97 protein-coding genes and 1 riboswitch are annotated in these 115,343 nt (G+C 70.6%); of the genes, 58 read left to right on the top strand and 39 right to left on the bottom strand.

Features of this window, described 5'->3' with window-relative positions:
* Positions 1–91: 91 nt before the first annotated feature.
* From ABN273_RS41725 to ABN273_RS41715, 3 genes are all read right to left on the bottom strand, one after another.
* Positions 92–835 (bottom strand): amidase family protein, encoded by a 744-nt coding sequence (locus ABN273_RS41725; protein WP_349454953.1) that lies wholly within the window; start codon positions 833–835, stop codon positions 92–94.
* Positions 836–963: 128 nt separating this feature from the next.
* Positions 964–1,617: a fasciclin domain-containing protein gene (locus tag ABN273_RS41720; RefSeq protein WP_349454951.1), complete on the bottom strand. Its 654-nt coding sequence runs from the start codon at positions 1,615–1,617 to the stop codon at positions 964–966.
* 494 nt (positions 1,618–2,111) lie between these two features.
* Complete coding sequence (locus tag ABN273_RS41715) at positions 2,112–2,489, bottom strand: peptidase inhibitor family I36 protein (RefSeq protein WP_349454949.1); 378 nt, start codon at positions 2,487–2,489, stop codon at positions 2,112–2,114.
* Positions 2,490–2,927: 438 nt separating this feature from the next.
* Between ABN273_RS41715 and ABN273_RS41710 the strand changes: the two genes are divergently transcribed.
* From ABN273_RS41710 to ABN273_RS41665, 10 genes are all read left to right on the top strand, one after another.
* Entirely contained in the window at positions 2,928–3,905 is a 978-nt protein-coding gene (locus ABN273_RS41710; RefSeq protein ID WP_349454948.1) for a UDP-glucuronic acid decarboxylase family protein, read from the top strand.
* 10 nt (positions 3,906–3,915) lie between these two features.
* Positions 3,916–4,371, top strand: a complete 456-nt coding sequence (locus ABN273_RS41705; RefSeq protein ID WP_349454947.1) for a YybH family protein — start codon at positions 3,916–3,918, stop codon at positions 4,369–4,371.
* 48 nt (positions 4,372–4,419) lie between these two features.
* Positions 4,420–5,712 (top strand): phenylacetate--CoA ligase family protein, encoded by a 1,293-nt coding sequence (locus tag ABN273_RS41700; protein WP_349454946.1) that lies wholly within the window; start codon positions 4,420–4,422, stop codon positions 5,710–5,712.
* Positions 5,713–5,800: 88 nt separating this feature from the next.
* Complete coding sequence (locus tag ABN273_RS41695; RefSeq protein ID WP_349454945.1) at positions 5,801–6,796, top strand: glycosyltransferase family 2 protein; 996 nt, start codon at positions 5,801–5,803, stop codon at positions 6,794–6,796.
* Positions 6,793–8,001: an ATP-grasp domain-containing protein gene (locus ABN273_RS41690; protein WP_349454943.1), complete on the top strand. Its 1,209-nt coding sequence runs from the start codon at positions 6,793–6,795 to the stop codon at positions 7,999–8,001. The genes ABN273_RS41695 and ABN273_RS41690 overlap by 4 nt, the downstream gene beginning before the upstream one ends.
* The gene (locus tag ABN273_RS41685) at positions 7,998–8,672 is read left to right on the top strand and encodes a hypothetical protein (RefSeq protein ID WP_349454942.1); all 675 of its coding nucleotides are present in this window, start codon (positions 7,998–8,000) and stop codon (positions 8,670–8,672) included. The genes ABN273_RS41690 and ABN273_RS41685 overlap by 4 nt, the downstream gene beginning before the upstream one ends.
* 10 nt (positions 8,673–8,682) lie before the next feature.
* Positions 8,683–9,948: a phenylacetate--CoA ligase family protein gene (locus ABN273_RS41680; protein ID WP_349454941.1), complete on the top strand. Its 1,266-nt coding sequence runs from the start codon at positions 8,683–8,685 to the stop codon at positions 9,946–9,948.
* Entirely contained in the window at positions 9,945–11,168 is a 1,224-nt protein-coding gene (locus tag ABN273_RS41675) for a hypothetical protein (protein ID WP_349454940.1), read from the top strand. The genes ABN273_RS41680 and ABN273_RS41675 overlap by 4 nt, the downstream gene beginning before the upstream one ends.
* A gap of 34 nt (positions 11,169–11,202) precedes the next feature.
* Entirely contained in the window at positions 11,203–12,213 is a 1,011-nt protein-coding gene (locus ABN273_RS41670) for an NAD-dependent epimerase/dehydratase family protein (RefSeq protein WP_349454939.1), read from the top strand.
* Positions 12,214–12,351: 138 nt separating this feature from the next.
* Positions 12,352–13,551, top strand: coding sequence for a cytochrome P450 family protein (locus ABN273_RS41665; protein ID WP_349454938.1), 1,200 nt, complete (start codon positions 12,352–12,354; stop codon positions 13,549–13,551).
* A gap of 45 nt (positions 13,552–13,596) precedes the next feature.
* Here ABN273_RS41665 and ABN273_RS41660 read toward each other — a convergent pair whose 3' ends face one another.
* From ABN273_RS41660 to ABN273_RS41635, 6 genes are all read right to left on the bottom strand, one after another.
* The gene (locus ABN273_RS41660; protein WP_349454937.1) at positions 13,597–14,226 is read right to left on the bottom strand and encodes a class I SAM-dependent methyltransferase; all 630 of its coding nucleotides are present in this window, start codon (positions 14,224–14,226) and stop codon (positions 13,597–13,599) included.
* A gap of 56 nt (positions 14,227–14,282) precedes the next feature.
* Positions 14,283–15,257: a C40 family peptidase gene (locus ABN273_RS41655; RefSeq protein ID WP_349454936.1), complete on the bottom strand. Its 975-nt coding sequence runs from the start codon at positions 15,255–15,257 to the stop codon at positions 14,283–14,285.
* Positions 15,258–15,342: 85 nt separating this feature from the next.
* Positions 15,343–15,945 (bottom strand): C39 family peptidase, encoded by a 603-nt coding sequence (locus ABN273_RS41650; RefSeq protein ID WP_349454935.1) that lies wholly within the window; start codon positions 15,943–15,945, stop codon positions 15,343–15,345.
* A 207-nt stretch (positions 15,946–16,152) separates the two neighbouring features.
* On the bottom strand, positions 16,153–16,824 hold the full coding sequence (locus tag ABN273_RS41645) for a C39 family peptidase (RefSeq protein ID WP_349454934.1): 672 nt from the start codon (positions 16,822–16,824) through the stop codon (positions 16,153–16,155).
* Positions 16,825–16,958: 134 nt separating this feature from the next.
* Entirely contained in the window at positions 16,959–18,341 is a 1,383-nt protein-coding gene (locus ABN273_RS41640) for an amino acid permease (protein ID WP_349454932.1), read from the bottom strand.
* Between the two features lie 13 nt (positions 18,342–18,354).
* A complete protein-coding gene (locus ABN273_RS41635) occupies positions 18,355–18,732 on the bottom strand; it encodes a squalene/phytoene synthase family protein (protein ID WP_349454931.1) in 378 nt (125 codons plus the stop codon).
* A gap of 579 nt (positions 18,733–19,311) precedes the next feature.
* Here ABN273_RS41635 and ABN273_RS41630 point away from each other — a divergent pair.
* The 5 genes from ABN273_RS41630 (at position 19,312) to ABN273_RS41610 (ending at position 26,065) form a co-directional block, all read left to right on the top strand.
* On the top strand, positions 19,312–19,548 hold the full coding sequence (locus ABN273_RS41630; protein ID WP_349454930.1) for a hypothetical protein: 237 nt from the start codon (positions 19,312–19,314) through the stop codon (positions 19,546–19,548).
* A 216-nt stretch (positions 19,549–19,764) separates the two neighbouring features.
* Positions 19,765–20,247, top strand: a complete 483-nt coding sequence (locus tag ABN273_RS41625; RefSeq protein WP_349454929.1) for a hypothetical protein — start codon at positions 19,765–19,767, stop codon at positions 20,245–20,247.
* 5 nt (positions 20,248–20,252) lie between these two features.
* On the top strand, positions 20,253–21,620 hold the full coding sequence (locus ABN273_RS41620) for an SRPBCC family protein (protein ID WP_349454928.1): 1,368 nt from the start codon (positions 20,253–20,255) through the stop codon (positions 21,618–21,620).
* Between the two features lie 61 nt (positions 21,621–21,681).
* The gene (locus tag ABN273_RS41615) at positions 21,682–25,203 is read left to right on the top strand and encodes a protein kinase domain-containing protein (RefSeq protein WP_349454927.1); all 3,522 of its coding nucleotides are present in this window, start codon (positions 21,682–21,684) and stop codon (positions 25,201–25,203) included.
* 112 nt (positions 25,204–25,315) lie between these two features.
* A complete protein-coding gene (locus ABN273_RS41610; RefSeq protein WP_349454926.1) occupies positions 25,316–26,065 on the top strand; it encodes an SAM-dependent methyltransferase in 750 nt (249 codons plus the stop codon).
* A gap of 57 nt (positions 26,066–26,122) precedes the next feature.
* On the opposite strand, the gene ABN273_RS41605 is transcribed toward ABN273_RS41610, so the two are convergent.
* From ABN273_RS41605 to ABN273_RS41595, 3 genes are read right to left on the bottom strand one after another with little or no spacing between them, the layout of a single operon-like run.
* Entirely contained in the window at positions 26,123–27,484 is a 1,362-nt protein-coding gene (locus ABN273_RS41605) for an ABC transporter substrate-binding protein (protein WP_349454925.1), read from the bottom strand.
* Between the two features lie 22 nt (positions 27,485–27,506).
* On the bottom strand, positions 27,507–28,421 hold the full coding sequence (locus ABN273_RS41600; RefSeq protein WP_349454923.1) for a carbohydrate ABC transporter permease: 915 nt from the start codon (positions 28,419–28,421) through the stop codon (positions 27,507–27,509).
* Positions 28,418–29,338, bottom strand: a complete 921-nt coding sequence (locus ABN273_RS41595) for a carbohydrate ABC transporter permease (RefSeq protein WP_349454922.1) — start codon at positions 29,336–29,338, stop codon at positions 28,418–28,420. The genes ABN273_RS41600 and ABN273_RS41595 overlap by 4 nt, the downstream gene beginning before the upstream one ends.
* A 364-nt stretch (positions 29,339–29,702) precedes the next feature.
* Here ABN273_RS41595 and ABN273_RS41590 point away from each other — a divergent pair, with 364 nt between their 5' ends.
* From ABN273_RS41590 to ABN273_RS41560, 7 genes are all read left to right on the top strand, one after another.
* On the top strand, positions 29,703–30,692 hold the full coding sequence (locus ABN273_RS41590; RefSeq protein WP_349454921.1) for a LacI family DNA-binding transcriptional regulator: 990 nt from the start codon (positions 29,703–29,705) through the stop codon (positions 30,690–30,692).
* Between the two features lie 95 nt (positions 30,693–30,787).
* Positions 30,788–32,821: a beta-galactosidase gene (locus ABN273_RS41585; protein ID WP_349454919.1), complete on the top strand. Its 2,034-nt coding sequence runs from the start codon at positions 30,788–30,790 to the stop codon at positions 32,819–32,821.
* A 209-nt stretch (positions 32,822–33,030) separates the two neighbouring features.
* Positions 33,031–34,263, top strand: coding sequence for an ABC transporter substrate-binding protein (locus ABN273_RS41580; protein WP_349454917.1), 1,233 nt, complete (start codon positions 33,031–33,033; stop codon positions 34,261–34,263).
* Position 34,264: 1 nt separating this feature from the next.
* Positions 34,265–35,206, top strand: a complete 942-nt coding sequence (locus tag ABN273_RS41575) for a carbohydrate ABC transporter permease (protein ID WP_349454916.1) — start codon at positions 34,265–34,267, stop codon at positions 35,204–35,206.
* Positions 35,203–36,012, top strand: coding sequence for a carbohydrate ABC transporter permease (locus ABN273_RS41570; RefSeq protein WP_349454915.1), 810 nt, complete (start codon positions 35,203–35,205; stop codon positions 36,010–36,012). The genes ABN273_RS41575 and ABN273_RS41570 overlap by 4 nt, the downstream gene beginning before the upstream one ends.
* Before the next feature lie 23 nt (positions 36,013–36,035).
* Positions 36,036–37,049 (top strand): LacI family DNA-binding transcriptional regulator, encoded by a 1,014-nt coding sequence (locus tag ABN273_RS41565; protein ID WP_349454914.1) that lies wholly within the window; start codon positions 36,036–36,038, stop codon positions 37,047–37,049.
* Positions 37,050–37,203: 154 nt separating this feature from the next.
* Positions 37,204–38,517 (top strand): acyltransferase family protein, encoded by a 1,314-nt coding sequence (locus ABN273_RS41560; protein WP_349454913.1) that lies wholly within the window; start codon positions 37,204–37,206, stop codon positions 38,515–38,517.
* 12 nt (positions 38,518–38,529) lie between these two features.
* Here the strand turns inward: ABN273_RS41560 and ABN273_RS41555 are convergent, their stop codons facing one another.
* The gene (locus ABN273_RS41555; protein ID WP_349454912.1) at positions 38,530–38,799 is read right to left on the bottom strand and encodes a hypothetical protein; all 270 of its coding nucleotides are present in this window, start codon (positions 38,797–38,799) and stop codon (positions 38,530–38,532) included.
* Between the two features lie 124 nt (positions 38,800–38,923).
* Between ABN273_RS41555 and ABN273_RS41550 the strand changes: the two genes are divergently transcribed.
* Positions 38,924–39,283, top strand: a complete 360-nt coding sequence (locus ABN273_RS41550) for a hypothetical protein (protein WP_349454910.1) — start codon at positions 38,924–38,926, stop codon at positions 39,281–39,283.
* Positions 39,284–39,337: 54 nt separating this feature from the next.
* Here ABN273_RS41550 and ABN273_RS41545 read toward each other — a convergent pair whose 3' ends face one another.
* Entirely contained in the window at positions 39,338–40,741 is a 1,404-nt protein-coding gene (locus tag ABN273_RS41545) for an alkaline phosphatase PhoX (protein WP_349454909.1), read from the bottom strand.
* Between the two features lie 201 nt (positions 40,742–40,942).
* On the opposite strand from ABN273_RS41545, the gene ABN273_RS41540 reads away from it, so the two are divergent.
* A complete protein-coding gene (locus ABN273_RS41540; protein WP_349454908.1) occupies positions 40,943–41,722 on the top strand; it encodes an enoyl-CoA hydratase-related protein in 780 nt (259 codons plus the stop codon).
* A 107-nt stretch (positions 41,723–41,829) separates the two neighbouring features.
* The gene (locus ABN273_RS41535) at positions 41,830–42,270 is read left to right on the top strand and encodes a hypothetical protein (RefSeq protein WP_349454907.1); all 441 of its coding nucleotides are present in this window, start codon (positions 41,830–41,832) and stop codon (positions 42,268–42,270) included.
* Here the strand turns inward: ABN273_RS41535 and ABN273_RS41530 are convergent.
* Positions 42,267–42,590, bottom strand: coding sequence for a transposase (locus tag ABN273_RS41530; protein WP_349454906.1), 324 nt, complete (start codon positions 42,588–42,590; stop codon positions 42,267–42,269). The two genes, ABN273_RS41535 and ABN273_RS41530, sit on opposite strands and share 4 nt — an antisense overlap.
* Before the next feature lie 24 nt (positions 42,591–42,614).
* Here ABN273_RS41530 and ABN273_RS41525 point away from each other — a divergent pair, with 24 nt between their 5' ends.
* Positions 42,615–43,931, top strand: a complete 1,317-nt coding sequence (locus ABN273_RS41525) for an RNA-guided endonuclease InsQ/TnpB family protein (protein ID WP_349454905.1) — start codon at positions 42,615–42,617, stop codon at positions 43,929–43,931.
* Positions 43,932–44,200: 269 nt separating this feature from the next.
* Here the strand turns inward: ABN273_RS41525 and ABN273_RS41520 are convergent, their stop codons facing one another.
* Complete coding sequence (locus tag ABN273_RS41520; protein WP_349454904.1) at positions 44,201–44,914, bottom strand: alpha/beta fold hydrolase; 714 nt, start codon at positions 44,912–44,914, stop codon at positions 44,201–44,203.
* Between the two features lie 307 nt (positions 44,915–45,221).
* On the opposite strand from ABN273_RS41520, the gene ABN273_RS41515 reads away from it, so the two are divergent.
* The gene (locus ABN273_RS41515) at positions 45,222–47,135 is read left to right on the top strand and encodes an APC family permease (protein WP_349454902.1); all 1,914 of its coding nucleotides are present in this window, start codon (positions 45,222–45,224) and stop codon (positions 47,133–47,135) included.
* Between the two features lie 12 nt (positions 47,136–47,147).
* Here the strand turns inward: ABN273_RS41515 and ABN273_RS41510 are convergent, their stop codons facing one another.
* The gene (locus tag ABN273_RS41510) at positions 47,148–47,915 is read right to left on the bottom strand and encodes an alpha/beta hydrolase (protein WP_349454900.1); all 768 of its coding nucleotides are present in this window, start codon (positions 47,913–47,915) and stop codon (positions 47,148–47,150) included.
* Between the two features lie 105 nt (positions 47,916–48,020).
* On the opposite strand from ABN273_RS41510, the gene ABN273_RS41505 reads away from it, so the two are divergent.
* From ABN273_RS41505 to ABN273_RS41495, 3 genes are all read left to right on the top strand, one after another.
* Positions 48,021–49,808 (top strand): ABC transporter transmembrane domain-containing protein, encoded by a 1,788-nt coding sequence (locus ABN273_RS41505; protein WP_349454898.1) that lies wholly within the window; start codon positions 48,021–48,023, stop codon positions 49,806–49,808.
* Entirely contained in the window at positions 49,805–51,562 is a 1,758-nt protein-coding gene (locus ABN273_RS41500) for an ABC transporter ATP-binding protein (protein WP_349454896.1), read from the top strand. Before ABN273_RS41505 ends, ABN273_RS41500 begins: the two co-directional genes overlap by 4 nt.
* Positions 51,563–51,749: 187 nt before the next feature.
* Entirely contained in the window at positions 51,750–51,875 is a 126-nt protein-coding gene (locus ABN273_RS41495; RefSeq protein ID WP_349454894.1) for a hypothetical protein, read from the top strand.
* Here the strand turns inward: ABN273_RS41495 and ABN273_RS41490 are convergent.
* Positions 51,872–52,630 carry an SDR family NAD(P)-dependent oxidoreductase gene (locus ABN273_RS41490; protein WP_349454893.1) on the bottom strand — a complete coding sequence of 253 codons (759 nt, stop codon included), beginning with the start codon at positions 52,628–52,630 and terminating at the stop codon, positions 51,872–51,874. The two genes, ABN273_RS41495 and ABN273_RS41490, sit on opposite strands and share 4 nt — an antisense overlap.
* Positions 52,631–52,695: 65 nt before the next feature.
* Here ABN273_RS41490 and ABN273_RS41485 point away from each other — a divergent pair, with 65 nt between their 5' ends.
* Positions 52,696–53,157: a MarR family winged helix-turn-helix transcriptional regulator gene (locus ABN273_RS41485; RefSeq protein WP_349454892.1), complete on the top strand. Its 462-nt coding sequence runs from the start codon at positions 52,696–52,698 to the stop codon at positions 53,155–53,157.
* A gap of 115 nt (positions 53,158–53,272) precedes the next feature.
* Here the strand turns inward: ABN273_RS41485 and ABN273_RS41480 are convergent, their stop codons facing one another.
* Entirely contained in the window at positions 53,273–54,619 is a 1,347-nt protein-coding gene (locus tag ABN273_RS41480) for a cytochrome P450 family protein (protein WP_349454891.1), read from the bottom strand.
* 414 nt (positions 54,620–55,033) lie between these two features.
* Between ABN273_RS41480 and ABN273_RS41475 the strand changes: the two genes are divergently transcribed.
* Both ABN273_RS41475 and ABN273_RS41470 read left to right on the top strand, forming a co-directional pair.
* Positions 55,034–55,387: a hypothetical protein gene (locus ABN273_RS41475; RefSeq protein WP_349454890.1), complete on the top strand. Its 354-nt coding sequence runs from the start codon at positions 55,034–55,036 to the stop codon at positions 55,385–55,387.
* Between the two features lie 83 nt (positions 55,388–55,470).
* Positions 55,471–55,561, top strand: a riboswitch (SAM riboswitch).
* A gap of 284 nt (positions 55,562–55,845) precedes the next feature.
* Complete coding sequence (locus ABN273_RS41470) at positions 55,846–56,886, top strand: TerC/Alx family metal homeostasis membrane protein (protein WP_349454889.1); 1,041 nt, start codon at positions 55,846–55,848, stop codon at positions 56,884–56,886.
* A 179-nt stretch (positions 56,887–57,065) separates the two neighbouring features.
* Here ABN273_RS41470 and ABN273_RS41465 read toward each other — a convergent pair whose 3' ends face one another.
* Complete coding sequence (locus tag ABN273_RS41465) at positions 57,066–57,686, bottom strand: TetR/AcrR family transcriptional regulator (RefSeq protein WP_349454887.1); 621 nt, start codon at positions 57,684–57,686, stop codon at positions 57,066–57,068.
* A gap of 77 nt (positions 57,687–57,763) precedes the next feature.
* Between ABN273_RS41465 and ABN273_RS41460 the strand changes: the two genes are divergently transcribed.
* The 3 genes from ABN273_RS41460 (at position 57,764) to ABN273_RS41450 (ending at position 60,082) form a co-directional block, all read left to right on the top strand.
* The gene (locus ABN273_RS41460; protein WP_349454886.1) at positions 57,764–58,657 is read left to right on the top strand and encodes an NmrA family NAD(P)-binding protein; all 894 of its coding nucleotides are present in this window, start codon (positions 57,764–57,766) and stop codon (positions 58,655–58,657) included.
* A gap of 106 nt (positions 58,658–58,763) precedes the next feature.
* Positions 58,764–59,357: an O-methyltransferase gene (locus tag ABN273_RS41455; RefSeq protein ID WP_349454885.1), complete on the top strand. Its 594-nt coding sequence runs from the start codon at positions 58,764–58,766 to the stop codon at positions 59,355–59,357.
* Positions 59,358–59,554: 197 nt separating this feature from the next.
* Complete coding sequence (locus tag ABN273_RS41450; protein ID WP_349454883.1) at positions 59,555–60,082, top strand: hypothetical protein; 528 nt, start codon at positions 59,555–59,557, stop codon at positions 60,080–60,082.
* Between the two features lie 29 nt (positions 60,083–60,111).
* Here ABN273_RS41450 and ABN273_RS41445 read toward each other — a convergent pair whose 3' ends face one another.
* Entirely contained in the window at positions 60,112–60,753 is a 642-nt protein-coding gene (locus ABN273_RS41445; RefSeq protein WP_349454882.1) for a histidine phosphatase family protein, read from the bottom strand.
* A 318-nt stretch (positions 60,754–61,071) separates the two neighbouring features.
* On the opposite strand from ABN273_RS41445, the gene ABN273_RS41440 reads away from it, so the two are divergent.
* Both ABN273_RS41440 and ABN273_RS41435 read left to right on the top strand, forming a co-directional pair.
* Entirely contained in the window at positions 61,072–62,763 is a 1,692-nt protein-coding gene (locus ABN273_RS41440; RefSeq protein WP_349454880.1) for an RNA polymerase sigma factor, read from the top strand.
* A 184-nt stretch (positions 62,764–62,947) separates the two neighbouring features.
* Entirely contained in the window at positions 62,948–63,358 is a 411-nt protein-coding gene (locus ABN273_RS41435; RefSeq protein WP_349454879.1) for a hypothetical protein, read from the top strand.
* 80 nt (positions 63,359–63,438) lie between these two features.
* Here the strand turns inward: ABN273_RS41435 and ABN273_RS41430 are convergent, their stop codons facing one another.
* Positions 63,439–63,852: a VOC family protein gene (locus ABN273_RS41430; protein ID WP_349454878.1), complete on the bottom strand. Its 414-nt coding sequence runs from the start codon at positions 63,850–63,852 to the stop codon at positions 63,439–63,441.
* Positions 63,853–63,931: 79 nt separating this feature from the next.
* Between ABN273_RS41430 and ABN273_RS41425 the strand changes: the two genes are divergently transcribed.
* On the top strand, positions 63,932–64,735 hold the full coding sequence (locus ABN273_RS41425) for a helix-turn-helix domain-containing protein (protein WP_349454877.1): 804 nt from the start codon (positions 63,932–63,934) through the stop codon (positions 64,733–64,735).
* Between the two features lie 20 nt (positions 64,736–64,755).
* Here the strand turns inward: ABN273_RS41425 and ABN273_RS41420 are convergent, their stop codons facing one another.
* Both ABN273_RS41420 and ABN273_RS41415 read right to left on the bottom strand, forming a co-directional pair.
* Complete coding sequence (locus ABN273_RS41420; RefSeq protein WP_349454876.1) at positions 64,756–64,890, bottom strand: hypothetical protein; 135 nt, start codon at positions 64,888–64,890, stop codon at positions 64,756–64,758.
* Between the two features lie 23 nt (positions 64,891–64,913).
* On the bottom strand, positions 64,914–67,892 hold the full coding sequence (locus tag ABN273_RS41415; RefSeq protein ID WP_349454875.1) for an AfsR/SARP family transcriptional regulator: 2,979 nt from the start codon (positions 67,890–67,892) through the stop codon (positions 64,914–64,916).
* 138 nt (positions 67,893–68,030) lie between these two features.
* Here ABN273_RS41415 and ABN273_RS41410 point away from each other — a divergent pair, with 138 nt between their 5' ends.
* The gene (locus ABN273_RS41410; RefSeq protein WP_349454873.1) at positions 68,031–69,023 is read left to right on the top strand and encodes an ArsR/SmtB family transcription factor; all 993 of its coding nucleotides are present in this window, start codon (positions 68,031–68,033) and stop codon (positions 69,021–69,023) included.
* Positions 69,024–69,041: 18 nt separating this feature from the next.
* Here the strand turns inward: ABN273_RS41410 and ABN273_RS41405 are convergent, their stop codons facing one another.
* Together ABN273_RS41405 and ABN273_RS41400 are read right to left on the bottom strand one after the other, a co-directional pair.
* Complete coding sequence (locus ABN273_RS41405) at positions 69,042–71,147, bottom strand: SpoIIE family protein phosphatase (protein WP_349454872.1); 2,106 nt, start codon at positions 71,145–71,147, stop codon at positions 69,042–69,044.
* Positions 71,148–71,327: 180 nt separating this feature from the next.
* Positions 71,328–71,942, bottom strand: coding sequence for a hypothetical protein (locus tag ABN273_RS41400; RefSeq protein ID WP_349454870.1), 615 nt, complete (start codon positions 71,940–71,942; stop codon positions 71,328–71,330).
* 476 nt (positions 71,943–72,418) lie between these two features.
* Between ABN273_RS41400 and ABN273_RS41395 the strand changes: the two genes are divergently transcribed.
* On the top strand, positions 72,419–74,434 hold the full coding sequence (locus tag ABN273_RS41395) for a zinc ribbon domain-containing protein (RefSeq protein WP_349454869.1): 2,016 nt from the start codon (positions 72,419–72,421) through the stop codon (positions 74,432–74,434).
* Here ABN273_RS41395 and ABN273_RS41390 read toward each other — a convergent pair.
* Positions 74,393–74,770: a hypothetical protein gene (locus ABN273_RS41390; RefSeq protein WP_502911205.1), complete on the bottom strand. Its 378-nt coding sequence runs from the start codon at positions 74,768–74,770 to the stop codon at positions 74,393–74,395. The two genes, ABN273_RS41395 and ABN273_RS41390, sit on opposite strands and share 42 nt — an antisense overlap.
* A gap of 134 nt (positions 74,771–74,904) precedes the next feature.
* On the opposite strand from ABN273_RS41390, the gene ABN273_RS41385 reads away from it, so the two are divergent.
* A complete protein-coding gene (locus ABN273_RS41385; RefSeq protein WP_349454868.1) occupies positions 74,905–75,519 on the top strand; it encodes a TetR/AcrR family transcriptional regulator in 615 nt (204 codons plus the stop codon).
* On the opposite strand, the gene ABN273_RS41380 is transcribed toward ABN273_RS41385, so the two are convergent.
* On the bottom strand, positions 75,500–76,867 hold the full coding sequence (locus tag ABN273_RS41380) for a glycoside hydrolase family protein (protein ID WP_349454867.1): 1,368 nt from the start codon (positions 76,865–76,867) through the stop codon (positions 75,500–75,502). The two genes, ABN273_RS41385 and ABN273_RS41380, sit on opposite strands and share 20 nt — an antisense overlap.
* A gap of 270 nt (positions 76,868–77,137) precedes the next feature.
* Between ABN273_RS41380 and ABN273_RS41375 the strand changes: the two genes are divergently transcribed.
* Entirely contained in the window at positions 77,138–78,091 is a 954-nt protein-coding gene (locus tag ABN273_RS41375; RefSeq protein ID WP_349454866.1) for a sporulation protein, read from the top strand.
* 515 nt (positions 78,092–78,606) lie between these two features.
* Positions 78,607–78,768, top strand: a complete 162-nt coding sequence (locus ABN273_RS41370) for a hypothetical protein (RefSeq protein ID WP_349454865.1) — start codon at positions 78,607–78,609, stop codon at positions 78,766–78,768.
* A gap of 125 nt (positions 78,769–78,893) precedes the next feature.
* Here ABN273_RS41370 and ABN273_RS41365 read toward each other — a convergent pair whose 3' ends face one another.
* Complete coding sequence (locus tag ABN273_RS41365) at positions 78,894–79,148, bottom strand: nuclear transport factor 2 family protein (RefSeq protein WP_349454863.1); 255 nt, start codon at positions 79,146–79,148, stop codon at positions 78,894–78,896.
* 44 nt (positions 79,149–79,192) lie between these two features.
* Complete coding sequence (locus tag ABN273_RS41360; RefSeq protein ID WP_349454862.1) at positions 79,193–79,462, bottom strand: hypothetical protein; 270 nt, start codon at positions 79,460–79,462, stop codon at positions 79,193–79,195.
* A 143-nt stretch (positions 79,463–79,605) separates the two neighbouring features.
* Here ABN273_RS41360 and ABN273_RS41355 point away from each other — a divergent pair, with 143 nt between their 5' ends.
* The 4 genes from ABN273_RS41355 (at position 79,606) to ABN273_RS41340 (ending at position 89,554) form a co-directional block, all read left to right on the top strand.
* Positions 79,606–80,202, top strand: coding sequence for a hypothetical protein (locus ABN273_RS41355; RefSeq protein ID WP_349454861.1), 597 nt, complete (start codon positions 79,606–79,608; stop codon positions 80,200–80,202).
* Positions 80,156–85,822 (top strand): DNRLRE domain-containing protein, encoded by a 5,667-nt coding sequence (locus tag ABN273_RS41350; RefSeq protein ID WP_349454859.1) that lies wholly within the window; start codon positions 80,156–80,158, stop codon positions 85,820–85,822. Before ABN273_RS41355 ends, ABN273_RS41350 begins: the two co-directional genes overlap by 47 nt.
* Positions 85,823–86,938: 1,116 nt before the next feature.
* Positions 86,939–89,104: a zinc ribbon domain-containing protein gene (locus ABN273_RS41345; RefSeq protein WP_349454858.1), complete on the top strand. Its 2,166-nt coding sequence runs from the start codon at positions 86,939–86,941 to the stop codon at positions 89,102–89,104.
* Positions 89,105–89,137: 33 nt separating this feature from the next.
* Positions 89,138–89,554, top strand: a complete 417-nt coding sequence (locus ABN273_RS41340; protein WP_349454856.1) for a hypothetical protein — start codon at positions 89,138–89,140, stop codon at positions 89,552–89,554.
* Between the two features lie 149 nt (positions 89,555–89,703).
* On the opposite strand, the gene glgC is transcribed toward ABN273_RS41340, so the two are convergent.
* The gene (gene glgC, locus ABN273_RS41335) at positions 89,704–90,939 is read right to left on the bottom strand and encodes a glucose-1-phosphate adenylyltransferase (protein WP_349454855.1); all 1,236 of its coding nucleotides are present in this window, start codon (positions 90,937–90,939) and stop codon (positions 89,704–89,706) included.
* A 158-nt stretch (positions 90,940–91,097) separates the two neighbouring features.
* Between glgC and glgA the strand changes: the two genes are divergently transcribed.
* A complete protein-coding gene (gene glgA / locus ABN273_RS41330) occupies positions 91,098–92,270 on the top strand; it encodes a glycogen synthase (protein ID WP_349454853.1) in 1,173 nt (390 codons plus the stop codon).
* Between the two features lie 58 nt (positions 92,271–92,328).
* Here glgA and ABN273_RS41325 read toward each other — a convergent pair whose 3' ends face one another.
* Complete coding sequence (locus ABN273_RS41325; protein ID WP_349454852.1) at positions 92,329–93,330, bottom strand: TrmB family transcriptional regulator; 1,002 nt, start codon at positions 93,328–93,330, stop codon at positions 92,329–92,331.
* 91 nt (positions 93,331–93,421) lie between these two features.
* On the opposite strand from ABN273_RS41325, the gene ABN273_RS41320 reads away from it, so the two are divergent.
* On the top strand, positions 93,422–96,757 hold the full coding sequence (locus ABN273_RS41320; protein WP_349454851.1) for a S8 family serine peptidase: 3,336 nt from the start codon (positions 93,422–93,424) through the stop codon (positions 96,755–96,757).
* 48 nt (positions 96,758–96,805) lie between these two features.
* On the opposite strand, the gene ABN273_RS41315 is transcribed toward ABN273_RS41320, so the two are convergent.
* Positions 96,806–97,210 carry a nitroreductase family deazaflavin-dependent oxidoreductase gene (locus tag ABN273_RS41315; protein ID WP_349454850.1) on the bottom strand — a complete coding sequence of 135 codons (405 nt, stop codon included), beginning with the start codon at positions 97,208–97,210 and terminating at the stop codon, positions 96,806–96,808.
* A 181-nt stretch (positions 97,211–97,391) separates the two neighbouring features.
* On the opposite strand from ABN273_RS41315, the gene ABN273_RS41310 reads away from it, so the two are divergent.
* A complete protein-coding gene (locus ABN273_RS41310; protein WP_349454849.1) occupies positions 97,392–103,454 on the top strand; it encodes a CHAT domain-containing protein in 6,063 nt (2,020 codons plus the stop codon).
* Between the two features lie 28 nt (positions 103,455–103,482).
* Here the strand turns inward: ABN273_RS41310 and ABN273_RS41305 are convergent, their stop codons facing one another.
* Positions 103,483–104,157, bottom strand: coding sequence for a GntR family transcriptional regulator (locus tag ABN273_RS41305; protein WP_349454848.1), 675 nt, complete (start codon positions 104,155–104,157; stop codon positions 103,483–103,485).
* Between the two features lie 95 nt (positions 104,158–104,252).
* Here ABN273_RS41305 and ABN273_RS41300 point away from each other — a divergent pair, with 95 nt between their 5' ends.
* Positions 104,253–105,587 carry an MFS transporter gene (locus ABN273_RS41300; protein ID WP_349454847.1) on the top strand — a complete coding sequence of 445 codons (1,335 nt, stop codon included), beginning with the start codon at positions 104,253–104,255 and terminating at the stop codon, positions 105,585–105,587.
* Between the two features lie 106 nt (positions 105,588–105,693).
* On the opposite strand, the gene ABN273_RS41295 is transcribed toward ABN273_RS41300, so the two are convergent.
* Positions 105,694–107,004: an MFS transporter gene (locus ABN273_RS41295; RefSeq protein WP_349454846.1), complete on the bottom strand. Its 1,311-nt coding sequence runs from the start codon at positions 107,002–107,004 to the stop codon at positions 105,694–105,696.
* A gap of 354 nt (positions 107,005–107,358) precedes the next feature.
* Between ABN273_RS41295 and ABN273_RS41290 the strand changes: the two genes are divergently transcribed.
* Positions 107,359–108,066, top strand: a complete 708-nt coding sequence (locus tag ABN273_RS41290; protein ID WP_349454844.1) for a sirohydrochlorin chelatase — start codon at positions 107,359–107,361, stop codon at positions 108,064–108,066.
* A gap of 43 nt (positions 108,067–108,109) precedes the next feature.
* Positions 108,110–108,658 carry a GNAT family N-acetyltransferase gene (locus ABN273_RS41285; protein ID WP_349454843.1) on the top strand — a complete coding sequence of 183 codons (549 nt, stop codon included), beginning with the start codon at positions 108,110–108,112 and terminating at the stop codon, positions 108,656–108,658.
* Here the strand turns inward: ABN273_RS41285 and ABN273_RS41280 are convergent.
* On the bottom strand, positions 108,655–109,167 hold the full coding sequence (locus ABN273_RS41280; RefSeq protein WP_349454842.1) for an adenylyl-sulfate kinase: 513 nt from the start codon (positions 109,165–109,167) through the stop codon (positions 108,655–108,657). The two genes, ABN273_RS41285 and ABN273_RS41280, sit on opposite strands and share 4 nt — an antisense overlap.
* A 128-nt stretch (positions 109,168–109,295) precedes the next feature.
* On the opposite strand from ABN273_RS41280, the gene ABN273_RS41275 reads away from it, so the two are divergent.
* Positions 109,296–109,751, top strand: a complete 456-nt coding sequence (locus ABN273_RS41275; protein ID WP_349454841.1) for a hypothetical protein — start codon at positions 109,296–109,298, stop codon at positions 109,749–109,751.
* Positions 109,752–109,768: 17 nt separating this feature from the next.
* Here the strand turns inward: ABN273_RS41275 and ABN273_RS41270 are convergent, their stop codons facing one another.
* Positions 109,769–109,918 (bottom strand): hypothetical protein, encoded by a 150-nt coding sequence (locus tag ABN273_RS41270; RefSeq protein ID WP_349454840.1) that lies wholly within the window; start codon positions 109,916–109,918, stop codon positions 109,769–109,771.
* Positions 109,919–110,183: 265 nt separating this feature from the next.
* Between ABN273_RS41270 and ABN273_RS41265 the strand changes: the two genes are divergently transcribed.
* The 3 genes from ABN273_RS41265 to ABN273_RS41255 all read left to right on the top strand — a co-directional run bounded on the left by ABN273_RS41265 (position 110,184) and on the right by ABN273_RS41255 (position 113,007).
* Positions 110,184–111,167, top strand: coding sequence for a WD40 repeat domain-containing protein (locus ABN273_RS41265; RefSeq protein ID WP_349454839.1), 984 nt, complete (start codon positions 110,184–110,186; stop codon positions 111,165–111,167).
* Positions 111,168–111,172: 5 nt separating this feature from the next.
* Positions 111,173–112,132 carry a hypothetical protein gene (locus ABN273_RS41260; protein WP_349454838.1) on the top strand — a complete coding sequence of 320 codons (960 nt, stop codon included), beginning with the start codon at positions 111,173–111,175 and terminating at the stop codon, positions 112,130–112,132.
* A 245-nt stretch (positions 112,133–112,377) separates the two neighbouring features.
* Positions 112,378–113,007 (top strand): alpha-ketoglutarate-dependent dioxygenase AlkB, encoded by a 630-nt coding sequence (locus tag ABN273_RS41255; protein ID WP_349454837.1) that lies wholly within the window; start codon positions 112,378–112,380, stop codon positions 113,005–113,007.
* 2 nt (positions 113,008–113,009) lie between these two features.
* Here ABN273_RS41255 and ABN273_RS41250 read toward each other — a convergent pair whose 3' ends face one another.
* Both ABN273_RS41250 and ABN273_RS41245 read right to left on the bottom strand, forming a co-directional pair.
* A complete protein-coding gene (locus tag ABN273_RS41250) occupies positions 113,010–114,068 on the bottom strand; it encodes a WD40/YVTN/BNR-like repeat-containing protein (RefSeq protein ID WP_349454835.1) in 1,059 nt (352 codons plus the stop codon).
* A 52-nt stretch (positions 114,069–114,120) separates the two neighbouring features.
* Complete coding sequence (locus ABN273_RS41245; RefSeq protein WP_349454833.1) at positions 114,121–114,999, bottom strand: D-alanyl-D-alanine carboxypeptidase family protein; 879 nt, start codon at positions 114,997–114,999, stop codon at positions 114,121–114,123.
* Positions 115,000–115,343 lie beyond the last annotated feature (344 nt).

The following is a 115,343-nucleotide window of genomic DNA, read 5'->3' as shown; positions in this document are numbered from 1 at the left end:
GGAGGCGTTCATGACCGGATGCACTTCCGCCGCGGCGAACCGGACGTCGTGGTGGCCGGGACCCCGTCGCGCACCCTGACGGTCCTGGCGTTCACCGGGTCGGCCGGCGCCGCGGCGCCGCCGACGTCCAGTCCGTGGCGCGCTCGTACGCGCGGGCCGCACGCAGCACGAGCGCGTCGGCGTGCCGGGGACCGACGATCTGCAGGCCGACGGGGAGGCCGGCGGAGGTGAAGCCGCAGGGCACGCTGGCGGCGGGCTGCTGGCTCATGTTGAAGGGGTAGGTGTACGGCGTCCAGCCGGTCCAGTCCGCCGAAGGCCGGTCCTCCGGCGTGTCCCGGCCCTTGGCGAACGCGGTGATCGGCAGGGTCGGTGTGAGCAGAAGGTCGTGGGTCCGGCCGGTGGCGCCGTGGCGAGGGGAGTCGGTGACACCCTTCCACCCCAACTCCGGCGTCGTGGTCTTGCCGAGCAGCACGGCCCCGGTCTCCCGGAGCCGGGCGACGGCGGGTGCGTCGTCGGGCCAGGGCCCGTTCCCGTCGATGAGGACGGTGCCACGCAGGGTCGGCCAGCCGCGGGTGTAGAGGATGTCCTTGACGGAAGCAGGCACGCCGTCGCCGGAACCGAGAGGGCGACCGGCCCGCCAGCGGGTCTCCGACTCCTTCGCCGCCGCCAGAGCGCCCTCGGGGTCGACCAGCACGAACGCGTTCACCCGGTGGTCGGCGGCCTCGATGGCCTCGATGGCGTCGAGGGCGGCGCGGGTGGCCTCCACCGGTGACACGCCGCCGTCGCGGTAGCCGGCGAGGAGTTCGGTGGCGGTCAGCCGGGCCAGATCGTTCATTCCCCTCTCTACCGCGGCCCGGACGGTACGAAACGGGCACTGCGGGGGAGCGGTCTTGGCGGGGGTCGGGAGGAGAGCACGGTCGCCTGGCGATCGTGCTCCCCGCCCGGGTCAGGACCCCGTGGCCCTCACTGGGGCATCAGGACCTTGTCGACGACGTAGACGACGGCGTTGCTCGTGTGCACGTCACCGCAGACGATCTTGGCGCCGTTGATCGTGAGGTCCTCACCGGAACCCTTCACGGTCAGCTCGGCGCCTTGCATGGTCTTGAGCGTGGCGCCCGCCAGGTCGGCCGGCGCCTTCTTGCCCTCGACCACGTGGTAGTTGATGGCCTTGGCCAGTTGGTCCTTGTCGGCCATGAGCTTGTCCCGGGTCTCCTTCGGGATCGCGTCGAACGCCTTGTTCTCCGGTGCGAAGATCGTGATGTCCTTGGCGGAGTTCAGCTTCTCCTCCAGCCCGGCCTTCTTCACCGCGTCCGACAGCGTGGAGAGCTCGGAGACCTCGGAGAGGGCGGTGCCGGCGGGCTTGTCCGCGATGCCGGCCAGGTTGCTCTCCATCGCGGCGCAGCCGGGTCCGAACGGGCTGGCGGTGGCGCCCGGCGTCGTCTCGTCCGGTGACGGTGAGACCTCGGGCGCGGTGTCCTCGGGTGCCGGCGAGGTTTCCGGCATGGTCGCCTCCGGTGACGGTGACGTCTCCGGCGTGGGCGTAAGGACGGAAGCATGGGCGGTGCCGGCGGTGCTGGCGGTCAGCGCCAGCGCCGCCGCGAGAAGCACTCGTTTCACTGTGATCCCCCCGATTTCGGTGAGCCGCGGCGGGCGAACCCGCTGCGGCGCGAATCGGCCCCGGGCTCGCGCCTGGGTCCTTCTCCAGTTTGGGCGGCCGTCGAGAACACAGGAGTTACATTTCGCCTAAGACGGCACAAAAGCCATATGTCACAACTTTGCGTGCCAAGTCGTGTCACAGGCGTCTAACGCGCCGCAGACCTGTACTCATGTACTCCTCGACATTCGTCTACCAAGTCCCACGACGCGGCGCCCCTTACTCTGCGCCAGGCGCGACGCCTGGCCACGGCGCTCAGAGGGCTCCTGGTCGGCCTCAGCCAGGGAGTCATTCTCGGCCTGACCGGCGCGTCCTGCGGCGATTACGCCGCCGCCCGCCCGCGCCGCGGCCTTGGCCGCGCACAGCCCGGCGAGCTCGCCCTCGACGAGGCGCCGGGAGGGGGGACGGGCTCTGTCCGCGCTGCGACCGCCCAGAGCCCGTCGGCTGACTCGACGTCCTAGCAGGTGGGCGCCACGGCGTCGATCTTGCCGCCGAAGTCGTTCTTGTACACCCTGCGGTAGTCGCCGTCACGGACCACGCGTGTCTCCTTGTTGTCGGGGACGTGGATCCAGTTGATGAAGCAGCCGTTGGCGTGGGCGATGAAGGACCCTACGTTGTCGTGCAGCGCCGGTGGCACGTCCACGTAGCCGTTCCCCGGGTTCCAGCACCACGACGCGCCGGTGTAGTCCCGCCCGCTCCACAGGCAGATGTCCCCGGCCGCCGCCCGGGCGGCGGGCTCGGGCGCGGCCGTGGCCGGGGCGGCGCAAGCCACGATGGTGAGCGCGATGGCGCCGGTGACGGTTGCGATCCGCATGCCGTGTGTCGTCGACCTCATTGCTGTTTTCTCCTCGTGTTCGTGCTGCTCGGAGAGCTGCCTGAGCAGCTCGCATCACACCATGTAACAGATCGAACACGCTGCGCTTCTGTTTCGCGGATACAAGATCCCGGCCCTGCGGCTGGAAAGAACTGGCGATCGCGTCACAGCGGTGAGTGGGCGGCGCATGCTCGCCGTTCCGCAAAGCGCCAGCTCATAATGCTTGTACCGATTGGTTCAATTTCTGGGGTGTGCTTGATGGCGGCGTGTCCGGAAATATTGTCCGAATATGGCTACACTCGGGATTGACGGTGGCGACGCGGCCGTCATAATCTTCCCGTGGATCGAAGCCGATCTTTCTGAGGGGCCTCACAAGGGCCGCTCAAAAAATGTGACGCGGGGGCGCAACATGCCTTTTTTGGCTGCCATAAAATGCGGGAAAGATAGTGAGAATCCCTTATGAGACGGCCGGTCGTGGCCATTACCGGCGGCGCCGGTTTTCTCGGTTCTCATCTTTGTGAGCGATTTCTGGCCGAGGGCTACCGCATTTTCTGCGTCGACAACTTCCTCACCGGAGCGGTCGCCAACGTCGAGCACCTCATGGCCGACGACCACTTCCGGCTGATCCGCGCCGACGTGTCCCAGCACCTGGTCCTCCCGGACGCCGTGGACGCCGTGCTGCACTTCGCCTCGCCCGCCTCGCCCACCGACTACCTCCGCCTGCCCATCGACACGCTCCGGGTCGGCTCCAGCGGCACCTTCAACGCCCTCGAGCTGGCCAAGGAGAAGGGCGCCCGGTTCGTCCTCGCCTCCACGTCTGAGACGTACGGCGACCCGCTGGTCCACCCGCAGCCGGAGACCTACTGGGGCAACGTGAACCCGGTGGGCCCGCGCGGCGTCTACGACGAGGCCAAGCGCTTCGCCGAGGCCATGACCATGGCCTTCCGGCGGGCCTGCGGCGTCGACACGGCGATCCTGCGGATCTTCAACACGTTCGGCCCCCGGATGCGGCCGTTCGACGGCCGCGCGATCCCGACGTTCATCAGGCAGGCGCTGCTCGGCGAGCCGATCACGGTGTCGGGCGACGGCAGCCAGACCCGGTCGATCTGCTACGTGGACGACCTGGTCGAGGGCGTCTTCCGGGTCTTCAACTCGGACCTGGACGGACCGGTCAACCTGGGCAACCCGCATGAGATCTCCATGCTCGCCCTGGCCGAGTGGATCAAGGAGCTCACCGGCTCGGCATCGGAGATCGCGTTCGTGCCGCGGCCGCAGGACGATCCGGAGATCCGCCGTCCTGACATCACGCTCGCGAAGGCCCGGCTGGGCTGGGCGCCCAAGACGCCCATCGAGGACGGGCTGCGGCACACCATCGCCTGGTTTCAGGAGCGTTCGCAGCTCTGGACCGCCGGCAATTTGATCCGGACGGCCTCCTAGGACGAAGCACATGAGCACGACCGCCGGGGGCGGCTGCACCGACCTGCCCAGACACGACCGCTCCCACGTGGCGACCGTCCGACATCTCGAGAGGCAAAGGACCGTGGAGTTCTCACAGGCGCTCGACGCGCATCTCACCGCAATCGAGGCACGCGACCTGGAGGGATACCTGGCCACCGTCCACCAGGACGCCTCGCTGATCCTGCCGAACGGGACGCTCCTGCGCGGCAGGGAGGCGATCGCCGAGTTCCACGCCGGTTGGTTCGCCGATCCCGACTGGTCGCTGCGGGCCGAGACCGTGCGGGTGGAGGCAGGGGGCGAGTCCGCCTTCGCCCTGCTGTCGGTCGTGTACGACGACCTGGACCCGGAGGGCAAGCCGTACCAGAAGCTCTACTACCTGACCCTGTACTTCACCCGGGCCGACGGGCGGTGGCTGCTCGTCCACGACCAGAACACCTTCTGCTGAGATGGCCGGATCGGACCGGCCGGCCGGCCGCGAGGAGGCGGTGGCCCCGTGAGGAAGTCCACGTTCAGCCTCGTGCCGGTCGCCTACCACCTGGCCGGCATCCGCCGCAGGGAACGCCTCGGCCACGAGCAGCAGCGGCGCCTGCAGGCCGAGCGCCTGCGCGCCCTCGTCCGGCACGCCTACGCCAACGTCCCCTACTACCGGCGCACGTTCGGCGAGGCCCAGGTCGAGGGACTGCGCAGCGCGTCGGACCTGGTCGGCTTCCCGGTGCTGGACCGTATGGACCTGCACCACAACGGGGCCGACCTGCTCGCCGACGGGTTCACCGAGGCCAACACCCGTGCCGCCACGACCAGCGGCTCCTCCGGCATCCCGATCACCATCCGCAACTCCGAACGCGACCTGGGCTACCTGCGCGCCACGTATCTGCAGGACATGCTCTCCAGCGGGCTGCGTCCCGCCGACCGGATCGCCTATTTCCGGGTCAGTCAATTCCTGCGCCACCCGCTCGAGCGCTTCGGCGTGCTGCGCAACTTCCACATCCCGACCGACCGGTCGCTGGATGAGCAGGTGGCCGCGTTCCTGGCGGCCAGGCCCACGTTCCTGGTCGGGTTCCCCAACGTCATCGCCAGCGTGGTGGACGAGCTGAAGCGGCGCGGCATCGCCCACGAGGGCGTCAGGACCGTGCTGTTCGGCGGCGAACGGCTCACCCCGGCCGCCCGCGCGCACATCCTGGACTACTTCGGCGCGGCCCACCAGGAGGTGTACGCCTGCGTCGAGACGTTCACCATCGCCCGGGCCTGCCCGCGGGGGAGCCTGCACCTGCGCACCTCCGACCTGGTCGTCGAGGTCGAGCACGAGGACGGCACCGTCTCGGTCGAGGACGGCCGGGGCGAGATCCTGCTCACCAGGCTGCGCGGCCAGGCCATGCCGCTGATCCGCTACCGGCTCGGCGACCGGGTGCACATCACGCCCAGCGACTGCCCCTGCGGAGTGGCCCGCACGCCCGTCGTGCGTGAGGTGCTGGGCCGCAGCGAGGACCGCATCGCCGCCGCCGACGGCCGGCGCTACTACGGCGACTTCCTCACCTACGCGGTCCAGTCCTTCCCCGAGGTGACCCGGATGCAGCTGATCCAGCACCGGCCAGGGGCGATCGAGGTGGTGATCGTGCCGACGGCGGACGCCCGCCACGACCTCACGGCCGACATCGCGCAGGCGCTCCGCCACAAGGCGCCCGGCCTGGACCCCACCGTACGGACGGCAACCCAGATAGCCCCAGAAGCGAACGGAAAAATCAAGATCGTAAAGGTGCACGAAGATCACGCGCTTTCCGGTGATTAATCCGCAACCCAGAAAAGGGCCCGTGTCGCATGTCGCTGAAGAAAACGGCCGACCAGCGCTTATCCATCAGACGGGGGCGCATGTGGGTATGAAGGACATCCGTATGCCGCCTCCCGGCATCACCGCGATCATCCCTTGCTACAACGAGATCGCCTGCGTCGAGCGCGCGTACCAGGAGATCCAGGCGGAGCTGAGCAAGTACGAGGACGTCGAGCTGCTGTTCATCGACGACGGCAGCACCGACGGCACGCTGGAGGCGATCAAGGGCTTCGCCGCCGCCGACCCCCGGGTGAAGTACATCTCCTTCGCCAGGAACTTCGGCCTGGAGGCGGCCTTCTCCGCCGGGTTCAAGTACGCCTCCAAGGCCTGGACGGTCCAGTTCGACGCGGACCTGCAGTCGCCCCCGCACGAGATGCACCGGCTCGTGGCCAAGGCGATGGAGGGCTACGACGTGGTCTTCGCCGTGCGCGAGAACCGCCAGGACGCCTGGTACCGCAGGCTCGGGACCTGGGCGCACCAGATGATCGCCCAGCGCTGGCTCGGCATCGAGCTGCCCCAGGGCGCGTCGGTGTTCCGGATCGTCCGGACCAGCGTGGCGCGCAAGGTGGTGGACAGCAAGCTGTCCACGCCGTACTTCATCGCCACCGCCCCGTTGCTCGGCGCCCGCTACACCACGCTGCCCACCACACACCAGCCGCGGGTGGACGGCACCGGCAAGTGGAACCTGCGCAAGCTGTTCACGCACGCCACCGAGCTGTTCGTCGGGTTCTCGTTCCGGCCGCTGACCTGGCTCATCGGCCTGGCCGCCGCGGCGGTGGCCGGGGGCATCGTGATCGCGGCGCTGGCGCTGGCCGGGCGCGTCGGCCCGATCGTGGTCGACCTGGCGGCCCTGGGCGCCGCGCTGGTCACGCTCGTGCTGCTGGCCGTGGTCGCCCGCTATCTCGTACGGGTGATGCGCGTGCAGGCGATCGGCGTGCCGCGCTACCAGATCCGCGAGGCCAACATCCCGATCCTGGCGGACGAGGCCCTGTACGGCCACGAGACCCCTTATGTCGTCGCCGAAGTGTGGGAGAACGTCAGTTGAGAAACCTCATCGTGCTCGGCGGAGGCGAGGACCAGATCCCCGCCTACCGGGAGGGGCGCAGGCTCGGCTACCGGGTGATCGGCGTGGACCAGCGCCCCGACGCGCTCGGCGCCGCGGAGGCCGACCAGTTCCTCTGCATGACCAGCAGGGACCCGGAGGGCATCGCCCGCGCCCTGGGCCCGATCGACGTCGCCGCCGTCATCTCCCCGGCCAGCGACGCGGCCCAGGAGTCGGTGGCCGAGCTGCGCCGGATCTACCGCACCCCGCACCAGACCGCCCCCGACGCCCTGCGGTGCACGGTGGATAAGGGCTTCTTCCGGCAGGTCATCGACCGGCTCGGGCTGCCCGCGTACCGCTACGTGCAGGACGACGACATCGAGCAGCTGATCGGCGCGGCGGCCGACCTCGGCTACCCGCTGATCGTCAAGCCGGCCGACTCGTCGGGCAGCAAGGGCATCACCGTGCTGGACGACCCAGTCGACCTGCCGGGCGCGATCGAGCACGCCCGCAAGCACTCCTTCTCCCGCCAGGTGATCCTGGAGGAGCTGATCGAGGGCAGCCACGGCGCGGTGGAGTCGTTCTTCGCCGACGGGCGGCTGGCGTTCATGGCCGTCACCGACCGCGTCATCACCGGGCCGCCGGCGATGATCAGCCTGGCCCACGTGGTGCCCGCCGACCTCGAACCGTCCGTGTACGCGCGGCTGAGCGAGGCGGTCAGCGCCATCTGCGCCGAGGTCGGGCACCGGCACGGCCCGGTCAACTTCGACTTCGTGCTGACGCCCGGCGGCGACCTGTGCTTCATCGAGATGGGCGCCAGGCTGGGCGGCAACGGCATGCCGCTGATGGTGCGGCACGCCTTCGGCCTGAACACGGTCGAGGCGGCCATCCGGCTGGCCCTGGGCGAGCCGCTGACCATCGACGTCACCCACCGGCGCATCGCCGCGCTGCGCATCCTGGCCGCCGAGGCCGACGGCGTGCTCACCGCCGTCGAAGGGCTCGCCGAGCTCAGGCGGATGCCCGAGGTGGTGGACGTGCAGGTGTTCAAGTCGCCCGGCGAGCACGTACGCGCCTACACGCAGGCCGGGCACAAGCTCGGCTACCTGGTCCTGGTCGCCGACACGCGGGAGTTGCTGGAAGACGCCCTGGACCGCGCCCTGCGCACTCTCCGATTCGAGATCGAGCCCGATGTGAAAGGTTCCCCATGATCCCCCGTAAGCCGCTCGGCTTCCTGATATTCGCGGCGCTGGCGGTCGCCTCCGCGGCGTTCGTCTGGTTCGGACTGCCCCACGACCGGGAGGTGAAGTCGCTGGGCATCTTCCTGGTGAAGCTGCTGCCGTTCGTCTTCGCCACCGAGGCCGTGGCCAGGATGGACGTGGAGTGGGCCAGGCGGATCAGGCTCGTGCTCTGGTCGGTGCCGGTCGCGTTCCTGGTGTACTTCCTCTACTTCGTGCCGAAGATCTTCTTCTACGGTGGGGTGGCGGCCGGCTCCCGCGAGGCGTTCTACGGGCTGTACTACCACGTGCTCACGGTGACGCCGTTCCTCATCATGGCCATGGTGCTGGCCTTCCGGCTGGGCGGCGGCTCGGCGGGGCCGGTGCGCAGGCTCTCGTACGGCATGCTGCTGCTGATGCTGTCGGGCCTGGAGGACCTCGCCTTCCTCACGGTCAACGACCACACCGACCCGGCCTGGGCCACGATCCCCGAGGTGTGGGACTGGGCCTCGCACATGACCGTGTTCCTCGGGCACCCGCCCACCAAGTACGAGGCGTACACGTTCATCGCGGTCCACGTGGTGCTGGCGCTGGCGGTGTTCTTCAGCCCGCAGCGCTGGTGGGACTCGCTCAAGCTGCGGTTCGTCCGGACCGAGAGCGCGTAGAGCGGTGCTCGTGCGCGAGGCGGCGTACGTGCCGCTCACCATCGCGCGGGAGTACGGGAGCGTGGCGGCCTTGCGCCGCCGCCAGCTCCGCGGGCTCAACCGGGTGCTGGAGCTGGCCCGCACCCGGGTGCCGTACTACCGCGGCGATCCGCGCTACGCACGGGGGCCGCTGCGCAGCCTGGCCGAGCTGGCCGAGCTGCCGGTGCTGGACAAGCAGGTGCTGCGCGAGCAGCCGCTGGAGCGCATGCTCGCCGACGGCGTGGACCCGGAGCGGTGCCTGTCGTTCCAGACCAGCGGCAGCACCGGCCGGCGGGTCAGGATCCTGCACGACCACGACAGCCACGACTACCACATGGCCGCGTGCGTGCGCAGGTTCCTGGCCACCGGCCGCTACCTGCCCACCGACCGGCTCAGCCACATCCGGCCGTTCGCGCCGCCGGCCCGCATGTTCGAGCGGTTCGGCCTGTTCAGGCGGCACGTGCTCCTCTCGCACCGGCCCATGGCGGAGATCAAGGCGGAGCTGCTGGCCAACCGCCCCAAGGTGCTGATCGGCTACCCCGTGCACCTGCGGGCCCTGCTGCGGGCGCTCACCCCGGACGAGCTGGCGCGGCTGCGGCGGACGCTGCGGATCGTGATGACCGAGTCGGAGCTGCTGCTGCCCGAGCACCGCGCCATGTTCGCCACGCAGTTCGCGGCGCCGGTCTTCGACGAGTACTCGGCCTTCGAGGTGCTCAACGTGGCCTACGACTGCGGTCACGGCCGCGCCCACCTGGGCGAGGACCGCGTCTACTGCGAGGTCGTGGACGAGCGCGGCAAGCCGGTGCCGGACGGCGAGCCCGGCCGGGTGGTGGTCACCGCGTTCCTGGAGCAGGCGATGCCGCTGCTGCGCTACAGCCTGGGCGACATCGGCCGCATCGAGCCGGGCCGCTGCCCCTGCGGCCGCCGCTTCCGCGTCCTGCGCCTGACCACGGGACGCAGCAACGACTACGTCACGCTGCCCTCGGGCGAGCGGCTCTACCCGGACGCGTTCCTGCACTTGGCGGCCACCCACCCCGGCATCAGCGAGTGCTTTGTCCACCAGGAGGCCGGCGGGCTGGTGCGCCTCCACATCGTGCCGAGCGGCGAGGAAGCGGCCGAGCGGGTGTTCGCGACAGTGCGCGAGAAGCTGTTCGGGCTGGCCGGAGGGGAGTTTCCGCTGGAGGTGGTGCAGGCGGAGTCCGTGCTCGTCACGCCGGGCGGTAAGGGCCGGTTCGTCACTTCCGACTACGTCGCATGAAACGCCCCGGGGCGGCCACCGTACGGCGGCTGGCGGCGCTGATGGGCGGGCGGGCGGTGTTCCGCGGGACGCTGCTGCTGGCCAACGTGGCGCTGCTGGCGGCCTGGGGCTCGCCGGCGTACGCGGGATACGCGCAGGCCATGGGCGGCGCCGCCGTCCTGGCCCTGATCGCCACGACCGGGATCGAGAAGTGCGCGCTCAAGCTGATCCCCAGGCTGCGGTACACCGTGCCCGCGCTGATCGGCGTGTTCGTGGCGCTCGCCGGAGTCCTGCTCGTGGTGGCGCTCGCCGTCCTGGGCGGCATGCTGGCGCTCGGGCGCAACGGGCCCTGGCCGCTGGCCGCGCTCGCCGGGCTGAGCCAGATCGGCGTCGGGCTCAACCAGGTGCTCGTCGGCCTGACCAGGGCCATCGGCAAACCCGCGCGCGACGTGGCCAACCACCTCGTGCTCTCGGCGGCACTGGCCGGCTACACGGGGGCGGCGCTGGCGCTGGGGATCACCCCGGCGACGTTCCTGACGCTGTACGCCGGCACGGTGGCCGTGTTCAACCTGGCGTTGCTGGCCGGGCTGCGGCCCGACTTCCGCGGGCTGCGCCGCGGCGCGCTCAAGAAGGCCGCCGTCGGGACGTCGCTGCGGATGGCCGTGCCCGACCTGGCCGGCGGGATGTCCATCAGCCTGATGTTCCTGGCCCTGTCCGTGGCCGGCGCGCAGGCCCAGAGCACCGGCCTCTACATGGCGTCCACCGCCTCCTCGACCCTGCTCAACGCCTTCTCCTACCTGCTGCGCATCCTGCAGCCCGACGTGTCCAGGGCGCTGCACCAGCGGGATCTGACCGCGGCCTACCAGCGGCTGTCGCGCTGGCTGGGCCTGCTGATGCTGATCGGCACGCCGTACGTGCTGGTCGTGCTGGTGCTGGCGCTGACCGTGCTGCAGCCGCACGGGGACGTGGGGGTCGTGATCCTCTACATCGCCTGTGTCCCGGTCATCTTCGCCGTCGGCAGCGCCAACTACGTGATGGAGAACGCCAGCCGCCAGGCGCTGCACGCGACCGCGGTCGGGGCGGCACTGTCGCTGGCCGTGATCGGGGCGCTGGCCTTCGTCGTCGTGCCGTGGGCGGGGGCGCTCGGCGCGGTCGTCCTGATCGCCTTCGGCGAGCTCGTCCACGCGGGGGCGATCCTCCACTGGCTGCGACCGCGGTCCCGTCAACTCATCGGCGTGTGAGCACGCGCGCCATCAGCGGAAAGGAACGACTGTCATGACCTCCACCTCACTCGTCACCGGGGGCGCCGGCTTCATCGGCTCCCACGTCGCGGCCGACCTGCTCCGCGCCGGCCACCGCGTCGTGGTGCTCGACGACCTGTCGGGCGGGTACGCGGCCAACGTGCCGGGCGGCGCCCATTTCCACGAGGGCAGCGTGTGCGATCCGGAGACCGTTGACGAGCTGTTCAGGACCTGGAAGTTCGACTACGTCTTCCACCTGGCCGCGTACGCCGCCGAAGGGCTCAGCCACTTCATCAAGCGCTACAACTACACCAACAACGTGATCGGCAGCGTGAACCTGATCAACGCCTCCGTCAACGCGGGCACCGTGCGCTGCTTCGTCTTCACCTCCTCCATCGCCGTCTACGGCCACGCCAGTCCCCCCATGACCGAGGACCTGACGCCCGCCCCGGTGGACCCGTACGGCATCGCCAAGTACGCGGTAGAGCAGGAGCTGAAGGTCAGCCACGAGATGTTCGGCCTGCCGTACATCATCTTCCGGCCGCACAACGTCTACGGCGAGCGGCAGAACATCGGCGACCGCTACCGCAACGTCATCGGGATCTTCATGAACCAGATCCTGCGCGGCGAGGAGTGCACCGTCTTCGGCGACGGCGAGCAGACCCGCGCCTTCAGCCACATCGACGACGTGGCGCTGCCGATCGCCCGCTCGATCGGCAACCCGCGCGCCTACGGCGAGGTCTTCAACATCGGCGGCGACACCCCCTACACCGTGAACGAGCTGGCCGGGGCGGTCGCGGAGGCGATGGACGCGCCGCTGCGGGTGCGGCACCTGGAGGCGCGGCACGAGGTGGTCCACGCCTTCTCCGCGCACGACAAGGCCAGGGAGATCCTGGGGGTGGGCGCGGACTCGGTGCCGCTGGCCGAAGGGCTGGCGCAGATGGCCGCCTGGGCGCGGAAACACGGGCCGCAGGAGCCGTCGGTGTTCTCGGGAATCGAGGTCAGCCGCAATATGCCGCCCTCCTGGCAGGCCCTGGTGAGGTGACCTCCGGCTCTTTTCGGGCCGCCGGAGAATACGCTGCCACAAGGCGAAATGGCAGGGCGCCGGTACGAACGTGTGTTTCCCTTTTCAGGGGCGGTCGATAAGGTGAAACCCTGCCATTCCGTATGCGAAAGGGCGACGATGGCCGAGACATTGTTCGATGAGGACTATTTGCGTGACCCGCATCCGGTCTATGCACGACTCCGCACAGAACAGCCCGTTTACCGCACCGCCACTCCGCAGGGCGTACGGGTCTGGGTGGTGAGCCGCTACGAGGACGTCAAGGCGGCCTGCACCGACCCGCGCCTCAGCAAGGACTTCGCGAACAACCCGCACATGATCAAGTCGAACGAGCTGGAGGGCGGCGACAGCAGCGGCTTCGAAGCCACCGTGCCGCACAACATGCTCTTCAACGACCCGCCCGACCACGCGCGGTTGCGTCGGCTGGTGGGCAAGGTGTTCACCGCCGGGCGCGTGCAGGCGCTGCGGCCGCGCATCGAGGAGATCAGCGCCGGGCTCCTCGACAAGGTGGGCGAGGAGTTCGACCTCCTCCACGACTACGCCGTGCCCCTGCCCGCCATGGTGATCGGAGAGCTGCTCGGCATCCCCGAGGAGGACTGGCCGCGGCTCATCAAGTGGTCCAACACCACCATCGAGGGCGCCGTGCTCGACCCCGAGGAGGTGGTGCGGGCCGCCACCGACTTCGTCACCTACCTCGCCGAGCTCTGCGAGGCCAGGCGGGCCGAGCCGGCCGGCGACCTGCTCAGCGCCATGGTGCAGGCGCAGGACGAGGAGGGCGCGCTGAGCCAGCGGGAGCTCGTCGACACCGCGTTCCTGCTCACGGTCGCCGGCCACGAGACGACCGTGCACCTGATCTGCAACGGCATGCTCGCCCTGCTGCGCCATCCGGAGCAGCTCGCCAAGCTCCGCGAGGACCCGGGGCTGCTGCCGGCCGCGGTCGAGGAGTTCCTCCGCTTCGACGGGCCGGTCAGCACGTCCACCCTCAGGTTCACCAAGGAGCCCGTCACGATCGGCGGCACGGAGATCCCGCAGGGCCAGCTCGTGCTCGTGTCCTTCCTGTCCGCCAACCGGGACGCGACGCAGTTCGCCGACCCCGACCGCTTCGACGTCACCCGCGCTCCCGGCCAGCACGTCGCGTTCGGCCACGGCATCCACTACTGCCTCGGCGCCCCGCTGGCCAGGACCGAGGGCGTGGTCGCCCTCCGCCACCTGCTCGAGCGCTTCCCCGGCCTGCGGCTCGCCGTCCCCGAGGACCGTCTCGCCTGGCGCCCCGGCCTGCTCATGCACGGCCTGACCAGCCTCCCGGTACGCAGCTCCTGAGCGCCTCGCCCCCGGAACGCGGTTCCGGGGGCGACCGGGGGCGCGCTATGCGGCGGGTTTGCGGGCGGCCAGGCGTTCGACGAGGCCGAGCTTGAAGCGGTCGTGGCGTTCGACGGTGAGGCCGTGCTCGGGGAGCTGGAGGATGGGGCGGCGCAGGAAGTGCTCGCCTCCCAGGGGCACGGTCACCAGTTCGACCAGCCGCTGCACCACGCGTACCGGCCAGGCCGAGGCGGCCACGTGGTCGGCGAGCAGGAGGATCCCGCCGGGCCGGAGCACGCGCGCCATCTCTGCGATCGCCCGCCCGTGATCGGGGATGGCGCAGAGGGAGAAGGTGCACACCACCGTGTCGAAGGCGGCGTCCGGGAAGGCGAGCGCCTGGGCGTCCCCTTCGTACAGGTCCGCCTGGACGCCGAGTTCGGACGCCCGGCGCCGGGCGATCGCCAGCATGGCCGGGCTCCACTCGACGCCGGTCAGGCGGACGCCTTCGGGATAGAGCGGCAGATTGAGGCCCGTGCCGACGGCGACCTCGAGGGTGTCTCCAGCGGCCTGGCCGCAGATCCACGAGCGGGTGTCGCCGAAGAGCCTCCGGTCGAAGTAGGCCATCTGCCGGTCATAGGAAACGGATTGCCTGTCCCAATAGCGGCGCAAACGCTCCTCGCGAGCCTTGGAGCCCATCGTCGCCTCCCTTGCCATGCGATCAATAGCAGGGTTTCACGAGTTGAGCCGGCATGTCAGGGGCGGATCGCGCCGGCGAGGCGGTTGCGCCAGTAGTCGTCGAGGTCGACGACCTTGATGACGTCTCCGGTCTGGGGCGCGTGGACCATCTTGCCGTTGCCGGCGTACATGCCCATGTGTCCCAGCCCCTTGCTGAAGAGCAGGTCGCCGGGCTGCAGAGCGTTCAGGGGGACGCGGCGGTCGGATCCCCAGCTCCATTGGGTCCAGGTTGTGCGGGGCAGTGCGACTCCTGCCTGGCGCCAGGCGGCCTGGGTGAGGCCGGAGCAGTCGTAGGAGCCGGGGCCGGTGCCGCCGTACCGGTAGGGCTTGCCCACCTGGGCGAAGGCGAACTGGAGCGCCGCGCGGGCGTTGCCGGAGGCCGAGCCGGTGTACGGGATGCCCCGGCTGTCGGTGTTCCCGGCCTTGTACGTGCCCAGCCCGCGCAGGAGCCTGGTCTGCTCGGCGATCAGGTTCTCGATCTTGGACTTCTCGTCGCCGACCTTGTCGCGCGCGGTCTCGGCCTCGGCCAGGACCGCTTCGGCCTCGTTGCGCCGATCGCGCAGCTCCTCGGTGGCCGCCAGGTAGGCGCGTACCTTCGCCGCCCTGGCCTCGGCCAGCTGCTGGAGCGAGGCCATGCCGCCCAGGATCGCCTCGGGGTCGCCCTGGCCGGTGAGCCGCTCCCACCCCCTGAAGGGGCCGTGCTGGTAGTCGCCGACCGCCGCCCCGACGAGGTCCTGGCGCAAGGTGTCCGCCTGGGCGTCCTTGCGGCCGAGCTCGGCGTTGAGGGCGTCGTACTTCTTCCTGGCCTTCTTGTACGCCTCGGTGGCCTGGTTGAAGCGCTCGACCACCTGGTCGGCCCGCTCGTTCAGCTTCACCAGCTTGGCCCTGGTCTGGGCGGGCGACGGATCGGCGACGGCGGCGCCGGGAACGGAGGCCAGCGCGATCGAGGTCAGAGCCACGGCCGCCGCCGTCCGCCCCAGCACGGTCACCACGGTGCCTCCTCATGAAGTCTCCACACCCATGGCCATGTGGAGATACGCGTGGCACGGCTCCGGTGTTCAGCGCGGGGCCGGTGTCCTACGGGAGCTTGGTGACGTAGTACATGTTGCCGGCCGGCTGGAGCACGCGGGCCAGGGCGGAGGCGCTGATGGTGTGGGTGCCGCCGGTGGGCTTCCACGGGTCGTAGACGGTGATGGTGCCGGCGACCTTGTCGTAGCCGTAGGCGAGGATGGCGTGGCCGATCTCGGTGCCCTTGATCTTGCCCTTGTTCCAGGGCAGCTGGTCCATCCACACCGTGAGCACCGGCGCCCGGTGCAGTTCGCCGATGTCCTTGGAGACCCGCTTCATGAGGACGGCCGGGTTGCCGTCCGCGTCGGTGGGCATCGTGAACTTGTAGCCGAGGGACTTGACGTACGCGTTGATCACCGGCACGGCGTCCACGCCCTCGGTGCCGTACGGCGGGTGGGTCTTCATCTTCTTGGCCAGGATCGACTGGCTGACCGTGATGCCGAAGCTCGACAGGCTCATCGCCGACGAGGCGGGTACGCAGAAGTAGTTGGTCTGCTGCCGCTGGGCATCCAGGCTGAGCTGGTACTTCAAGGGCCTGACGAACCCGTCGGGCGTCGCGGCGTAGGCCGGTGACAGGGGGGTGAAGCAGAGCGCCCCCACCGTCGCAGCCATGGTGAGGGCGATGCCGGCAGTCCTCGGTCTATGGTTCTTCACGCAATCACTCCACATAGGCACACAAATGGAGCAAAGATTAGTCAATGACCGTGTTGAATCGGTCAAGTGTGTGCAAAGAGTGATGTTTGTGACTTATGGGACAAAATGGGACGGCAAATTTTGCCGTCATGGCGGGCCGGCTGCCGGCGGCCCGCCGGACGCCGGCTAGAGCCTGGAGATGTAGTACATGCCGCCCGGCTGGAGGAGGCCGGCCAGCACGGAGGCCTTGATGGTGTGGGTGCCGCCGGTGGGCTTCCACGGGTCGTAGACGGTGATGGTGCCGGCCACCTTGTCGTAGCCGTAGGCGAGGATGGCGTGGCCGACCTTGCTGCCCTTGATCTTGCCCTTGTTCCAGGGCAGCTGCTCCATCCACACCCCGAGCACCGGCGCCCGGCGCAGCTGGCCGACGTTGTCCGCCACCCGGCTCATGAGGAGGACCGGGTTGCCGGCCGTGTCGGCGGGGACCGTGTACTTGTAGCCGCGGGACTTGACGTAGGCATTGACCACCGGCAGGGCGTTCACGCGCTTGGTGCCGCCGGACGGGGTGGTCTTCATCTTCTTGGCGAGGGTCGACTGGCTGACGTTGACGCCGAAGCTCGACAGGCTCATCGCCGACGAGGCGGGCACGCAGAAGTAGTTGGTCTCCTGCCGCTGGCCCTTGAGGCTGAGCTGGTACTTCAGCGGCGCGACAAGACTCTGGGATTTCGCGGTGGCGCTCGGGGACGGGGTGGGGGTGGGGGTGTCGGGGGAGGCGTAGGCCGGTGACAGAGCGGTGAGGCACAGGGCCGTCACGGTCACGGTGAGGGCGATGCCGGTACCCGATCTGCGGATATTCACTTGATCACTCCACGCATGCACACAAGAGGTAAAGAGCAGTCAAGGACCGTAGTTGATCGGTCACATGTGTGCAAACGAGAGCTCAATGGTGCTGAAGGGACAGAGGGGGCGGTGAACCGCGAAGCCGCGAGGTGCTACGCCAGCACCGAGTGCCGGCGGCTGTAGGCGAAGTAGATGATCAGCCCGAGCACGAACCAGACGGCGAAGCGCAGCCACGTCGCCGGATTCAGGAACGTGATCAACCAGATCGAGAAGAGCGCCCCGATGCCCGGCACCACCGGCATCCCCGGCATGCGGAACGTGCGAGGCAGGTCGGGCTGCCGGTAGCGGAGCACGATCACCGCCAGGCACACCACCACGAACGCCAGCAGGATCCCGATGTTGGTCAGCTCGGCCGCCTCGCGGATGGGCAGGAACCCGGCGATCGCCGCCGACGCGACGCCCACGATCCACGTCACCCGCGTGGGCACCCGCCGTACCGGGTGGAGCTTGGCGAACCACAGCGGCAGCAGCCCGTCCCGGCTCATCGAGAACCAGACGCGGGTGACGCCGAGCATGAACGTGAACATGACCGTGAGGATGCCGATCACGGCTCCGGCCGCGATGAGGGTCGCCAGCCCGGACAGCCCGACGGCGGCGAACGCCGAGGAGAAGCCGCTCTCCGGGTCGATCTGCCGGTAGTTCTGCATGCCGGTGAGCACGAGCGTGGCCAGCACGTACAGCACCATGGAGATGGCCAGCGAGTAGATGATCGCCTTCGGCATGTGCCGCTGCGCGTCCCGTGACTCCTCGGCCGCGGTGCTCATCGCGTCGTAGCCGAACACCGCGAAGAACACGGTGGCGGCCCCGGTGATCGCCCCGCTGACCCCGTACGGGAAGAACGGCGTGTAGTTGGCCGGGTTGACGTGGAAGAAGCCGACCACGATCACCAGCAGCACGACGGCGACCTTGAGGGCCACCACGAACGTCTCGAACCTGGCCGCGGCGCGGATCCCGAGGTTCAGCAGGAAGGCGATGAGCAGGCACAGCAGCACCGCGAACAGGTCCACCACGTGTCCCTCGCCGGTGCCGGGCGCGCCGAGCATCCACGGGGGCAGGGTGAAGCCGAGCTGTTGCACGAGGAAGCCGAAGTAGCCGGAGATGCCGATGGCCACGACCGCGACGATGGCGGTGTACTCCAGCAGCAGGTCCCAGCCGATGAACCAGCCGACGATCTCTCCCAGGACCGCGTACCCGTACGTGTAGGCGGACCCGGCCTTCGGGATCAGGCCGGCGAACTCGGCGTACGAGAACGCGGCGGCGGCGCTGGCGATCCCGGCGATGAGGAACGACACCAGCACGGCCGGCCCCGCGGTCTGGTTGGCGACCGCGCCGGCCAGGGCGAAGATGCCCGCGCCGATGATGCCGCCCACACCGATGGCGGTGAGCTGCCACAGCCCGAGCGACCTGGACAGCTCTCCTTCGTGCTCGGTGGCGATCTGCTCCACCGGCTTGCGCCTGAAGATGCTTCGCGACATGACCATGACGCCCTCACAGACTCTGCTGCTGCCGGGGATGGTTGCGGCGGGCAGGGGGCATATCGTGTTCGCCGTCTCCGTCGCCGGGGTGGTGGGACTGGGAGAGAGCGCGTGCCGCGACCACGGACTTCTCCCTCGCCGTCAGGGACAGCCGCCTGGCCAGCGCGTAGACGGCGCTCAGCGCGCGCCGCTTGGGGGCGGGCAGCAGCCGCAGACCGTACGAGAAGTTACGGGCCTGACCGCGCATGATCTGCGCGCAGTGCCGGTACGCCTCATCGACGTCCGCAACCCCGCGCCCTCCCAGTGCGGAGGCGCAACCATGCCGTCGCAAGAGACCTGCGGCGCGGGCGAACATCATGGCCGCGACGGCCGCTTGCGTGTTTTCCCCCATGGCATGAGTGATGGCTGTCCGTTATGTCGCGGCAATAAACTGGCCGACGAACGCTGCCAGGCGTGGCCGGGCGAATTGTTTACGTGCGGCTGAACGATTCGGCCGGTGGAAACAGAGCTCTTTGCTTATTCGCGGGCCGGCGGTCCGGCCGGTCGCCGGAATTGGCGGAGAATTTTGTGGCGCCCCGGTTTCAAGGTTCGTCGGACCGGGTGCGGGACAGCGGCGCCTGCGGCGGCGTCTGCCGCGGGAACGGGAGCGATGTGTCGGTGAGCGGTCCCACGCCGGCGAGCCGGAGAACCTGACCGATCCACGCCTCTATGACGGAAGAGGAAGGCGGTGGTTGCTCCATGTCTGTCATCTCGTCCCCCCTTGAGAGGTCCTCGGGGGGAGTCGTTGTGATCTGTCCGGGGTAATCACCCAGGCAACACGGATAGTAGCAATCGGTCACGATCGGGCGGCGCATCGCCCCACGAGTAGCGGCGGCGGTCGTGCGGCTCGCTGAAGCTTTGCCTCACCGAGAGTTACCGAACCGGCTGGAGGGCAGCCGGACGGCCAGTCGTCGATCGAAGGAGCGGCATCATGGTCGTCACGCGCACTACCGGCGAGCGCCGGCCGCAGGTGGAGCTGCCCGTACTCGGCACGGTCACCCTTCCGGAGCCCGAGCACCTCGCGTTCTACGCGGTACTCCTCGCGCTGGGAGTGCTGGAGATCGTGGAATGGCCGATCGTGGGCATCGTCGGAGTCGGCCACCTCCTGGCCGGCCAGCACCGCTTCCTCATCCTTCAGGAAGTCGGGGAGGCCGCGGAAGCAGTCTGAGCCGGGCAACGCCACGGCCCCCGTGCCCATGTGACGGGGGACCGCAAATCTCTGGTCTGGGCCGCTCAAAGTCTGCGCAACTTTCCCAAGTATCTGGTTCTTTGTCCTGTTTGAGGGCAGCCCACGGGCGAGTGTCTCGGCCGCGGCAACAGGCTCCTGCGCACCGAATTCTGTGCATCCCGAGACGAAGGAGCTTGAGGGAAAGGAGCGCTGATCATGTCGAACACGTCACGGATAGCCTTTGCCGTGCTCGCGGGTTACTACCTCGGACGGCGCCGCAAGTTGCGCATGGCCGCGGCATTGGCGCTGGCGGGCCTGGTCGGCCGCGCGCGCATGGGTGAGGGCGGCCTGCTGTCGCAGGGCGTCAAGGCCCTGCGCTCCTCCGCCGAGGTCGGGCAGATCACCGACCGCCTCCGGGGGGACCTGATGGAGGTCGGCAAGGCGGCGGCGGTGGCGGCGACCAGCAGGCAGATCGACGCTCTGAGCAACAGGCTGCACGAACGTGCCGAGGCTCTGCGTACGCAGGGGACGGCGCAGGAAACCCGCCGGCCCTCGAGGCAGGCAGAGGAGGAAGCAGACTACGAGGACCTGGATTACGCGGACGAGTCCGAGGACTACGAGGAAGAGCGGGAACTCCCGCCCCAGAGGGCGCAGCGGCGAACCCGTCCCGTTCGGCGGGCCGGACAGTCGCGGAGGTGAGTCGGGTGGCTGAGACGAGAGCCGGCCGGGCCGGGCAGGCGGTCCGGGGAACCGGCCGGGCAGTGACGGGAGCGGCCAGGGGTGTCGCGGGCACGGCCAGGAGCGCCGGTCAAGGAGCGGCCGGTACGGCCAGGAGAGCCGGTCAAGGAGCGGCCGGCGCAGCCAGGGATGTCGGTCAAGGAGCGGCCGGCACAGCCAGGGACGTCGGTCAAGGAGCGGCCGGCGCTGCGACGGAGACCGTCAAGAAGGCCGGTGGCGCGATCGTTGAAAGCCTGCCGACCGGCCGGCTCGTACAGGAGGCGCAGAACCTGCTGCAGGCAGCGAGCGAGCGACTGCTCTCGTCCGCGGAAGGGAAGATCGAGGACCTCACCGGGCGGCTGACCGACTACGCGGAGATCGGCGGCAAGAGCCTCATCAGCGCGGTCACCGGCTCGGAGAATCCGAGCGGGCTGCTGGGCGGCGCCCTCAGGGGCGGCCTCAAGGGCGGTCTCGCCGGTGGGCTGAAGGCAGGCGTGAAGGGGCTTTGGCAGAAGGTCACCGGCAAGGGCGGCGGCAAGGGCGGCAAGCTGAAGATCGTCAACATCGTCGAGTCGATCGACATCGGCGCCCCGCGCCGCCTGGTGTACGACCAGTGGACGCACTTCCAGGACTTCCCGACCTTCATGAAGAAGGTGGAGACGGTCAATCAGGAAAGCGACGAGGAGCTCTCCTGGAAGGCCCAGGTCTTCTGGTCCCACCGGATGTGGAAGTCCCACATCATCGAGCAGGTCCCGGACCAGCACATCATCTGGCGGTCCGAGGGCGCGAAGGGCTACGTGGACGGCGCCGTGACGTTCCACGCGCTCACCGACGACCTGACCCGTGTCCTGATGGTGCTGGAGTACCACCCGCAGGGGCTCTTCGAGCGCACCGGCAACCTGTGGCGCGCCCAGGGCCGGCGGGCGCGGCTGGAGCTCAAGCACTTCAGGCGGCACGTGATGTCGCACCTCCTGCTGCATCCCGACGAGGTCGGCGAGGGCTGGCGCGGCGAGATCCGCGACAGCCAGGTCGTCAGGGACCACGAGACGGCGATGGAGGAGGAGCGCGCCAAGCTGGCCGAGGAGGAAGAGAAGCCCGAAGAGGAGGAGTGGGAAGAGGAGGAGCCCGAACGGGCCGAGGAGGAAGAGCCCGAGGCTGAGGAGGAGGAAGAGCCCGAGGCTGAGGAGGAGGAAGAGGAGCCGGAAGCGGAAGAGTACGAGGAAGAGGAGCCCGAAGCGGAAGAGTACGAGGAGGAAGAGGAGCCCGAACCGGAGCCCGTTGTCGCACGCCGGTCCGCCGAAGGCCGCCCGCGCCCAGTCGGGCAGCGCCCCGTCCGGCACCGCGAGATGGAGTAGTCGCGCGCGCTCTGATCGTGGGAGCGGCAACTTTGGCGGAGGCGGGCGCATCTAATCCGCCGTGGAGGCGTTGGCCGCGGGAGATCCGCAGCGCATCGGGGACTACTGGCTGGCGGGGCGGCTGGGCTCGGGAGGGCAGGGCGTCGTGTACGACGCCTACGATCCCGAGGGCCGGCGGGTGGCGGTCAAGGTGCTGCACGCGCCGGGCGATCGCGGGCGCCTCGCCAAGGAGGCGGCCGCGGCGGGGCGGGTCGCCTCGTTCTGCACCGCTCGTTTGCTGGCGGCCGAGCTCGACGGCGGCAAGCCGTACCTGGTCTCGGAGTACGTGCCAGGCCCGAGCCTGCGCGAGGCCGTACGGGACGGCCGGCGCTTCACCGGCGACGACCTGCACCGGCTGGCGACGGCGGTGGCCACGGCGCTCACCGCGATCCACGAGGCGGGCGTGGTCCACCGTGACCTCAAGCCGGACAACGTGCTGCTCGGCCCGGACGGGCCGCGGGTGATCGACTTCGGCATCGCCAGGACGCTGGAGATGTCGCTGACCAGGACCGGCGAGCTGGCGGGCACCCCCAGCTACATGGCGCCCGAGGTGCTGACCGGGCAGCGGGCCGGGGCGGCGGCAGACGTGTTCGCATGGGGCGCGATCATGGTGTTCGCGGCCACCGGGCGCGACCCGTTCGGCGGTGAGAACCTGGGCGGCGTCATGCACCGCGTGCTGACCCACCATCCGGACCTGAGCGCTCTGCCGCCCCGGCTGGCCACGCTGGCCGACGCCGCGATGGAGAAGGAGCCGTCGGCGCGGCCCACCGCACGCGACCTGCTGCTCGCGCTGGTCAGCGGCGACGGATCCGACACGCGCGGGCTGCTGGCGGCCGGAAGCCGCAGCGCCGAGGGGGTGCGGGTGCCCGACCAGGGCGATCCCGCGCTGGGCACGATCGCCGAGGACGCCTACGGCGCGCTCGGTCCGGAGGAGCGCGACCTGGCGGCCGAGGTGTTCCTGCGGCTGGTCGCGGTGACCGCCGACGGGCAGGAGACGCTGCGCCGGGCCGCCCCCGAGGAGCTGTTCGGCGGCCGTCCAGAACGGGAGGCGGCGGCCGTCCGGCGCATCCTGGAGGCCTTCTCGTACGTGGTCGCCGTCAAGGACGACTCGGTGGCCCTGTCGCGCCCCGGCCTGCTGCGGGCCTGGCCCCGCCTGCGCATGTGGGTGGACGCCGACCGCGCCGGGCTGGCCGTGCTCAGCCAGCTCAACGCGGCGGCGCGGCACTGGGACGAGCACGGGCGGCGCGACGGCGACGTGCTGCAGGGCACCCGGCTGGAGGAGGCGCTGAGCTGGGCGGCGACCGGCCGCAGGCATCTGACGCTGACCCCGTTCGAACGCGACTTCCTGCGCGCGGGCACCGAGCTGACCAGGAAGCGCGGCCGGCGCCGGAGACTGATCACCACGGCGCTGGCGGGGCTGCTGGTGGTGGCGCTGGCGGCGGGCGGGCTGGCCGTGTGGCAGCGGCAGCAGGCCGCCGAGCGGCTCGACATCCTGACCGCCAAGCAGGTCGCGGCCGAGGCCGACCGCCTGCGCACGGCCGATCCGACCCTCGCGATGCTGCTCAGCGTGGCCGCCTTCCGGGTGTCGCCGCAGCCGGAGGCGCGCTCCAGCCTGATGGGCTCGCTCCAACAGCGGGAGACGGCCGTCTTCCGCGATCCGCCGGTCAAGGGGGTGGGCCGGCGGGTGCTGAGCCGCGACGGGCGCACGCTGGTCAGCGTCAGCGAGGGCGGCGTCAACGTGTACGACGTGCGCGCCCACAGGCGGACGGCGAGCTGGCCCAAGATGACCTTGAAGGGGACGGCCCTCCAGAACCCCGCGCTGAGCCGCAGCGGTCGCCTGCTCGCCCGGACCACCACGGACGAGCTCGGCGTATGGGACCTGAAGACCGGTAGGACGCTGGTGAGGACGGCTCTCCCGGCGACCGGGAACGGCGGCTTCAGCGTCGTGTTCGGCGAGCACGAGACGACGCTCGTGGTCACCCTCGCCGACGAGGTCCCCTTCCTCATCGACGTGACCACCGGCGAGCGGTTCGGCCGGCCCGTCTACGACGGCCGGGAATACGCGCAGACCCCCGCGCCGCTCGTCGACCCGACCGGCAGGCACCTGCTGCTGCCCGGCCGCCGCTTCGACCAGCTCGCCCTGCCCGGCTGGACCGCCGAACGCCCCTTCCCGGCCTGCGTCAAGTCTCACGTGCTGGCCGCCTACAGTCCGGACGGCAAGACCCTGGCCTGCGTCGACGTCGCCGGCGACATCGTGCTCCTGGACGCCGTCACCGGGCACGAGCACAAGCTGAAGGAGGTGCTGAACTGCGATCTCTGCCACGACTCCGCACAGCTCAGGTTCAGCGCCGACGGCCGCTACCTCGCCGGCTTCCACGGCCGCGATCTCGAGGTCCTGCGGATCGGCGACCAGACGGACATCCTGCGCTACCGCGCCGAGGGCGATCTCGGCGACGTCCGCTTCGACCCCGACGGCAGGACACTGCGTTACCTCATCGACGACGCCGTCATCAGCGTGGACCTCCAGCCCCGCACCCCGGCCGTCCCCCTGCCCGGCCCTCCGGAGCTCAGCCGCGACGGCCACTGGGCGGTGTCCAGGACGGACGGCCCCGCGCTGAGCGTGTTCGACCTGCGGACCCGCAAGGAGGCGGGCCGCATACCCGTCGGCGAGGACGAGGTCGCCGACGCCGTCGACGACGCCGGCACCAGGCTGGTCACCGCCGACATCAACCGCACGATCACGCTGTGGGACCTCGCGACGATGAAGAAGCTCTGGTCCAAGCGGGTGGGGGACGGCGAATACCAGCCGACGCAGGCCTCCTTCACCCCCGATGGGCGCAGGGTCGCCATCACTCTGGTCCTGGGGCAGACCCCGGTGATGAACCAGGTGGTGCTGGAGGCCGCCGACGGCCGTGTGGCGGCCTCGTACCAGACCCGGCTGACGATCGGGCCCTTTCTTCCGGGACAGCAGGTGTTCGTCTCGGCCGACGGCAGGCTCGTCGACCTGACGACCGGCAAGGCCGTCGGCTCCGGGTTCGGCGCCACCAACGCGGTGGCCGTCAGCCGCGACGGGCTCATGGCCGTCCACGAGTCCGCCGCCCACCGGATCCGCCTGTGGGACGTCAAGGGCCCGACCGCGCTGGGTCCCGCCCTGCCCCGGGCCGCCGGCACCATCGCCCGCACGGTCTTCTCGCCGGACGGCAGCACGCTCGCCACGGCAACCGACGAGGGCGTGCTCGAGTTCTGGGACGTCCAGGCCAGGCGCAGGCTCGGCAGCTCGTACCGGGTGGGGGAGTTCGATCCCTCGTCCATGGCCTTCAGCGCCGACGGGGAGCGTCCTGTACGTCGGCACGAAGGGCAACAGCGTGCACGAGGTGCCCGTCGGGGACGCGCTCGTGGCCGGGAAGGTGTGCGCGCGGGCCGCTCGCACGCTCTCGCCCGCCGAGTGGAGCCGGTATCTCGCGGATGTGCCCTATCGGGATGTGTGCGCCTGACGCCGGAACGCGCGCGAAATTCGGTTGTCCCGCACCCGGGCCATGGCTAGGGTCGTGCCGATCATCATCTCGTGACGGAGGAGTTGCATTTAATGCGTGTCGACGGCGTTCGCTACCAGCCCACTTCGGTAAACCCGTCATCACGCGTAAGGACTCCTTACCTTGGATCTGCCACGTAGCATCACCATCCGGGAGAGCAGCCACCGGATTCTCAACCCGTTCACCTCGGACAAGCTCGCCACCCTGGGCGCCGCGATCGGGCTGCGCAAGGGCGCGTCCGTGCTCGATCTGTGCTGCGGCAAGGGCGAGATGCTGGCCACGTGGTCCCGCGACCACGGCATCGCCGGCACCGGTGTGGACATCAGCACGGTCTTCCTGGCCGCCGCACGCGAGCGGGCCGCCGAGCTCGGCGTTGCCGATCGGGTGACGTTCGTGCACGGAAACGCCGCCACCCACGTGGCGGCCGAGCCCGTCGATGTGGCGGCGTGCGTGGGGGCGACCTGGATCGGCCAGGGCGTCGCCGGGACCGTCGCGCTGCTGGAACGCAGCCTGCGTCCTGGCGGCATGATGCTGATCGGCGAGCCCTTCTGGCGTGCCGAGCCGCCCAGCCAGGAAGCCGTCGAAGCCTGCCGCGTCCGGTCTCGTGACGACCACAACACGCTGCCCGGGCTCATCGAGCTCTTCCACGGTCTCGGCTACGACGTCGTCGAGATGGTCCTGGCCGACGAGGACAGCTGGGACCGTTACCGCGCCGCCCAGTGGCTGAACGTCCGCACCTGGCTGGACGCCAACCCCGGCGACGACGAGCTCGCCCCCGAGTTCCGGGCCGAGCTGGCGACCGAGCCGCTGCGCTACGTCAGGTACGAGCGGCCGTTGGTCGGCTGGGGCGTGTTCGCGCTCATGAAGCGCTGACGGTCCCGTTCCGGCTCCGGCCCCGGTTGGCGTCAACCGGGGCCGGAGCCTCGGCGGTCAGCCGCCGCTGACGGTGAAGCCCTGCTCGGTGCCGAAGGCGGTGATGCGGTCCTGCCAGGACTTCAGCGCCGCGGCCAGGTCACCGCCGCCGTCGATGGCCTGGCCCACGGTGTCCTTGAAGATGCTGTTGGCGTACACCTGGAACGGGAGGTACTGCCAGCCGGGGCGGACGGCGGTCGAGGCGTCGCCCAGCACCTGGTTGATCTTCTGCCCGCCGAAGAACTCCAGCGGCGCGTCACGGAACGCCGGGTCGTCGAGCAGCACCTTCGTGGCGGGGAACAGCCCGGCCTCGGTGTTCAGCGACTTGACGGCCTCCGGGTCGGAGTTGAGCCACTCCGCGAAGGCGACGGCGGCCGGGATGTTCTTGCTCTGCGGGATGACCGCGACCGAGGAGCCGCCGTTCTCGGCGTTCATCGGCTTGGCCGCGTCGAACTGGGGCATCGGGGCGACCGCCCACTTGCCCTTCGTCTTGGGGATGGAGTTCACGATGCCGTTCGGGGCCCAGGCGCCGGTCAGCCAGGTCGCGTACTTCCCGGAGCCCATGCCCTTCCACCAGTCGTCCGTCCAGCCGGGCTGCGGGTCGACCAGCTTCTCGCCGAGCAGCGTGTTCCACGTGCTGACCCACTGCTTGACGCCGGGGTCGGAGCCGAGCGTGACGCTGACCGAGCTCTCGCCCGAGGTCTTGAACGGCGTGCCGCCCGCCTGCCAGATCATGCTGTCCACCCCGCCGGCGTCCCCGGGGTCGATCGTGGTGATGAAGTTGTCCGGGTTGTCGGCCTTGATCTTCTTGGCCGCCTCGACGAACTCCGCCCACGTCTTCGGCGGCTCGATCTTCAGCTTGTCGAAGATGTCCTTGCGGTAGAACATCGCCATCGGGCCGGTGTCCTGCGGGATGCCGTAGACGCCGCCGTTGACCGCCACCTGGGCCCACGCCGACGCGGCGAACTTGTCCTTGAGCGCGCCGGCGCCGTAGTCGGCCAGGTTCACGACCTGCTTGGAGAGCGCGAACTGGGGCAGCGCGAAATACTCGATCTGCGCCACGTCGGGCGCGCCGGACCCTGCCTTGATCGCGGTCTGCAGCTTGGTGTACTGGTCGGCGGACTGGCCCGCGTTCACCAGGTTGATCTTGATGTTCGGATATTTCGCCTGGAAGCGGGCGACGGTCTTCTCGATCCCCGTGACCCACGACCAGAATGTCAGCTCGGCCGGCTTGCTCAGCGCGTCCTGCACGGCCGCCGACTTGCTCGGGGCGGCTGCCGGGGCACTCGCGCCCCCGCTCCCGCCGGAGCCGCCGCCGCACGCGGCCAGGGCCACCGACAGGGCCGCGGCGACCCCGGCGGTCCTCACAAATGATCTCATGGTGTTTCCTCACTCACAGGGGTTACTGCTTGACGCTTCCGGTGGCCAGACCCGACTGCCAGAACCGCTGAAGCACCAGGAAGGCGACGATCAGCGGCACGATGGACAGCAGGCTGCCGGTCAGGATGAGCTGGTAGGTGGCGTCACCGGCGCCGGAGGTGCCGCTGTTGGCCTGGGCGTTCCACTGGTTGAGCCCGACGGTGAGCGGGAACCAGTCCGGCGTGTTCAGCACGATCAGCGGCAGGAAGTAGTTGTTCCACGTCGCGACCAGCGAGAAGAGCAGGACGGTGACGAAGCCCGGGGCGAGCAGCCGCAGCGCGATGGTCCGGAAGATCCGGAACTCGCCCGCCCCGTCGATGCGGGCCGACTCCAGGATCGAGTCGGGCACCGCGTCGGCCGCGTAGACCCGCATCAGGTAGAGGCCGAACGGGCTGCACAGCGCCGGGATGAGCACCGCCCACGGGGTGTCGACGATCCCGATGCGGCTGAACAGCAGGTATGTCGGCACCGCGAGGGCCGTGCCAGGGATGGAGATCCCGCCGAGCACCATCGCGAACAGCGCCTTGCGGCCGGGGAAGTCGTACTTCGCCAGGGCGTACCCGCCGATGGTGGCCAGCAGGGCGGCACCGCCCGCGCCCACCACGGAGTAGAGCACGGTGTTGCCGAACCAGCGCAGGAAGATGCCGTTCTGATAGCTCAGGGTGTCGCCGATGTTGGCGAACAGATGGAAGTCCCCGCCGAACCACAGCCCGAAGGTCGAGAACAGGTCCGCGCCGCTCTTGCTGGCGTTGGCCAGCAGCCAGAACAGCGGCAGGACCGCGTACGCGAACATCACCAGCATGATCACGGTGAGGGTGGGGCTCTTGCCCCGGCGGCGCCTGGCCGAGCGGGACCGGTGGGCGTCTACGGCGGGGCTCGCCTCCGCGACGGCCGTCACAGCGTCTTCTCCCTTCTCGCCGTGATGAGCTGCACCGCGTACGCCACGACGACGGTGACGAGGCCGAGCACCACGGCGACGGCGGCCGAGTAGTTGATCTGCTGGCCGTTGAACGCGAGGTTGTAGGCGTACATGTTGGGCGTGTAGCTCGTCGTGATCACCGCGGGTGCCAGCTTCTGGACGATGTTCGGCTCGTTGAAGAGCTGGAAGCTGCCGATGATCGAGAAGATCGTGGCCACGAGGAGCGCGGGGCGCAGGGCGGGCAGCTTGATGCTCCACGCGGTGCGGATGGCTCCCGCTCCGTCGATCTCGGCGGCCTCGTAGAGCTCCTCGGGTATGGCCCGCAGCGCGGCGTACAGGATGATCATGTTGTAGCCGACGTACTCCCAGGTCACCATGTTGCCGATGGAGCTCATCATCCAGGAGCGCGACAGCAGGTCGGGGAGTGCGACGCCGAGCGCGTCGCCGATCTGCCCGGCCAGGCCGAACTGGTCGCCGTACATGTAGCCCCACATGAGGGCCGCCACCACGGCCGGCACCGCGTACGGCATGAAGATCGTGATGCGGAACATGGCCGGCCAGCGCAGCCGGCCGCTGTCGATGGCGAGCGCGCATCCCAGGGCGAGGAGCAGCATGATCGGCACCTGCACGACCAGGAAGAGCGCCACGCGGAGCAGCCCGGCTCCGAACAGCGCGTCGCCGATGGCGCGGGTGTAGTTGGCCAGGCCGGCGAAGACCGTGCCGCCGATCAGGCGGTCCTGGAAGAAGCTGAGGTAGATGGCGTATGCCAGCGGCGCGACCACCGTGACCAGGAAGACCACGAAGAACGGCAGGAAGAAGGCGTAGCCGGCGACGCGCAGGCGCAGGAACGGCCAGGTGAGGCCGGGACGCCGGGCTCCGGCGGCCTGCACGGTCATCCCGTGCTCCTGTGCGATGTTCGCGCTGCCACGAAGACTGGCACTGAACTCTCCTTGTCGGGGCCTGGGCGGTCGCGGGAAACGCAGGCCCACCTGCGCCTGCTCGCCGCCGCGGTCACGATGATCGAATGTTTACGTAAACATAGAGAAGGTAGTCCCGTAGTCTGAACCGGCCGCCGGATCATGTCAACAGGTAAACCCTCGGTTAACATCCATGGCGATTTCGTCCCGTTTGGAGGTCTGCATTGACTAGTGGAGCATGTTTACGTAAACATCGGCCCAGAGCATCGGACGATCAGAGGTGACAGTGGACGGGGCGACACAGGAAACGCCGCCGGGGCGGCGCACGCGCAGGCGGCCGTCCATGGCCGATGTCGCCGCGCTGGCCGGGGTCTCCAGCCAGACCGTCTCCCGGGTGGTCAACAACCGGAGCAACGTGGAGGAGGAGACCCGCCAGCGCGTCCTGTCCGCCATGCGCATGCTCGGATACCGGCCCAACACCGCTGCGCGGGCCCTGGTCACCGGCCAGTTCCGGGCTCTGGGCCTGATCAGCTTCGGGCTCTCCAGCTTCGGCAACGCCCGCACCGTCGACGCCGTCACGAGAGCGGCGCAGCGGGCCGGCTACACCGTGAACATGATCGCCATCGAGTCGCAGACCGAGCTGGCCGTGCACAAGGCGTTCGACCAGCTCACGATGCAGGCGGTCGACGGCATCGTGCTCATCGAGGCGCAGATCCTCGACACGCCGGCGCTCCGCCTGCCGCCGGGCGTGCCGGTCGTGATGGCCGACGGCGACGTCAGCCACCGCCATCCCATGGTCGACACCGACCAGACCCTCGGCGCCCGGCTCGTCACCCGCCACCTGCTCGACCTCGGCCACGAAACGGTCTGGCACGTCGCCGGGCCCGAGGACTCCTATGCCGCCAAGCGCAGGACGGAGTCCTGGCACGCGACGCTCAAGGAGGCGGGGGCCGCGGTCCCCGGGGTGGTGTTCGGCGACTGGAGCGCCGCCAGCGGATACGAGGCGGGCCGCGTCCTGGCCCGGCGGTCCGGCGTGACGGCCGTCTTCGCCGCCAACGACCAGATGGCCCTCGGCGTGATGCGCGCGATGGTCGAGGCGGGCCGCCGCATCCCGGATGACGTCAGCATCGCCGGGTTCGACGACCTCGACGAGTCGGCCTACCTTTCCCCGCCGCTCACCACCGTCCGGCAGAACTTCGACGTGGTGGCGGAGCGGATCGTGTCGCTCATGATCGACCAGATCGAGGGCGGCCCCGCACCTTCCACCACCGCGTACGTCACCCCTGAGCTGATCGTCAGGCAGAGCACCGCCGCACCGCCACCCCGCCCGTGACCCCCTGTGACCCTCGCGACCAAAAGAAGGGAGGAGCGGCGCCTTCGCCTGCCGGAGCCGCCGCGCCGACGATGAAGGCCGTACCTCGTGATGACATGCCGGTCCAACGGCTCTGGCGCCGGCTCGGCGGCGTGGCCTTCGGCGGCGACTACAACCCCGAGCAGTGGCCGGCCGAGACCAGAGCCGAGGACATGCGCCTCATGGCCGAGGCCCGGGTGAACCTCGTCACCGTCGGGGTCTTCGGCTGGGCCCGCGTGGAGCCGGCCCGTGGAGCGTACGACTTCTCCCTCTTCGACCAGGTCCTGGATGACCTGCACGCGCACGGGATCACCGCCGACCTCGCCACCATGACGGCGTCGCCGCCGCCGTGGCTCGCCTACGAGCACCCCGAGATCCTGCCGGTCACCGCGGACGGCACCGTGCTGGGCCCCGGCGGGCGGCAGCACTTCTGCCCGTCCAGCCCGGTCTACAGGGAACGGGCCGCGCTGCTGGTGGAGCGGCTGGCCGAGCACTACCGCGGCCATCCGGCCCTGGGGCTGTGGCACATCGGCAACGAGTACGGCTGCCACATCCCCGCCTGCTACTGCGAGGTGTCGGCGGCCGATTTCCGCCGCTGGCTGCGGGAGCGGTACGGCGACGACATCGAGGCGCTGAACGACGCCTGGTCGACCGACTTCTGGTCGCAGCGCTACGCGTCCTTCGAGCACATCCAGCCGCCCCGCGTCGCGCCGACGTATCCCAACCCGGCCCAGCAGCTCGACTACACGCGCTTCAGCGACGAGGCGCTGCGCGGCTGCTTCGGCCTGGAGGCGGACATCCTGCGGCGCGTCACCCCCGAGGTGCCGATCACCACGAACTTCCTGGCCGGTCTCAAGGCCGTGGACGTCTTCGGCTGGGCGCCGGAGATGGACGTCGTGGCGGTCGACTGCTACCCCGACCCGCACGACGAGCGGCCGCATCTCTTCCCCGGCCTGGTGTTCGACACGATGCGCGGCGCCGGGGGAGGGGACCCGTGGATCCTGATGGAGCAGGCGCCGAGCGCGGTCAACTGGCGGGCCAGAAACGCGATCAAGCAGCCGGGCCGGATGCGGCTGTGGAGCTGGCAGGCGGTCGCGCAGGGCGCCGACGCGATCCTGTACTTCCAGTGGCGGCAGTCACGCGGCGGTGCCGAGAAGTTCCACTCGGGCATGGTGCCGCACGCGGGGGCCGACAGCAGGGTCTACCGCGAGATCGCGGCGCTCGGCCGGGAACTGGCCTCGGTTCCCGACCTGCCCGGCACGCGGGTCCGCAACCAGGTGGCGATCCTGCTCGACTGGAACAGCTGGTGGGCGCTCGAGCTCGACTCCCATCCGTCGGACGGCGTGCGCCAGCAGGACCGCCTGCTCGACCACTACGGTCCCCTGTTCGACCTCGGCGCCGGCGTGGACGTGGTGCCGCCGTCGGCCGACCTCACCGGCTACGCGCTCGTCGTCGTGCCGAACCTGTACCTCCTGTCGAGCGAGGACGCGCGGCGCGTCTCGTCGTACGTCTCCCATGGCGGCGCGCTGGTCGTCTCCTTCTTCAGCGGGATCGTCGACGAGCACGACCGGGTCCACCTCGGCGGATACCCCGCGCCGCTGCGAGAGGTCCTCGGCGTGCGGGTCGAGGAGTTCTGCCCGGCGGCCGAGCAGGAGACGTTCGCCGTGCGGGGGTGCGGGACGTTCCCGGACCTCGAGGGGGTGGCCGACCTGTGGCGCGAGGATCTGCGGCTCACCGGGGCCGAGCCCGAGCTCGTCTTCGACGCCCCCGACTGGGCCGGCCGCCCGGCCGTGACCCGGCACGAGTACGGCGAGGGAACCGCACGTTACCTCTCCACCCGGCTCGACGAGCCCACCATGCGGGCGGTGCTCGCGCGGGCGCTCGCCGAAGCGGGGGTGACCCCCGTCGTCGAGGGCCTGCCCCGGGGGGTTCAGGCGAGCGTGCGCGCCGGAGCCGGCCGTCGCTTCCTGATCCTGCTGAACCACACCGGCGACAAGCACGACATCACCCTCGGCGGCGAGTGGACCGACGCGCTCTCGGGTGAGGACGTCGACGCCGTCACCCTGCCACCCGCGGGCGTGGCCGTGCTGCGCGCGACCTCGCACGGGTAACGAGCCGCTCACAGGCGGGGTGAAGGTCCGGTAACACGTTCTTGACACCGCCCGATTTGTATCGATAAAAACTTGTATCGATAAACGCCGCGTGACCACCGTGAAGACGGCGATCTCGAACCGGTCAGTCCCGCGCGGGCCCTCATCCGCGCACCCATCCCCCCACGGTAAGAGCACCGAAGAGGTGAGAGATGTCCCCTCTCCAGAAAATGTCCCCTCGCTGGAAAGTCGCCACGGCGGCCGCGGTCGTCCTCCTGGCCGCAGCCACCGGATGCGGATCGGGAAGCGGCGACGGCGGCGGCAAGACCAAGCTGAGCTTCTTCTCCTGGGAGAGCGAGGAGACGATGAAGCCGCTCATCGAGGCCTTCGAGAAGCAGAACCCCAGCATCGACGTCGAGTTCTCGCACGCCCCGCCCGTGGCCGAGTACATCGCGGCGCTGCAGACCAGGCTCGTCTCGGGCACCGGGGCGGACGTGTTCGTGATCGCCGCGGAGAACAAGACCAACCTCGTTCAGGGCGGCTTCGTCAAGGACCTGACCGGTAAGCCGTTCATGGCGAACATGTCCAAGTTCAACACCGAGACCTGGTCCGTGGACGGCAAGGCCTACGGCATGTCGATCTCGTCGTGGTCCGCCGGCATCCTCTACAACAAGGACCTCCTCGCCAAGGCGGGCGTCACCGAGTTCCCCACGAAGTGGGACGACTTCATCGCGCTGTGCCAGAAGCTCAAGTCGGCGGGCATCACGCCGTACTACGAGTCGCTGATGGGCATGCCGCTCACCGCCGCGGCCCTGGTCGGCCATGAGAACGCGCGCCAGGGCGGCGACGTGGACGCCCAGATCTTCGCGGGCAAGAAGAAGTTCGGCGACCTGTGGAACGGGCCGCTGACGACCTTCAACCAGCTGTTCACCAGCGGCGTGCTGGGCAAGGACGTGGTCAGCCTGAAAGGCGAGCAGATCGTGGACGAGTTCGCCAACGGCCGCGTCGCGATGATCCCCGCGGGCCCGTGGGACGTGACCTCGCTGCGGGAGAAGGCGCCGAAGATGAACATGGTCTTCGCCGGGGTGCCCACTCCCGACGGCAAGCCGTTCTGGAGCGGCGCCGCCTCGCCCGGCTGGGCCATCAACGCCAAGACCGAGCACGAGAAGGAGGCCGAGGCGTTCCTGACGTATCTCGGCAGCAAGGAGGGCGTCACGCTGTTCAACAAGAAGACGGCCGCCATGACCACCACATCCGACGTCACCCCCGTGATCGACAAGGCGCTTGAGCCCAACCTCCAGGCGCTCAAGGACGGCAACTTCTACCTGCCGCAGGTCGCCTGGCCGCGGGTCCAGGACGCGCTCAACACCGAGGCCGTCGCCCAGCTCCAGCTGATGGTGCAGGGCCAGGCCAAGCCGGCGGACGTGGCCGCCGCGCTGGACAACCGGCTGGCGCAGGGCTGACATGACCGCGCTCGACAGAAGGGCGCCCGCGCTGACGGGCGCCCTGTCCTGGCTCACCTCGCCGAAGGCGCTCGAGGGGCTGCGACTGCAGGCGTTCCTGGTGCCGATCGGGATCGTGTTCGCGGTGCTGTTCGCGATCCCGCTGGCGCAGTCGCTCTACTTCAGCGTGACCGACTTCAACGGCTACTCGCTGGACGTCAACTTCGTCGGGCTGGAGAACTACCGCAAGATCTTCACCGACCCCTCCATGCTGGCCGGCCTGGGGTTCACGCTGGTGTTCGCGATCGGCACCACGGTGATCGTCACGGCGCTGGCGATCCCGCTGGCGGTGCTGCTCAACAAGCGCTTCTTCGGCCGGAACGTGGTGCGGGCCGTCTTCTTCTTCCCCGCCATCCCGAGCATCGCGATCCTCGGCCTGGTGTGGGGGTTCATCCTGTCGCCGCTCGGCTCGGGCGCGATCAACTGGACCCTCGACGCGATCGGCGGCCTCGGACCCGTGCCGTGGTTGTCGAACGGCGCCCTGGCTCAGCTGTCGGTCATCATGGTGGCCGTCTGGTCGTCCACCGGCTGGCACGCGATTCTCTACCTCGCGTACCTGCAGTCGATCCCCGGCGACTACTACGAGGCCGCGCGGGTGGACGGCGCCTCGCCCCGGCAGGCGTTCTTCCGGATCACGCTGCCGCTGCTCGCGCCCGCCGTCACCGTCAGCACGCTGCTGCTGATGACCGGCGGCCTGAAGGTCTACGACCTGCCCTACACCCTCACCAAGGGCGGGCCGGGGTACGCCACGTTCACCATCACCCAGTCGATCATCCAGAGCGGCATCGCGCAGGCCAAGTTCGGGCAGGCGTCGGCGCTCGCGGTGGTCTTCATGCTGGTCGTGGGCGCGATCGTGGCCGTCCAGCTGATCGTGTCACGCCGGGTCGAAGGGCGCCTGTCATGAGGAGGCCGCTGCTCAGCCTCGCGATGATCCTGGCCGCCGCCGTGGTGGGCGTGCCGTTCTACTACATCGTCGTCAACACGTTCAAGACGCGGCAGGAGACGTCGGCCTCGCCGCTCGCGCCGCCGACGAGCCTGTATCTCGACAACTACGTGCGGGTGTTCGAGAACACGCCGATCCTGCAGTCGTTCCTCAACACGCTGTACGTCACCGCCGTCTCCATCGTGATCATGCTGGTCATCGGGTCGATGGCGGCGTACGCGATGCTGCTGCGCAAGACCCTGGTCAACCGGGTCGCCGGCGTGCTGCTCGTGATCGCGTTCCTGGTGCCGGGGCAGGCCACGCTGATCCCGGTCTACCGGCTCCTCGTGGGACTGCGGCTGGTGGACAGCCTCGAAGGGCTCATCTTCCTGTACGCGGCCGGGTCGATCTTCTGCTACTTCCTCATCCAGGGTTACCTGCGGTCGCTGCCGATCTCGATCTTCGAGGCGGCGCGCATCGACGGTGCGGGGCCGTGGCAGATCTACTGGCGGATCGTGCTGCCGCTCATCCGGCCGATCCTCATCACGGTCGGCGTGTTCCAGACCATGTGGATCTGGAACGACTTCATCACGCCGAACGTGTTCATCAGCTCGCCCGACAAGCAGACCCTGGTCCTGCAGGTCTACAAGGCCGTCGGGGAGTACTCGGTGGACTGGCCGGCGTTCATGACGCTCAGCGTGATAGTGCTGATCCCCGTCGTGATCTTCTTCATCGCGATGCAGCGTCACATCGTCAACGGGCTCCTGCAGGGCAGTGTCAAGGGCTGAGGCCGTGAAAGGATGTCGGGGTGGTGACGATACAGGACGTGGCGAGAGCCGCCGGAGTCTCGGCCATGACCGTTTCCCACGTCATCAACGACCATCCGCACGTCAAGAGCGAGACGCGCGAGCGCGTGCTGCGGGCCATCGCCGACCTCGACTACCGGGTCAACGTGGCCGCGCGCAACCTGCGTACCGGGCGGACCGGCACCATCGGGCTGGCCGTGCCCGAGGTCGACCGGCCCTACTACGGGCAGCTGGCCGCCGAGATCATCATCGCGGCGGCCCGGCACAACCTCAAGGTGGCGATCGAGCAGACCGGCGCCTCGCGTGAGGGCGAGCTCGACGCGCTCGCCCTGTCGCGCAACCGGCTCTACGACGGGCTCATCCTCAGCACCGTCGGGCTCGGCCCCGCCGACACCGACCTGCTCAAGGTGGACTACCCGATCGTCATCCTGGGGGAGCGCATCTTCGACGGGCCCGTGGACCACGTGGCCATGCCCAATGTCGAAGGCGCCCGCGCCGCCACCGCCCACCTGATCGAGCGGGGCTGCCGCCGCATCGCGCTCATCGACGGCGGCGCCCAGGGCGACGAGGTCAACGTCTCCAGCCTGCGCTACACCGGCTACCGCCAGGCGCTCGAAGAGGCCGGCCTCGCCTTGGACCCGCGGCTCGTCGCCCCGACCGAGCAGTTCACGATGGCGGGCGGAGCCACCGCGGCGCGGCGCCTGGCCGACGGCGGGGCGGACTTCGACGGCGTGTTCTGCGTGACCGACACGGTGGCGATCGGCGTGCTGCGCGGGCTGGCCGACCGGGGGGTGCGCGTGCCCGACCAGGTGAAGGTCATCGGCTTCGACAACATCGCCGAAGGCGCCTACTCCGTGCCCTCCCTGTCGTCGATCGACCCCGACCACCCCCTCATGGCCGGCACGGCCGTCGACCTCCTGGTCAGCCGGCTGGCCCGCAAGGGCAAGCAGAAGCAGGTGGCGGTGCGCGAGTTCGTCAGCCGCTTCTCGGTCGTGGCCCGCGAGTCCACCGGCGGCTGATCGCCGGCCCGGCCTTGGACGAGGCCGAGCCCGGCCACACCTGGCAGACCACCGGCTTCGCCCCGTTCACCGTCCCCGCGCGGGCGTTGGGTGATAGGTCGGCTCCTCCCGGGTACTGGGTCCGGGGAAGTCGAGCTAGTCACGGGGGCGAAGGATGCGGCGGCTGGTCGAGCGTACGCCGGCGCATCGGGACCGCACTGTCGACCTGCTCCGTGCCATCGCGATCACGGCCGTGGTCGTCGGCCACTGGCTGGTGGTGCACGTGAGCTACGACGGGGGCCCGCGCGGCGGCAGCGTGCTGGAGCTCGTGCCGTGGACGCGCCCGCTGACCTGGCTGTTCCAGGTCATGCCGGTCTTCTTCCTGGTCGGCGGGTACGCCAACGCCGCCTCTCTCGCCGCCCACCGCGCCAGGGGCGGCGACGCCACCTGCTGGACGCTGCGCCGTACCGACCGGCTCATCCGGCCCACCACCGTGCTGCTGGCCGTGCTGGCGGCCTCGGCCCTGGCGGCGCAGGCCCTCGGCGCCGATCCGGGCCTGATCGGCATCGCGGTGTGGGTGGCCGGGATCCCGCTGTGGTTCCTGGTGGCCTATGTGGCCGTGGTGGCCCTCACCCCGCTCATGTACGCCCTGCACCGCCGCTACGGCCTGGCCGTGCCGATCGTGCTGACCGTGCTGGTCGGCCTCGGCGACGTGGCCCGGCTGGTGCTGCGGGCTCCCGCCCTGGGGGACGGCAACTTCCTGCTCGCCTGGCTGGCCGTGCATCAGCTGGGCTTCGCCTGGCAGGACGGGCGTCTGCCCGCCCGGCCCCGTGCCGGGTTGCCGCTGGCGTTCTCGGGGCTGGTGGCTCTGGTCGGGCTCACGGTGGTGGGCCCTTATCCGATCAGCATGGTCGGGATCCCGGGGGAGGGGATCCAGAACACCTCTCCACCCACGCTGGCGCTGCTGGCGCTGGCCGCGACGCAGACCGGGCTGGCGCTGTCGCTGCACGGCCCGGCCGGCCGGTGGCTGCGGCGGCCGCGTCCCTGGACCGTCGTCGTGGCGGTCAACTCGGTCGTCATGACGCTGTTCCTGTGGCACATGACCGCAGTCGTGCTCGGCGCGCTGGCCCTGTACCCGACCGGGCTGCTGCCGGCCCCGCCTCCGGGGACGCCCACGTGGCTGCTGCTGCGCCTGCCCTGGCTCGCCGCCCTGGCCCTGATCCTCGGCGTGCTGGTCATGGTGTTCGGTCCCGTCGAGCGGCGGGCCGGTCCCCGCCCCGGGCCGGGAGCGACGGCCGGGGCGACGGCTGGTGCTCTCACCGTCCTCGGCATCGCCGGCGTGGTGGCGGGGCTGCTCACCCTCGCGGTGACCGGCCCGCGAGGTCACGCTCTCTCCGGCCTGCCCATCGTGGCCTTGATCGTGTACTTCGCGGGCGCCGGCACCCTGCGTCTCATCCGGTGGCGGTACCGATCCTCCGGTGCAGCCTGAGCCTCAGCGGGATCAGCGTGCTCTGCGGGCCAGGGTGAGGTCGGTGGTGAAGGTCAGATCCACGCCGTCGCCCAGCAGGGCGGCGATCTCCCGCATCAGCTCCTCGCGGGCGTCCGGGTCCAGGATCCGGTAGGCGGAGATGGACCGGGCCCGGTGGCGCGTAGTCCAGCACGTCGGTGATGAGCTGGGCGGGATAGCCGGGTCTGGCCGACTCGTACTGCTCGACCGCCCCTCCGAACACCACGCTCCGCTCGCGGTCCACCGCCATCGGCTCCCCTTCATGGTCGGGCGGAGAGCTTATCCGATCATGCGCGGACCCGGCCCCGGGACCCCTCCCGGCCGATAGCCGGTAGAAAAGCCGCATCCCTGCGCCGATCTACGCGTAGCAGTCGAAGAAAGGCAGACCATGCACCGGAAGGCCATCACCGCCCTGACCCTCGCCGCCGCCCTGGTCGTGACGCCGGCCCTCGCCGCCACTCCGGCCGCGGCCGCGGCCAAGCCGAACCTGCGCGCGTGTTACGACGGGAAGTGCAAGTTCACCTTCACGAAGCCGGTGAAGTTCCGCGTCGCCAAGAAGTTCGGCCTCGACCGCTGGGTCCACGTCGCCAAGGAGTGGAGCGACTACGCCGGCCAGGACGTCGTCGTCGTGTGGAGCGGGGGCAGCACCGTCTCCGCCACAGAGGGCTTTTCTGGGGGCATCAACAAGCTCGACTTCCGTGTGCCGTCCATCACCGACCAGGGCGCCACCATCCGCTTCACCGGGTGACGCGGGGGCGCCCCCGGTACACGGGCGGCCGTGTACCGGGGGCAGCGGGGTTCCTCAGTCACCGTCCTTGTCGCGGCTCTTCCAGGGACCGGTGATGGCGAAGACGTACCCCGGCGACTGGATGCAGGCGAACAGGATGCTGCCGTCGGCGCTGAAGGTCGGGCCGGCGAACTCGCTGTCGTTGAGTTCGTTGCGCGCGAGCTGGTACGACCGGCCCCGATCGGTGACGCCCACCAGGTGCTGGATGCCCTCGCCGTCCTCGGCGAGGATCACCCCGCCGTACGGCGAGACCGTGATGTTGTCGGGGCCGTCGAAGTCCTTGTCCTGGGCAGGGTCGGGGTTGACGCCGAAGAGCACCTTGAGCGTGACCGTCTCGCTGCGCGGATCGTAGAACCACACCTGGCCGTCGTGCTCGTTCACGCTGCCGTCGGTGTGGCGGGCGTAGCTGGCCACGAAGTACGCGCCGCCGTCGCCCCACCAGGCGCCCTCCAGCTTGCGGCTGCGGGTGATCTGGTCGTCGGTGAACTGCTTGCGTATCGACGTGGTCTTCGCGTCAGGATCGGGCACCTCGACCCAGCGGACCTTGAACCGCGTGCCGGGCGCCGTCGCCTCCGACAGGTCGGCGATGTGCTTGTCGTCCTGGTAGCAGCTCATCGCCTCCAGCTTGCCCGCGGTGTCGCCGCCCTCGGACAGCGCCAGCGCGCGCAGCGCGCCCTTGCCGCCGCGGAACTTCCTCGGCGGCGTCCAGCGGTAGTACAGCCCGTTCGGGCCGCCGGCGTCCTCGGTCAGGTAGATCGCCGACGTGTCCGGATCGACCGCGACGGCCTCATGCGAGTAGCGGCCCAGGAACTTCAGCGGCACCGGGTCCTGGTTGGCCTCGCGGTCGAACGGGTCGACCTCGAACACGTACCCGTGGTCCTTCTGGAAGGCCCCGCCGGCCCGCTGCTCGGTCTCCTCACAGGTCAGCCAGGTGCTCCAGGGGGTCTTGCCGCCGGCGCAGTTGTTGTGTGTGCCGGCCAGGCTGACGTACTCGCGGATCCGCTCGCCCCGCGCGTCCACGTCGATGTTCGTGGTGCCGCCGCCGGCCCCCGGGTCGTAGGTCAGGCCGGGCAGCGCGGGCACCCGGTACGGCTCGCTGCCGCCGATCTCGTGGTTGTTGACCAGCGTGGCACCCCTGCCGTGCGGGAAGCTCGCGGTGCCGTCGGGGTCGCTCGGGGTCGGCTCGCCGCTCTCCAGCAGCGTGACTCCCGCCTGGGCGACGACCCGGTACGAGAACCCGGCGGGCAGGGACAGCACCCCGGCCGGATCGGCGACCAGCGGGCCGTAGCCGGCCGCGGGCCGCGCGGCGGCGAAGGCCGGAGGCCCGGAGATCGCCTCGAGGCTGCCGGTGAACGCGATGCCGAGGCTGCCCGCGGCGGCGTGGCCGAGGAAGGAACGACGGGAAACAGGTGAGGGCATGGGACATTGCCTCCAACGTGGGACGCTTTACACAAGCCGACCCAACGATGTCACGGAGAAGTCGATCGCGCCGCCCGTTGTCCGAATGGTGAATGCCGGATGAACAACCGGCACCGAGCTCCGCCGGCGGCGCAGGTGCGCCGACCTGATGCGGAGATCCGGCGACGGACGGCAGCCGATCACGTAGACAGGAGCAGCGTCTTGACCGAGGAACCACTGGCCATCACCACCGTTCAGGACGGGATCGCCCGGCTGACCCTGAACAACCCCCGGCGGAAGAACGCCATCACGCTGGAGATGGCGGCGCTCATCGGGGACTTCTGCGCGCTCGTGCACGACGACGACACCATCGGCGCCGTACTCGTCGACTCCGTGGGCGGCTACTTCTGCAGCGGCGCCGACACCCGCGACCTGGCCGTCTCCTCCACGGACCCGGCCGCGCCGGAGTCGGTCGAGCGGACCTCCGCCGTCTACGGCGCGTTCGTCCAGATCGGGCAGTTGCCGGTGCCCAGCGTGTCCCTGGTGACGGGTGGCGCGGTCGGGGCCGGGCTCAACCTCGCCCTGGCCACCGACCTGATGCTCGTCACCCCGGACGCGGTGCTCGACGGCGGGTTCGTGGCGCGCGGCATCCATCCGGGCGGTGGGCACCTGTCCCTGCTCGGCCGCGCGGCCGGATACCAGCACGCCATCGCGCTCGGCGCCCTGGGCACCGCGCTGTCCGGCGCCGAGGCGGTGCGTCGCGGCCTCGCCTGGGACCTCGCCGAACCGCACACCATGCTGGCCGCCGCCACCCGGCTCGTGGCCAAGGCCGCCGCGGACCCCCAGCTGGCCCGGCGGATCAAGAACAGCGCCACGCTCGAGCTCGCCCCGGCGGTCCCGTGGGCGGCGGCGGTGGAGATCGAGCGTGGCATGCAGATGTGGTCGCTTGCCCGCAAAGGCCGGCAGGGCTGGGACCGCAACCCACCCAAGCCCGCCGTTTGACGATGGAACCGCCGGCTGAGGATTGATCTCCGGTGCTCGGCGCGTAGCGTTACCCGGGCCTGGAAACGACGAACCCGTCGTATCCAGGCAAGGGAAGAGCAACCTCGATGAACCAGCACAGGCATGCCGCCGGCAGGCACCGCGACTTCGTGGAGACCCCCGACGGGGGCTACGCCACGTCGGAGGTGGGCCTGGCCGTGCTGGAGAACCCGCTCCTGAACAAGGACACGGCGTTCAGCCCGGAGGAGCGAGCGAGCCTGGCGCTGGACGGGCTGATCCCGCCGGTGGTCGAGACGCTCGAGGAGCAGGCCGGCCGCGCGTACGCGCAGTACGGCCACCAGCCCACGGACCTGGCCAAGAACGTCTTCCTGTCGGCCCTGCAGGACTGCAACGAGGTGCTGTTCTACCGGCTGCTCGGCGATCACCTGCGCGAGATGTTGCCCATCGTGTACGACCCCACGGTCGCCCAGGCGATCAAGAGCTACAGCCGCGAGTACCGCCGCCCGAGGGGCGTCTACCGAGATGTGGGCCAGTGCTCCCGTCTTTAGGTGCGGACGGTGGCCGGGTTCGCGTCGGCGGTGGAGCCGGCGTAGTGGGAGCAGGACCAGAGGTGGCCGTCCCACAGGTATTGGCGGACGTGGGTGTTGTACTCCTGGCGTAGATAGCGGGCGGAGACGCCATTGAATTCGGTCAGTTGGCATTCGTACTTGTCGCACACGTCTTTCATGATCTGTTCGCAGTGTTTCAGCATGGGCTCAGTGAAGACGTTGTGCCGATATTTCGTGAGGAACACCAAATGTGCGGTGAGCTCGTGGATGCAGTGGCGTCCTGTTCTGATGTGGGGGTTGAATTCCCATCTTGGTGACATGCACCAAAGGATAAGGTGGGGTTTGTGGGGCTGGAGAAACGGTCGCGTGCTCATGTGGCGTGCCTGGACCTGGACGCGCGGCAGAGCGTCGTGCTGGACGGTCAGGCGCACAACGCGCGCGTGCTGTGGAACCTGCTGCACGAGTTCTTCACTTTCCGCCAGGGTCGGTTCGCCTCGCTCAAGGACTGCGACGAAGCGATCCGGGCCGCCCGCAAAGAGATCGACTGGCTCAAAGATCTGCCCGCGCAGGCGGCGCAGGCCGTCTTGAAGACGTACCGGCAGGCGTGGGCGAACTTCTTCAACCCTGACCATCCGGCCGGGCGCCCCACGTTCAAGAGCCGCTTTCGCTCCCGGATGGCCGTGGACGTCCCTCAAGGGCGGGATCTGAACATCACCCGGATCAACCGGCGGTGGGGCGCGGTCAACATCCCCAAACTCGGCCGGGTCCGCTTTCGGTGGACCAAGGATCTGCCCGGCGTCACCCGGGGCGGCCCAGACGGGAAGATCACCGGGGCGCGGTTGGTGAAGGAGGCCACCGGGTGGCACATCGTGTTCCGTACCCAAACCAGCGAACCCGTGTCCGCCCCGCACCCGGGACCGGCAACCGCGATCGACCGGGGCATCGCCGTGCCGTTGGCCCTGGCCACCGGAGAGAAGATCCGCCACCGTAAACAGTGGCTGACCGGCGGAGAGCAGCAGCGCCTGCTCCGTCTGGAACGCAAAGCCGCCCGCCAGAAACGAGCGGCCAAACCCGGCTCACCCACCAGCAACCGGCTCAAACGAACCTACGACCAGATCGCCCGCCTGCGCGCAAAAGCCAAGCGCCGGGCCATCGACTGGCAGCACCAGACCACCGCGAAACTCACCGACCGGTTCAGCGTCATCGTGCTCGAAGACCTCAAGGTCAAGAACATGATGGCCTCCGCGTCAGGCACCATCGACGCGCCGGGCAGGAACGTCGCCCAAAAACGCGGCCTGAACCGCGCCATCGCCGGCCAGGCGTGGGGGCGCACCGCCGACTTCCTCACCTACAAGGCCACCGACAAAGGCGGGAAGGTCGCCTTCGTCCCGGCGCCGGGCACCAGCCAGGAATGCCACGCCTGCCACACGATCACCGAGGGGTCGCGCCAGACGCAGTCCCGGTTCGTGTGCAAGAACACAGCATGCGGGTGGATCGGCAACGCCGACGTCAACGCCGCCCGCACCCAGTTGTACCGGTACAACTCAGCCGCCGGACAGGCGGTCACTGGACGTGGAGACCCTGCACCACTGGGGCCGGTGAAGCGTCAAGCACCTCATGGCGGGACTATCCGCACCACCCCGCAAGGGGTGGCCGCGTAGCAGCCATGAGAATCCTCCCCATTCATTCATCATGGGGAGGAGCGCGTCAACTGTCCATCGACGACATCGGTCCGGCCCGAGGTGGATGCTCCCAAGGGCCAGCGGGTCCGCGAGCGTGATCACGATGACCATGCTCAGCGGCACAGCGATGAGTTTCGGGCTCGCCGGCCATGGCGGACATAGCAGCAGGCACGGGCGTCCTCTGGACGGACCGGACATCACTCCGAGCCCCCTTGGGCAGAGGGCTCGGAGTCATCCGTATGGTCCGATCAGGCGGGGCCGACGCTCGCCAGGATCGCCCGCCCGAGCTCCTCCGGCCGGGTGAGCTGCGGCCAGTGCCCCGTGGGCAGGTCGATGTAGTCGACGTCGCGGAGCTTCGCGAGCTCCCGCACGAACCCCACCCCCTGCTCCATCCACTCCCGGAGCGTCGCACTCGAGAACTCGCACGCGATGACGGTGGCGGGCACGTCGTAGCGACGCTCGTCGTCGGAGAGCCGCTGCTGATCGCTCGCGACGTGCTCGGGCGTCGGGATGGCGCGCTCGCGGAACGCCGCCCGCAGCTCGTCGTCGAGGTCGACCAGGTCTTCCGCCTCGAACAGCGACCAGTCGGGCAGCGGGACCTCGCCGTTCACGACGGGGAGCTCGTCGTTGATGACCCCGCCCTCCCCGAGGGGACCGCTGTCGACGTAAACGACGCGGGCGACACGGTCGGGACGCGCGTCGACCGCGGCGTAAGCGATCGCGCCGCCGCCGGAGTGCCCGACGAGCACGACCTTGCCGCCGGCCGGGTCGTACGAGTCGATCACCTCGACGACGGCGTCGACGTGGTCGCGCAAGGTGATCTTGGAGCGGTCGGCGTCCTTCGACTCCATGCCGGGCAACGTGAGCGCGCGCGTGCGATGCCCCGCCTCCGCCAGAGCGGGAACGACCTCGTCCCATGACGAGCCGTCAAGCCAGAACCCGGGGATCAGGATGATGTCCATCGTCAGAGGTTAGGGCAGGCCACCGACATTCTCCGGGGGACCGCTATTCCAGATCATGTCACGAAATTTCGCCCCAAAGCTATACAAAACGGATGAAAAGCCCTAGTCTCGACTTGCCCCAGTCAGGAAAAGTGACTGGGGCGCCAAATACGTGGGCGCCCCGGCCGTGAACGCACGGCCGGGGCGCCGTCCTGTAGGGGTCTCCGGGCTGCCTTCGACTTGTACCTTTTCTTGACTCCCTCATCAGGTCGATCACCCCGTCGCCGTGGAACGTGTGCCATGCGGTCTTGATGGAGGGGTGACCGTCATGGTGCTGGCGAAGCGGCCGGCTGCTACGGAAGGGACGCTGCGTTCCTGGCTGTTGCAGGGCCTGCAGACCGACCGCAGGCAGATCGAACACGGTCCCCATGTGAAGCACCCGTGGTGGCGGGTGATGTGCCTGACCGGCGTGGACTACTTCTCCACGCTGGGCTACCAGCCCGGCATCGCCGCGCTGGCGGCCGGGCTGCTGTCGCCGCTGGCCACGTTGTTCCTGGTGGCGCTCACGCTGCTGGGCGCGCTGCCGGTCTACCGGCGGGTGGCGGCCGAGAGCCCGTACGGGCAGGGCTCGATCGCGATGCTGGAGAAGCTGGCCCCGCACTGGTGGGGCAAGATCTTCGTACTGGTCCTGCTGGGCTTCGCGGCGACCGACTTCGTGATCACGATGACGTTGTCGGCGGCGGACGCGACCGCGCACATCCTGGAGAACCCGTTCGTGCCCGGCTTCCTGGACGGCCACCGGGTGCCGGTCACGCTCGTGCTGCTGGCGATGCTGGGCGGAGTGTTCCTCATGGGGTTCACCGAGGCCATCGGCATCGCCACGCTGCTCGTCTTCGCCTACCTCGGCCTGAACGCCGTCGTGGTGGCGGCCGCCGTCCTGCACGTCCTGGAGGACCCGCAGGCTGTCGTGAACTGGCGGCACGCGCTGAGCAGCGGTTTCAGCAGCCCGCTGGCCATGATCGGGCTGTCGCTGGTGGTCATGCCGAAGCTGGCGCTGGGCCTGTCCGGGTTCGAGACCGGTGTCGCGGTGATGCCGGTGATCAGGGGCGACATGCAGGAGCGGATCAAGAGCGCCAGGCGGCTGCTCACGACCGCCGCGCTGATCATGAGCGTGTTCCTGATCTGCTCCAGCTTCGTCACCACCGTGCTCATCCCGCCGCAGGAGTTCCGGGACGGCGGCAAGGCGAGCGGGCGGGCGCTGGCCTACCTGGCCCACGGCTACCTGGGCAACTGGTTCGGCACCGTGTACGACATCGCCACGATCGCCATTCTCTGGTTCGCCGGGGCCTCGGCGATGGCCGGGCTGATCAACCTCGTGCCGCGCTACCTGCCCCGGTACGGCATGGCGCCGGAGTGGACGGGCGCGGTGCGGCCCCTGGTGCTGGTGTTCTCGGTGATCGCGTTCGGCATCACGATCATCTTCCGTGCCGACGTGAACGCCCAGGGCGGCGCGTACGCCACCGGCGTGCTGGTGCTCATCCTCTCGGCCGCGGTCGCCGTGGCGCTGGCGGCCGGGCGGGCGGGCCGGCACCGGGCGACCATCGGGTACGCGGTCATCGCGGTCGTCCTGGCCTACACCCTGGTGGACAACGTCATCGAGCGGCCGGACGGCGTCAAGATCGCCTCTTTCTTCATCGGGACCATCATCGCCACGTCGTTGATCTCCCGGGCGACCCGCTCGACGGAGCTGCGGGTCACCGAGGTGCACCTCGACGCGCTGGCCGAGCAGTTCGTCAACGAGGTGGCCTGCGGCGAGATCCATGTGATCGCCAACGAGCCGCACAAACGCGATCAGAGCGAGTACAACGAGAAACTGCGCGAGACCTGGTTCACCCACCGGCTGCGCCCAGCTGAGCCGGTGCTCTTCGTGGAGGTCACGGTGCCGGACGCCTCGGAGTTCGAGACGGAGGTGCACGCCGAGGGCGAGGAGCGGTACGGCCACAAGATCCTTAAGATCGAGAGCTCGGCCGTGGCCAACGCGCTGGCCGCGCTGCTGCTGCATCTGCGGGACAGGACCGGCTCGGTGCCGCACATCTACTTCCACTGGACCGAGGGCAACCCCGTGGTCGCCATGCTGCGCTACCTGGTCTTCGGCGGCGGCGACGTACCGGCGCTGACCAGGGAGGTCCTGCGCCAGGCCGAGCCGGACCAGGAGCGCAGGCCGCACGTCCACGTCGGCTGAACCGCCGCGGAATCACCAGCCCCGGCCGCGGAGGAAGGCGGCGCAGCGGCTGGTCCAGTCGCCGACGACGGGGTCGTCCTCGGCCAGCCCCAGCCCGTGCCTGCCGCTGGGATAGACGTGGACCTCCAGGGGCACCTGGTGGCGGGCGAGCGCCTGAGCCAGCTGGAAGGTGTTCTCGACGGGGACCCCCGCGTCGTCGGCGGTGTGCCACAGGAACATGGGCGGCGTCGCCGCGCCGGCCCGGTGGGCGAGCGACAGCTCGGCGCGTACGGACTCGGGCGCGTCCGCGCCGAGCAGGTTGGCGGCGGAGCCCCGGTGCGCGGCCGCTCCGGTGAGGTCGGTGACGGGGTAGCAGAGCACGGCCAGCCCGGGGCGCGGGTCGGCCTGGTCGACGGCGTCGTGCGGGCCCTCCGGCAGCACGGGGCCCGCCTCGGTGGCGAGGAGCCCGGCCAGGTGTCCGCCCGCCGAGAAGCCGAGCACCCCGACGCGGGCGGGGTCCACGCCGTTCGACGCGGCGTGATGCCTGACCCAGCGCACGGCCCTGGCGGCGTCCAGCAGAGGCAGCGGATGGCGGTGCGGCGCGATCCGGTAGCGCAGGACGAACGCCGCGATGCCCAGCGAGTTGAGCCACCGCGCCACCGGAGCCCCTTCGTGGTCGGCGAGGTGGTGGTAGCCCCCGCCGGGAAAGACCACGACCGCGGGGGCAGGGCGCTCACTCTGTACGGGGAAAGCGGTGATGGTCGCCTCACCGGTCGTGGGCCACAGGGGGTGCTCGCTCATGCCGCGCCTTTCACGTTGTCCGACGACGGATGTTAGCGGGCGGGGGCATTCCGCGTCCGCACCCCCTGCCAGGGCCTGAGGCGGCCGGGGCTTAGGGTCGGGGACATGACAGAACGGACGACCATGGACCCTGGGACTCCCGACTGTCGCAGTGCCGGACGGTACCTGTGGTGGCTGGTCACGAGCCAGCGCGGCAGGATCGCCGTCGGCGCGATCCTGGGCAGCGCCTGGATGGTCTGCCTGACGCTGCCGCCGTACGTCCTGTCGCGCGCCATCGACGACGGGCTGACGCCAGGACGCTGGGACGCGCTGGCCGGTTGGGTCGGCGCGGTGCTGAGCATCGGGGTGCTGAACGCCTGGCTGGCCATCATGCGCCACCGCACGATGACCAGGGTCCGGATGGACGCCGCCTTCCGTACCGCACAGGTCGTGGTCCTGCAGGCGACGCGGCTGGGCGCGGCGCTGTCGCGCAAGGTCACGGCAGGAGAGGTGGTCACGATCGGGTTCGGCGACGCCGGCGTGATCGCCCACGCGCTGACCATCACCGGCCCCGGCGTCGGCGCGGTCCTCGCCTACGTCGTCGTGGCCGCGCTGCTGCTGGCCGTCTCGCCGCTGCTCGCCGCGGTGGTGCTGCTCGGCGTGCCGCTGCTGGCGGTGCTGCTCGGCCCGCTGATGGGGCGGCTGCGCGGCGCCGAGACGGTGTACCGGGCACGGCAGGGGGAGCTGGCCGCCCGGTTCGGGGACATCGCCGCGGGGCTGCGGGTCCTGAACGGCATCGGCGGCAAGGACGTGTACGCCGAACGCTACCGGCGCGGCTCCCGCGAGCTCCAGGAGAAGGGCTACCAGGTAGGGTCCGTGACCAGCTGGATCCAGGCACTGGGAGTCGGCCTGCCCACACTGTTCCTCGGCGCGGTGACCTGGCTGGCGGCCCGGATGGCGGCGCAAGGGGACATCACCGCCGGTGAACTGGTGGCGGTCTACGGCTACGCCGCGGTGCTGGTGGTGCCGGTCTCGTTCTTCATCGAGGGCAGCTACGGCCTCAGCCGGGGCCTCGTCGCCGCCCGCAGGGTCGTCCGTCTCCTGACGTTGGAACCCGACGTCACAGGCGGGGACGCGTGTCTGGACGCGCCCGCCTCGCCGTCGGTGCTGCGCGATCCCGCCTCCGGCGTCGAGATCGCGCCAGGCGAGCTGACCGCGCTGGTCAGCGCCCGGCCGGGGGAGTCCGCGGCGGTGCTCGACCGGCTCGGCGGGTTCACCGCGTCCGCCGCCACCTGGGGCGCGGTCCGCCTCGGCGACGTCGACCGGGCGCGGTTACGTGAGCGCATCCTGGTGGCGGACAACGAGGCGGACCTGTTCGCCGGGCCGCTGCGCGACGTCATCGCGGGCAGCCGGGACCCGGACGAGCAGGCCGTCGAGCGGGCGGTCCACGCGGCCATGGCCGAGGACGTCGTACGCGGGCTGCCGGACGGGCTGGACTCGGCCATCGACCCTCAGGGCCGCAACCTGTCCGGCGGGCAGCGCCAGCGCGTACGCCTGGCCCGGGCGCTGCTGGCCGACCCCGAGATCCTGCTGGCGGCCGAGCCCACCTCGGCCGTGGACGCCCACACCGAGGCCACCATCGCGGCCCGCCTGCGTGCCGCGCGCGAGGGCCGCGCCACGGCGGTCACCACGACCTCGCCGCTCATGCTGGACCAGGCCGACACGGTGTACTACCTGGTGGACGGGTCCGTCGCGGCTGCGGGCAGCCACCGCGACCTGCTGCGCGAACACCCCGGCTACCGCCTGCTGGTGTCCCGCGACGCCGACGACGACGCCGACGACGGGTCCGACGACGGGGCTGATGACGGGTCCGACGGAGGGGCCGGGACGGGGCTCGAGGAGGCCGTCCGATGACCGACCTGTCCGGGGCCGGCCCCCTGCCCGTCGCCGAGCCCTCCCGGGTCCGCCGGGCCGCGCTCCGGCTGATCCGCCGCGACGGCCGCGCCTTCGCCGCCATGATCGCCCTCAACGCGCTGGCCGCCGGCGCGGGACTGGTCGGCCCGTGGCTGCTCGGCCGTATCGTCGACGAGGTCAAGGCCGGCGCGGGTGTCGGCACCGTGGACCGGCTGGCCCTCGCCATCCTCGCCTTCGCCCTGGCCCAGCTCCTGCTGTCGCGCTACGCGAGCTACCTCGGCCACCGTTTCGGCGAGCGTACGCTGGCCCGCATCCGCGAGCAGTTCACCGACCGCGCTCTCGCCCTGCCCACCTCGGTGATCGAGCGCGCCGGCACGGGCGACCTGACCACCCGCGGCACCACGGACGTGGCGCAGGTCGGCGCCATGCTGCGGGACGCCGGTCCCGAGATCCTCATCGCCGCGGTCCAGGCCGCGTTCATCCTGGGTGCGGTCTTCGCCCTCGACCCGCTGCTGGGCGCCTGCGGCGTGCTCGGGCTCGTGGGCATCTGGTTCGCCGCCCGCTGGTACCTGCGCCGCGCGGTCACCGCGTACCTGGATGAGGGGGCGGCCAACTCGGCCCTCGCCGAGCAGCTCGCCGCCGCCACCACCGGCGCCCGCACCATCGAGGCGCTCCGGCTCGAGCACCGCCGCGTCGCGACCTGCCGGCAGGCCATCGACGAGTGCCGCGGCACCCGCACCCGCACCCTGTTCCTGCGCAGCGTGCTCTTCCCGATCGTGGACGTCTCCTACGTCATCCCCGTGGCCGGCGTTCTGCTGGTCGGCGGCGTCATGACGCAGGGCGGCGCCATCACCCTGGGAACGGTCGTCGCCTCGGCCCTCTACCTGCGGCAACTGTCCCAGCCGCTGGACACCATCCTCTTCCACCTGGAGAACCTGCAGAGCAGCAGCGCCTCGTTCGCCCGGGTCGAGGGCATCGCCCTGGCCTCGCAGGAGGAGCCGGCCACCGCCTCCGCTTCCGTGCCGGCCGATGACCGGCTCGAAGTCGCCGGCGCGCACTACGCCTACGACGGCGGCCCCGACGTGTTGCGCGGGGTGGACCTGACCGTCCAGCCCGGCGAACGGCTGGCGATCGTCGGACCTTCGGGCGCCGGCAAGACCACGCTGGGCAGGCTTCTGGCAGGCGTGGACAGGCCCCGGGCCGGCACCGTGACCGTGGGCGGCGTGCCCGTCGCCGACCTCGACCCCGACCGGCTGCGCGAGCGTGTCATCCTCGTCACCCAGGAGCACCACGTCTTCCTCGGCACGGTACGGGACAACCTCCGCATCGCCGCCCCCTCCGCCACCGACGCCGACCTGCACGCGGCCCTCACCGCCGTCGGCGCCGACTGGGTCGGCGACCTCCCGGACGGCCTGGACACCGACCTGGGCCCCGGCGGCCACCGCCTGGACGGGGCGCAGACCCAGCAGGTGGCCCTGGCCCGCGTGGTCCTCGCCGACCCCCACACGCTGATCCTCGACGAGGCCACCGCGCTGCTGGACCCGAGGACCGCCCGCCATACCGAGCGGGCCCTGGCCGCCGTCCTCGCTGACCGGACCGTCATCGCCATCGCCCACCGCCTGCAGACCGCCCATGACGCCGACCGGGTCGCGGTCATGCAGGACGGCCGGCTCACCGAGCTCGGGACGCACGATGACCTCGTCGAGGCGGGCGGCACGTACGCCGCCCTCTGGCGTTCGTGGCACGGCGAGTGAGGGCGCGAGGTGGCGCCGACCGCACCGAGGCGATCATCCGCGCCCGCGACGCGGGACTCGCCCGTGACCCCGATACTGGGCAGATCGCTCATCGACGCCCGGGCCGTGCCGGAGACCTCGCTGCGTAACGTCTTCCACGTCGCGGCCCCGACGTCCGCGGTGCGCCGCCGAGGGCGGGGGGACCGAGGTGGAGGACGTGCTGACGGTGCGGGCGACGTTCGGGCCGCTGCTCCGGTACGCCGCCCGCAAGGCCAGGGAGGTGCGGCTCGCCCGCGCGGAGGTCCTCGCGGAACGCACCCCTACCCTCCGCTAACGCGTCAGCTGCCGCCCGCCCGCCACGGAGAGCACCTCGCCGTTGGCGTGCCCGTTCGCGGCGGAGCCCAGGTAGGCGACCGCGGAGGCGACGTCCTCCGGCGTGCAGATGCGTCCCGTCGGCGTCTTCGCGCCCTCGGCGTCGACGGCCTCCTGCCCGAACTGCGGCCAGGTCAGCGCCTTCTCCGTCAGCGTGAAGCCCGGCCGCACGACGTTGGTGAGGATGCCGTGCCGGGCCTCCCGCACGGCGAGCACCCTTCCCGCCGCCTCCAGCGCGCTCTTGGCGGCTGAGTACGCCACTCCCGCAGGCAGCGGCTGGTCCACCACATCGGACGAGACCAGCACCAGCCGCCCCCATCCGGCGCTCCGCATGCCGGGAAGCACGGCGTCGACCAGCGCGAGCGTCCCCGTCACGTTCCCGGTGAGGCCGGCGGTCAGGCTCTCCCACGTCTCCGGGCCCGCCACCGGCCAGGAGACCGCGTTCGCCACCAGGACCGCGACGTCGCCGAGCTCGCTCTCGACCTGGCGCACCACCGCCGCCGCCGACTCGGGGTCATGCTGGTCGGTCCGCACCGTGATCGCCTTACCGCCCGCCTGGTTGATCGAGTCGACCAGGGCGCGGGCCCGCTCCTCGTTGCCGTGCCAGCCCGCGGCGACGAACGCCCCCTCCGCCGCGAACGCTCTGGCGATCGCGCGGCCGATGTCACCGGATGCCCCGGTGACCAGCACGCCCCGCCCGTTGAGTCCGAGATCCATCAGCATCTCCAATAGTTAGCCGACTACTTATTAGCCGACTATACACACTCGGTAGGATGAATGCCGTGGATGCAATTGAAGTGATGCGCATCAACCGGGCGCTCAACAAGATGAGCAAGCTCTACCGCGCCGCCAAGGCACGCAAGCTCGCGGCGCTCGGGCTGCACCCGGGGCAGGACGTGCTGCTGTGGCTGCTGGCTCAGGAGCCCGAGGGCACGACCGTCAAGGAGCTGGCGGCGCGGCTCTCCATCGAGCCGCCGACCGCGACCCGCAGCCTGGCCCGGCTGGAGGGCGGCGGGTGGTTCCGCCGCGAGGCGGTGGCCGGTGACCGCCGCCAGGTGCGCGTGCTGGTCACGGAGGCCGGCCACAAGCTGGTGCCCGCCATCGAACGCGCATGGGCGGAGCTCGCCGAGGAGGTCATGGGCGAGACGGGCGAGGATCGGCGCGAGATCGCGCTCACGGTGCTGGAACAGGCCAACGACCGGCTCCGCCGCCTCGTCGGCGAGGACGTCCTGGCCGAGGAGTGAACCAGGCCCGAGCGTGTGGACCTCGGCGGGCCGGTCCGGGTGTCTTGCGTGAGCCCGGGACTCGGCGGGCCGGTCCGGTTCTCTCGCGCGAGCACGGGGACCGGCCCGCGGGCTGTCATCGCCCGCGACGCAGCGCGCGCAGGAAGCCCCACAACCCGGAACGGGACGACGCCTGCCCGGCCTCATCCGCCGGCGCCGGCTGCGCCGCGAGCGCGTCGCCGTCGAAGCCGCCGCCCCCGGCCGGTACGTAGATCTCGGCGAGCTCGTACTGGACGGGCAGGGAACGCAGCGCCCGCATGAACGGAGAGGGGCGCCATGGCAGCTGGTCGGACGGGAGCGCCAGCTTCACCTTGGAGAGCCGGGCGAAGAGCCGGCGCACGGCGATCGTGGTGATCTGGACCGCCAGCCGCTGGCCCAGGCAGCTGTACGGCCCCGCGCCCCAGGCCAGGTGGGCCCGGGTGCTGCGGATGGCCTGCCGATCGAGCGCCCCCGCGAACCGCGGATCGGCGTGGGCGCCCGCGACGGAGAGCATCACCGGATCACCCGCGGCGATCGTGTAGTTCCCCATCTTGACGTCCGCCCTCGGGAAGCGGAACGTGAGGTTGGCCATGGGCGGGTTGAGCAGGGCGACCCGGTTCACCGTCTCGTCGATCGCGCCGACCGACAGGCTCGCCCGCACATCGGGGTTGGAGACGACCTCGACGACCACGTTGCAGACCAGGCTGGCGGTGAAGTCGAGCAGTCCGGGCAGCATGAACAGCTCGCGGGCCAGCTCGTCCAGCGTGAGGTCCGGTTGGGCGCTGATCATGTAGGAGGGCAGGTCGTCTCCAGGGCGCTCCCGCTTGGCGGCGGCGAGCTCCGTCATGGCCTCGTACAGGCGCCCGAACGCCGCTGCCGCGTCCGGACCGGCGTCGACCATCCGCCAGATGTCCATGACCACCTCCTCGCCGCGTGCGGCGGTGAAGCCGAGCATGCGGTTGGCGACCATCAGCGGGAGTGGCCGCGCGTACTGTGCCGCCAGGTCCGCGAACCCCGTGGAGCCGCCTTCCGCCAGGACGCCGATGAGGTCGTCGGCGTACTGTGCGATGGCCTGCTCGAGCAGCTGGGCCTGGGGGTTGGAGTGGTCCTGGAACGGCGCGAGCGCCTGCGTCCACGCGGCCCTCAACCGGCGCTGCGCGGCGCCCTCCGAGAACGACGAGTTGTTGATCTGGAAGACGGGCAGCAGGGGCCAGTCCGCCGGGATCCGGCCCTCCACGTTCGCCCGCCACCTGTCCACGTCCTTGCTCCAGATGCCGCCCTTGTTCTGCAGGACGTTGAGCACCTCCTCGTAGCCGAGAACGAACCACACCGGCATCCCGAGGAGCTCGAGCGGGGCCACCGGGCCGTACCTGCCGCGCAGGCGTTCGTGGACGAGTGCGGGGTCCGCGTCGTAGTCCCTGGTCAGCAGCGGTTCAACGGACATCGACTCCAGCGTTTCTGCGGGCTGCTGGGACCACGGGCCGTGGATCACGGGGTGAACTACCTCTCTGGTTGCCGCTCCCTTCGCGACGCCGCTGCATATGTCACGGCACGAGTGACGCGCTCTGGGAGCTTTCGGCCGATTCGCTCAAGAGGTCTGCAAGCATCACGCATAGCGCCGATCATGGCAAGAGCAAGGTGCACTCGCTGTCTCGAAGTGCGGACGCTACGTGAAGGACCGGCCATGGACGACGGCTTCCGCCGCGAGGACCGGCGCCGCCGGGCCGCGACCAGCCGGATGTTCTTCGCGCTCCCGCGTTCGTCGCCCCGGGGCGCACTCGGCGGGTAACCATATGATCGCGATGCGTGTTAGGGTCTTGGGCGGCTTTTATCCCCAAAGATAAGGCAATGAGGAAGTATGCGAAAGAAACTGGTAGCCGCTGCACTGATGACGGGAATCGCGGGCACGCTCGTCACCGGCGTACCCGCGGCCAGCGCAGCCACCAGCGCCGACGCGAAGCTGAGGTGTGTCACCCACACGACGTGGGTGAAGGGCAACACGCGGTACCTGAGGGTGAAGAACGGCTGCAGCAGCACCGTCAGTGTCAACATGATCCAGACCGGGCCCGACTCCGGCTACAAGCGGATCAAGGTCGGGAAGACGCGTACCTGGGAGGGGGGCAGCTCGCGCAAGCCCTGCGGCCTCAGGATCTACTACAAGGGCACGCGCTACTACAACAAGCTCTGGTCCCCGGTGTGGGGCATTTGCTAACCAGTAGATCGGCGGGCCGCCTGGGAACTGCTCGGCGGCCCCTGGTCTGACGCTCCCCGCTGGGAACGGACGATCGGATCTCGCCATCATCCAGAGGACCCGAGGGACCTGGCCCTGCGACGGTCCGGCAACCTGCCCTGACAGGAAAGGTGCCACTGCCAGGATCGATGAGGTGAGATCCGATGAGCGTACCGCTCGACATTCCCATGCTCCACGGCACTTGTGTCCGGCTCGGCGACGGCGAGGCCGTCGAAGGTGACGCCGAGCAGCGTCTGGCCGCCATCCGCGCCGACGCACAGTGGCTCGCTGGCCGGATTTGTCCTACTCTGGGCCAGACGAGGGGAGTACTTCCCAAGCGTCGATCCGGTCAGTACGGACACCACCTGGCATCCCCGGACGGCCACCCACACCCCGGGTGAAGGAGACCTCGAACGGCTCAGCACGTTCGAGGAGGTTTCATGTCCCCGGGGACATCTCTGGCTGCGCCCGATCAGGGCACGATCGCCTCACCCGCACTGTGGTCGATCACCGTGGCCGCCCTGGTCCTGCTGCTGGCGCTCGACATCGTGCTGACGCGGCGCCCGCACGAGGTAGGCATGCGCGAGGCACTGGCCTGGTCGGTCTTCTACCTGGTGCTGCCGGTGGGCTTCTGCGCCTACCTGTGGGGCGCCTTCGGCACCGGGGTGGCGGTCGAGTTCTTCACCGGGTACGTGGTGGAGAAGTCGCTGTCGGTGGACAACCTGTTCGTGTTCATGTTGCTGCTGTCGGCGTTCGCGGTGCCGCACGAGCTGGCCCAGCGGGTGCTGCTGTACGGGATCGTCGGGGCGCTGGTGCTGCGGGCGGTCTTCATCGCGCTGGGCGCCGCGGCGCTGCAGAGCGGCACGTGGGCGTTCCTGCTGTTCGGGGTGGTCCTGATCGTCACCGCGGCCAAGGTGCTGAAGGGGGACGACCAGCAGGTCGACATCGACTCCATGCGCAGCGTCCGGCTGCTGCGCCGCTTCATCCCGGTCACCGGCGACTACCGCGGGTTCCGGCTGGTGGTGCGCGAGCGGGGCCGGCCGGCGCTCACCCCGCTGGCCCTGGCGACCGTGGCGGTGTTCGCTACCGACATCGTCTTCGCCGTCGACTCGGTGCCCGCCGTGTACGGGGTGACGGATGACCCCTTCCTGGTCTTCGCCACCAACGCCTTCGCGCTGCTGGGCCTGCGGGCGCTGTACTTCGTGCTGCGGGACGTGCTGACCAAGCTGCGCCATCTCAACCACGGCCTGGCCGTCATCCTGGCGTTCATCGGGGTCAAGCTGGTCCTCCACTGGGCGCACGGCCTGTGGGCGTGGGTCCCGCAGATCCCCACCCTCGCCTCGCTCGGCGTCATCATCGCGGTCCTGCTCACCGTCACGCTCACCAGCCTGTACGCCGGCAGGCGCACCGCTTCGGCGGCCGGAGGCGGGGGCGAAGCCGGGTGGGCCAGGCCCCTGGAGCGCGAGCCGGTCGACCCTTGAAGCCGGCATCGGCACGGCGGCGCATGCGGGCGAGCCGCGCGTTCACCTGCCGGTTCGTGGGTCGGGCGCCCGAACGAACGGCGAAACTCCCGGCCGCGACATCACGGCCGTGAGCGGTGCCGTGGCATCGGGAATTCCGGCTTACCGGATGCGCCACGAGGGCAGGTGGCCGCCGGCGGCTAAGAGTGGGCGGCCAGGCCGTCCAGGGTGACGGTGATGAGGCGGTCGGCCGCGGCAGGTGACACGTGCTCGTGGAGCCAGGCGGCGGCGGAGGTGAGCGCGGTCACGTCCGCGCCGGTCGCGTCGGGACGTACGGCGCCGGATTCGCGCGCCCGCGCGACCAGCCGTTCGCCGATCTCCGCCATGCGCAGGCACGAGTCGTGCAGCTCCGACGCCTCGTCGTCCAGGCCGTCCGCCAGCAGGGAGGCCAGCCCGCTGTAGGTGGCGGCGTGCGCGGTCGCCGCGCGTACCCAGGCGGCCAGCGCCGAGCCGGCCGGGGACCGGCCGCCCGGCGTGCCCGGCGCCGAGCCGGCCGGGAGCCGGTCGTCCGGCGCCGAGTCGGCCAGGAGCCGGTCGCCCAGCTCGAACAGGGCCTCGTTGCGCTCTCGCAGCAGCGCGCCGACCAGGGCGCGGCGGTTGGGGAAATGGCCGTAGAGCGTGCCGATGGCCACGCCGGCGCGGCGGGCGATGCTCTCCAGGCTGGAGTCGACGCCGCGTTCCTTGAACGCGGCGTCGGCCTCGGCCAGGAGGCGCTCGTAGTTGCGGCGGGCGTCGGCGCGGGGCCGGCGGGTGGTGGTCATGCGGGCGTCCCCATTAATTCGAGGTAGCCTCGATATAGTGTTCTCGAGGTAACCTCATCTTATCGGAAGGACTGCTCATGATCTTGGTCACCGGAGCCACCGGATCCATCGGCACGCATCTCGTGCGCCTTCTCCTCGACCAGGGGGTGGCCTTCAAGGCGCTGGTCCGCGACGGGGCCAAGGGGCGGGCCCTCGGCTGTGACGTCGTGGTCGGGGACTTCGACGAGCCCGACTCGCTGGTCGCCGCCATGGACGGCGTGGACCGGCTGTTCCTCAACGCGGGCGGTGCCCAGCCGGTGGAGGGGGAGCAGCCGATGATCCGCCAGCAGAAGGCGGCCATCGACGCGGCGCGGGCCGCCGGCGTGTCGACGGTGGTGAAGGTGTCGGTCTGGGGCGCCCACCAGGGCGGGCGGCTGGCCGAGGGCGCGCACTGGGAGATCGAGGAGTACCTGAAGGCCGCCGGGCTCGGCTGGTCGATGCTGCGGCCGAGCGGTTTCATGCAGAACTTCATCACCGGGGCCGGCGCGTTCACCGCCGACGGGAAGCTCCTCGACGGGTTCGGGGGCGCCCCTGTGTCTTACATCGACTGCCACGACATCGCCGCCTGCGCCGCCGCCCTGCTGACCGGATCGCACGGCCTCGGGGAGACGTACGTCCTGACGGGTCCGCAGGCGCTCACCTCGGCCGAGATCGCGCGCGAGCTCTCGGCCGCCCTGGGCCGGACGTTCGGGCACGCCGCGGTGTCCCCGGACGAGCTCCCCGCGGCGCTGCGCTCCGAGGGACTGCCCGCGCAGTTCGCCGACGACTTCGCCGAGCTCTGCCGGGAGGTCGCGGCCGGCTCGCTGGCGGCCACCACGACCGCGGTGCGGGACCTCACGGGCCGCGCGCCCCGCACGTTCGCGGAGTTCCTCGCCGCCAACGAGGAGGCACTGCGAGCCGGCCTGCTCGCCACGACGAGCCCGGACGCCTGACCCCGCCATCGCCGGGACTCCCCCGAGCGGTACGGTTTGAGCTGCATCACGTCCAGGCGCCGCTCACGCCCGGCCTCGGCCCTTTGATCGAGGACCTCAAGGAAGGATGACCGTGGACACGTCCCTGGAAAGCTACCTGCAGGACCTCTACCGGCGCGGCCGCGAGCACGACGCCCCGCTGGCCGACCGCCTCCTCAGGCTGCGCAACATGACGCCCGCCGCCGCGGGGCTGATCGCGCTGCTCATCCGGGCGCAGGGCAGCCGGAACGTGCTGGAGGTCGGCACGTCCAACGGCTACTCGGCGATCTGGTTCGCCGACGCCGTGCGGGACACCGGAGGGCGGCTGGTCACGGTGGAGGTCGACGGCGAGCGGGCGGAGCGGGCCCGCGCCAACATCGCCGCGGCCGGGGTGGCCGAGCAGGTGAGCGTGGTGCACGGCGACGGCGGCGAGGTGCTGGCGGCCGCCGCGGACGCGTCGGTCGACCTGGTGGTGCTCGACGCCGAGCGGCCCGCGTACGTGGACTACTGGCCCCACCTGCGGCGGGTGCTCGTGCCCTGGGGCGTCATCGCGGTGGACAACGCCGTCAGCCACAGTGGGCAGCTCGTCGAGTTCCACGAGCTGCTGGCGGCCGACGGGGAGTTCGCCGTGCGGCTGATCGAGCTGGGTGACGGGGTGCTCACCGCGGTCCGGCGGCGCTAGGGCCTCTGCACTCTGCCGGTGCGCAGAGATCGCCGGCGCCGTGGGCGGATCGACCCGGCCTCCAGGTGAACGAGGCGGCGGCGACGTCGTACACCCAGTCCCGCTGCGGCGGCGCCTGCCCGCAGCTTCGCGAATCCCCAACAACCACTCCGGACTATCACTAAAGTGATCAAGTCAAAGATCAAGGAGGAGGCACGATGAACCGAACGAACGCCTTACGGATCGGCCGATCGGCGCTGGTGGTGGCGCTGGCGGGCGGGCTCGTGCCGGTCGCCGTCGCGCCCGCCGCGCTCGCCGCCCGGAAGGCGACGCTGGGACCGTACGGGTACGGCAACCTGAAGCTCGGCATGAGCGCCGCGAAGGCGAAGGCGACCGGGAGGGTCGTCCGCAAATCAGTGGGGGACCACGCCGGATGCACGGGCTGGGACCTGAAGGAGAACCCGTACCCCAACTACCGGGTGGGGATGTACATCTCCAAGAAGTACGGCATGACCATGATCGTCTCGCCCCCCGGCCTCAAGACGCCCCAGGGCATCGGCATCGGCTCCACCAGGGCGCAGCTGAAGGCCGCCTACCCCGACCTGCGGCGTGGTCCGGGCGGCTATCCCAGCGCCGGCGTGCCGGGCAACAAGAAGGCGCTCTACCTCTTCTATGTGTCCAAAAAGACCAACCAGGTCGCCGGGATGACCCTGGTTCTCGCCAAGCACGACTGCCGCAAGTACTAGGTCGATCAGGTTGCCGTCGAAGGCAGAGGTCAGCCGGCTTCGACGGAGTCGAGATGGCGGGTGTCACCGAGGTTGACGACCGTGCGGTTGTGGAAGAAGTCGTCTTCGCGCAGCGTGGTGATGCTGCCGGATGGCACCCGGAAACTGACGTAGCCGACCGCCTTGATCGGCATCTTGATCCAGGACGCCACGACGAACGTCAGGGAGCCACCGTGCGTCACGATGATCTGGTGTTCGCAGGGGCGCTGCAGGATCTCGTCCATGGCCGCGTAGACGCGCTGCGCCCACGCCGCCTTGGTCTCGGCACCCGCCACGCCCTCGTCGTGTTCCAACCGCTCCCCGGCAGCCGGCGGCGGGACGAATCGTCGGTCGAGCCACTCCTGTGGCCTTCCCCCCGCCTCTCCGTAGGATTTCTCCCGCAGTCTGCGGTCCAGGATCGGTTTCACGCCGAACAGCCCGGCAACCTTCTCGGCTGTCTGCCGGGTGCGCTGCAGATCCGAGGAGAACAGCTCCACATCGGCGCCCTCCGGGATCTGCGCCCGCAGCGCCTGGGCGATGGAGGCCGCCGCGCTGAGGCCGGCCGGCGTCAGCTGCGAATCATGCCAGCCGCCGACGACCCTCTCGACGTGGTGCGTCGCCTCTGGATGGGTGACGGCGTAGATGGTGCGCATGAGTGAGCTCTTCCTGTAGGGGGGGCTGTTCTTGGGTGATCTTAGGAGTGGTTCACGAGCTCTCTGAACTTCGACGATCACGGCTCTGTCGCCGACCGCGGTCACGGACTGTCCGCGGCGATGGTGCAACGTGCCGCGCGGCGCGACGACGCCCCCTTGGACCTGCGGCTGCGATCCGCGCCCTGCTGACCGCCGGCCGGCGTCCGCTGACCGGCCCGGGGCTGTGTGGGCGGCGGCGTTGGCGTCCTATAGGCGACAAATGGAACAATGCACGCTTTGTGTGGTCTGAATGGTGTCGCTCCCGGGGCGAGGTGACGGATGCACGCGCGACCGACGTATGACGTCGAGACGGTGCTCGCGGCCAGGGCGGGCGATCGTGACGCGATCGGCGAGCTGGTCAGGAGCCACCTGCCGCTCGTGTACAACATCGCCGGGCGCGCCATGAACGGCCATCCGGACGTGGACGACGTCGTGCAGGAGACGATGGCCAGGGTCGTGGCCGGCGTGTCCGGGCTGCGTGACCCGGAGCGTTTCCGTTCCTGGGTGGTCGCCATCGCCATGAACCAGGTACGCGAGTGGCGGCAGGCCAGGGCCGCCACCTACGCCGCCCTCGACGAGGCGCTGGGCATGGCCGACGCGGCCTCCGACTTCGCCGCGCTCACCGTCACCCGCCTCGACCTGTCCGGGCAGCGCAAGGAGGCCGCGGAGGCCACCCGCTGGCTCGACGCCGACGACCGCGAGGTGCTCGCGCTGTGGTGGATGGAGGTGGCGGGCGAGCTGACCAGGGCCGAACTGGCCGCCGCACTGGAGACGGGCGAGCCGCACGCCGCCGTACGCGTCCAGCGCACCAAGGGCCGGCTGGAGAGCGCCCGCGCGGTGGTGCGCGCGCTCGCGGTCCAGCCGCGCTGTCCCGAGCTGGCTGCCGCGGTGGCGACGTGGAACGGCGTGCCGTCCGACCTGTGGCGCAAGCGGTTGTCCCGGCACGTGCGCGACTGCCGGGCCTGCACCGGCCGGCTCGCCGACCTGGTGCCCGCCGAACGGCTGCTGGCCGAGCTCGGGCTGGTCGCCGTCCCCGCGGGCATCGCGGCGGGCCTGCTGGAAGCCGCTCGTACGGCCGCCGCCCCGGCGCTGAAGGGTGGCCTGCTGGCCAAGGGCAAGGCCGCGGCCGGCTCCGCGCTGGCCGCCAAGCCGATGGCGGTCACCGCCGCCGGCGCCACACTGATCGCCGGAGGCGCGGTCGTCGTCCAGACCATGCGGCCGGAGATCCCGCCCAGGCAGGCCACCCCGGTGATCGTGTCATCCTCGCCGGTGTCCTCACCCGTGTCCTCGCCGACGTCCTCGCCGCGTCCGTCCAGGAAGACGACGAGGAGCCCGTACGGGCGGACGGTGGACCAGGTGGACCAGGCCCCGCCCAGGAACCGGCCCCCGGCCCCGCTGCCGCGCCGCCCCGGCGGCACGGTCAAGATCGGCGGCAAGCACGGGTACTCCCGGTTCGGCGGAGCCCCGTCGATCACGCATCGGGGCGACTACGTCACGATCACCGGAAGGGGCTACGTACAGGTGCGGTGGGGCATCCTCTACCGCAACCGGGTCGGCCCCTTCCAGCCCGCGACCTGGACCGGGCTGAAGGGCAGGCTGTTCCACGTCGCCTCGGGCGGCGGCCGGCGCATGGACGACGAGCAGGCGCCCGGCGTCACCTGGATGGGCTCGCCCGAGACCGGCTTCGTGCGGCTGCCCCGCGGCCAGCAGCAGATGTGGCAGAACGAGTTCTACTACCTCGACGGCCGCGTCACCCTGCACAACAACGAGAGCGGCACCGACATCGACCTCACCATCGCGCCCAAGACCTGGCAGGAGGTCTGGGGCGACATCTCCGCCAGGCCGGACCCGGCCAAGGGCATCATGCGGTACGGCCTGACCCGCGACACGGGCGACGACCGCGCGCCCGTACCGCAGTACGTGACCAGGGCCGCGCATCCGGCGCGGGTCCCCCAGCACAGCCGGGTTTGAGAATTTCTGTTATCCCCGCCGCCCGCGCCCATCTCCTGTGACGAGAGTGACTCCTGCGAAAGGATCCATATGACCACGCAGCCCTCCCGTCGAAGCGTGCTGAAGGCCGCCGTCACCGTGGGGGCGGGCGCCGCCGTGCTGCCCGCCCTGCCCGCTGACGCCGCGGCGGTCAAGCACCCCGGCCGTGCCGTACATCGAGGCGTACAGCAAGCGGGTCGCCCCCGAAGGGGGCGGGGGCGACTACGGCGGCAGCAAGTACGACCACCTCGGCTTCGGCACGCTCACCTTCACCCGCGCCACCGGCGGCGGGCTCCTGGCCACGGGGGTGTCGCGGGCGCTCGAACCGGTCAACCGCCAGAAGGCGTACATCCAGGCCACGGGCCCGGACCCGGCGGCCCTCGAGCCCACAGGAGACCGGCCCGCAGCGGAGTCGCCCACGCGGGCGGCGGCCTGTGATACCTGGACATCGTGGACCTGTCGGGCGGCGGCACCCGTCTCTACTACGAGTACAGCCGCGCCGACGGCGCGCACGAGCTGCGCACCGAGCTGCGTGCCTGACCCGGCCAAGCGGCGCGTCCGCTGGCCCAGGGCCTGACCACGCGACCAGGGCTGAGCGCCGGTGAGCGGCGGGTACAAGCCCCAGTTCGACGGGCACGACCGGCCCGCCGGCATTCGTCAAAGACCTTCCGGCGTGGGCCGGTGGTGCACGTATTCGACGACAGTCCCGTCAGGATGCCGGGCGTTGAACCCGGCGCCGGTGGGCACCTGCTGCAGCGGAAAGACGATCTCGGCCCCCTCGGCCACCAGCCGGTCATAGTACGGCCGCACGTCGTCCACCAGCAGCGTGCCCACGGTGCTCCGGAACGGGGCCAGCGCCTCCTCATCACCTTCGATCAACAGGAACGCACCCACCGTCGCCAGCCTCAGCGACGCCTCGGGGAAGTCGAAACGGGCGTCGACATCGGCACCCTGCAATCGCCGGTAGAAGTCGACGCTCCCGTCCAGCCTGCCCGGCGCCACGAACACCCGGATCAGCACCCGGGGCTCGGCCAGTGTGGAGGAGTCGTTCTGCTTGCGCCACATGTTCATGGCGTCCATGATCCTGGCCTCCGGCCGTCCCGGGCAGGGGAGCGTTCATGGTGGTAGAGGGGCTCATAGGATCGTGACCATGGACGTTTCCCTCCGCCGCGAACTGGGCGCCCACCTCCGTGCCGCGCGGGAGCTGGTGTCCCCGGAGGAGGCGGGCCTGGGCGGCGGCGGGAAGCGGCGCACGCCCGGACTGCGCCGCGAGGAGGTCGCCGTGCTGGCCGGGGTAAGCGTCGCCTGGTACACGTGGCTGGAGCAGGGCCGGGCGACCACCACGCGGCAGGTGCTCGACGCCGTGTGCCGCGTGCTCAGGATGGACCCCGCCGCCCACCGCCACGCGCTGGCCCTGGCCGGGTTCCTGGCCGAGCCGCCGCTCGCCGAGCCTGCCGTAGTTCCGGGCGAGCAGACGTGGGCGCTCCTCGAGAGCTGGGAGTCGACGCCGGCCGCGTTGCTGGACGAGCGCCTCGACATCCTGGGCGGCAACGCCGCCTACCGCCGGCTCTGGGGCGATCCCGGCGAGCTGCCGGCCGAGCGGCGCAACGTCCTGCTGCTGCTCGCCGGGCCCCGAGTGGTGGCCGGCGAGCAGCTGCTGCGAGGTCTGTACCAGCAGTTCAGGGCCGACACCGGGCACGCTCCAGGCGACGGGCGCGCGGCCGCCATCGTGCGGCTGCTGCTGGCCGAGCGCCCGGACGCCGCGCACTGGTGGCGGTGCCGGGCCGTGCGGGACTTCGCGCCCGTCACCGTGGAGGTGCTCCCTGAGGGCCTGCGGATGACCTTCTCGCTCCTGCGGCCAGTGGCCGACCAGGGCGTCTACATCCTGACCCAGACGCCCGCCGACGAACGCTCGCGCGCGGCGCTCGCCGCCGCGGGCGCGGGGCGCGGCTGAAACGCGGCGCGAGGCGCTCGCTACCGCAGGCGCGCGGCCCGGCTGAGGCGCGGGACGCTCTCGATGAGCCGGCGCGTGTACGGGTCGCCCAGCTCGGCCACCCGCTCGGCCGCCTCGCGCCGCCTGGCCGCCCTGGATCCCAAGGCAATATGCACTAAATAAGTAGGTTTAGTGGGAGCTATATCGCCATCGAGCGCATTCCTTGGCATGGGGGCTGCGTGCTGGCGGGGACGCCCGCGCCGAGGTCCGGGTCCTGGGCCCCGATGGAGGCGAGCAGCTCGCGGACCCCGGCCCGCGCCGACGCGGCCGCCGCCTTGTGGCCGCGCTCGCTGTGCACCTCGGCGAGCTGGTGCAGCGCGCGGGCCTGCCAGATGGGGGAGTCGATGGCCATCGCGAGCTGCCGTGCCCGGCCGAGCCTGCGCAGCGCGGCCTCGTGGTCCCGCCGCGACCTGCTCGCCGCGCCCAGCGCCAGCCACGCCTTGGCCTCGACCAGCGGCTCGTCCACGGCGCCCGCCAGCTCGATGGCCTGCCACAGGAACTCCTCGCCCGCGGCGTGCCGGTCCCGCTCGAGGTGCAGGTAGCCGAGGCCGTAGCGGGCGAACGCCTCGCCCCGCTGATCGCCGAGGCCGCAGACGGTGCCGAGCAGGTCGGTGAACGCCTGCTCCGCCTCGTCCAGCCGGCCCGAGGCGAGCAGCAGCTCGCCGATGCGGTAGACGACCTCGGGATGGGCGCGCTGGTCCACCGCCCTGCTCGCGGCCAGGGCCTCGTCCAGGTACGGGCGGGCGGAGTCGAGGTGGCCGAGGTCCACCAGGAGCTGCCCGAGCAGCCTGAGCACGAGGATCTCCGCCCCCGCGTCGCCCGCCTCGCGGATCGCGTCGAGCGCGTGCCCGCACTGCTCGACCGCCTCGCCGTACAGCCCTCTCATGCCTGCCGCGAACGCGGCCACCGCGCGCGCGAGCGCCCAGCCGTGCCGGTCGCCGCAGCGCTCGAACAGCTCCAGAGCCTCCTCGACGGCCGCGGCCGACGGCTCGTAGCGGTGCCGGTACGCCTCCAGCAGGCCCACCCCGGTGAGCAGGGCGGCCGAGCCCCGCGCGTTGCCCGCCGCGCGGGTGGCGCCGAGCGCGACGCGGTGCGTCTCCTCCCAGTCGTCGTAGTGGCCGCGCGTCTGGAACAGCGACACCGCGCTCACGGCCAGATCCCAGCAGAGCTCGTCGAGCCCGAGGGCGGCGGCCTGGCGGACGGCGGCCACGATGTTCGGGCGCTCGGCCTCGTACCAGGACATGGGGTCGGTGTCGACGATCTCCATGCCCGGCGGGTGCCAGCGGGCGGCCGTGCCGTGCAGGATGGCGTAGTCGCCGCCGTAGACGGCGCGGTGCGCCCGCTCGGCCAGTGCCAGCCAGCCGCCCAGCACGCGTGTGACGTCCGGCTCCCCGAGCTCGCGGGCGTAGACGCGGACCAGGTCGTGGAAGCGGTAGCGCATGTGCCCGGCCACCTGCAGGAGCTGGGCGTCGACCAGGCTGTCCACGAGGTCGGGCGTGCCGTTCGCGGCCAGGGCGGCCCAGCCGGGGATCTCGGGCGTGTCGGCGTGGGCGAGCGCGGACAGCACCCGGAGCGCGGCCGGGTCGAGCCCTTCGGCGGACAGCGCGATGCTGCTGCGCACCTCCAGGTCGCCGTGCGCGAGCTCGTCGAGCCGCCCGCGTTCGTCCCCGAGCCGTTCGACCATGTGGCCGACCCGCCAGTGCGGCCGGCTGGCGAGCCTGGCGCCGGCGATCCTGAGCGCCAGCGGGAGGTTCCCGCACAGCCGGACGAGCCGGCCGGTGGCCGCCGGTTCGGAGCGCAGCCGGTGCGCCCCCGCGACCCGGCCCAGGAACCGTACGGACTGGGCCGGCTCCAGCTCCGCCAGCTCCATGCGGCCCGTGCTCGGCAGGCCGGCCAGCCGCGACCTGCCGGTGATCAGCACCGCGCACCCCGGGCCGCCGGGCAGCAGGGGACGTACCTGTGCCTCGTCGAGCGCGTCGTCCAGCACGACCAGCACGCGCCGCCCGGACAGGCACTCCCTGAACCTGGCCGCGCGCACCTCCACCCCGGCGGGCAGGTCCTGCACCTGCTCGCCGAGCGCCCGCAGGAAGTCCGCGAGCACCTCCTCGGGCTCGACCCGCCGATCCCGCACCGCCCGCAGCCGGGCGAACAGCTGGCCGTCCGGGAAACGCTCCCGCACACTGTGCGCGACGTGCACGGCGAGCGTGGTCTTGCCCACCCCCGCCTTGCCCGTGACGATCGCGACCGGCACCGCGGCGCCCGGGGCCTCGGGCAGCAGCGCCGAGCAGAGCTCGAGCGCGGCCCGCTCCCGCCCGGTGAAGTCCGGCACGTCGGCGGGAAGCTGCCCCGGACAGGGTCTCCCGTCCAGGTCGAGCGAGGAGCCATCGCTGAGTATGGCCTGCTCCATCCGCTTCAGCCGCTGGCCGGGCTCGAGACCGAGCTCCGCCACGAACGTCGCGCGGGCCGTCTGGTAGAGCGCCAGCGCGTCCGCCTTGGCTCCGCACCGGTAGAGGGCGAGCATCCGCAGCGCCCACAGGCGCTCGCGCAGCGGATGCCGGTCGGTGAGCGCGGCCAGCTCGGGCAGCAGCTCCCGGTGCCTGCCGAGCCGCAGCTCCAGCTCCAGGCACTCTTCGAGCGTGGCCATGCGGCCCTCCTCGATGCCGGTCGCCTCGGCCTCGACGCCCACGAGGTCGATCCCGGACAGCAGGGGCCCCTGCCACAGGCCCAGCCCGCGCCGCAGCGACGCGACGGCCTCCTCCTCCCTGCCCTCCGCCGCCGCCCGGCGGCCCGTCTCGACGTGTTCGGCCCATTCGAGCAGGTCGAGCGTGCCGGGCCCGGCCTCCAGGAGGTAGCCGCCCGGCATGGTCCTGATCATCCCGGGGCAGCCGGCCGGGGCCAGCGCCTTGCGCAGGCGTCCCACCGTGTTCTGGATCTGCCGGCGCGCCGAGGCCGGGACCGGGTCGGAGAAGCAGACCTCGACCAGCTGGTCCACGGTGACCGTGGCGTTGGCGCGCAGCAGCATGAGCGCGAGCAGCTCGCGCTGGCGGTGCCCGAGTTCGAGCACCTCCCCGCCCACGGTGACGCCGACCTGCCCGAGAACATGGAATCGTAACGCCATGTGGCTGTCCCTTTACCGTTCCCGCCCCGTTTGCCGATAATCGTCTTCACGGGCCCCGCCGCGGGTCCAGGCTCTGACGTCATGGCTTAAAAGCCCAGCTCGAGCACGACGAACCGCGGGAAAAGGCGACCAGGACCGATGTTGCGGATCCATTTCACCAGCGAAGACCTCGCACGTACCCGGGTCGCCGCGACGGCCGATCCGCTGTGGGAGATCGCGCTGAGCATGTTCCGGCTGGCGGGGCGCAGGGGCAGGGGAGCGTTCGCCGCGTGGCGGCACCAGACCCGCCACGACCTGGCCAGGATCGACGGCCTGGCCACCGTGCGGCGCGTCCTGGCCCCGCTCTTCCCGGCCACCTCGTCGTACTTCCCGGACTTCCTCACCCCGCCCGACGGCGTGCTCGGGCTGGACGCGGGGGTGGACGCCGTGCTGAGCACGCCGCGGCGGCTGCTGCGCAGGGAGCTGGACAAGCTGGCGAGCAGGACGGGCACGCCGTCATGGGCGTGGGGCCTGGCCGACGGCCGCATGGACGCCTTCCACGACCTGCGGGACAGCCTGCACACCTACTTCGACACCGCCATCGCGCCCTACTGGCCGGACATCCAGGGCATGGTGGACGCCGACCGGGCCATGCGCGGGCGCGCCTACCTGGACGGCGGCGTCGGCAACATGCTGGCGAGCTTCCGCCCGGCCATCCGGTGGCGGCCGCCCGTGCTGACCATGGACCACCCGGTGGACCGGGACGTGCATCTCGGCGGGCGCGGGCTGGTGCTGATCCCGTCGTACTTCTGCTGGGGCGCGCCCGTGCCGCTGGCCGACCCCGAGCTGCCGCAGGTGCTGGTCTACCCGATCGAGCGGGACCACCTGCCGGCCACGCCGCGGGAGTCGCCGGCCGGCACCCCCGGCGCCCGGCTGCTCGGCCCCACCCGCGCCGCCATCCTGCACGCCACCGTGAACGGGGCCACCACGGGCGAGCTGGCCCGACGGCACGGGATCTCGGCCTCTGGCGTGAGCCAGCACACCCAGGTGCTCCGTGAGGCGGGCCTGATCGTCAGCCGAAGGTCCGGCGGCAACGTGATCCACACCGTCACACCCCTCGGGGCGGCCCTGCTGAGCCACGCCCGCCGTTGACGGGCTCGCGTCCGGGGCTCACGTCCGGCAGAGGAGCACGGCGATGTCGTCCGCACGCTGCTCGACGGTGACCCCCTTGATCAGCGACTCCGCCAGGTCGTGCAGGGACTCGCCGGCCGAGGGCGTGAAGCGCTCGGCCAGCTCGTCGATGGCCTCGCCGAGCCCGACGCCCGGCTCCTCGATGAGGCCGTCGGTGTAGAGGGTCAGGACGGAGCCGGGCGGCAGCGGCACCTCCGAGGTGGCGTACTCGGCGTCGGGGTCCACGCCGAGCAGCAGCCCGGGGGAGAGGTCGAGGACCTGGGTGCGCCAGCCGGGCCGGCCGAGCAGCGGCGGCAGATGGCCCGCGCTGGCCAGGCACGCGGTGCGCTTGCGCAGGTTGAGGCTGACGTACAGGCAACTGGTGAACCGGTCGGGGGCCAGGTCGCTGAGCAGCCGGTTGGTGTGCGCGAGCACCTCGCCGGGGCTGGCCCCCGCGGTGGAGTGGGCGTGGATGGCGGTACGCACCTGGCCCATGAGGGCGGCGGCGGTCACGTCGTGGCCCTGCACGTCGCCGATGACCGCCGCGGCCATGGTGTCGCTCAGGCGGATGAGGTCGTAGAAGTCGCCGCCGATGTCCATCCCGGGCGTGGCGGGCAGGTAGCGGGCGGCCAGCTCGAGGCCGGGGATCTCGGGCAGCGTACGCGGCAGCAGGCTCCGCTGCAGGCACTGCGCGAGCTGGTGCTTGACGTCGTAGAGCCGGGCCCGCTCGAACGCCTGGGCGATCAGCCCGGCGAGCGCGGTGAGCGTGGCCCGCTCGTCGGCGCTGAACTGGTGCGGACGGTCGAACGCGAGGATGCACGTGCCGATCGGACGGCCTGAGGTGACCAGCGGCAGGAATGCCCAGGCGGACATGTCGTCCGAGCGGACCGCGTCCGGATACGCCCGGCGCAGCTCGTCCCACGTGGCGAAGAACGCCGGCTGGCAGGCGTCGAAGGAGTGGTTCGCCGGGTTCGGCGGGATCAGGGGACGGCCGTCGAACTCCTCGATGGCCCTCTTGCTGTAGCCGCGCGAGGCGTCGACACGCAGCCGCCCGCCCTTCGAGGTGAGGATGCACAGGGCCTGGACGTTGTAGAGCGGCATGACGTGGTGGGCCACCAGGTCGACCACCTCCTGCGCGGTCATCGCCCGCGAGAGGGTGGTGGCCAGGTGCAGCATCTCGTGCAGGGCGATCGTTCTGGACGACCGCTCGGCGCCGCCCGCCAGGCGGCCGGGGACGTGGGTGCCCGCGCTCGGCGCGATGCGCATGGTGATCCCGGTCAGGCCGGGGAAGAAGCGGAACGACAGCTGCTGCTCCGCCGGGTTGCGCGCCGTGAAGTGGGTGGCCTGGCGGCCGACGACCGCGGCGCGGTAGCGGTCCACGTACGCGGGGTCGTCCAGCCACGGCAGCGCCTCCCACAGACACCGGCCGAGCAGCTCGGACGCGGAGCTGCGCAGCAGGTCGGCGGCAGGGGCCGTCAGGAGGGTCACGCGCCCCTCCGTGTCCAGCGAGCAGTAGCCCTCGGGCAGCCGGTTGAGGCAGTCGAGCGCGACCATGTCGGCCCGTGGGTCGGCCCGTGGGTCGGCCTGTGGGATGAGGTCGAGCGCGCGGGGCCGGGGCCCCGGCGTGATCGGGCGCCCCTGCCCGGCCGCCTCATCGAGCAGGCGGGCCATCCGGGTGGCGACGTCGCCGATGACGTCGAGCTGGGCCTGGGAGAGCCGGGAAACCCGCCCGCCCGGCCAGAGCAGCAGGAACCCGCCCCAGACGGTGTCGTCGCTGCGGAGGGGGGAAGCGGCCACCGCGAAGTGGTACGGCACGGACAGCGCCGCCGCCGGGAACATGCGCGCCAGGTCCTCCCTGCCGGCGAGCCACAACAGCCGCCCCTCGCGCACCGTCATGGCGATGGGCACGGGGTCGTTCATCCTGACCCTGGCCCACGCCTTGGCGATCGGCTTCGGGAGTCCCAGCTGCGCGTCCATCCGCAGGACTTCGCCGTTCTCGTCCTTGAGGTACGTGGCGCCGATGTGCGCTCCCGTGCCGACGACGGCTTCGACCAGCAGCTCGTCCAGGCGGGACGAGCCGCTCAGCGAGGCGCTGTTCCCCAGCACCGCCCTCAGCCCGCCTCGCTCACGTTACGTGAGCGAGGCAATCGCCGAAAACCGCTCATATCGGGCAGAATACTCGCACGTATGTAGCGGATTTCTTACGTTGTGCTCGCGCATAGATCTAGGAAAACGGCGCCGAGGAAGATCTCGCTTGACGTAATCGCGAAACGCAGTCAGGTGGGGTCAGATCTGGATGAACTCCGTTTCCAGCAGGTGGGCGAGGGCCTTCAGCTCGGCGGCGCGGTGGCCGGTGCCGAGCGCCCAGTGGTGGGACATGCCGGTGGCGCTCCAGTCGTCGGTCCACTCGCCGGGATCCCGGCCGAAGTCCACGCGGGACGTGGTGTTCCCGATCTGCAGATGCGGCCCGTCCACGGTCTCGCCCTCCGAGGCCACCAGGGCGAAGCGGCCGTCGCGGCGCTGGATGATGCCGAACGCCGTCACCGGCCCGTGCTTGACGTCGAACTCCACCGAAACGCCCCATCCGCGCTTGCCGTGGTAGACCCCGAGCCCGCGCAGCAGCGGCCGGCGGGCGCTGATGGCCAGGTGGGCGGGGCCGTCGTGGCCCATCTCGACGTGGCCGCGGTGGAAGTCCAGCGCCTGGAGCTCGGTGAACGACCCGCCCGCGCCCAGCCGGTCCATGATCAGCATGGCCAGGCTGGTGCGCAGCTCGTACTCGCCCGCCGCCGGGATGCCGCGCGCGGTGAGCAGGGACGCGCCCAGGATCATCCCGGCGCCGAGCCGCTCGTGCATCTCCCCGTCCAGGCCGCGGTGGTAGTACGCCAGGGTTTGAACGGTCATCCCTTTTCGCTATGGGAACCTAAGCCTAAGGCTCGGTTTTGATCTCTCCATGGCTCTGTCGAGGTTGGCGGCGGTAGCCAAGTGTCTGGGCGTGCACCCGATGCGGACCTGTCTTCGCGGGTGTTGCGGCATTGCGGTGGTGATCGGCCGAGGGACGCCGATGGACGCGCCTCTCCCTGGTGGTCAAGCCGATGCGCGTGTCGCTCACATGTTCTATCCGGCAGGGTCAAGCGCTGGTAGCCTTGCGGTCACTCACTGTGAAAGCTCGGTGTGGGCGGGGGTGCAGGGCGTGCCGGTTGGACTGCGGTCAGGATATGCCGGTCGTGTGGTGCGCCTGCCGATACGAGCGCCGCTCGACGGCATGCCGTCGTGCCGCTCGCTACTGGAGGCGGTCGAGCATGGCCACGGTTGTTGTGGTGCGCCTGATCGGCGCGGTCGTTTGTCGCCTTCGGCCCGTCCCGGAAACGGGACGGTCGTTGAGTAAGCTCACCGCGACCGCAACCTGCACCGCTCATGGCGCGATCATGGAGCAGACCGGTCAGGTCGTCCCTCAGCCGCTGCTGGCGCAGCGAGTCGCCTGGCTGGCCGGCCTGGCACAAGATCTGACCGCCCGTCTGATCGCCTCCCGGTGGAATGCGGCGGATCTGGATACGCTGGCCCGCGGGGTCGGGCTGGACGGGCGCGGGTTGCCGGCGAAGGGCTGGATGGCTGTCCGTCGGCTGGGCTGGGGCACGATCCCTGTCTCGGGCGTGCATGTCTGTGATCGGGTGGTGCGCTGCGCGCAGGAGCAGGCCGCCCGTACCTTGCGGCTGGCGCTGCACCGCCGCCGCCTGGTGGCGGCGATCCTGGCAACCTGGCCACAGAACCCGCGAGCGCGCACCGGCGCCGAATGGCAGCTGCTTCGCGCTGCGCTGCCGGACGGGGTAACCGTGGCAGAGATCCGCAACCGGACTCGGCAGATCCGCGCGTACCTCGACGAGCATGGCGCGTTGCCTGCCGATCTGACCGATCTGGAGCAGCCGCCGACCGTCGCGGCGCAGATCGTGCTGGCCGCTGCGGACCGGCAGCTGGTCACCCTGGAGCGCACCGGCGACCACAGCGGCCGGTTGCGGGTGCGGCTGCCGCTGGTGGCCGCTCCCGCCTCCGGCCGGGAGTGGGCCTGGCACGTGCTGGATGTGGCTTTGCCGCCGACCGTCCCACCGGAGGCGACGCTGTGCACGCCCACCTTGCGGGTGAAGAAGGGCCGGGTGCGCGTTGATCTGCCGTTCCAGACCTTGATCGGCTTCGTGCCCGCCGCCGGACATGTGATCGGGACGGGGTTCGACTGGGGCCTCAACACGCTGCTCACCGGCGTGACCGGGCGCCTGACCGACGGCGGCCGGGTGATCTCCGATGGGCGGCCACTCGCCTACGACGCCACCGGCATCTCGGCCAAACTGCACCGGCTGCGGGCCGAGCGGGAGCACCTGGCCACCAAACATCGGCACCAGGAAAGTCTCCTGTCCGGCATGGGCATCGCTGATCCCCGCTTCCCGGAACTGATGCGGGTCTACGAGAGCACCGGGGTCGAACATGAGCGGCTGTGCGCGCGCATCCGGCGCCTGAACCGTGCGCTGGCCTGGTCGGCGGCCCGCTGGGCGGTCGACCAAGCCGCCGCGGCCGGGGCGACGGTCATCTACCTGGAGGACCTGGCCACGCTGGAGGCGCGCGGGCGCCGGGGACGGGCGAACACGCGCCTGTCGGGGCAGGTGCGTGGGCAGATCGTCGAGGCGATCCGGCACTTGGCGGCCAAGCACACCGTCGCCGTGGTCACCGTCCCGGCCCGCGGCACCTCCAAGTATTGTCCCCGCTGCGGGGACGGCACCTCGCTGCTGAAGCATTGCCCGGCCCCCGACCGGCTCGGCGAGCGGGGCTGGGCGTGGGCCTACTGCCCGGCCTGCGGCCTGTCGTGCGATCGGGACTGGGCCGCGGCCGAACGCATCCTCGCCCGCGGGCTGCTCGGCCAGCACGCCACCCGCACCCACCGCGCCACCGGCACCCGCACCATCGGCAAGGTCGTGGAGGGCAACGTGGCCCGCACCCGCCGCACACGCAAGCCCACCCGCTCCGCCCGGCGAGCCCGCCGCACCCGAACCGACCTGCACCCCCGACCCGAGGCGCGGGACAGATCCAAGAACCGCCCCACCCCGAAACGACCGCCCCGCACCGCGGTTCACCCGGTTAGCAACCTGTCAGACGATGCGAAGACCTCCAGCCGTGTGCCCGACCGGCGCACGGTGCCCGCCCCATTCCCCCCGGGGAATGGACAGCGTCCGGCGGGCCAAGCACCCCAGGCGACCCACCCACCGGCGGGCCGTACAGGGCTTGTACGCGATTCTCAGCACCGGACCGGCTTCCACCGCGTCGCAGCCACCCCGGTACTCGCCCTCGGCGAGTACGGGGACGGCCCGTCACGGCCACGCCCACCCGATTTGCCGGAAACCCTTAGGTAAACACAGAGAATCGCAGACGCTGTCCAGCGAGAAGTTCTCGACCAGCCGGTCGAGTCCGACGGAGACGCGGCAGGCCCACTCCAGGTCGGTGTCGTTGACGCTGTCGGCCAGCTCGAAGATCTTCTCGGTCTCGGCGCGCTTGGCGGCGACCTCGGCGTCGGTGGCCTTCTCCACGCGTACCCGCAGGTCGTCGAACTCCAGCACCTCGACGTGGCCGCCGAGTTTGGCCGAGACGAGCGTGAGCTTGGTGGAGATGTCCAGCATGCCCGGGTAGAGGTGGCCCATCAGCCCGTGGCGGCCGTGCCGCAGGGCGGCGCGGGCCCTGGCCGCCCGCACCCAGCTCGTGATCCGCGCCCAGGCGCGCTCGTCCTCCAGATAGCCCAGTTTCGAGCAAAAGTATAGATCTTTTCCAAAACCTCACCAGAGGTGCGCAGAGCGGTGAATTGGAACCGTCCGGTACCATCTACTGCATGCCCGTACCCAAAGGCGCCTCGCTCGACCCCGTGCAGACCCGGGCGACGATCCTGCGCGCCGCCACGACCCTGCTGTACGAGCGGGGGCTCGACGGCGTCGGGGTGGCGGAGCTGTGCGCGAGCGTCGGCGCGTCCAAGGAGACCCTCTACCGGCACTTCGGCTCGAAGGACGGGCTCGTCCAGGCCGTGCTCGAGGCCCGCAGCGACCACGTCGTGCACTGGCTGCGGGAGGCGGCCGACAGCGCGGGCGACGACCCCGCCGGCCAGCTCGCCGCGGTCTTCGACGCGCTCGGGAGCTGGTACGCCGAGCCCGCCTTCCGTGGCTGCGCGATCGTCAACGCCTCCACCCAGTGGCACGAAGGCCCCCCGCGGACCGTCGCCGCCCGGCACCTCGACCGCCACCTCGACCTGCTGACCGGCATCGCCCGCCGGGCCGGGGCCCGCGATCCGGAGGCCCTGGGCCGGCAGCTGCTCATGCTGGTGGAGGGCGCCACCGTGCTCGCCGACCAGCACGGCGAGGGCGAGGCCGCCGAGCTGGCCAAGCAGGCGGCCCTCGCCCTGCTGCGGCAGGGCAGCGCGGCGTCCCGGCCGCTCAGCGGCCGGTCCACTTGATCTCGTACGGCTTGAGCGTGTGCTCGTCGCCGTCCACGGTCGTGGTGACCTCGGCGTCGGCGGTGTTGACCAGCAGCAGTTGCTCGGGCTGAGCCAGCACCCTGACCTTGGCGTCCGACGAGGTGACCGGCTCCAGCTCGGCCCCGGCGGGGAACCACTTGACGAAGTTCGCCAGCAGCCGGCCGGTCGGCGTCTCCGCGCCGGTCCTGGAGTCCCACAGGCACGCCTGGCAGGCGCTGCCCTTGGTCTGCGGGTTCCAGTACAGCGCCGTGGCGGCGCCGCTCCGCGCGAACTCGATCATCGAGGCGGCCTGCACGGCGAGCCGCTTGGGCTCCGGCCACGTGGTGCCGTCCTCGGGCACGAAGTACCACTCCGACCACCAGACCGGCAGGTCGCCGACCTTGCCGCGCAGCCACTTGGTGACCGCGCCGAACTTCGCCAGCGCCCCGAACTCGTCGGGCAGCAGCTCGTGGGCGTCGGTGGGCGAGGCGCCGTCGACCACGACGAAGTCGGCGCCCTTCTTGTTCTCGAACCAGTAATTGAAGGCGTCAAGGGCGTTCTGGTTGACGACCCCCCAGTCGCCGCGCAGCTCGGAGTCGCCGCTCCTGTTGCTGTCGAAGCCGAGGTACGGGCCGCCGATCTTGGCGTCGGGCCGGGCCTTCTTCACCGCGTCGTACACCTTGTTGTACAGCTCGGTGTAGCCCTTGTAGTCCGCGGGCTTGGAGTGGTCCTTCCAGAAGCCCTTCAGCTCGTTCCACACCATGAAGTACTTGACGTCGGGGTACCTCGAGGCCACGGCCGCCGCCAGCTTGGCGAAGTCGTCGAAGTGCTGGGGGTAGGGGGCGTCCTCCAGGTGCTCCCGCCACGCCGAGTCCTCGGTGGGGCCCTGAGGGCCGCCCTTCATCCAGTCGGGGGCGCAGCAGAGCGTGATGACGGGGACGCCGCCGGACTGCTTCATGAGGTTGAGCCGGCTGTCGAGGTCCTCCCAGAAGTACTGCCCCGGGTACGGCTCCGGGTTGAGCGCGCCGAAGCCCATGATGTGCTGGTTCTGCAGCATCGGGGTCTGCGATAGCCGCCTGGCGACCTCCTGCTCGAAGCCCGGGTTGATGTTGTTGGCGCTGACGCCCGTGTGGGTGAAGCCCCAGCGGGGCCAGCCCTCGTCCACCTGCGGCCGTTCCTCCGGCGCCGGCTGGGACTGGGCAGGGGGCTGCTCTTGCTGCGCTCCAGTAGTCCCCTGCTCCGCCCGGTCGGTGACGGAGCAGCCCGTCACGACCAGCGTGACGGCCGCCGATAAGGCGGCCGCCCGGCCGAGCCGCCGCCAGATCCATCCCCCGCTTGTCGATGCCACTCGAATCTCACCCGATCCTCGCCATCGCCATGCCGCCTGTAGCGTTCCACGGCAGGCGGGAAAGGGGCACACTGCGAGCGAGGTTCACAGCTAATCGTTATCGTCCGGCCCAATGCATTCGTAATCGTCGGTGCGCGGCCGCGAACGGGGGCCAAGGCGGACGACGCGTTCCCCCGGATTTGCGCAAGTGGCGAGCCCCGGAACTCGGGCGTCCGCGCGGATCGTTAGCTCAGCGGCACACAACCGATCTTCGACAGGGAGAACAGAGCCGTGGTCTTCAAACGGATGCTGGGTGCTTTCGGCGTCGGCGCGCCCTCGGTGGACACCGTCCTGTCCACCCCGAGGACCCAGCCGGGTGGGACGTTGCGGGGGGAGGTACGGCTCAAGGGCGGCGACTTCGACGCCGAGATCGAGCACATCACACTCGGCCTGGTGGCCCGGGTGGAGATCGAGTACGGCGACGGCGAGCACGGCGGGCTCGGCGAGTTCTCTCGCCTCCAGGTGTCCGGGCCGTTCACGCTGCGCCAAGGGGAGGAGCGCGTCGTCGGCTTCGAGCTGCCGGTGCCGTGGGAGGCGCCGATCAGCGAGATCGGCGGGCAGCCGCTGACCGGGATGGCGGTGGGCGTGCGCACCGAGCTGGCCATCGCCAAGGCCGTCGACAAGGGCGACCTCGACATGGTGGCGATCGAGCCGCTGCCCTCGCAGCTGCGCATCCTGGAGGCGTTCCTGGGGCTCGGGTTCGGCTTCAAGTCGGCCGACCTGGAGGCGGGCCACCTCTACGGGGTCCACCAGGAGCTGCCGTTCTACCAGGAGATCGAGTTCTACCCGACCGGCAGGTACGCGGGCCGGGTGGGCGAGGTCGAGGTGACCTTCGTGGCCGATCCCGCCGGGCTGGCGGTGGTGCTGGAGGCGGACAAGCGTACCGGGCGCTTCTCGTCGAACGACGCCATCGGCCGCTTCCACGTCAGCCACCAGGACGCGCTCCACACGGATTGGGCGGCCGAGCTGGGCCGCTGGCTGGACGGCCTGGCCCAGTACGGGCCCGCGCACCACGGCGGGCACTACGGCGCGGTCCACCACGGCGGGCACCACGGTGGTCCCGGCCTGGGGGCGGTGGCCGCCGCCGGCGCCGCGGGCGTCGTGGGAGGCCTCGTGGCGGGTGAGATCGTCGAGGAAGTGGTCGAGGAGTTCTTCGAGGGGGATGAAGGGGGCGACGACTGGTGACCGGTGGCGCGTCCGCTGCGGCGGCCGGTGAAGCCCGGCCGCCGCAGCGGCGCGCTCGGCCGACCGGGCCAAAGGGCGCAAAGCTCGCACGTCAACCGTGCAAGCGGGCGTCAAGTAAGGGGAAAGCGTCAGGAATAGGTTCGGACATCGTTACTTGATCGATTCCGACCTGAAGGAGCCGACGTAACCAGCACCACTGTGTGGAGCGAACTGCGTATGACCTCCACGCCGCAGCTGTCCATCTCGATCTCCCCGCACCTGACCGCCCTGGCCATGATCGCTGACGCGCTCGCCGGCCGCCGCCGCGGCCTGCCGGAGCGCTGGCGCAAAGCGATCAGCTCGCGGGTAGGCAGACAGGGACACCGGGTCGTACGCCCTTTTGCCGCACCCGGCTACTCAGTGGTCCCCGACAGCCTCGTCATGACCCCGCTCGAACGCACCCTCGCCAAGGCCCTCTGGAGATCGTCATCAGGCTGGACCTCATCGACGACGACACCATCACGCCCGAGGCCACGATGGAGGTGCTCGAGCCGATGATGGCCCTCCTTCAGGACCTCCCTAAGCAGGACCGGCAAGCCCTCGCCGAACTGATCAATCAGTGCGCGCAGGAGGAAACCGACCCTGAGCGGCATCTGGCTGCCTGGGAAACGCCCGAAACTCTGGGACTCCTGGCCTGAGGGCATCACTGCTCGGAGCGACCAGCCAAAGTGCCCTGATGAAAGTAGACGCGCCAGCCAGTCTCCGTCAGGCGCCATAGAGAGCTCCGCCATGCCCGGCGCCCCTGATTGTCAGCAAAGTTACGTCAGGTGGACAACCCCCGAGCCAGCACGACCCCAGACATCTTGCTGACCTTGACCGGCGACTCCGAAGCCACCGATCCCGCCATCACCGTGAGAATCGACTCCGCGTCCCACCAGCGTCCAGAGGCTCCGATCTCGGTGAACTCCGGATCCAGAAGCTCCCGAACAAGGGCCGGAGAAGCACGCACCTCAGGATCGAGAAGCCGCAACTCACCATCGATGGCCGCTTGCACTGCCCGCTCATCCTCGTCCGTCATGCACGGATCCTACGAACACGCGTCACCCCAGGCCCAGCGAATATCTAGCCCGAAGTGATCAGCACCATCGCGGGGTCGAGCTCCGCAGGGAGAAACCCCGCTTCACGGTTCCTTCGGCCAGGCGCGACAGCCAATGCCAACCTACTTGCCTGAGGTGTCTGACGTGCCTGACAGACCTCCCAGCGGCTGACCAGCCAGTTCGCTTGACAACCCCAGATAACGATGGAATCCGGGATGTACTGCGGCAGTTCGCCCATATCCATCGAGGGGCCTTTCGGCAACGGGCCCGTCTTGATCAAGCGGTTGATCTTCATATACGCTCCCTCCGCTTTGCCTGTGTATTACCTAGAAACATGCTGAAAGCGAGGTATGGGTGAGTCCATCTTCACCCCCCGCAGCGCGTCCATCCGCGCCGGTGCGCACGCGCCGGTCCGGGACACGCTTAACGGTCACCATCTTGGTGACCGCCCTGACGCTGAGCGCGTCCTTAACGGCTGAGAACGCCTCGGCCTTTGCCCAGATCTCCTCCACGCCGACCGGTGCCGCGACGCCCGCCATACAGCCGGTGTCCGAGCGGCCCGATCGTGTCTCCGCCGCGTTGTCGGCTCGGCTGCAGGGCAGCCGGGTCCTCATCGGCGACGCGACGACCGAGTCGAGCGTGTCCTACGCCAACCCGGATGGGACGATCACGGTCGAGACGACCAGCGGCGTGGCCCGTATCCGGCGCGGCGAGCAGTGGGTGCCGACCGACACCTCGCTGGTCGCGGCCGATGGGGTCTTGCGGCCCAAGGCCGCTAAGGCGGTGGTGGAGTTTTCCGCCGGTGGGGCGGACAAACCGCTGGCACGGCTGGAACGTTCCGACACCCAATCCTATGCGCTGACCTGGCCCACCCCGCTTCCCGCGCCGAAAGTGGAGGGCAACAAGGCCACCTACCCCGACGCCGCCGGCCCGGGCGCCGACCTGGTGGTCACCGCGCTGCCGAGCGGCTTCGGCCACGACATCGTGTTTGCGCGAGCGGCCCACCGGCCCGGTGGAGTACAAGATTCCCGTTGAGGTCAAGGGCCTCACGCTAGCCAAGACCACGGATGGCGGGCTCAAGCTTGCCGACGGCAAGGGCAAGACGGTGGCCGCCGCTCCGCAGCCGGTCATGTACGGGGCGACCCCGCAAACCGCCTCCCCCTCCACGCGGACCTCGTCCGAGCCCGTGCAGGCGGCACCTATCGGCACCATCGACACCCAGGTGGTTGAGCAGGACGGCCGCCAGACGCTGGTGCTGCGGCCGGACGCGAACTTCCTGGCCGATCCCGCCACCAGCTATCCCGTGACGGTGGATCCGGTCAGCTCGTTGACCACGCTCGGCGACGTGACCGTGGTCTCGCCGAACGGGCAGTCGGGCGGCAACTCGATCACGGTGGGCAACAGCGACACCAGCACCCAGCGCAGCTTCATGCGCGCCATGCTGGCCTTCGACACCGCCGCCATCGTGGGCAAGTCGGTCACCGACGCGCGGCTGGAGCTGCAAAGCGGCGGCAGCTTCGACTGGGGCTGTGTGACCGGGCAGACGGTCAAGGCACAGCGCATCACCTCGACCTGGGACCCACGCACCACCTACTGGAGCAACCAGCCGAGCGCCACCACCGAGGACGAGCAGCCGGCCACCGAGCCAGGCCAGTGCACCAGCAACTCCGCCATCCCGGCCGGTACCTGGACCTGGCCGGTGACCGGCATGGCCAAGGACTGGGCTGGCGGCGCGGCAGGCAACGGCATCGCGCTGCGCCCGGTGACTGAAGACCCCACCCTGTTCAAGGACCAGTACCAGCGCTCCTGGCAATCCGAGGAGTCGGCGGGCAGCGGCGGCACCCCGGCCAAGCTGATCATCACCTACGGCTCCACCCCCTCGGTTGGGCAGCTGCGCGCGGCGCCGATCACGGCCAACGAAGGCATCGTCTACACCACCTCCACCACCCCGACCTTGTTCGCCGGCGTCACCGACCCCGACGGCGGGCTCCTGCGGGCCGAGTTCGAGGTCGAGAAGGACCCGGCCTCCGGCAGCAGCGGCCAATTGTGGGCCGGCGCCGTGGACGGCGTCACCGTGGGCGACAACGCGAAGATCACCGTGCCCGCGGGCAAGCTGACCGACGGAACGAAGATCCGCTGGCACGCCCGCGCGTTCGACGGCACCGACTACTCGGCCTGGTCGTCGTGGCAGCAGCTGACCATCGACGCCACCGCACCGGCCGCTCCCACCGTGGAGTGTCTGGAGTATGACAAGGACAGCTGGACGGTCCGGCGCCGCCCCCTGGGCGACCCCACCGAATGCAACCTGTCCAGCACTTCCGATGATCGGCGCTCCTTCCGCTGGGGGCTGGATGACCCATCCACCCCCAATGACGCGCCGCTCAAGGACGGCACGACCACCTATCCCAACGCCCGCCCCATCAAGATCGACCCCACCGACGGCTGGCACACCCTGTACGTGCGCACCGTCGACGTGGCCTCCAACACCTCCACCCTGACCGGCTACAGCTTCGGCATCGGCGCCGGCGGTCTCGTCAAACCCGTCGCCGGCGACCGCACCCAGCGCTGGCTGGCCCTGGTCACCGCTGCCGCGCCGGACCGCACACAGGTCCGCTACGAATACCGCAAGGCCGGCTCGGGCGCCTCGTTCACCGCGGTCCCGACGGCCGATGTGACCGTGCCGGGCACGGGCCAGCTGATCGCCGCCTGGCCTCAAACCCGCACCGACACCAGCAAGAACTTCCCCGAACTAGCCTGGGACCTGGCCAAGACCCTCCGCGACGCCCAGATCCCCGACGGCGCGATCGAGGTGCGCGCCTGCTTGCCCGGCAGCACGGAAGCCTGCACCGACCCGGTCAAGGTGACGTTGGATCAGTCCGCCTTCGGCGGTTCCTACGCCACCAGCGACATCGGTCCAGGCGAGGTGGCCCTGCAGACAGGAGACTTCGCCCTCTCCAGCACCGACGCCAACCTGTTCGGCATTTCCGTACAGCGGACTCTCACCACGCTCAACCCCACTGGTGACCGCGCGGACGAGCAGTTGGCCGAGAACAAGGTGTTCGGACCCGGCTGGCGCGCAGGGTTCCCCTCTACCCCCTCGAGCATCGCTGCGTTCTCCCCGACCAGCGCTGGCGAGTCCGGATCCCTCCAGCTCGTTGGCGCCGACGGCTCGACGCTCTCCTACACCAAGGACGGCACTAGCTTCAGCGGCGTGGGGGATGCCGCCGACGGATCTCGCATTACCGCCACGAGTGAGACGCTCGTCTACACGGACGCCGTAGGCAGTAAGACCACCTACACCAAGGTCAACGGCAAGTGGGTGGTAGCCCGCACCGAAACCGCGGCGGCCGAATCGGCTGTCACCTACTACCGAGACGGAAACGGGCGGGTGACCCGGATCCTGGCCCCCGTCCCCGCCGACGTCACTTGCGGGACAACGCTGGTGGCCGGCTGCCGGGCGCTTGAAATCTCCTACGCCACCGCCACCACCGCCACAGGCGTCGCCTCCGGCTGGGGCGACTTCAAAGACCAGGTCAAGAACGTGTCGTTCACCGCGTTCGACCCTGAATCGAACGCCATGAAGACGACGCCGCTGGCCACGTACCTGTACGACTCGACCGGACACTTGCGACAGGTCACCGACCCGCGTACCAACCTAGCCACGGTCTATTACTACACAGGCGAGGGCCGGGTCTCCCAGATCACCCCGCCTGGGCTCGCACCGTGGCGGATGGAGTACGACAACCGCGGCCGTCTCGCGCACGTGCAGCGCGAAGGAGGCGACGTGGACCCGACATGGGCGGCCGCCTACGATGTGCCGATCGGCGGCACGGAAGCGCCGATCGACTTGACCGCCGCACAGACCAACAGATGGGGTCAGTCGACGGATCAACCGGTGATAGGTGCGGCCATGTTCCCGGCCGCGCATGTGCCGCCACGTGGTAGCGACGGCGCTTACCAGCCGCTCGCCGCGGACTGGGAGTACGGAAGCCTGGTTTACACCGACGTCAACGGGCGGCCAGTCAATGGTGCTCAGTTTGGTGCCGGAGCCTGGCAGATCTCCGCTACCCGGTATGACAACAAGGGCCGAGCGATCTGGGAGTTGACTGCTGGGAATCGCGCGCAGGCGCTCGCCCCAACTCCTGACACCGATCCCTACGTTGCCGGACGCCTCGACTCGGCAGAACGAGCGAATCTGCTTACCCGGGTCAGAACCTATGGCGATAACGACGAACTGATCGAAGGTCTGGACCCTGCACGGCCGGTGCTCCTGGCATCTGGGGCGCTCGTGTCCAGCCGGCAACGCACGCTGATCACTTATGACGAGGGCAAACCGGTCAGCAGCGCGATCTACCGGCTGCCCACCACGACGAAAATCGAGCCCACCGTTCTTGATGGCTCGGCTACTCCCGGCCCTAACGATGTTCGAACCACCAAGATGGGCTACGACCCCAATGTCTCTGGCGACGTGAGCGGCTGGGTATTGCGACGCCCAACGAGCGAAACGACAGTCCTCGACGGCCAAGCTGATATCGTCCGGAAGCTTCGCTTCGATGCTGCAGGCCGGGAGATAGAGCGTCGCATGCCCGCCTCGAACGGCGCGGACGCAGGCACCACAGCGCTCAGCTACTACACCGCAGGCGCACACCCCTCTGTCACGGAGTGCGGAGACAAGCCTCAGTGGGCCGGGCTGGCTTGCCGTGCAGCGCCGGTGACGCAGCCAGCGCAGAACCCGCTCCCCGTCACCGTGACGACCTACGGATATCTCGGCGCTGCGGCAACCGTACGTGAAACTGTGGGGTCCACCACGCGGATCACTACTACCCGCCGCGATGCCGCAGGCCGAGTGGAGAAGTCCAAGGTAGAAGTTCTGCCGGAAGCAGAGGGCGGCAGCGCTCTGCCCGAGATCAGCTATACTTACCATCTCGCCACCGGCATGCAGACCCAGGCAGAAGCGGGCGGCGCCGTCGTCAGCACGAGCTATGACAGTTTCGGCCGGGAGATCTCCAACACCGATGCCGACGGCAACACCTCGATCACCACCTACACCGTGGATGACCAGGTGGCCACCGTCAACGACGGCAAGGGCGTCACCACCTACACCTACGACGGCACCAGCGCGGACGGGAAGATGGAGCGCCGAGGCTTTCCCGTAAAGATCGAAGCGTCCGGCGTAGGTTCTTTCACCGCCGCCTATGACGCTGACGGTCAGTTGGCTCAGCAGGCCTATCCGAACGGGTTGACAGCCACCTATCGCTATGACAACCGCGGCAAGCGGATCGGCCAGACGTATTCCAAGAGCGGAACACGTTGGATGGAGTTCGCCCAAACACCTGACTTCCTGGGGCGAGTCTCCGCGAGCAGCAGCTCCGCCAGCAGTCAGCGATACACCTACGACACCGCTGGTCGCCTCACGCAGGTTGCCGACAGCTATCAGGGCCAATGCACCACCCGCGTCTACGGCTTTGACGCCAACTCCAATCGCACCAGCCTCAACACGTACGGTGCCGATGCGGCCGGTGCATGCTCCACCTCTACCACCACGGAAACCCGCACATCGAGCTTCGACGACGCCGATCGGATCACCGACAACGGCTATTCCTACGACACCTTCGGCCGCACCACCCAGGTACCTGGTCACCACGTCGAAGGCGGAACCAACCTACAGGTCGGCTACCACGTCAATGACATGGTCGCATCTCTCACCCAGAACGGTCAGCACAAGACCTTCACCCTGGACCCGCTTTGGCGTATCCGTTCAATGGTCAGCACCGGTGGGCCCCGCCCTGGAACGGTCGTCAATCACTACTCCGGATTGGGAGACAGCCCGGCCTGGATAGCCGAAGCGGATGGCACGTGGACCCGCAACATCGTCGGTTTTAATGGACTGGCAGCAACCCAGTCCAGCACCGGCTCTAGCACCATCCAACTCATCAACCTGCACGGGGATGTCGTCGCCACCTGCGACAACACCACGGCAGCCGTCGGCGTCACAGCCTACTTCGAGCAGACTGAGTACGGCATTTCCCGGACCGAGAACACCACCAACCCCATCCGATATGGGTGGCTCGGCGGAGAGCAACGGTCCATAGACAGCCTCGCAGGCCTGGTTCTCATGGGGGTAAGGCTTTATAACCCGACAACTGGACGCTTCCTCCAAGTCGATCCCGTTTTCGGAGGCAGCGCCAATGCCTATGACTACTGCTCTGCCGACCCCATCAACTGCTTCGATCTCGACGGCAAACGCGAATGCCAACTCTTCTCGGTCTGTGGCGCAATATTCTGGGCCATCGAAGAAGCGCTTGGCATCGTCTGCCGCGGCACCGGATTCGGCTATCTCGCCTGCAAAGGCCTTGTTGGCGGCATCGTCGCGCTGATCAAACACGCGTACGAAAGGAGCGACGACCCCAAAGGGCTGGGTACTGCCGAAGAGGTCATGGGCGTATTCTGGAAAGGCTTCTGGGAAGCAGTCGGCACGGAAATCGCGCTTGGCGGAATTGTCCCGGCAATCCTGCTCAAAGCGGCTGAATTCATGGACAATAAGTATGTAAAGAAGCTACTCGGGTCACTAGCGGGCACGCTCAAGGACATCCTGAAAAAGGCGGCAAACAAGCTTTCGCAGGGCCAGCTCAACGGCGGTAAGAAAAAGAAATAATGCCAGTCTCTAATTACAGCTGGCCGAGTAGTTAGTCCATCACCCTAGTCTTGCGCCAGGCATGGCCCGGCGCAAGACTAGGGTATGATGTTTACGCTCCCAAAGAGGGCCCTCAAGTGCGGAAGGTGTCATGCTAGCGCCAAAGAAGATCGCGCAGCTCCTCGCAGCCTCTATCGTTATCCTGGCAATCGTCGCGATATGTGCCACAGTCATCGGCCTCTGTACGGCGTTCATGGGTATTGGCTTCGAGAGAGGCTTCTTTTTTGGGGCAAGTGGCACAGCTATTGGTTTGATCGGTGCCTGGCTCGCAATTAAGCGCGAGAGAAAAAGTAAACAGCGAGACTGATACTTGACCTCGACAACCGCACGCGGCGATTCGGCTCAGATGCGAGCCTGCCCATGAGCTGTCAGCGGGGCATCGCCGCCAGGGGCAGGTCGCGGGCCGGGGTCGGGGCCGTGGAGCGATCGCTAGCAGATGGGTGGCCGTCCCGCTCGGGCAAGCCGTGCCCTCCGCGTAGCCCTTCAGCGAGTCCGGAAAAGGAAGCGCGGAGCGCTGTGGGGTCTCGGAAGCACCAACGGGTCGTTAGAGGCCCAGGTGGTGAGGTTCAGGAAGAATCCTCCTCCCGCGTAGATCACGCCCAACCTTGGGCGGAGCCCCAATACCTCCGGTCGCGACGTTGCCGGGCCGGAGATAGAACCACTGCACTGGGCGACAGGCGGATCGTCCTGGTGCCGATGCTGGCGGGCAAGGACGCGGTCATCGTCAGCCTCGACCACGAGGAGGGGTCTGGAGCGCGTACCCGGTGCCCGGCGCGGAGACGTGTCGTTCATATGTTCTACCCGGCCCGGTCAACGACTGGTAGCCTTTCGGGCACTCACTGTGAAAATGCGGTAGAGGGGTGGGGTGCTGGTCATGCAGGGCGTGCCGGTTCGCTTGTGGCTGGGGTGGGCCGGCCGGGTGGTGCGCTTGCCGGGTCCGAGCGCTGGTCGGCGACATGCCGTCGTGCCCGCACGGTGGCGGAGGCGGAGGCGGAGGCGGTCGAGCATGGCCGGCAGCGTGGCCGAATCGACGCGTCGTTCGCCGCCTTTCGCTCGTCCCGAAACCGGGGGTGGTCGATGAGTAAGCTCACCGCGACCGCAACCTGCACCGCCCATGCGGCGGTGGTGGACAAGACCGGTCAGGTCGTTCCTCAGCTGCTGCTGGCCCAGCGGGTCGCCTGGCTGGCGGGCTTGGCACGGGATCTGACCGCCGGTCTGGTCGCCGCCCGGTGGAATGCGGCGGATCTGGATGCGCTGGGCTGTGGGGTCGGGCCGGACGGGCGCGCGTTGCCGGCGAAGGGCTGGATGGCTGTGCGTCGGCTGGGCTGGGGCACGACCCTTGCCCCGGGCGTGCATGTGTGTGATCGGGTGGTGCGGTGTGCCCAAGAGCAGGCCGCCCGCAGCTTGCGGCTGGCGCTGCACCGCCGCGCCCTGGTGACGGCGATCGTGGCCACCTGGCCGGCCAATTCGCGGGCCCGCACCGATGCCGAATGGCAGGCGCTGCGCGCTGTGCTGCCGGACGGGGCCACCCCGGCCCAAATCCGCAACCGCACTCGCCAGATCGCCGCCTACCGCGACGAGCATGACACATTCCCGGCCGATCTGACCGACCTGGAGCAGCCGCCGACCGTGGCGGCGCAGGTCGTACTGGCCGCCGCGGACCGGCAGCTGGTCACCCTGCAGCGCACCGGCGACCATGGCGCCCGCGTGCGGGTGCGGCTTCCCCTGGTGGCCTGTCCCACCTCCGCCAAGGAGTGGGCCTGGCACATGCTGCCGCTCGCCTTGCCGCCGACCGTCCCACCGCAAGCCACGTTGTGCACTCCCACCCTGCGGGTGCGCAAGGGCCGGGTGCGCGTCGATCTGCCGTTCCAGATCCCGATCGGCTTCGCGCCCGCCACCGGTCACAGGGTTGGGATGGGGTTCGACTGGGGCTGTAACACCCTGCTGACCGGCGTGGCCGGACGTCTCGTTGATGGCCGGGTGCTCTGCGATGGGCGGCCGCTCACCTACGACGCCACCGGCGTCTCGGCCAAGCTGCACCGGCTGCGCTCCGAGCGGGAGCAACTGGCCGCCAATCACCGGCATGTGGAACGGCTGCTGGCCGGGCTCACTCCCGCCGATCCCCGCTTCCCGGCGTTGAGCAGGGCTTATGAGGTCCTCGGGGTCGAGCACGAGCGCGTGTGCGCCCGCATCCGGCACCTGAATCATGCGCTGGCCTGGTCGGCGGCGCGCTGGGTGGTCGACCAGGCGATCGCGGCCGGGGCGAGGGTCATTTACTTGGAGGACCTGGCCACCCTGGAAGCACGCGGACGCCGAGGACGCGCAAACGCCCGCCTGTCCGGGCAGGTCCGTGGGCAGATCATCGAGGCGATTCGGCACCTGGCCGCCAAGTACACCATCGCCGTGGTCACCGTTCCGGCGCGCGGGACGTCCAAGTACTGCCCGCGGTGCGGGGACGGCACCTCGGTCCTGAAGCATTGCCCTGCCCCGGACCGGGTCGCCGAGAAGGGCTGGGCGTGGGCGTACTGCCCGGCCTGCGGCCTGTCCTGTGATCGGGACTGGGCCGCGGCCGAACGCATCCTCGCGCGCGGTCTGCTGGGCCAGGACCTCACCCGCACCCATCGTGCCACGGGGGTGCGCACCATCGGCAAGGTCGTGGAGGGCAACGTGGCCCGTGCCCGCCGCACGCGCAAGCCCACCCGGGCCGCCCGGCGCGCCCGCCGCACCCAAACCGACCTGCACCCCCGGCCCGCGGCGCGGGACCGATCCAAGATGCGTCCCACCTCGAAACGACCGACACGAGCCCAGAACCGTCACTCGGCGAACGATTCAACGACCTCCAGCCGTGTGCCTGACCGGCGCACGGTGCCCGCCCCGTTCCCTGCGGGGAGTGGACAGCGTCCGGCGGGCCAAGCTCCCCAGGCACCCCGCCCACCGGCGGGACGTACAGGGCTTGCACGCGATTCTCAACACCGGACCGGCTTCCACCGTGTCGCCGCCACCCCCGTCCTCGCCCTGAGAGAGTACGGGGGCGGACCGCCACGGCCACGCCCGCCCGATTCGCCCGGGAATCCTCAGGTAAACATAGAGAATCGCAGACGCTCGGACCTACGGCGCGCCGATCTTGGAGACCTTGAAGACCTCTTCCGGCGTGGGCAGGTCGGTGACTTCGAGATCCGGATGGCTATGCCCGGGACAGGGCGTGCCGTTGCGGCGCGTTACGGACTTCACTTCCTACAGTAGTCATGTCGTCACTTCATGATTACAGGGGGGATCATGAAAGGTAAGCTCGTAGCAGCAGGTGGTGTGCTGATCACCGGTGCCGCGCTCTTCGGTCTGGCCGGCCCGGCCGGCGCCGAGGCCGGTCCCTGCCAGCTGAGCGCAGCCGACATATCGCACCCGCTGTGGGCCGGCGGCTGGGGTGACCGCGCGGGTCTCCGCCGCCCCGGGGCCTGCATCGACCTCGCCCGCACGACCCGCCCGATCACCTACGACGCCGACCTGTACAACAGGAGCGGTTACGAGGACTGGTACCGCACCGGCTGGGGCCGTGACCCGTACGCCACCTTCGAAAGCGCCCCGATCCGGATCTATCTCGACCGTCACCCCAGCCGGCAGGAGGAGCGCACCTGGGTCAGCCGGTGGGGCAGCCCTGGGTGGAGTGCCCGCAGCGCCTGGGATGACGGCGGGTAAGCCGGTCCCGCACACGCCACCGGCGATCAGCCCGGTGTGATCCCGGGGCGCACCGACGGTGCGCCCCGGCCGCGCATCCCGCCCCCTGCGTTCGATGCTCGCCCGAGCGCCCCCGCACCATGACGCCCGGCCACGTATGTGGCCCGCTGCTAGCGGTCGACGATCTCGTTCTTGCCGATCACCACGACCCCGCCCCTGGTCAGCGCGAACCGGGTGCGGTCGTATTCGAGGTCGAACCCGATCCGAGCTCCGTCCGGGATCACGACGTTCTTGTCGATGATCGCCTTCCGGACGACGGCGCCCCGGCCGACCTTGACGTTCTCCATCAGCACGGAGTCCTCCACCAGCGAGTGCGAGTGGAGCACGACCCTGGGCGACAGGATCGACCTGATCGCCGTGCCGCCGGAGACGATCACACCGGGTGAGACCAGCGAGTCGATCGCCCGCCCCACCCGGTCGCCCTCGTTGTGCACGAACTTGGCCGGAGGCAGCGGGTCGTGGCCGGTGAAGATCGGCCACTTGTCGTTGTAGAGGTTGAAGATGGGATGCGCCGAGATGAGGTCCATGTGGGCCTCGTAGTAGGCGTCGAGCGTCCCCACGTCGCGCCAGTAGCCGCGGTCGCGCTCGCTGGAGCCGGGCACGATGTTGTTGGCGAAGTCGTACACGTCGGCCCCGCCCGACTTGACGAGCATCGGGATGATGTTGCCGCCCAGGTCGTGCTTGCTGGTGGGGTCGAGGGCGTCCTCCCGCAGCGCGTCGATCATCGACTGCGTCTTGAACACGTAGTTGCCCATCGACGCGAACACCTCGTCGGGCGAGTCCGCCAGCCCCACCGCGTCCTTCGGCTTCTCCCTGAACGCCACGATCCTGCGCCCCTCGGGATCGGTCTCGATCACCCCGAACTGGTCGGCCAGCGACAGCGGCTGCCTGATCGCCGCCACCGTCACGTCCGCGCCCGAGTCCTCGTGCTGCTCGACCATCTGCCGGGGATCCATCCGGTAGATGTGGTCGGCCCCGAACACGATCACGTGCTCGGGCATCTCGTCGTAGATCAGGTTGAGGTTCTGGAACAGGGCGTCCGCCGAACCCGAGAACCACCGCGGCCCGAGCCGCTGCTGCGCAGGCACCGGGGTCACGTAGTTGCCCAGCATCGCCGACAGCCGCCAGGTCCGCGAGACGTGCCGGTCCAGGCTGTGGTTCTTGTACTGCGTGAGCACGACGATCTTCAGGAAGCCGCCGTTCGCCAGGTTCGACAGCACGAAATCGACGAGCCGGTATATCCCCCCGAACGGCACGGCAGGTTTCGCCCGATCCGCCGTGAGCGGCATGAGCCTCTTGCCCTCTCCACCTGCCAGCACAACCGCGAGCACCCTCCGGGACTTCATGTCCAGGACGCTACCCTCAAATGGCCGATCTATCGACGAAACCCGGCATGGAGAATTTCCTTCGTGTCCAGATTTGGTGTGCAATGCCCGATCTGGAGCTCCTGATCTCCGGCTTGTCGATGTGGCCCGCTGGACGCGGGCCACCATAGGGTCGTGTCATGCGTGTTGATCTGCTCAGCCGGGAGTACCCGCCCGAGGTCTACGGCGGGGCCGGGGTGCACATGGAATACCTGGCCAGGGAGCTGCGGAAGCTGGCCGACGTACGCGTGCGCTGCTTCGGAGCCGAGCGCGCCGAGCCCGGCGTCTCGGCCTACCGGGCGCCCGACGGGCTGGCCGGCGCCAACGCCGCGCTGCAGGTGCTCGGCGTGGACCTGGAGATGGCCGCCGCCTGCGAGGGCGCGGACGTCGTGCACTCGCACACCTGGTACGCCAACTTCGCCGGGCACGTGGCCAAGATGCTGCACGGCATTCCCCATGTGATCACCACGCACAGCCTGGAGCCGCTGCGGCCGTGGAAGGCCGAGCAGCTCGGCGGCGGCTACACGATCTCGTCATGGGCCGAGCGGACCGCGCTGGCCGGCGCGGACGCGGTCATCGCGGTGTCGGAGGGCATGCGCCGCGACGTCCTGTCCGCCTACCCGGAGATCCCGCCGGAGAAGGTCAGCGTCATCCACAACGGCATCGACACGGCCGAATACGCCCCCGACTTCGGCAGTGACGTGCTGGAGAAGCACGGGGTCGACCCGCGCAGGCCGTACGTCATCTTCGTGGGCCGCATCACCCGGCAGAAGGGCCTGGTCCACCTCCTGCGCGCGGCGCGCTCCTTCGACCCCGAAGCCCAGCTCGTGCTGTGCGCGGGCGCCCCGGACACCCCGGAGATCGCGGCGGAGGTCACGGAGCTGGTGCGCGGCCTCGAGCGGGACGGGGTGTTCTGGATCCAGGAGATGCTGCCCAAGCCCGAGGTGATCCAGCTGCTGACGCACGCGACGGTGTTCGTGTGCCCGTCGGTGTACGAGCCCATGGGGATCGTGAACCTGGAGGCGATGGCCTGCGAGACGGCCGTGGTGGCGACGGCCACCGGCGGCATCCCCGAGGTCGTGGCCGACGGGGAGACGGGCCTGCTCGTCCCCATCTCCCAGGGCCCCGACGGCACGCCGCACGACCCCGAGCGGTTCGCCGCCGACCTGGCCCAGCGCGTCAACACGCTGCTGCGCGAGCCGGCCCGGGCGACGGCGCTCGGAGTCGCGGGGCGGGCGCGGGCCGTCGAGCACTTCTCCTGGGAACGCATCGCCCACCGCACGATGGACCTGTACGCGACACTGCGCCCCTGACCGGCCGGCCCACTGCCCTCCTCCAGGGAGCCCAGCCGAAGCGCGGGCGAGGTGGCCGTCACACCAGGCCGCGGCGGCTGGCCTGGGCGCCGGCCTGGAAGCGGGTCTCGGCGTTCAGCTCGTCCAGCAGATGGCGCAGGCGGCGGCGGAGGCTGCGCGGGCTGGTGCCGAGCTGGCGGGCGATGGCGTCGTCCTTGAGCCCGGCCGCCAGCAGCGCCAGCAGCCGGCGGTCCTCCGCCGCCAGCTCGGACATGGCCTCCCCGGCGGGCGACGGCGCGCCGGGCTGCTGCCACAGCTCGGGACGGACCGGCAGCGCCTCCCGCCACAGGCGCTCGAACAGCTCCACCAGCGCCACCACCATGGTGGACCCCGTGATCAGCACTCCGCGCGTGAGCGGCGGGTCCATGCTCATCGGCATGACCGCCCGCCACCGATCGACGATCGCCACCTTGAACGGCAGCTCCGGCAGGACCCGCGCCTCCTCGCCCGCCGTGATCAGCTTGCCCACCTCGTCGAACGCCCCCGCGTGGTCGAAGGCCTCCGGCGTGTAGATGGTCCGGTAGCGCACGCCGGCGCGGAGCAGGCCGGTTTGCAGCGGGTTGTGATAGTCCAGCACGTACGGAGGCCGGTCGAAGGTCAGCACCTCCTCCTTGGCCTCCTGCTGCAGCCGGACGTACCACCGGGCCTGCTCCTCCGGCCCCGCCAGCACCTCGAACTGGCCGCCCTCCTCCGGGTCCTGGCCGACGGTGCGGAAGGCCGCCTCCAGCTCGTCGGCCGTGTCGGTGAGCCGGTCCAGCTCGCTCTGGAGGCCGCGTACCAGCGAGCGGATCGCGGTGCCTGGGTTCGTCGCCGTCCACCGGGGCGAGCGCCCCCACAGGCGGCTGACCAGGCCCTTGGCGCGAAGCCTGGTCAGCGACGACTGGATGCGCCCCGCGCTCTCCCCGCTCCGCCTGACGAGCTCCTGAACGGTGATGCCGGGACAGGCCAGCACCCCTCGGTAGATCCGTTCGTCGAAGGCGCTGATCCCCACGACCTCCAGCGCACGGCCGTCCTCAAGCATGCCCTCGATCTTGGCCACTTTCGGCAGTTGCCGCAATAGGCCACAGAAACCACCTTGTCACCAAATTTAACTGACAACTAGAAACCGGGATGTGCTTCAGCGAAAGACCGCCATTCTGGGCGTGGTGCTGACGGCCGCCTTAGCGGCCGCCACGCCGGCCCAGGCGGCCCCCACCCCTGCCCCATCCGTCAAGGCGACTCCGCGCACGGCCCAGGCCGAGCCACCCCAGACGATCACCCTCATCACCGGGGACAAGGTCACCCTCCGCCGGCTCCCCAGCAAGCAGACCCAGCTCGACGTCAAGCCAGGCCCCGGCAGGGAGAAGGTCACCTTCGTGCACCGCCGGGCCAAGGACGGGCTCAGCATCGTCCCCGTGGACGCGATGCCGCTTCTGGCCGCGGGCAGGCTGGACCCCCGGCTGTTCAACGTGACCCGGCTCGCCGCCCTCGGCTACGACGACGCGGCCAGCCCGTCGCTCCCGCTGATCCTGACGTACCCGGACCAGACCGGCGCCGCCACGCTGCGCGCCGAGGGCGGGCGCCCGCTGCCCGCGATCAACGGGGTCGCCCGGAGCGAGCCCCGCACCGGCGCGGGCACGCTCTGGAAGAGCCTGACCGGGCAGGCCAGGACGGCGGCCGCCGCGCCCGCGAAGATCTGGCTGGACGGCAAGGCCAAGCTCTCGCTCGACGTCAGCGTCCCGCACATCGGCGCGCCCCAGGCCTGGGCGGCCGGCCACACCGGCAAGGACGTGCCCGTCGCGGTGCTCGACAGCGGCTACGACCCGGACCATCCCGACCTCCGGGGCCTGGTCAGCAAGGCCCAGAACTTCACCGAAGAGCCCGACGTACGCGACCTCAACGGCCACGGCACCCACGTCGCCGCCACCATCGCCGGAACCGGCGCCGCCGCGGGCGGCAAGTACAAGGGCGTCGCACCCGGCGCCAAGCTGCTGATCGGCAAGGTCTGCCTGCAGAGCGGCTACTGCCCCAACTCGGCCATCATCGAGGCCATGACCTGGGCGGCCGAGAACGGCGCCCGCGTGGCCAACCTCAGCCTCGGAGAGCCCGACTCGCCCGGCGAGGACCCGGTCGAGCAGGCCGTCAACAGCCTGTCGGAGAAGTACGGCACGCTGTTCGTCATCGCGTCCGGCAACGACGGACCCCAGGCCCTCGGCTCCCCTGGCACCGCGGACCGCGCGCTGTCGGTCGGCGCCTCCTACCGTGACAACGACACGGTCGCGCAGTTCAGCAGCACGGGCCCGCGCGAGGGCGACGGCGCGGTCAAGCCCGACCTGATCGCGCCCGGCGTGGACATCGTCGCGGCCAGGGCCGCGGGCACCTCCCTGGGCTTCCCGATCGACGACTCGTACACCGTGCTGAGCGGCACGTCCATGGCCACGCCGCACGTGGCCGGGGCCGCCGCGATCGTCGCGGGGCAGCACCCCGACTGGAAGGCCGGCCAGATCAAGGCCGCACTGATGGCCTCCACCGCGCCCGCGCAGGAACTCGGCGCCTACATCCAGGGCTCCGGCCGCGTGGACGTCGCCCGTGCCGTCACCCAGCAGATCACGGCCGAGCCTGCCACGCTGAACATGGGAGAGATCGAGCTGCCCGGCTCCGGGCCCAGGGAGAGGACGCTCACCTACCGCAACGACGGCGACACCGCCGTCCGGCTGGACCTCAGCGTGATCGCCAAGGACGGCGAGGGCGCGACGGTGACGCCGTTCAAGCTGGACGCCACGGCCGTGGAGGTGCCCGCGCACGGCACCGCCCAGGTCAAGGTGACCGCCGAGCCCGGCCCCATCGGCATGTTCAGCGGCACGGTGATCGCCAGGAACGCCGACGTCTCCGTACGCACCGGCATCGGCATGCGCGTCGAGCCGGAGAAGCGCGCGGTCAAGCTGACCTTCACCGGCACCGACGGCCGGCCGGCCCCGGCCGCCTTCGCCGGAGTGATCGACCTCGACGCCAAGGACCAGCGCAACTACGACATCTCAACCGGCACGCTGGACCTCAGGCTGCAGCGGGGACACCGCTACACCGTCGTCACCCTCATGCTGGACAGCGACGGCGCCATCGTGATGGCCGCCGACCCCGAGTTCACGCTCGACGCCGACCGCACCGTCGCCGCCGACGCCCGCAGGTCCAAGCCCGTGGACGTGCGTACGGAGGAGCCGACCGCGCGCCTGGCCATCGGCATGCTCGGCATGCTCCAGCTGGTCGAGGGCGAGCAGCCGTTCGGCGTGGACGTGGACCTGGCCGGCATGTGGGGCTCGGACCGCGTCGAAGGCATCAAGGCCATCCCGACGAACCGAACGGTCAGCAAGAAGTTCGCCTACTACCGGTGGACGCAGTGGGCCAAGCCGAAGGGCGACGGGGGATACGACGACAGCCCGTACTTCTACCACCTGATGAAGGCCGAGCCACGCATCCCCGCCGACCCCGGCTACCGCCCGCGCCGCCGCGACCTCGCCCAGGTCACCTCGACGTACGCGACGCAGAACGACGTCAAGTCCGGCGAGCACCACGCCCTGCCCGTGCTGTACGGGACGGAGCTGGCGTGGATGCCGTACGGGCACCTGTCCCGCTTCCCGCTCCCGTTCCGCAGGACCGAGTACTACACGCCCGGCGACACCGGCTGGTACCCGTCGTTCATCCAGTACCGCACGCCGCCGGACGGCTGGAACGACACCGACCAGTTCTTCTTCGGCGACACCAAGGTCTACCGCGCCGGCGAGAAGACCACCGACCGGTGGAACACCGGCGTCTTCGCGGCCGCGCTCGACCCCGGCGGCGACTACAACTGGCGCGAGGAGAACCTGCTGCAGTTCTCGGCCGGGCTGTTCGAGGACAGCATGCCCGACCGCGTCTCCTACGGCGAGTACACCGCCCCGCAGGCCAAGCTCTACCGCGACGGAAAGGAGATCCTCGCGGCCGACTACCTGATCGGCACGGTCGACGTGCCCGCCGAGACCAAGGAGAGCGACTACCGGCTCACCATGACCGCCGACCGCGACGCGAAGCAGACCAAGCTGTCCACCCGGGTCAGCGCCGAATGGCGGTTCAGGTCGAAGTCGGCCGAGCCGGGCAAGCGGCAGGTGCTGCCGCTGCTGGCCGTCAAGATCAGCCCCGAGCTGGACGACCGCAACCGGGCCGCCACGGGCCACATGCGCATCCCGCTGAGCATCCAGCGCCAGGCCGGCTCACCCGCCCTCGGCCTGCGCACGCTGACGCTGGAGATCTCCTACGACGACGGCCGCACCTGGCTGCCCACGCTGGTGCACCCGTCGGGCAAGAGCGGCTGGTCCGCCGAGACCTGGCACCCGGCGAGCACGCGCGGCAAGTTCGCCTCGCTGCGCGTCACGGCCGCCGACCGCGGCGGCAACGGCTTCACCGAGACCGTCATCAGGGCCTTCGAGATCAAGTGAGTCACGGGAGCCCCGCCGCGCGCCGGCGGGGCTCCCGTCATTGCGGCGTCATCTGACGCGCTCCAGGACCACGACCGGGATCTCCCTGTCAGTCTTCTTCTGGTACTCGTCGTAGTCGGGCCAGGTGCGGGTCATCAGCCGCCAGAGCTCCGGCTTCTCCTCCGGCGCGGCCGTGCGGGCGCGGGCCCTGAACTTGTCGCCCTTCACCTGCGCCTCCACCTCGGGGTTGGCCAGGATGTTCTTGTACCACTGCGGATGATCCGGGTCCCCGCCCTTGGAGGCCACGACCACGTGGTCGTCGCCGTGCTTCTGATAGATGAGCGGCGTCGTGTAGGGCCTGCCCGACTTGCGGCCCTTGGTGGTGAGCAGGAGGACAGTCGTGTTGTTCCACTCGTGTCCTTCGGCGCCGTCGGTCTCCTGATAACGCCGTACATGTTCCTTGCCGTAGAGCATGATCCCCGACTACCCATCGCGGGCGTGACCTCACCGTTACGCGCCGAGGTCTGTACGAGAAGTTAACAACCCCCGGGTCGATTCCTACCCGCCCGCACCGGCGCACGATACGGTACGGGGCGATGTGGTGGTCGAAGGCACGGTTCTGTACGGGTACGCAAGCCGGTGAGAACCTGTGCCCATGACCGAACCGGCCGGAGCGCTGGCCGCCCGCATCGAGCGGTTCGAGCAGGCCGCGGATCCCGGCTTGATCTGGGATCCCGAGGCGCTGGTCGAGGCCGAGCAGGCGATGCGCGCGTGCGCCGGCGACCGGTCCGACGCGGTCACCTGGCGGCTCGTCGGGATGCTGCACCTGGCCCGCTACCGGCTTGACCAGCGCATCACGCAGGACGCCGCGGTCGCGGGCGCCTTCTTCGCCGCCGTGGCGGTGGCCGACCCCGGGCGCCTTCCCGAGAGGCTGCGCGGCTCGCAGGTCCCCTCCGGCGACTCGGCCGACACGTGGGCGGGGCTGGTGGAAGAGGTGTTCCAGCACGTGGACCCGGCCACGTACCCGCACGTGGGGTTGCTGGTCCACGCCCTGGTGGGGCGTGCCATGGCGGACCCCGCGCCTGAGGTGGCCGACCGGCTCGGGGAGCTGCTGTTACAGGAGTCGGTCCGCTCGCCCGATCCCGCCTGGGCGCCCGGCGCGCTCGCGCTGCTCGGCGGCGGGCTGGTGCGGCTGTTCGGGGTGACAGGGGAGCGGGAGCACATCGACGACGCGGTGCACGTGCTGTTCAGGGCGGCGCTGGCCGAGCCGGCCCACGCGGGGGAGCTGGCCACGGCGCTCGGCATGGCGGCGTTCGGCGACGAGGAGCTGGTCAGGGCGTACCTGGCGGCCGCCGGGACGGCGCCGCGCAGCCAGGAGCGGTCGCGGGCGCTGCTGGCGCTGGTGGAGCTGGCCCACGCGCGGTCGGCGGGGTCGTACGCCGACCGCGATCTGCTGGCCTTCATCAGGGTGGGGCAGTGCGCGCTGGACTTCTGGCACGACCAGTGGGCGCATCCCGGCGTGCTGGCTCCGTACGCGGCGGGGCTGGTCGAGTGGTTCGTCGTCACGGGGGACGAGCGCTCGTTCGAGGCCGGAGCCGAGATGCTGGAGGCCCTCCATGTGACGCCCGGCGAGACGGCGCCGGGGCTCGGGACCGACCCGGTCGTCCGGCTCGGCCTGCTGGGCGAGCGCCGGTGGAAGCGGTACGGCGTCACCGGCGAACCAGCCGACCTGGAGAGCGCCATCGAGGTCATGCGCGAGGCGACGCCGCTCGCGCCGAGCGGGCACCCGGACCGCGCCAGGCTGCTCGCCAACCTGGCGAACGCGCTGCTCGAGCGGGCCGTCGTGACCAGGGGAGAGCCCGCCGAGCCGATCGCGGCCGCCCGCGCCGCGCTCGCGGCCCACGGCGACCGGGATCCGGCCAGGGCCAGGGTGCTGCTGATGCTCGGCCGGGCGCTCAACCTGGAGCTCAGCGTCGGCAACGCCGACGAGGCCGTCGCGGTGCTGCGGGAGGCGCTGGCGGCCGGTGAAGAGCCGGCGTTCCGCGCGGAGGCGTACGAGCTGGTCTCGGAAGTGCTGGGGTGGCGGGCCGCGCGGACGGGGCGGATGGAGGACCTGCACGAAGCGGTGGACGCCGCTCGCCAGGGCCTTGAGCTGGCCGTGAAGAGCTCCCGCGACCAGGCGCCCGCGCAGCGGGTGCTGTGCCGGGCGCTGCTGGCGCGCTTCTCCGCCCTGGGCGACGTGCGTGACCTGGGTGAGGTGCTCGCGCTCGCCAGGGACGGGGACCCCGAGCTGCTGTCCCGGCTCGGCACGGTGCTCGAAGGACCGCTGCCGCCGGACCCGCAGCTCGCCCAGTCCGCCACCTTGCTGGCGCTCGCCCTGCCGGACCTTTCGGACCTTCCGGACCTTCCGGATGGTGAGGTGGCGGTCAAGCTGCTGCGTTACGCCGGGCGGCAGGCCGACTCGCCCGGCGAGTTCCTGCTGGAGGCGGGGCAGCGGCTGAGCGAGCTCGGGCGGCGGCGCACGGCCTGCGTCGTGCTCGGGCGTGCCGCGGAGGCGTTCGGCGCGGGCTCCAGGATGGCGTACGCGCGGTCCGAACAGGGGCTCGTCCACCAGGAACTGGGCGAGCTCGACCTGGCCCTGGAGTCCTTCGAGCGATCGGCGGCCGTCTACCGCTCACTGGGCGAGGCCGGGTCCGAGGCGCTCCAGCTCGGGCACATGGGCCTGGTCCTCCTCCAGGCGGGCGACCCGGCCCGCGCCCTCGAACACCACCAGCGGGCCATCGCCCTGTGCGAGAGCGCCGGGCTCGCCGCGGAGGAGGCGGATCAGCAGGGACACGCGGCCGAGGCCTGCCTGGCCGTCGGCGACCCCGCCGGCTCCGTCGCCTGCGCGGCCAGGGCTCGCGAGCTGTACCTCGAGCTCGGCGAGGCACGGCGGGCGGCCATGGTGCTCGTCCCCGCCGCGAGGGCGGCCCTCGACCAGGACGATCTCACGTCCGCGGGGGAGCTCATCACCGCGTGCGCCATCGAGCTGGAAGCCGCCGGGGCGTGGGAGGAGGCCTGCAGGACGCTCGACGCGCAGGCCGTCCTGCTGGCCGGGCGCGGCCACCCCGGCCAGGCCGCGGCCTGCGAGGCCCGGCTCGTGGAGATCGTGCGGCGCAGGGGGGAGCGGCGCGAGCCCGCCGACGAGTGGTACCGCATCGCGCGCCGCCGCCGCGACCGGGGCGACGCCGACGGCGCGAGGATGGCGTTTCAGCTGGCCGAACGCGAGTACGAAGTCCTCGGCCACTACGACGGGGCCGCCTCGGTGCGCTACAACATGGCCGTGCTCGCGTACGCGGAGGGGGAGACGGAGCGGGCGCTGGAGGAGTTCGGGGCGGCGGGGCAGGCGTTCGCCAGGCTGCGTGCATCCGCCAAGGAGGCTTCCGCGCTGACCATGCGCGCCTCCTGCCTGACCATCCTCGACCGCTTCGACGACGCGCTGGCCGATCTCGACCGCGCGCTGGAGCTGGCCGCCGCCGAGGGCGACCCGGAGACCCTGCTCACCGCCACGCTGGGACGGGCCGCGCTGGACGTGCGGCTCGGCTCGTGGCAGGAGGCCGGGGAACGGCTGAACTCGGCGCTGGGGCTGGCCGCCGGGGATCCCCTCAAGGAGGCCGTCGTACACGACCGGCGGGCGGCGCTGGCCGCCCTCAGCGGTGAGCTCGGGGCGCAGGTGGAGGCGCTGGAGCTGGCGGTGGCCAGCTTCCGCGTGAGCGGCCGGCCGGGGCTGGCGGCGCTCACCTCGATCAAGCTCGGCTTCGCCCTGGAGGAACGAGGCGAGTTCCGCCGCGCCCGAGCGGCCCTCGAAGACGGCCTCGCCGGCCTCGACCCGGCCGAGCGCGGCGGCTCGATGGAGGCGGGTGGCTTGGCAGGGCGCGGCGACTCGATGGAGCGGGGCGGCTTGGCCCGGAGCGGTGGCGCTGCCGGGAGCGGCGGTCCCGCTGAGCACAGCGGCTCGGGGGAGTCGGGCGGCTCCTTCGAGCTCGTCGCGGCCATGGGCGGGGGGCTGGACGCGGAGCTGCTGTCGCGGCTGGCAAGCATCCAGCTCACCCTCGGGGACGTCACCCGCGGCCACGCGTCCCTGGCCGAGGCGATCAGGGTGGGCGGCGACCAGACGGAGCGGCTGGAGACCTGGCTCCGCATCGAGGAGGCAGAGGCCGCCGGCGACCTGGAGACCGCCCGTGCCCTCGCCGAGCAGGCCCTGAACACCCGCCCCATCGTCTCCGAGCTGGGCGCGGACGGCCGCCCCACCGCCTCCGGACACCACTCGTTCCTGCTGGCCAAGCTCTCCGCCTTCTGCCGCGCGCTGGGGGATCCGGCGGCCGCCCACGCGTACGCCGCCCGCGGCTACGCGCTACGTGACCACCTCGCCATCGGCCACCTGCGCAACCTCGGCGCGGCGGCCGCCGGGCTGGGCCGCCTGGACGAGGCAGCCGAGCACCTCACCCAGGCGGTCGCCCTGGCCCGCGACTCGGACACCGCGCTCCCCGCCGATCTCGTGCAGGCCCTCGACCTGCTCGGCCGCATCCGCACCGACCAGGCCCGCTGGGAGGAGGCCGCCCGCGCCTTCGACGACGGCCTGGAGCTGCTGACCTCGCCGATCTGGCGCCCGTTGCGGTCATCCTTGCTGGCCGGGCGGGCCGCCGTACACCTGAAGCTGGGTGAGCTCGCGGAGGCCGAGGCCCGGTACCGGGAGGCCATCTCGATCGGGGAGGAACTGGGCGGCCGGGGGAACCTCGCGGACGCCTACGCCGACCTCAGCCTGGTCTGCACGCTGCGGGGCGCGGCGGAGCAGGCGAGTGCCTTCGCCGGCAGGGCCCTGGACCTCGAACGCGCCGGCGGCCGGACCCGCGGCGTGGTCCTGGCCCTCATCATGCGTGCTCGCCTCGAGGAGTCCGCCCAGGCCGGGGTCTGGCTGGCGGAAGCCGCGGCGCTGGCTCAGAAGATCACCTTCTGGCCCGGGACAGCCCTCGCCCTGAGCCGCCTCGGCGCGCTCGACGTGGCCGCCGCGTCGTACGCCCGCGCCCACTGGCGGCTGACCGAGGCCGTCGAGCTGCTCGAGGAGCTCGGCCACGACGTGGAGCTGGGCATCGCCCTGCACAACCGGTCGCTCGCGGCGGAGGAACTGGGGGACCTGCCGGGCGCGCTCGCCGACGCGGAACGCGCCCGCGAGCTGGGCCACGTCTCCGACCGGGTCATCGGGCTCGCCGTCCGGCTGGGGCACGGGATGACGGCTTGGCGGCACGTGGAGCAGGCCCAGTCCGGCACGCTGGCCGCCCAGCTCGGCCTCGGGCATGCGCCCGGCCCGGCGGATCAGGACGAGCACCGGCTGGACGCTTCGCAGCCGCGCGACGAGCTCGGGACCGGGGCGGCGCCGCGCGCCGACGAGCACCGGCCCGTGACCGCCGATCCCGGCGATCAGCGCTGGTCCGAGCTCAGCGGCGTGCCCGGCGATCAGCGCTGGCCCGCACCCAGCGGCGTGCCCGGCGAACTGCTGGCGGCCGAGCGACGCGGGCTCGGCACCGTGCGGACGCTCATGTCGGCCGCCCGCAACACCCGTGACCCGGCGGAGGCCGCGGCGCTCATCCAGCGAGCCCGTGCCGCGCGGGCCGACGTCGAGGCGCTGTGGCGGCGCATGGAGCACCTCGCCCCCGACTACGTCGCGCTGCGCCGGGGCGCCCCGCCCGCCCGGCGCCAGCTCGACGCCCTCGTCGCCCCCGGCCAGGCCGGGGGAGCGGTCGCCCTGGCCGGTTTTCACGTCGGCGAGGAGAGCGTGACGGTGCTCGCCCACCGCACCGGCTGGCCCGAGCCGCGCGCCTTCCCCACCACCGTCGGCCGCGGCCTGCTGGCCGACTTCACCGCCACCATCGACGGGCGGCGGCCGGGGCTGCTGGACATCGAGGCGCGCCGCCACCGTGCCGCCCTCTGGCGCCGCCTCGCCGACCTCCTCCTCGCGGACGCGCTCGACGCGCTCGGCGACGGCCTGGACCACCTCTACCTGGTCCCGCACGCCGAGCTCCACCGAGTCCCGCTCCACGCCCTGGCCCCGAACGGCCGCCCGCTCCTCGAACGCTTCCCCGTGACGTACGGCCCCTCCGTCGCCGCCCTGGCCGGCCTCGCACAGCGGGCGCCCTCGGCCGCGACCCGGTCACTGGTGATCGGCTACACCGCGGAGCCCGAGAGTCGGGCCGCGCTCGAAGCGGCGGCGCAGGACGTCGCCGCGCTGCTCGGCACCCAGCCCCGCACCGGCCCGGCCGCCACGGCGAGCGCACTTCCCGGCACCTGGGACGTGGCGCACCTGTCGTGCCACGCCGTGTCCGACGCCCGCGACCCGTTCGGCTCCGGCATCAGGCTCGCCGACGGCCTCCTGACCGCCAGGCAGCTCATGAGCATGACCGTGGACGCCAGGCTCGTCGTCCTCACCGCCCTCGAACGCGGGGCCGCGAGCGGAGCCGGCCTGGCCCACGCGCTCCTGCACGCGGGCGCCAGGTCGGTGCTCCTCCCGCTGTGGCCGGTCTCCACCGAGATCACCAGGGCCCTAATGCGCGACTTCCACACCAGGCTGCGCGCCGGCACGGCGCCGGCACAGGCGCTGCGCGAGGCCGTGCTGGAACTACGCGACCTCTACGGCCCCGCCGAGCCCGACCTGTGGGCTCCCTACGTCCTGGTGGGCCGCTGAGCGAGCACCTCGGCCGGCCGTCCCGGCGTTACGGCGCGTACGCGTCGATGAGCAGCCGTTCGGCGTGGTCGAGGTAGTCGTCCAGGTACGCGGCGGCCTTCTCCGGCTGTCCCGACTCGATGAGGCCGAGCAGGGTGCGGTTGCGGTCGACGAACGGCTCGTGGAACGCCCGCGGATTCTCCATCACGTGGAAGACCAGCCGCAGCTCGGCCAACAGCTGACGCATGGCCTCGTCGATCCTCGGACTGCCGTTCAGCGAGACGAGCGCCTGGTGGAAGCGGATGTTGGCGGTGCCGACGCCCTGCCAGTCGTCCTGCGCGGCGGCCCGCTCGGCGTCGAGCACGGCCTCCTTGATCACGGCCAGCACCTCCGGGGCGGGGCCGATGCGCACCGCGGCCCCTTCGAGCACGCGGCGCACGCGGTAGAGGTCGGAGACGTCCTCGGCGGACGGGAGCCGGACGAACACGCCCCTGTTGAGCTTGTGGTCGAGCAGCCGCTCGTGGCCGAGCAGCCGGAACGCCTCGCGCAGCGTGTTGCGCGACACGCCGAGACCCTCCGAGATCGACTCCTCCGACAGCCGCTGCCCGGGGCGGAAGAAACCCTCGCTGATGCGGTCGCGCAGGATGTCGGCCACCCGCTCCGCGGTGCTGCTGCGACCCAGCCGGGGGCGGTCCTGGGAGAGATCGGCAACCACGTCATCCACATTTGACAGGGAATCATGGAGCAAACCTCTTGTCGAATTGTTCAACGATTCTTATGTTGAAGAGAACCCCCTAGACGAAATCGAGGAGCGATCGAATGACAGGCTCCGCGCAACAGACCCGGCGGGTGATCCTCGCCAGCCTGATCGGCACGTCGCTGGAGTGGTACGACTTCTTCCTCTACACCACGGCCGCGACCCTGGTCTTCCCCAAGCTGTTCTTCCCGTCGCTCGACCCGTTCAACGCGACGCTGGCGTCGCTGACCACCAACGCCGTGGCGTTCGTCGCCCGGCCGCTCGGCGGCATCGTGTTCGGCCACTTCGGCGACCGGGCGGGCCGCAAGACCGTGCTGGTGGTGACGCTGCTGGTGATGGGCGTCTCCACGTTCCTCATCGGCGTGCTGCCCGGCTACGCGAGCGTCGGCGTGGTGGCGCCGATCCTGCTGGCGCTGCTCAGGTTCGTGCAGGGCCTGGGGCTCGGCGGAGAGTGGGGCGGCGCGGTGATCATGTCGCTCGAGCACGGCGACGGGCGGCGGCGCGGCTTCAACGCCAGCTGGCCGCAGGTCGGCGTGCCCGCGGGGTACGTGCTGGCCACCGGGCTGCTCACGGTGCTGTCGTTCACGCTCTCCGACGCGGCGTTCCTGTCGTGGGGCTGGCGGGTGCCGTTCCTGCTGTCGGGCCTGCTGGTGTTCGTCGGCCTGTGGGTGCGGCTGAAGGTCACCGAGTCGCCGCTGTTCGCCGAGGTCGAGAAGCGGGGCGCCAAGGCGGAGATGCCGCTGCTCGAGGTGCTGCGTACGCACCCGCGGGCCCTGCTGTCGGCCTTCACCGCGCGGATCGGGGTGGACGTGGCCTTCTACACCTTCACCGCGTACATCATCGTCTACCTCACCACCGTGCTGAAGCTGCCGCGCTCGTACGCGCTGAACGCGGTGCTGATCGGGTCGGCGCTGCAACTCGTGCTGATCCCGCTGTCCGGCGCGCTGTCCGACCGGTTCGGGCGGCGGCCGGTCTACTTCGCGGGCGTGGTGGGCGCGGCGGTGTGGGTGTTCGCGTTCTTCCCGCTGCTCGACAGCAGATCGTTCCCGCTGATCGCGCTGGCCGCCGTGGTGGCGCTGGTCACCCACGCCGCGATGTACGGGCCGCAGGCGGCGTTCATCGCCGAGCTGTTCAGCACGCGCCTGCGTTACAGCGGCGCCTCCATGGGCTACCAGGTGGCCGGCATCGTGGGCGGGGCGCTGGCTCCGATCATCGCGCTCAAGCTGTTCGAGGCGTACGCGTCCACGGTCGCGGTGTCGATCTACGTGGTCGCCGCCCTGGCGGTCACGGCCCTCGGCCTGGCCATCGCCCCTGAGACCCGCGACCTCGACCTCGACCTCGCCGAGGCGCCCCAGGCCAAGGCCTCCCTGCCCGGCCAGGTGGGACCGTTCGCCTGAAACGCACCTTCCCCTGAAACGCCGCGAAAGCCGCGGGCGGCGGCTGCCGACGCCGCCCGCGCGGAAGGGCCCGGAATCGAGAAGCTCAAGTCGCTGCCGCAGGGCATCACGGTGTACGCCCCGGGAAACCCGCAGTCGGTCGTGGTGCCGTCGCGTTGGACCACCTGCCCCTGAAGGCGGCCATCGAGACCAGGAACACGACCTGGCCGGCGAGCGCCACGGTCAGCCACGTCTGCCAGCCGCCGGCCCCCACCACGACCGGGGAGACCACCAGCATGGTCATGATCATGACGCGGACGACCATGCCCCAGATGCCCAACGCGGAGCCCTGCAGGCGGGAGTCGACGTCCTCGGCGTCCTCGGAGAAGCCGGCCATCCAGGGCACGTACGCGATGCCCATGAACAGGTAGAGCAGCGCGAACACGACCGTGACCTGCGCCGCCGGCACGCCCGGGCCGACGATGGCGATGAAGTACGCCAGCGCCGCGACCGTCAGGACCGTGCCGGCGGCGGTGAACGGCTTGCGCAGCTGGATCCGGTCGGAGATCCGGCCGACGACCACCACGGCCAGGGCGTTGAGCACGATGCCCAGCGCGACGACGCGGTTGGCCGCGGCCGCGTCCATGCCGAACGAGCTGGTCAGGATGGTCTGGCCGAAGATGGCGAACGTCCAGTAGAGCACCTGCCAGCCGGTGTTGCCGAAGACGTGCGCCCACAGGTGAGGGTGCCTGAACAGTTCCCGCAACCGGCCGTGCCCGGCGTGCCCCTCGGCCTGTACGGCCTGCTCGGCCTGGAGCACCTGCGCCCGCAGCGCCGCCGACGGCTCGGCGATGTGCCAGACGATGATCGCGCACATCGCCAGCGACACGGCGCCCATGATGATCGCTTGCGACTGCCACGCGTTGCCGAACAGCGGCAACGTGACCCCCGCGATGAACGAGGCCAGGAACGACGCCCCGACCGGCCCCCATGTCCAGAAGGCGAACGCCTGCGCCCGTCCCATCCGCGGTGAGAAGTCCCGCACCAGCGAGGCGGTGATCGTGATGCCCGCGCCCTCGATGAACAGCATCAGGCAGCGGATCCAGAACAGCCCCGCCACGGTGTCCACGGTGGCGAGCAGGAAGTTGCAGGCGGCGGTGATGGTCAGGGTGGGCACCAGGATCGTGACCCGGCCCCACCGGTCGGACAGGATGCCGCCGAAGCCGGCCGAGATCCCGCCGATCAGCACCGACAGCGCCGCGATCCGCCCGTACTCGGTGAGCGACATGTCGAGGTCGTCCATGAGCAGGGGCAGGATGGTGGCGAGGGTGGTCTCGAAGTTGGCCACCAGGCTCGCCAGCACCGCTATCGCCAGCAGGAAGATCCGGCGGCCGCCGACCGGGTAGACACTGAGCTCGCGGACATAGAACGGCTTCATTCCCATCCTCCGGCGGACGGTCCTGGGACTGTGTCGGTGGGGCGCGCCCCGCAGGGGACCGCGACCCCGGTGCGGGGGTGCGCGCCCTCTCCACTCCCCAAAGGGACCGCAACCCCGCTCGGCGGGAGGTCGTTCTAGAACGCGTTTCTAGTTGCTTCAGGTTTTCCGTTTTGTACGGATAAGTCAACGTTTTGAGGGATCACGATGTGATCTCGTGCACACTGCCTGCGTTGTGACGGAATCGCCATCTATTCACGGAACAACATCCACCGAATGGGCATAAACTGCGCGCCTGTGAGCCTGCCTGTACGTGAACGTTCCCCCCGGCCGGGCGGCGGTCGCCACCGTCGTCCCGTGCCCACGTCCCTGCCGCCGGACGCCCCCGTGCTCGTGCTCGCCACCCCAGGCGACACGGCCGGCGTGGCTGAGGAGATCGCGGCCGTCGTACGCGTCGACAACCCGCAGATCGAGGTGCGGCTGACCAGCGTGACCGACCTGGCGGACTCCCTGCCCACCGGCCGCGACGCCGTCATCGTGCCCCTGCTCACCTGGGACGACCCCGTGGTCATGGCCGAGATCGGCAAGGCCGTGGCGGCCACCGGCTCCGGCGCCGCCGTCACCGAGGCGCTCGGCCCGCACCCGCTGCTGGCCGAGGCCCTGCACATCAAGCTCGCCGAGCGCGGCCTGGCCAGGGCCGACCGCGTACGCCTGCTGAACGTCTCCAGCCCCGTGGACGCCGTCATCCTCGCCACGGTGGGCGGGGACCGCGCGATGCTCGCCGTGCAGGCCACGGCGGTGCTGCTGGCCTCCCGGCTCACGCTGCCCGTCGTCGCGGCCTCCCTCGACAGCGAGCCGGGCGTCGGCGTCGCGGCCCAGCGGCTGCGCGCGGCGGGCGCCGAGCGGCTGGCCATCGCGCCCTGCATGATCGGCCACGAGGCCCCCGCGGGCATCGTCGAACAGGCCGCCGCGGCGATCAACGCCGGGTACGCCGAGCCGCTCGGCTCCCACGGCGCCGTCGCCGAACTTGTCGCGCGAGCTTACGGTAGTCAACTTGCCACTTGACCAGGGCTTGTGAAGATCGCGGGACTCGCTGTACGGTCGGCGAATGCGGCGGGTGGTGTACGACGGAGAGCGGCTCGGCCTGCGTGAAGTCACGGAGGCCGACGTGCCGGCCCTGCATGCCGTCTACGGCGATTCCGCGGCCACGCAGCACATGCCGTTCGGGCCGCGCAGCATGGCCGAGGTGGCGCGGCTCGTCGACCAGGCCATGGCGGCGGCCACGGCGGAGCCGCGCCTGCTCTACGTGCTGGCCGTGGTCGACGCGGCCCACCGCGACGTGATCGGGGTCGCCCGCCTGCGCATCGAGGCCGAACATCCCCACAGCGCGGAGATCGGCTTCGGCCTCCATCCCCACCAGTGGGGCCGCGGGATCGGCACCGACCTCGTGCGATTACTGCTGTCGTTCGGGTTCAAGAAGCTCGGGCTGCACCGCGTCTGGGGCGCCAGAGCGCCGGCCAACCTCCCTGCCCAGCTGTCCATGCTGACCGCCGGGATGGTGGAGGAGGGCCGGATCCGGCACCACATGCACACGCCGCACGGGTGGCGCGACTCGATCGTGCACTCGGCCCTGGAAGACGAGTGGACCCAACGTTAGACCCGCCACCTCTTGATCGCCTCTTCCGCGACCTGCTTCAGGGCTTTCGTCCCGTCCACCGTGAAGTCCTCGACCTTGGCCGCGTCGAGGATGTCCGCCAATTCCCCGGCTCTGTTGAGGTGCCAGTCAAGTCCCTGAGGGTCGTGCACGTGCCGGCCCCGCAGCCGCCGGTGGGTCTCCGCGAGCGGGACATGGATCCGGCACACGGCTAGGGGGACGCCGAGCACCTCCTCGTGACGTGCGCGCTCGTCGCGGTGCTCGATGACCCCGGCCAGCACCAGCCGCTCCGCTCCGGCTTGGCGGAAGTTCGCCGCCACGGCGCGGAGATTGCGCATGGTCAGCTCGCTGTTGAAGGGGTCGCCCGGCGGCGCTGGCCAGGCGCGGCGGAGCCAGTCGAGGTCGATGACCGCGTTGGGGACGCCCTCGTCGGCCAGCACGTCGCCGACGGCGTCGGCCACGGACGTCTTCCCCACGCCCACGGTGCCGGTGATCAGGAGTGCGGCTGCCATTCCCGCGATCTTACCGGCCCGGGATCCCCGCAGTCGTGGCGCGTCCGAAGCGGGGCGCGGGAGTGGCGTGGGCCGTGATTGTCGGTCGGGCGTCCTACCATGAGGCACCTCACGGAGGGATGAGTCCAATGCTCGACGCGCTGATCGTGCCCCTGTTCGTCACCACGGACCTGCCGCCCGAGGCGGAGTTGGCCGAGTTCGGGGAGTTGCTCGCCGGGACCGCGCGCGTGCTCGGCCGCGAGGGCGCCGGCTACGACGCGTTCCTCGCGGGCAAGGTGTTCTGGCTGGACCGCCCCGTGCTGCCGGAGCAGCGCCCGGCGGCCGAGATGGAGCTGCGCTTCGCGGGGATGCTGGGCTACCTCGCCGCCTCCGGCCCCGGTCACACCTCGCGCGACGTGGTCTGCGACGTGCGCCAGGCGATCGGCGAGGCCGTGGCGGGCCGCTACGGCGACGTGGGGGTCGCCCCGGCCGTGTTCGCGATCCGCGACCAGGACGTACGCGAGCGCACCCCGGAGTCGGCCCTCTACATCGACACCCGCGACGCCACACCGGAGCTGGTGACCGCGGCCAAGTCGCACCTGTAGCCAGGCGGGCTCCTCCCTCAGCGGCGGCGGAACACAACAGGGTTGTCGCGATCGCTCCGCTCATGGGCGTCGGTGAGCCACAGCTCCGATGTTCCGGGGACGCGGGCCAGGGAGAGCTTGTGCACCGTGCCCGCCGATCTCAGGAACTCCCTGGTCCAGCTCTGCACGGTCCTGGCCCACCGCGAGCCGTCCCAACGCTGGAGGACGGGCCGGCCTGAGTTCTTGGTGCCGGGTTCATACGACCACCCTCGGCACGGAGGACGCGGTCAGCCCTCCAAGACAAGCGGCCACCACGCCGAGGCGCTGGATGATCCTCACGGTCGCACATTATGAACCTCCCACCTCGCGCCCTCCGGTCGAACGTGGCCGATCTGTGACCAACCGCGTACATCAGGTGGGGGTCTAAACGGGGTGAGCGAAAGGATCCCGACCATGAGGCACCCCTCAGCGATCGCGGCGCTGCTGGCGTCGGCGGTCATCGGCGGGCTGGGGCTCACACCCGGCACCGCCCAGGCCGAGGCAGGCACACCGGCGGCCCGCGCCGCCTGGATCAAGTCCTGCCATGACAAGAAGGACGACATCGACCATCCCTGCGGGCAGTGGAAGCTGATCATGCGGGACGGCAGGCAGGTCGTGGTGCGTGACGCGGCCGGCACCGAGATCGACGCCAAGGACGAGACGGCCGCGTTCGCGATCAGCGCCGACGGCCGCGTGCTCGCCTACCAGCGTGCCCGCGACCACCGTCTGGTCGTCCAGCCGGTCGCCGGTGGCCCGGCCAAGCTGCTGCCGAAGTCGGCGGTGCCCACGGGCGCCGGCGAAATCAGCGTCATGCTGTCCCCCGAGGGCGACAAGGTGATGATCGACTACGGGGACGAGCCGCTGCGCCGGCCCGTCAAGGTGATCACCGTCGCGACCGGCCAGACCACGACGCTGCCGCTCGGAGACTCCATGCTCGGATTCAGCGGCGACGGCGACGAGGTGCTGACCAGCCGCGCCCTGAGCGACAACACCACGCGGCTGACCGCGTACCGGCTCGGCGGCGGCTCGATCAAGCGGACGCCGCCCCAGGTCGTCAACGGCGCAGAGGCCCTCGCCCTGGCCCCCGACGGCCGGACGCTGGCCGCGTTCATCGCGGGCAACCCCGACAAGAAGAAGCCGCCCAGGGTACGGACCTACAACCTGGCGAGCGGCGAGCTGTCCGCGGGCGCCGACCTGCCACTCGAGCCCGACGCGGTGACGGTGGCCGCGTGGTGGAGCCCCGACGGCCGGCTCCACGCGACCGTGATGCGCGGCGACGACGGGAAGACGGCGGTGGTACGGGTGCTCACCGTCGATCCACAGTCCGGCGACGCCACGCAGACCGACAGGTACACGATCAGCAAGACCAGGTACGAGCACGTCGAGGCGGGGGAGTGAACGACATGAGAGCAAGGATCCTCGCGGTCCTCGTGGCCGCCGCCCTGGCCGCGGCCCCCGGCGTCGCGTACGCCGAGCCGCACGCGCATCAGGGGCACGACAGCATCAGGTACGCCTCCATCAAGAAGTGCACGGCCAAGACCCAGACGGACCGGCCGTGCGGCGGCTGGCGGCTCGTCATGCACAGCGGCAAGAAGAGCGTGCTGCCTGACGCCCAGGGGGTCGCGCTCGACGCGAAGGGCAAGACGCTCCCCTACTCCCCGGCGCCCATCGCGGTCAGCGGGAACGGCCAGCGGGTCGCGTACTTCTCCAAGACCGGCAGGCTGGCCGTGCGGACGTTCGGCGGCGGCGTCAAGCTGTTCGCCAAGAACGCGCTGCCCCGCGTGGCCCAGAACGAGATGACCCTGCTCCTGTCCGACGACGGCGGCCGGCTGGCGGCGCTCATCGGGGGCGAGAAGCCCGCGAGCACGCGCGTGTTCGACACGGCCACCGGCGCCCGGCTCGGCACCGTGCCGGCCGACCGGTCGGTGCTGGGCTTCAGCTTCGACGGGGACGAACTCCTCACCAGCGTCGACGGCGACGAGCCCGTCACCGACCTGGCGGTCTACACCGACACGGGCGATGAGGTCGTACGCGTCGCGCCGCCGCAGGTCGTCGTGTCGAACGCGCCGCAGGCGCTGTCCGCCGACGGCCGCACGGTCGCGAACGTCGTGCAGGGTGCCAAGCCTGAGCTCGTCCTGTACGACCTGCAGACCGACCAGGTCACCGCCCGCAAGAAGATCAAGCTCCCGGACGCGGACATCCACATGATCGACTGGACCGGGGACACCCAGGTGACCCTCCACATGCTGTCCGGCGACAAGATAACGATCGTCCAGATCGACACCGAGACGGGCGGGGTCACGGTCAGGGACAAGTACACGCTGCTGAAGGACACGTTCGTCTTCGCCGCGTGCGGCGGCTGACGTCTCCTTTGTAAACACAGAGTGTCGAAGACGCTCACTCGACGAAGGCTGCACAGCCGTCGATCGAGTCGGTGCCGCAGGTCCTGCGCGACCACGGCGAGACCGAAGGCCGGGACCTCGGCGATGCGGGTGGCGCGAGGCGACTCGGTGAGCACTCGGCCTGCGCGGACAACGTACCGCACGGGCCGGGCCAACCAGGTTCGGCGATCGAATGCATGTTTGAACTGTGGCGTAGACTCGGCACCATGACAGCCCCGTTCCAGGCATCTCTGCTCGGCCTCGACGAGGAGCTCGGGGTCGGGCCGCTCGGTGCCACGGTCCGCAGGACGTACCTCGACCACGGCGCCTGGATCGACCTGCGGCCGGGCTGGCTCTCAGGCGCGGACACGCTGTTCGAGCGGCTGGCCGAGACGGTGCCGTGGCGGGCGGAGCGGCGGCACATGTACGACCGGGTGGTGGACGTGCCGCGGCTGCTGAAGTTCTACGACGAGGGCGAGACGCTGCCCGACCCGGTGCTCGAGGACTGCAGGCGAGCGCTCAACGAGCATTACGAGGAGGAGCTGGGCGAGCCGTTCCGCACGGCCGGGCTCTGCTTCTACCGCGACGGCCGCGACAGCGTGGCCTGGCACGGCGACACGATCGGGCGGGGCAGCACCGAGGACACCATGGTGGCGATCGTCTCGGTCGGCGATCCCCGCCCGCTGCTGCTCCGGCCGCGGGGCGGGGGGCCGTCCATCCGGCGTGATCTGGGGCACGGGGATCTGATCGTGATGGGCGGGAGTTGCCAGCGTACGTGGGAGCACGCGATCCCGAAGACGGCCCGCCCCACGGGGCCGCGCATCAGCATCCAGTTCCGGCCCCGCGGCGTCCGCTGAGGCTACTTCAGCGTGAGGCGTGCGACGCGGCCGGCTTCGCCCGAGGCCCAGCAGGACAGGTCGCGGGTGCACGACACCGTGTCGAACGAGCCGCTGTCGAAGGTCTCCCAGCTGCGCCCGCCCGACCACGTGACGTCGCTGCCCGAAGGCCCCACCGCGACGGCCGCGAACGGCAGGTGCGGGAGCCAGGCGACTCCCGACCGGTACGCGGGAGGCGGCGTGGTGGCCGGTTGCCAGGTGGCGCCGCCGTCTCCGGTCACCGCGCCCGCGCTGGGGGAGGCCTGCTCGGGCCGGTAGTCGCCGCCGACCGCGATGCCGTGGTGGCGGTCGCGGAAGGCCAGGCCGAAGACGCCGCGCGCCGGGTCGCCCGCGGGGATCGGCGTGTCGGTCACCGTCCAGGTACGCCCGCGGTCGCCCGAGTGGTACACTCGCGACCGCTCCGCCCCGCCGCTGGCCAGCCAGGCGTCCCGCCCGCCCGCCGTGACCAGGCACTGCCCGCTCGCCGCGAAGCCCGCCTCACCCGGCAGCGCTTCCGGCATCCCGTCGGCGGGCAGCACCTGCCAGCTCCGCCCGCCGTCGTCCGTCGCCAGGAGGCGGAACCTGCCGTCCACAGGGTCGCTCATGGCGAGCCCGTGCCGCCGGTCGAAGAAGGCCAGGCAGTCGTAGAACGCCTTCGGCTCGTCGTTCCTGAACGTCTCGGCCCACGTACGCCCCCCGTCCTCGGTCCGGTAGACGCGCGAGTCCGTACCCTCGCCGATGGACAGCGCGACGGCCCGGCGCGCGTCGAACGCCTCGATGTCGCGGAACTGGAGCGCGGCGGTGTCGGGCGGTGAGACGTTCTGCCAGCTGCGCCCGCCGTCCACGGTCCGCAGCACGGTGCCGCCCGAGCCCGAGGCCCACGCCACGTCCCGGCTGACGGGCGACAGGCCGCGCAGGCGCGCGGTCACCCCGGTCTCCTTGAGCTCCCAGCCGAGCCTGGGCGTCCCGGCGTGGGCGGGGAGGGCGGTGGCGAGTACGACGGCCGCCGCTGACAGCGCACCCAACGCGAATCGAAGCTTCATGTCGGGCAAACTAGCCCAAAGGATCAACACCGTCCATGGGGCGGAGGATGAGCTACGCGGCCTCGCGGGCCGCGCCCCACGACAGCAGGGTGTCCGCCGTGTAGAAGCGGCGGCTGGAGTCGGACTCGCCGAGCAGCACGCCGACCAGTGTCCGGCCGTCCCGCTCACCCGCGAACGCCAGCGTGAACCCCGCCGCCCGCGTGAACCCCGTCTTCAGCCCGATCACCCCCGGCTCCCGGAGCAGCCGGTTGGTGTTGCGCCAGCTGTACGAGCCGTGCTGGTCGGTGGCGTCCAGCGAGTGGTACCGGGTGCCGGCCACCTCCTTGATCAGCGGCACCTGCAGCGCCTTGGCCGCCAGGAGGGTCTGGTCGCGGGCCGTGGAGTAGCCGTCGCCGTCCGGCGTGGGCAGGCCGTCGGCGTTGACGTACTCGGTGTCCTTCATGCCGAGCTCGCGGGCGGTCGCGTTCATCTTGGCGACGAAGCCCCCGACGCCGGGCCCGTACGTGCGGGCCAGCGCGTGGGCGGCGTCCGCGCCCGAGGGGAGCATCAGGCCGTACAAGAGCTCGCCGACCGTGAGGCGGTCGGCGGGCTGCAGGTCGGCGGTGGTGCCGCCGCCGTCCTCCGCGTACTGGACGTCCTCCTGCTTGATCCGCACCACGTCCGTGGGCTTGGCGGTCTTCAGCACGACGTACGCGGTCATCGTCTTGGTGACGCTGGCGATCGGCAGGCGGTCGTCGGCGTTCTTGCTGAACAGCTCCTTGCCGGAGGAGGCGTCCATCAAGTAGGCGGCGTTGGCGTACACCGCGGGGGTGTCCTGCCGGACGGTGGCCACGGCAGGGGCGGAGACCTGGGCATACGCGGGCGCGGCGAGCCCCGTGGCGAGGGCGAGGGCGCCTGCCACCGCGGTCAGGCGGGCTTTCCGAATACGCATGGCTCCCAGGCTGCCGCCCCTTTTGACGTGCTTTTGCCGAAATGGCGGTTATTTTGCAACAAGCTGCCTAGAAACGCCGATATAGCCGGGGAAATCGGTAGGTAAATCTTTTGCCAGATACGTCAGTGAGCGCTCCAGAAGTTGCTTGGCGGCGTTCCTCCAGCGCGGCGTTGTACAACGCCCGATGATCGTCCAGCATCGCCGTCAGAGCGATCTCCTGGTGCCGGGTCGGCCGGTAAGGTCGGCCCGAGACGCGGTGCTGGCCTTTCGACCAGTCCGTTTTCCCGGACCGCCTTCCGAACCCGCCGTGCCCGTCTCCGGGCAACGGGCTCTCCACGAGTCCC

This window comes from Nonomuraea sp. B19D2, from assembly GCF_040137845.1.
Classification (GTDB): domain Bacteria; phylum Actinomycetota; class Actinomycetes; order Streptosporangiales; family Streptosporangiaceae; genus Nonomuraea.
The sequence above is the reverse complement of the archived record's forward strand: the minus strand, read 5'-3'. Positions and strand labels throughout refer to the sequence as shown.

Excerpts from the sequence above, each read along its gene's own strand:
- ABN273_RS41430 (WP_349454878.1), bottom strand. The coding sequence starts at position 63,852 with ATGAACATGTGGCGCAAGCAGAACGACTCCTCCACACTGGCCGAGCCC.
- ABN273_RS41310 (WP_349454849.1), top strand. The coding sequence starts at position 97,392 with ATGACCGAACCGGCCGGAGCGCTGGCCGCCCGCATCGAGCGGTTCGAG.
- ABN273_RS41365 (WP_349454863.1), bottom strand. The coding sequence starts at position 79,148 with ATGACGGACGAGGATGAGCGGGCAGTGCAAGCGGCCATCGATGGTGAG.
- ABN273_RS41695 (WP_349454945.1), top strand. The coding sequence starts at position 5,801 with ATGAAGGACATCCGTATGCCGCCTCCCGGCATCACCGCGATCATCCCT.
- ABN273_RS41545 (WP_349454909.1), bottom strand. The coding sequence starts at position 40,741 with ATGCCCTCACCTGTTTCCCGTCGTTCCTTCCTCGGCCACGCCGCCGCG.
- ABN273_RS41265 (WP_349454839.1), top strand. The coding sequence starts at position 110,184 with ATGAGGCACCCCTCAGCGATCGCGGCGCTGCTGGCGTCGGCGGTCATC.
- ABN273_RS41630 (WP_349454930.1), top strand. The coding sequence starts at position 19,312 with ATGGTCGTCACGCGCACTACCGGCGAGCGCCGGCCGCAGGTGGAGCTG.
- ABN273_RS41465 (WP_349454887.1), bottom strand. The coding sequence starts at position 57,686 with ATGACCACCACCCGCCGGCCCCGCGCCGACGCCCGCCGCAACTACGAG.
- ABN273_RS41455 (WP_349454885.1), top strand. The coding sequence starts at position 58,764 with ATGACCGTGGACACGTCCCTGGAAAGCTACCTGCAGGACCTCTACCGG.
- glgA (WP_349454853.1), top strand. The coding sequence starts at position 91,098 with ATGCGTGTTGATCTGCTCAGCCGGGAGTACCCGCCCGAGGTCTACGGC.
- ABN273_RS41710 (WP_349454948.1), top strand. The coding sequence starts at position 2,928 with ATGAGACGGCCGGTCGTGGCCATTACCGGCGGCGCCGGTTTTCTCGGT.
- ABN273_RS41665 (WP_349454938.1), top strand. The coding sequence starts at position 12,352 with ATGGCCGAGACATTGTTCGATGAGGACTATTTGCGTGACCCGCATCCG.
- ABN273_RS41650 (WP_349454935.1), bottom strand. The coding sequence starts at position 15,945 with ATGGCTGCGACGGTGGGGGCGCTCTGCTTCACCCCCCTGTCACCGGCC.
- ABN273_RS41685 (WP_349454942.1), top strand. The coding sequence starts at position 7,998 with ATGATCCCCCGTAAGCCGCTCGGCTTCCTGATATTCGCGGCGCTGGCG.
- ABN273_RS41340 (WP_349454856.1), top strand. The coding sequence starts at position 89,138 with ATGAAAGGTAAGCTCGTAGCAGCAGGTGGTGTGCTGATCACCGGTGCC.
- ABN273_RS41585 (WP_349454919.1), top strand. The coding sequence starts at position 30,788 with ATGCCGGTCCAACGGCTCTGGCGCCGGCTCGGCGGCGTGGCCTTCGGC.
- ABN273_RS41410 (WP_349454873.1), top strand. The coding sequence starts at position 68,031 with ATGTTGCGGATCCATTTCACCAGCGAAGACCTCGCACGTACCCGGGTC.
- ABN273_RS41285 (WP_349454843.1), top strand. The coding sequence starts at position 108,110 with ATGCGGCGGGTGGTGTACGACGGAGAGCGGCTCGGCCTGCGTGAAGTC.
- ABN273_RS41345 (WP_349454858.1), top strand. The coding sequence starts at position 86,939 with ATGAGTAAGCTCACCGCGACCGCAACCTGCACCGCCCATGCGGCGGTG.
- ABN273_RS41275 (WP_349454841.1), top strand. The coding sequence starts at position 109,296 with ATGCTCGACGCGCTGATCGTGCCCCTGTTCGTCACCACGGACCTGCCG.
- ABN273_RS41705 (WP_349454947.1), top strand. The coding sequence starts at position 3,916 with ATGAGCACGACCGCCGGGGGCGGCTGCACCGACCTGCCCAGACACGAC.
- ABN273_RS41505 (WP_349454898.1), top strand. The coding sequence starts at position 48,021 with ATGACAGAACGGACGACCATGGACCCTGGGACTCCCGACTGTCGCAGT.
- ABN273_RS41425 (WP_349454877.1), top strand. The coding sequence starts at position 63,932 with ATGGACGTTTCCCTCCGCCGCGAACTGGGCGCCCACCTCCGTGCCGCG.
- ABN273_RS41550 (WP_349454910.1), top strand. The coding sequence starts at position 38,924 with ATGCACCGGAAGGCCATCACCGCCCTGACCCTCGCCGCCGCCCTGGTC.
- ABN273_RS41470 (WP_349454889.1), top strand. The coding sequence starts at position 55,846 with ATGTCCCCGGGGACATCTCTGGCTGCGCCCGATCAGGGCACGATCGCC.
- ABN273_RS41590 (WP_349454921.1), top strand. The coding sequence starts at position 29,703 with ATGGCCGATGTCGCCGCGCTGGCCGGGGTCTCCAGCCAGACCGTCTCC.
- ABN273_RS41640 (WP_349454932.1), bottom strand. The coding sequence starts at position 18,341 with ATGTCGCGAAGCATCTTCAGGCGCAAGCCGGTGGAGCAGATCGCCACC.
- ABN273_RS41520 (WP_349454904.1), bottom strand. The coding sequence starts at position 44,914 with ATGGACATCATCCTGATCCCCGGGTTCTGGCTTGACGGCTCGTCATGG.
- ABN273_RS41445 (WP_349454882.1), bottom strand. The coding sequence starts at position 60,753 with ATGCGCACCATCTACGCCGTCACCCATCCAGAGGCGACGCACCACGTC.
- ABN273_RS41480 (WP_349454891.1), bottom strand. The coding sequence starts at position 54,619 with ATGTCCGTTGAACCGCTGCTGACCAGGGACTACGACGCGGACCCCGCA.
- ABN273_RS41325 (WP_349454852.1), bottom strand. The coding sequence starts at position 93,330 with ATGCTTGAGGACGGCCGTGCGCTGGAGGTCGTGGGGATCAGCGCCTTC.
- ABN273_RS41315 (WP_349454850.1), bottom strand. The coding sequence starts at position 97,210 with ATGCTCTACGGCAAGGAACATGTACGGCGTTATCAGGAGACCGACGGC.
- ABN273_RS41370 (WP_349454865.1), top strand. The coding sequence starts at position 78,607 with ATGGAGGTGCTCGAGCCGATGATGGCCCTCCTTCAGGACCTCCCTAAG.
- ABN273_RS41415 (WP_349454875.1), bottom strand. The coding sequence starts at position 67,892 with ATGGCGTTACGATTCCATGTTCTCGGGCAGGTCGGCGTCACCGTGGGC.
- ABN273_RS41510 (WP_349454900.1), bottom strand. The coding sequence starts at position 47,915 with ATGAGCGAGCACCCCCTGTGGCCCACGACCGGTGAGGCGACCATCACC.
- ABN273_RS41515 (WP_349454902.1), top strand. The coding sequence starts at position 45,222 with ATGGTGCTGGCGAAGCGGCCGGCTGCTACGGAAGGGACGCTGCGTTCC.
- ABN273_RS41260 (WP_349454838.1), top strand. The coding sequence starts at position 111,173 with ATGAGAGCAAGGATCCTCGCGGTCCTCGTGGCCGCCGCCCTGGCCGCG.
- ABN273_RS41440 (WP_349454880.1), top strand. The coding sequence starts at position 61,072 with ATGCACGCGCGACCGACGTATGACGTCGAGACGGTGCTCGCGGCCAGG.
- ABN273_RS41670 (WP_349454939.1), top strand. The coding sequence starts at position 11,203 with ATGACCTCCACCTCACTCGTCACCGGGGGCGCCGGCTTCATCGGCTCC.
- ABN273_RS41385 (WP_349454868.1), top strand. The coding sequence starts at position 74,905 with ATGCCCGTACCCAAAGGCGCCTCGCTCGACCCCGTGCAGACCCGGGCG.
- ABN273_RS41675 (WP_349454940.1), top strand. The coding sequence starts at position 9,945 with ATGAAACGCCCCGGGGCGGCCACCGTACGGCGGCTGGCGGCGCTGATG.
- ABN273_RS41300 (WP_349454847.1), top strand. The coding sequence starts at position 104,253 with ATGACAGGCTCCGCGCAACAGACCCGGCGGGTGATCCTCGCCAGCCTG.
- ABN273_RS41555 (WP_349454912.1), bottom strand. The coding sequence starts at position 38,799 with ATGAAGGGGAGCCGATGGCGGTGGACCGCGAGCGGAGCGTGGTGTTCG.
- ABN273_RS41535 (WP_349454907.1), top strand. The coding sequence starts at position 41,830 with ATGAACCAGCACAGGCATGCCGCCGGCAGGCACCGCGACTTCGTGGAG.
- ABN273_RS41660 (WP_349454937.1), bottom strand. The coding sequence starts at position 14,226 with ATGGGCTCCAAGGCTCGCGAGGAGCGTTTGCGCCGCTATTGGGACAGG.
- glgC (WP_349454855.1), bottom strand. The coding sequence starts at position 90,939 with ATGAAGTCCCGGAGGGTGCTCGCGGTTGTGCTGGCAGGTGGAGAGGGC.
- ABN273_RS41450 (WP_349454883.1), top strand. The coding sequence starts at position 59,555 with ATGAACCGAACGAACGCCTTACGGATCGGCCGATCGGCGCTGGTGGTG.
- ABN273_RS41245 (WP_349454833.1), bottom strand. The coding sequence starts at position 114,999 with ATGCGTATTCGGAAAGCCCGCCTGACCGCGGTGGCAGGCGCCCTCGCC.
- ABN273_RS41725 (WP_349454953.1), bottom strand. The coding sequence starts at position 835 with ATGAACGATCTGGCCCGGCTGACCGCCACCGAACTCCTCGCCGGCTAC.
- ABN273_RS41295 (WP_349454846.1), bottom strand. The coding sequence starts at position 107,004 with ATGAAGCCGTTCTATGTCCGCGAGCTCAGTGTCTACCCGGTCGGCGGC.
- ABN273_RS41280 (WP_349454842.1), bottom strand. The coding sequence starts at position 109,167 with ATGGCAGCCGCACTCCTGATCACCGGCACCGTGGGCGTGGGGAAGACG.
- ABN273_RS41595 (WP_349454922.1), bottom strand. The coding sequence starts at position 29,338 with ATGACCGTGCAGGCCGCCGGAGCCCGGCGTCCCGGCCTCACCTGGCCG.
- ABN273_RS41635 (WP_349454931.1), bottom strand. The coding sequence starts at position 18,732 with ATGGGGGAAAACACGCAAGCGGCCGTCGCGGCCATGATGTTCGCCCGC.
- ABN273_RS41400 (WP_349454870.1), bottom strand. The coding sequence starts at position 71,942 with ATGACCGTTCAAACCCTGGCGTACTACCACCGCGGCCTGGACGGGGAG.
- ABN273_RS41530 (WP_349454906.1), bottom strand. The coding sequence starts at position 42,590 with ATGTCACCAAGATGGGAATTCAACCCCCACATCAGAACAGGACGCCAC.
- ABN273_RS41250 (WP_349454835.1), bottom strand. The coding sequence starts at position 114,068 with ATGAAGCTTCGATTCGCGTTGGGTGCGCTGTCAGCGGCGGCCGTCGTA.
- ABN273_RS41575 (WP_349454916.1), top strand. The coding sequence starts at position 34,265 with ATGACCGCGCTCGACAGAAGGGCGCCCGCGCTGACGGGCGCCCTGTCC.
- ABN273_RS41490 (WP_349454893.1), bottom strand. The coding sequence starts at position 52,630 with ATGGATCTCGGACTCAACGGGCGGGGCGTGCTGGTCACCGGGGCATCC.
- ABN273_RS41605 (WP_349454925.1), bottom strand. The coding sequence starts at position 27,484 with ATGAGATCATTTGTGAGGACCGCCGGGGTCGCCGCGGCCCTGTCGGTG.
- ABN273_RS41500 (WP_349454896.1), top strand. The coding sequence starts at position 49,805 with ATGACCGACCTGTCCGGGGCCGGCCCCCTGCCCGTCGCCGAGCCCTCC.
- ABN273_RS41475 (WP_349454890.1), top strand. The coding sequence starts at position 55,034 with ATGCGAAAGAAACTGGTAGCCGCTGCACTGATGACGGGAATCGCGGGC.
- ABN273_RS41560 (WP_349454913.1), top strand. The coding sequence starts at position 37,204 with ATGCGGCGGCTGGTCGAGCGTACGCCGGCGCATCGGGACCGCACTGTC.
- ABN273_RS41580 (WP_349454917.1), top strand. The coding sequence starts at position 33,031 with ATGTCCCCTCGCTGGAAAGTCGCCACGGCGGCCGCGGTCGTCCTCCTG.
- ABN273_RS41570 (WP_349454915.1), top strand. The coding sequence starts at position 35,203 with ATGAGGAGGCCGCTGCTCAGCCTCGCGATGATCCTGGCCGCCGCCGTG.
- ABN273_RS41625 (WP_349454929.1), top strand. The coding sequence starts at position 19,765 with ATGTCGAACACGTCACGGATAGCCTTTGCCGTGCTCGCGGGTTACTAC.
- ABN273_RS41255 (WP_349454837.1), top strand. The coding sequence starts at position 112,378 with ATGACAGCCCCGTTCCAGGCATCTCTGCTCGGCCTCGACGAGGAGCTC.
- ABN273_RS41460 (WP_349454886.1), top strand. The coding sequence starts at position 57,764 with ATGATCTTGGTCACCGGAGCCACCGGATCCATCGGCACGCATCTCGTG.
- ABN273_RS41715 (WP_349454949.1), bottom strand. The coding sequence starts at position 2,489 with ATGAGGTCGACGACACACGGCATGCGGATCGCAACCGTCACCGGCGCC.
- ABN273_RS41360 (WP_349454862.1), bottom strand. The coding sequence starts at position 79,462 with ATGAAGATCAACCGCTTGATCAAGACGGGCCCGTTGCCGAAAGGCCCC.